This is a genomic window from Paraburkholderia sp. RL17-368-BIF-A (assembly GCF_046054045.1).
Taxonomy (GTDB): Bacteria; Pseudomonadota; Gammaproteobacteria; order Burkholderiales; family Burkholderiaceae; genus Paraburkholderia; species Paraburkholderia graminis.
The window spans coordinates 57,672-171,505 of sequence record NZ_JARESN010000005.1; the positions used below are offsets into that span (position 1 = coordinate 57,672).

102 protein-coding genes, 1 tRNA gene, 1 pseudogene and 1 riboswitch (2 of these 105 cut by a window edge) are annotated in these 113,834 nt (G+C 63.9%); of the genes and pseudogenes, 45 read left to right on the forward strand and 59 right to left on the reverse strand.

All coding sequences use genetic code 11. The annotated features are described in order from the left end of the window. The 3 genes in view from P0D87_RS10760 to P0D87_RS10770 are tightly spaced (at most 25 nt apart) and all read left to right on the forward strand, a layout consistent with a single transcriptional unit that may run on beyond the window. Nucleotides 1–945, forward strand: the 3' portion of a protein-coding gene (locus P0D87_RS10760; protein ID WP_053857519.1) for a Re/Si-specific NAD(P)(+) transhydrogenase subunit alpha. Its footprint begins 198 nt before the window's first position; only the last 945 of its 1,143 coding nucleotides appear in the window; its start codon lies beyond the left edge, outside the window; it ends in the stop codon at nt 943–945. Nucleotides 946–970: 25 nt separating this feature from the next. Beyond that, nucleotides 971–1,300, forward strand: a complete 330-nt coding sequence (locus tag P0D87_RS10765; RefSeq protein ID WP_006047931.1) for an NAD(P) transhydrogenase subunit alpha part 2 — start codon at nt 971–973, stop codon at nt 1,298–1,300. Then, nucleotides 1,300–2,754 carry an NAD(P)(+) transhydrogenase (Re/Si-specific) subunit beta gene (locus P0D87_RS10770; protein WP_006047930.1) on the forward strand — a complete coding sequence of 485 codons (1,455 nt, stop codon included), beginning with the start codon at nt 1,300–1,302 and terminating at the stop codon, nt 2,752–2,754. The genes P0D87_RS10765 and P0D87_RS10770 overlap by 1 nt, the downstream gene beginning before the upstream one ends. 46 nt (nt 2,755–2,800) lie before the next feature. Here P0D87_RS10770 and P0D87_RS10775 read toward each other — a convergent pair whose 3' ends face one another. From P0D87_RS10775 to P0D87_RS10785, 3 genes are all read right to left on the reverse strand, one after another. Next, nucleotides 2,801–3,547, reverse strand: coding sequence for a helix-turn-helix transcriptional regulator (locus P0D87_RS10775; RefSeq protein ID WP_006047929.1), 747 nt, complete (start codon nt 3,545–3,547; stop codon nt 2,801–2,803). A gap of 169 nt (nt 3,548–3,716) precedes the next feature. Continuing rightward, nucleotides 3,717–4,100 (reverse strand): VOC family protein, encoded by a 384-nt coding sequence (locus P0D87_RS10780; RefSeq protein ID WP_053857520.1) that lies wholly within the window; start codon nt 4,098–4,100, stop codon nt 3,717–3,719. Between the two features lie 233 nt (nt 4,101–4,333). Then, nucleotides 4,334–5,632: a THUMP domain-containing class I SAM-dependent RNA methyltransferase gene (locus P0D87_RS10785; protein WP_006047927.1), complete on the reverse strand. Its 1,299-nt coding sequence runs from the start codon at nt 5,630–5,632 to the stop codon at nt 4,334–4,336. A gap of 618 nt (nt 5,633–6,250) precedes the next feature. Here P0D87_RS10785 and P0D87_RS10790 point away from each other — a divergent pair. After that, nucleotides 6,251–6,724, forward strand: a complete 474-nt coding sequence (locus P0D87_RS10790) for a DUF805 domain-containing protein (protein WP_321175772.1) — start codon at nt 6,251–6,253, stop codon at nt 6,722–6,724. Between the two features lie 346 nt (nt 6,725–7,070). Here the strand turns inward: P0D87_RS10790 and P0D87_RS10795 are convergent, their stop codons facing one another. Genes P0D87_RS10795 through P0D87_RS10815 form a run of 5 tightly spaced genes read right to left on the reverse strand, consistent with a single transcriptional unit; the run spans nt 7,071 to nt 11,115 of the window. Continuing rightward, the gene (locus tag P0D87_RS10795) at nt 7,071–7,802 is read right to left on the reverse strand and encodes a PqiC family protein (RefSeq protein ID WP_053857522.1); all 732 of its coding nucleotides are present in this window, start codon (nt 7,800–7,802) and stop codon (nt 7,071–7,073) included. After that, nucleotides 7,799–9,457 (reverse strand): PqiB family protein, encoded by a 1,659-nt coding sequence (locus P0D87_RS10800; RefSeq protein WP_029970448.1) that lies wholly within the window; start codon nt 9,455–9,457, stop codon nt 7,799–7,801. Before P0D87_RS10800 ends, P0D87_RS10795 begins: the two co-directional genes overlap by 4 nt. After that, on the reverse strand, nt 9,450–10,100 hold the full coding sequence (locus tag P0D87_RS10805; RefSeq protein WP_006047923.1) for a paraquat-inducible protein A: 651 nt from the start codon (nt 10,098–10,100) through the stop codon (nt 9,450–9,452). Before P0D87_RS10805 ends, P0D87_RS10800 begins: the two co-directional genes overlap by 8 nt. Before the next feature lie 8 nt (nt 10,101–10,108). Beyond that, a complete protein-coding gene (locus tag P0D87_RS10810) occupies nt 10,109–10,900 on the reverse strand; it encodes a paraquat-inducible protein A (RefSeq protein WP_053857523.1) in 792 nt (263 codons plus the stop codon). Next, the gene (locus tag P0D87_RS10815; RefSeq protein ID WP_307251689.1) at nt 10,882–11,115 is read right to left on the reverse strand and encodes a hypothetical protein; all 234 of its coding nucleotides are present in this window, start codon (nt 11,113–11,115) and stop codon (nt 10,882–10,884) included. The genes P0D87_RS10810 and P0D87_RS10815 overlap by 19 nt, the downstream gene beginning before the upstream one ends. A 199-nt stretch (nt 11,116–11,314) precedes the next feature. Between P0D87_RS10815 and P0D87_RS10820 the strand changes: the two genes are divergently transcribed. From P0D87_RS10820 to P0D87_RS10835, 4 genes are all read left to right on the forward strand, one after another. Further along, nucleotides 11,315–11,875, forward strand: a complete 561-nt coding sequence (locus tag P0D87_RS10820) for a cytochrome b (protein WP_006047921.1) — start codon at nt 11,315–11,317, stop codon at nt 11,873–11,875. Between the two features lie 8 nt (nt 11,876–11,883). After that, nucleotides 11,884–12,447 carry a YceI family protein gene (locus tag P0D87_RS10825; protein WP_006047920.1) on the forward strand — a complete coding sequence of 188 codons (564 nt, stop codon included), beginning with the start codon at nt 11,884–11,886 and terminating at the stop codon, nt 12,445–12,447. Nucleotides 12,448–12,497: 50 nt separating this feature from the next. Continuing rightward, nucleotides 12,498–13,079, forward strand: coding sequence for a YceI family protein (locus P0D87_RS10830; protein ID WP_006047919.1), 582 nt, complete (start codon nt 12,498–12,500; stop codon nt 13,077–13,079). A gap of 354 nt (nt 13,080–13,433) precedes the next feature. After that, entirely contained in the window at nt 13,434–14,711 is a 1,278-nt protein-coding gene (locus tag P0D87_RS10835) for an MFS transporter (RefSeq protein ID WP_029970443.1), read from the forward strand. A 99-nt stretch (nt 14,712–14,810) separates the two neighbouring features. Here the strand turns inward: P0D87_RS10835 and secF are convergent, their stop codons facing one another. The 5 genes from secF to queA all read right to left on the reverse strand — a co-directional run bounded on the left by secF (nt 14,811) and on the right by queA (nt 20,847). Next, the gene (gene secF, locus P0D87_RS10840) at nt 14,811–15,761 is read right to left on the reverse strand and encodes a protein translocase subunit SecF (RefSeq protein WP_006047917.1); all 951 of its coding nucleotides are present in this window, start codon (nt 15,759–15,761) and stop codon (nt 14,811–14,813) included. Nucleotides 15,762–15,779: 18 nt separating this feature from the next. Beyond that, on the reverse strand, nt 15,780–17,855 hold the full coding sequence (secD, locus tag P0D87_RS10845; RefSeq protein WP_006047916.1) for a protein translocase subunit SecD: 2,076 nt from the start codon (nt 17,853–17,855) through the stop codon (nt 15,780–15,782). Between the two features lie 116 nt (nt 17,856–17,971). After that, nucleotides 17,972–18,304, reverse strand: a complete 333-nt coding sequence (gene yajC, locus P0D87_RS10850) for a preprotein translocase subunit YajC (protein ID WP_006047915.1) — start codon at nt 18,302–18,304, stop codon at nt 17,972–17,974. Between the two features lie 198 nt (nt 18,305–18,502). Beyond that, entirely contained in the window at nt 18,503–19,678 is a 1,176-nt protein-coding gene (gene tgt, locus P0D87_RS10855) for a tRNA guanosine(34) transglycosylase Tgt (protein ID WP_006047914.1), read from the reverse strand. Between the two features lie 110 nt (nt 19,679–19,788). After that, complete coding sequence (queA, locus tag P0D87_RS10860; protein ID WP_053858952.1) at nt 19,789–20,847, reverse strand: tRNA preQ1(34) S-adenosylmethionine ribosyltransferase-isomerase QueA; 1,059 nt, start codon at nt 20,845–20,847, stop codon at nt 19,789–19,791. A gap of 169 nt (nt 20,848–21,016) precedes the next feature. On the opposite strand from queA, the gene recG reads away from it, so the two are divergent. From recG to ubiA, 7 genes are all read left to right on the forward strand, one after another. Then, on the forward strand, nt 21,017–23,257 hold the full coding sequence (gene recG / locus P0D87_RS10865) for an ATP-dependent DNA helicase RecG (protein ID WP_053857524.1): 2,241 nt from the start codon (nt 21,017–21,019) through the stop codon (nt 23,255–23,257). Nucleotides 23,258–23,390: 133 nt separating this feature from the next. Next, on the forward strand, nt 23,391–24,350 hold the full coding sequence (locus tag P0D87_RS10870) for a LysR substrate-binding domain-containing protein (protein WP_006047911.1): 960 nt from the start codon (nt 23,391–23,393) through the stop codon (nt 24,348–24,350). A 165-nt stretch (nt 24,351–24,515) separates the two neighbouring features. Next, nucleotides 24,516–24,653, forward strand: a complete 138-nt coding sequence (locus P0D87_RS10875) for a hypothetical protein (protein ID WP_006047910.1) — start codon at nt 24,516–24,518, stop codon at nt 24,651–24,653. A 90-nt stretch (nt 24,654–24,743) separates the two neighbouring features. Beyond that, nucleotides 24,744–26,195, forward strand: coding sequence for a catalase (locus P0D87_RS10880; protein WP_006047909.1), 1,452 nt, complete (start codon nt 24,744–24,746; stop codon nt 26,193–26,195). Nucleotides 26,196–26,276: 81 nt separating this feature from the next. Next, complete coding sequence (locus P0D87_RS10885; protein WP_165919808.1) at nt 26,277–26,438, forward strand: hypothetical protein; 162 nt, start codon at nt 26,277–26,279, stop codon at nt 26,436–26,438. 149 nt (nt 26,439–26,587) lie between these two features. Beyond that, nucleotides 26,588–27,076 (forward strand): Dps family protein, encoded by a 489-nt coding sequence (locus tag P0D87_RS10890; protein ID WP_006047907.1) that lies wholly within the window; start codon nt 26,588–26,590, stop codon nt 27,074–27,076. A 255-nt stretch (nt 27,077–27,331) separates the two neighbouring features. After that, entirely contained in the window at nt 27,332–28,195 is an 864-nt protein-coding gene (gene ubiA, locus P0D87_RS10895) for a 4-hydroxybenzoate octaprenyltransferase (protein WP_053857525.1), read from the forward strand. A 111-nt stretch (nt 28,196–28,306) separates the two neighbouring features. On the opposite strand, the gene proC is transcribed toward ubiA, so the two are convergent. The 6 genes from proC to P0D87_RS10925 all read right to left on the reverse strand — a co-directional run bounded on the left by proC (nt 28,307) and on the right by P0D87_RS10925 (nt 35,519). Further along, the gene (gene proC / locus P0D87_RS10900) at nt 28,307–29,122 is read right to left on the reverse strand and encodes a pyrroline-5-carboxylate reductase (RefSeq protein ID WP_029970440.1); all 816 of its coding nucleotides are present in this window, start codon (nt 29,120–29,122) and stop codon (nt 28,307–28,309) included. A gap of 72 nt (nt 29,123–29,194) precedes the next feature. Continuing rightward, nucleotides 29,195–29,893, reverse strand: coding sequence for a YggS family pyridoxal phosphate-dependent enzyme (locus tag P0D87_RS10905; RefSeq protein WP_053857526.1), 699 nt, complete (start codon nt 29,891–29,893; stop codon nt 29,195–29,197). Nucleotides 29,894–29,947: 54 nt separating this feature from the next. Next, entirely contained in the window at nt 29,948–31,174 is a 1,227-nt protein-coding gene (glcF, locus tag P0D87_RS10910; protein ID WP_053857527.1) for a glycolate oxidase subunit GlcF, read from the reverse strand. Between the two features lie 7 nt (nt 31,175–31,181). Next, a complete protein-coding gene (gene glcE, locus P0D87_RS10915; RefSeq protein ID WP_006047901.1) occupies nt 31,182–32,270 on the reverse strand; it encodes a glycolate oxidase subunit GlcE in 1,089 nt (362 codons plus the stop codon). Between the two features lie 137 nt (nt 32,271–32,407). Beyond that, nucleotides 32,408–33,901 (reverse strand): FAD-linked oxidase C-terminal domain-containing protein, encoded by a 1,494-nt coding sequence (locus P0D87_RS10920; RefSeq protein WP_006047900.1) that lies wholly within the window; start codon nt 33,899–33,901, stop codon nt 32,408–32,410. 202 nt (nt 33,902–34,103) lie between these two features. Further along, on the reverse strand, nt 34,104–35,519 hold the full coding sequence (locus P0D87_RS10925; RefSeq protein ID WP_053857528.1) for an FAD-linked oxidase C-terminal domain-containing protein: 1,416 nt from the start codon (nt 35,517–35,519) through the stop codon (nt 34,104–34,106). Between the two features lie 643 nt (nt 35,520–36,162). Between P0D87_RS10925 and P0D87_RS10930 the strand changes: the two genes are divergently transcribed. Both P0D87_RS10930 and hmpA read left to right on the forward strand, forming a co-directional pair. Further along, entirely contained in the window at nt 36,163–36,717 is a 555-nt protein-coding gene (locus P0D87_RS10930) for a cob(I)yrinic acid a,c-diamide adenosyltransferase (protein ID WP_053857529.1), read from the forward strand. A gap of 116 nt (nt 36,718–36,833) precedes the next feature. Continuing rightward, complete coding sequence (gene hmpA, locus P0D87_RS10935; protein WP_053857530.1) at nt 36,834–38,039, forward strand: NO-inducible flavohemoprotein; 1,206 nt, start codon at nt 36,834–36,836, stop codon at nt 38,037–38,039. 80 nt (nt 38,040–38,119) lie between these two features. On the opposite strand, the gene P0D87_RS10940 is transcribed toward hmpA, so the two are convergent. The 6 genes from P0D87_RS10940 to P0D87_RS10965 form a co-directional block, all read right to left on the reverse strand. After that, a complete protein-coding gene (locus P0D87_RS10940; protein WP_006047896.1) occupies nt 38,120–38,452 on the reverse strand; it encodes a helix-turn-helix domain-containing protein in 333 nt (110 codons plus the stop codon). Between the two features lie 3 nt (nt 38,453–38,455). Beyond that, on the reverse strand, nt 38,456–38,794 hold the full coding sequence (locus P0D87_RS10945; RefSeq protein ID WP_053857531.1) for a type II toxin-antitoxin system RelE/ParE family toxin: 339 nt from the start codon (nt 38,792–38,794) through the stop codon (nt 38,456–38,458). Between the two features lie 226 nt (nt 38,795–39,020). Next, nucleotides 39,021–40,094 (reverse strand): 3-deoxy-7-phosphoheptulonate synthase AroG, encoded by a 1,074-nt coding sequence (gene aroG, locus P0D87_RS10950; RefSeq protein ID WP_006047894.1) that lies wholly within the window; start codon nt 40,092–40,094, stop codon nt 39,021–39,023. Between the two features lie 361 nt (nt 40,095–40,455). Further along, on the reverse strand, nt 40,456–41,922 hold the full coding sequence (tldD, locus tag P0D87_RS10955) for a metalloprotease TldD (protein WP_006047893.1): 1,467 nt from the start codon (nt 41,920–41,922) through the stop codon (nt 40,456–40,458). A 90-nt stretch (nt 41,923–42,012) separates the two neighbouring features. After that, nucleotides 42,013–42,909, reverse strand: a complete 897-nt coding sequence (locus P0D87_RS10960; protein ID WP_053857532.1) for a carbon-nitrogen hydrolase family protein — start codon at nt 42,907–42,909, stop codon at nt 42,013–42,015. A gap of 171 nt (nt 42,910–43,080) precedes the next feature. Beyond that, nucleotides 43,081–47,268, reverse strand: coding sequence for a YhdP family protein (locus tag P0D87_RS10965; RefSeq protein ID WP_053857533.1), 4,188 nt, complete (start codon nt 47,266–47,268; stop codon nt 43,081–43,083). Between the two features lie 196 nt (nt 47,269–47,464). Here P0D87_RS10965 and glnE point away from each other — a divergent pair, with 196 nt between their 5' ends. Continuing rightward, the gene (gene glnE / locus P0D87_RS10970) at nt 47,465–50,263 is read left to right on the forward strand and encodes a bifunctional [glutamate--ammonia ligase]-adenylyl-L-tyrosine phosphorylase/[glutamate--ammonia-ligase] adenylyltransferase (RefSeq protein WP_006047890.1); all 2,799 of its coding nucleotides are present in this window, start codon (nt 47,465–47,467) and stop codon (nt 50,261–50,263) included. A 70-nt stretch (nt 50,264–50,333) separates the two neighbouring features. Here the strand turns inward: glnE and recN are convergent, their stop codons facing one another. After that, nucleotides 50,334–52,004 carry a DNA repair protein RecN gene (gene recN, locus P0D87_RS10975; protein WP_053857534.1) on the reverse strand — a complete coding sequence of 557 codons (1,671 nt, stop codon included), beginning with the start codon at nt 52,002–52,004 and terminating at the stop codon, nt 50,334–50,336. Between the two features lie 78 nt (nt 52,005–52,082). After that, on the reverse strand, nt 52,083–52,985 hold the full coding sequence (locus P0D87_RS10980) for an NAD kinase (RefSeq protein WP_006047888.1): 903 nt from the start codon (nt 52,983–52,985) through the stop codon (nt 52,083–52,085). Between the two features lie 318 nt (nt 52,986–53,303). On the opposite strand from P0D87_RS10980, the gene hrcA reads away from it, so the two are divergent. The 3 genes from hrcA (at nt 53,304) to P0D87_RS10995 (ending at nt 55,993) form a co-directional block, all read left to right on the forward strand. Continuing rightward, nucleotides 53,304–54,323 (forward strand): heat-inducible transcriptional repressor HrcA, encoded by a 1,020-nt coding sequence (hrcA, locus tag P0D87_RS10985; RefSeq protein ID WP_025601566.1) that lies wholly within the window; start codon nt 53,304–53,306, stop codon nt 54,321–54,323. 182 nt (nt 54,324–54,505) lie between these two features. Next, the gene (gene hemH / locus P0D87_RS10990) at nt 54,506–55,576 is read left to right on the forward strand and encodes a ferrochelatase (RefSeq protein ID WP_006047886.1); all 1,071 of its coding nucleotides are present in this window, start codon (nt 54,506–54,508) and stop codon (nt 55,574–55,576) included. Between the two features lie 9 nt (nt 55,577–55,585). After that, on the forward strand, nt 55,586–55,993 hold the full coding sequence (locus P0D87_RS10995; RefSeq protein WP_006047885.1) for an RNA-binding S4 domain-containing protein: 408 nt from the start codon (nt 55,586–55,588) through the stop codon (nt 55,991–55,993). On the opposite strand, the gene P0D87_RS11000 is transcribed toward P0D87_RS10995, so the two are convergent. Continuing rightward, nucleotides 55,965–56,126, reverse strand: coding sequence for a hypothetical protein (locus P0D87_RS11000; RefSeq protein WP_006047884.1), 162 nt, complete (start codon nt 56,124–56,126; stop codon nt 55,965–55,967). The two genes, P0D87_RS10995 and P0D87_RS11000, sit on opposite strands and share 29 nt — an antisense overlap. A 380-nt stretch (nt 56,127–56,506) precedes the next feature. Between P0D87_RS11000 and grpE the strand changes: the two genes are divergently transcribed. The 5 genes from grpE (at nt 56,507) to pabB (ending at nt 63,001) form a co-directional block, all read left to right on the forward strand. Further along, nucleotides 56,507–57,094 (forward strand): nucleotide exchange factor GrpE, encoded by a 588-nt coding sequence (gene grpE / locus P0D87_RS11005; RefSeq protein ID WP_053857535.1) that lies wholly within the window; start codon nt 56,507–56,509, stop codon nt 57,092–57,094. Nucleotides 57,095–57,147: 53 nt separating this feature from the next. After that, the gene (locus P0D87_RS11010; protein ID WP_053857536.1) at nt 57,148–57,564 is read left to right on the forward strand and encodes a thioredoxin family protein; all 417 of its coding nucleotides are present in this window, start codon (nt 57,148–57,150) and stop codon (nt 57,562–57,564) included. A 151-nt stretch (nt 57,565–57,715) separates the two neighbouring features. Beyond that, the gene (dnaK, locus tag P0D87_RS11015) at nt 57,716–59,674 is read left to right on the forward strand and encodes a molecular chaperone DnaK (protein WP_006047881.1); all 1,959 of its coding nucleotides are present in this window, start codon (nt 57,716–57,718) and stop codon (nt 59,672–59,674) included. Between the two features lie 269 nt (nt 59,675–59,943). Continuing rightward, the gene (gene dnaJ / locus P0D87_RS11020) at nt 59,944–61,083 is read left to right on the forward strand and encodes a molecular chaperone DnaJ (protein ID WP_006047880.1); all 1,140 of its coding nucleotides are present in this window, start codon (nt 59,944–59,946) and stop codon (nt 61,081–61,083) included. Nucleotides 61,084–61,108: 25 nt separating this feature from the next. Beyond that, entirely contained in the window at nt 61,109–63,001 is a 1,893-nt protein-coding gene (gene pabB, locus P0D87_RS11025) for an aminodeoxychorismate synthase component I (RefSeq protein ID WP_053858953.1), read from the forward strand. Between the two features lie 46 nt (nt 63,002–63,047). On the opposite strand, the gene panB is transcribed toward pabB, so the two are convergent. The 7 genes from panB to P0D87_RS11060 all read right to left on the reverse strand — a co-directional run bounded on the left by panB (nt 63,048) and on the right by P0D87_RS11060 (nt 69,354). Beyond that, nucleotides 63,048–63,863 carry a 3-methyl-2-oxobutanoate hydroxymethyltransferase gene (panB, locus tag P0D87_RS11030; protein ID WP_053857537.1) on the reverse strand — a complete coding sequence of 272 codons (816 nt, stop codon included), beginning with the start codon at nt 63,861–63,863 and terminating at the stop codon, nt 63,048–63,050. 33 nt (nt 63,864–63,896) lie between these two features. Continuing rightward, nucleotides 63,897–64,577 carry a deoxynucleoside kinase gene (locus tag P0D87_RS11035; protein ID WP_053857538.1) on the reverse strand — a complete coding sequence of 227 codons (681 nt, stop codon included), beginning with the start codon at nt 64,575–64,577 and terminating at the stop codon, nt 63,897–63,899. After that, a complete protein-coding gene (folK, locus tag P0D87_RS11040; protein WP_006047876.1) occupies nt 64,574–65,107 on the reverse strand; it encodes a 2-amino-4-hydroxy-6-hydroxymethyldihydropteridine diphosphokinase in 534 nt (177 codons plus the stop codon). The genes P0D87_RS11035 and folK overlap by 4 nt, the downstream gene beginning before the upstream one ends. 78 nt (nt 65,108–65,185) lie before the next feature. After that, nucleotides 65,186–66,787 (reverse strand): polynucleotide adenylyltransferase PcnB, encoded by a 1,602-nt coding sequence (gene pcnB, locus P0D87_RS11045; protein WP_006047875.1) that lies wholly within the window; start codon nt 66,785–66,787, stop codon nt 65,186–65,188. Beyond that, the gene (locus P0D87_RS11050) at nt 66,784–67,470 is read right to left on the reverse strand and encodes a histidinol-phosphatase (protein ID WP_006047874.1); all 687 of its coding nucleotides are present in this window, start codon (nt 67,468–67,470) and stop codon (nt 66,784–66,786) included. Before P0D87_RS11050 ends, pcnB begins: the two co-directional genes overlap by 4 nt. Beyond that, the gene (gene hda / locus P0D87_RS11055; protein ID WP_029970417.1) at nt 67,463–68,206 is read right to left on the reverse strand and encodes a DnaA regulatory inactivator Hda; all 744 of its coding nucleotides are present in this window, start codon (nt 68,204–68,206) and stop codon (nt 67,463–67,465) included. Before hda ends, P0D87_RS11050 begins: the two co-directional genes overlap by 8 nt. Nucleotides 68,207–68,277: 71 nt before the next feature. Beyond that, entirely contained in the window at nt 68,278–69,354 is a 1,077-nt protein-coding gene (locus P0D87_RS11060) for an AI-2E family transporter (RefSeq protein ID WP_006047872.1), read from the reverse strand. A 150-nt stretch (nt 69,355–69,504) separates the two neighbouring features. Between P0D87_RS11060 and purM the strand changes: the two genes are divergently transcribed. Further along, entirely contained in the window at nt 69,505–70,572 is a 1,068-nt protein-coding gene (gene purM / locus P0D87_RS11065; RefSeq protein ID WP_006047871.1) for a phosphoribosylformylglycinamidine cyclo-ligase, read from the forward strand. A 152-nt stretch (nt 70,573–70,724) separates the two neighbouring features. On the opposite strand, the gene miaA is transcribed toward purM, so the two are convergent. Together miaA and mutL are read right to left on the reverse strand one after the other, a co-directional pair. Continuing rightward, on the reverse strand, nt 70,725–71,672 hold the full coding sequence (gene miaA, locus P0D87_RS11070; RefSeq protein WP_053857539.1) for a tRNA (adenosine(37)-N6)-dimethylallyltransferase MiaA: 948 nt from the start codon (nt 71,670–71,672) through the stop codon (nt 70,725–70,727). Nucleotides 71,673–72,210: 538 nt separating this feature from the next. Then, complete coding sequence (gene mutL, locus P0D87_RS11075; RefSeq protein WP_053857541.1) at nt 72,211–74,334, reverse strand: DNA mismatch repair endonuclease MutL; 2,124 nt, start codon at nt 74,332–74,334, stop codon at nt 72,211–72,213. 193 nt (nt 74,335–74,527) lie between these two features. On the opposite strand from mutL, the gene P0D87_RS11080 reads away from it, so the two are divergent. Next, nucleotides 74,528–75,193, forward strand: coding sequence for a VTT domain-containing protein (locus tag P0D87_RS11080; RefSeq protein WP_006047867.1), 666 nt, complete (start codon nt 74,528–74,530; stop codon nt 75,191–75,193). A gap of 115 nt (nt 75,194–75,308) precedes the next feature. Here the strand turns inward: P0D87_RS11080 and P0D87_RS11085 are convergent, their stop codons facing one another. The 10 genes from P0D87_RS11085 to ydfG form a co-directional block, all read right to left on the reverse strand. After that, nucleotides 75,309–75,683, reverse strand: coding sequence for a hypothetical protein (locus tag P0D87_RS11085; protein ID WP_006047866.1), 375 nt, complete (start codon nt 75,681–75,683; stop codon nt 75,309–75,311). Between the two features lie 340 nt (nt 75,684–76,023). Beyond that, nucleotides 76,024–76,099 (reverse strand) — tRNA-Lys (locus tag P0D87_RS11090). A 278-nt stretch (nt 76,100–76,377) separates the two neighbouring features. Continuing rightward, nucleotides 76,378–77,127, reverse strand: a complete 750-nt coding sequence (gene ybgF, locus P0D87_RS11095; protein ID WP_029970412.1) for a tol-pal system protein YbgF — start codon at nt 77,125–77,127, stop codon at nt 76,378–76,380. 19 nt (nt 77,128–77,146) lie between these two features. Next, nucleotides 77,147–77,656 (reverse strand): peptidoglycan-associated lipoprotein Pal, encoded by a 510-nt coding sequence (gene pal / locus P0D87_RS11100; protein WP_006047864.1) that lies wholly within the window; start codon nt 77,654–77,656, stop codon nt 77,147–77,149. A gap of 43 nt (nt 77,657–77,699) precedes the next feature. Continuing rightward, entirely contained in the window at nt 77,700–78,992 is a 1,293-nt protein-coding gene (gene tolB, locus P0D87_RS11105) for a Tol-Pal system beta propeller repeat protein TolB (RefSeq protein ID WP_006047863.1), read from the reverse strand. 135 nt (nt 78,993–79,127) lie between these two features. Beyond that, nucleotides 79,128–80,141 carry a cell envelope integrity protein TolA gene (gene tolA, locus P0D87_RS11110; RefSeq protein WP_029970411.1) on the reverse strand — a complete coding sequence of 338 codons (1,014 nt, stop codon included), beginning with the start codon at nt 80,139–80,141 and terminating at the stop codon, nt 79,128–79,130. Next, complete coding sequence (tolR, locus tag P0D87_RS11115; RefSeq protein ID WP_053857542.1) at nt 80,138–80,584, reverse strand: protein TolR; 447 nt, start codon at nt 80,582–80,584, stop codon at nt 80,138–80,140. The genes tolA and tolR overlap by 4 nt, the downstream gene beginning before the upstream one ends. 10 nt (nt 80,585–80,594) lie before the next feature. After that, entirely contained in the window at nt 80,595–81,272 is a 678-nt protein-coding gene (gene tolQ / locus P0D87_RS11120) for a protein TolQ (protein WP_006047860.1), read from the reverse strand. 157 nt (nt 81,273–81,429) lie between these two features. Beyond that, nucleotides 81,430–81,909, reverse strand: coding sequence for a tol-pal system-associated acyl-CoA thioesterase (ybgC, locus tag P0D87_RS11125; RefSeq protein WP_006047859.1), 480 nt, complete (start codon nt 81,907–81,909; stop codon nt 81,430–81,432). Nucleotides 81,910–81,967: 58 nt separating this feature from the next. Continuing rightward, complete coding sequence (gene ydfG, locus P0D87_RS11130; protein ID WP_006047858.1) at nt 81,968–82,714, reverse strand: bifunctional NADP-dependent 3-hydroxy acid dehydrogenase/3-hydroxypropionate dehydrogenase YdfG; 747 nt, start codon at nt 82,712–82,714, stop codon at nt 81,968–81,970. A 238-nt stretch (nt 82,715–82,952) separates the two neighbouring features. Further along, nucleotides 82,953–83,061, forward strand: a riboswitch (ZMP/ZTP riboswitch). Nucleotides 83,062–83,227: 166 nt separating this feature from the next. Here ydfG and glyA point away from each other — a divergent pair. The 7 genes from glyA (at nt 83,228) to P0D87_RS11165 (ending at nt 88,021) form a co-directional block, all read left to right on the forward strand. Further along, nucleotides 83,228–84,475: a serine hydroxymethyltransferase gene (gene glyA, locus P0D87_RS11135; RefSeq protein WP_053857543.1), complete on the forward strand. Its 1,248-nt coding sequence runs from the start codon at nt 83,228–83,230 to the stop codon at nt 84,473–84,475. 6 nt (nt 84,476–84,481) lie between these two features. Further along, complete coding sequence (gene nrdR, locus P0D87_RS11140) at nt 84,482–84,964, forward strand: transcriptional regulator NrdR (RefSeq protein ID WP_006047856.1); 483 nt, start codon at nt 84,482–84,484, stop codon at nt 84,962–84,964. Nucleotides 84,965–85,169: 205 nt separating this feature from the next. Beyond that, on the forward strand, nt 85,170–85,730 hold the full coding sequence (locus P0D87_RS11145) for a GspH/FimT family pseudopilin (protein ID WP_321175773.1): 561 nt from the start codon (nt 85,170–85,172) through the stop codon (nt 85,728–85,730). A 77-nt stretch (nt 85,731–85,807) separates the two neighbouring features. Then, on the forward strand, nt 85,808–86,182 hold the full coding sequence (locus P0D87_RS11150; protein WP_258196096.1) for a hypothetical protein: 375 nt from the start codon (nt 85,808–85,810) through the stop codon (nt 86,180–86,182). Beyond that, nucleotides 86,179–86,991 carry a PilW family protein gene (locus P0D87_RS11155; protein WP_082366939.1) on the forward strand — a complete coding sequence of 271 codons (813 nt, stop codon included), beginning with the start codon at nt 86,179–86,181 and terminating at the stop codon, nt 86,989–86,991. The genes P0D87_RS11150 and P0D87_RS11155 overlap by 4 nt, the downstream gene beginning before the upstream one ends. Before the next feature lie 95 nt (nt 86,992–87,086). Then, nucleotides 87,087–87,578 (forward strand): pilus assembly PilX family protein, encoded by a 492-nt coding sequence (locus P0D87_RS11160; RefSeq protein WP_053857545.1) that lies wholly within the window; start codon nt 87,087–87,089, stop codon nt 87,576–87,578. 11 nt (nt 87,579–87,589) lie between these two features. Next, nucleotides 87,590–88,021 (forward strand): type IV pilin protein, encoded by a 432-nt coding sequence (locus P0D87_RS11165; RefSeq protein ID WP_053857546.1) that lies wholly within the window; start codon nt 87,590–87,592, stop codon nt 88,019–88,021. Nucleotides 88,022–88,079: 58 nt separating this feature from the next. On the opposite strand, the gene P0D87_RS11170 is transcribed toward P0D87_RS11165, so the two are convergent. The 3 genes from P0D87_RS11170 to P0D87_RS11180 form a co-directional block, all read right to left on the reverse strand. Continuing rightward, on the reverse strand, nt 88,080–88,544 hold the full coding sequence (locus P0D87_RS11170; RefSeq protein WP_006047850.1) for a DUF3318 domain-containing protein: 465 nt from the start codon (nt 88,542–88,544) through the stop codon (nt 88,080–88,082). A 167-nt stretch (nt 88,545–88,711) separates the two neighbouring features. Beyond that, entirely contained in the window at nt 88,712–89,098 is a 387-nt protein-coding gene (locus P0D87_RS11175; RefSeq protein ID WP_006047849.1) for a phage holin family protein, read from the reverse strand. A gap of 141 nt (nt 89,099–89,239) precedes the next feature. Beyond that, nucleotides 89,240–89,542 (reverse strand): ElaB/YgaM/YqjD family protein, encoded by a 303-nt coding sequence (locus tag P0D87_RS11180; protein WP_006047848.1) that lies wholly within the window; start codon nt 89,540–89,542, stop codon nt 89,240–89,242. Nucleotides 89,543–89,881: 339 nt separating this feature from the next. Here P0D87_RS11180 and P0D87_RS11185 point away from each other — a divergent pair, with 339 nt between their 5' ends. Continuing rightward, a complete protein-coding gene (locus P0D87_RS11185; protein WP_006047847.1) occupies nt 89,882–90,520 on the forward strand; it encodes a peroxiredoxin in 639 nt (212 codons plus the stop codon). A gap of 143 nt (nt 90,521–90,663) precedes the next feature. Here P0D87_RS11185 and P0D87_RS11190 read toward each other — a convergent pair whose 3' ends face one another. Then, nucleotides 90,664–91,854 (reverse strand): acyl-CoA dehydrogenase, encoded by a 1,191-nt coding sequence (locus tag P0D87_RS11190; RefSeq protein WP_053857547.1) that lies wholly within the window; start codon nt 91,852–91,854, stop codon nt 90,664–90,666. A 93-nt stretch (nt 91,855–91,947) separates the two neighbouring features. Here P0D87_RS11190 and P0D87_RS11195 point away from each other — a divergent pair, with 93 nt between their 5' ends. Then, the gene (locus P0D87_RS11195; protein ID WP_053857548.1) at nt 91,948–92,733 is read left to right on the forward strand and encodes an IclR family transcriptional regulator; all 786 of its coding nucleotides are present in this window, start codon (nt 91,948–91,950) and stop codon (nt 92,731–92,733) included. A gap of 38 nt (nt 92,734–92,771) precedes the next feature. Here P0D87_RS11195 and P0D87_RS11200 read toward each other — a convergent pair whose 3' ends face one another. Then, a complete protein-coding gene (locus P0D87_RS11200) occupies nt 92,772–93,605 on the reverse strand; it encodes an EAL domain-containing protein (RefSeq protein WP_006047843.1) in 834 nt (277 codons plus the stop codon). 259 nt (nt 93,606–93,864) lie between these two features. On the opposite strand from P0D87_RS11200, the gene P0D87_RS11205 reads away from it, so the two are divergent. From P0D87_RS11205 to fahA, 3 genes are read left to right on the forward strand one after another with little or no spacing between them, the layout of a single operon-like run. Then, entirely contained in the window at nt 93,865–95,229 is a 1,365-nt protein-coding gene (locus P0D87_RS11205; protein ID WP_053857549.1) for an MFS transporter, read from the forward strand. Nucleotides 95,230–95,287: 58 nt separating this feature from the next. Next, complete coding sequence (gene hmgA, locus P0D87_RS11210) at nt 95,288–96,634, forward strand: homogentisate 1,2-dioxygenase (RefSeq protein ID WP_029970398.1); 1,347 nt, start codon at nt 95,288–95,290, stop codon at nt 96,632–96,634. Further along, nucleotides 96,631–97,932, forward strand: coding sequence for a fumarylacetoacetase (gene fahA / locus P0D87_RS11215; RefSeq protein ID WP_053857550.1), 1,302 nt, complete (start codon nt 96,631–96,633; stop codon nt 97,930–97,932). Before hmgA ends, fahA begins: the two co-directional genes overlap by 4 nt. An 80-nt stretch (nt 97,933–98,012) precedes the next feature. Here the strand turns inward: fahA and P0D87_RS11220 are convergent, their stop codons facing one another. Beyond that, on the reverse strand, nt 98,013–99,179 hold the full coding sequence (locus P0D87_RS11220) for an MFS transporter (protein ID WP_053858956.1): 1,167 nt from the start codon (nt 99,177–99,179) through the stop codon (nt 98,013–98,015). A 165-nt stretch (nt 99,180–99,344) separates the two neighbouring features. Next, nucleotides 99,345–100,151 (reverse strand): crotonase/enoyl-CoA hydratase family protein, encoded by an 807-nt coding sequence (locus P0D87_RS11225; RefSeq protein WP_053857551.1) that lies wholly within the window; start codon nt 100,149–100,151, stop codon nt 99,345–99,347. A gap of 94 nt (nt 100,152–100,245) precedes the next feature. On the opposite strand from P0D87_RS11225, the gene P0D87_RS11230 reads away from it, so the two are divergent. Beyond that, complete coding sequence (locus tag P0D87_RS11230) at nt 100,246–100,860, forward strand: plasmid fertility inhibition factor family protein (protein WP_408636820.1); 615 nt, start codon at nt 100,246–100,248, stop codon at nt 100,858–100,860. Between the two features lie 10 nt (nt 100,861–100,870). On the opposite strand, the gene P0D87_RS11235 is transcribed toward P0D87_RS11230, so the two are convergent. Next, a complete protein-coding gene (locus P0D87_RS11235; protein ID WP_053857553.1) occupies nt 100,871–101,893 on the reverse strand; it encodes a 2-hydroxyacid dehydrogenase in 1,023 nt (340 codons plus the stop codon). Nucleotides 101,894–102,425: 532 nt separating this feature from the next. Between P0D87_RS11235 and aspT (P0D87_RS11240) the strand changes: the two genes are divergently transcribed. The 4 genes from aspT (P0D87_RS11240) (at nt 102,426) to P0D87_RS11255 (ending at nt 109,001) form a co-directional block, all read left to right on the forward strand. Next, on the forward strand, nt 102,426–104,108 hold the full coding sequence (aspT, locus tag P0D87_RS11240) for an aspartate-alanine antiporter (RefSeq protein ID WP_053857554.1): 1,683 nt from the start codon (nt 102,426–102,428) through the stop codon (nt 104,106–104,108). An 85-nt stretch (nt 104,109–104,193) separates the two neighbouring features. Then, the gene (gene aspT, locus P0D87_RS11245; RefSeq protein WP_006047833.1) at nt 104,194–105,876 is read left to right on the forward strand and encodes an aspartate-alanine antiporter; all 1,683 of its coding nucleotides are present in this window, start codon (nt 104,194–104,196) and stop codon (nt 105,874–105,876) included. A 92-nt stretch (nt 105,877–105,968) separates the two neighbouring features. Then, the gene (locus tag P0D87_RS11250) at nt 105,969–107,633 is read left to right on the forward strand and encodes a bifunctional aspartate transaminase/aspartate 4-decarboxylase (RefSeq protein WP_053857555.1); all 1,665 of its coding nucleotides are present in this window, start codon (nt 105,969–105,971) and stop codon (nt 107,631–107,633) included. Between the two features lie 144 nt (nt 107,634–107,777). Beyond that, nucleotides 107,778–109,001: a pyridoxal-phosphate-dependent aminotransferase family protein gene (locus P0D87_RS11255; protein ID WP_006047831.1), complete on the forward strand. Its 1,224-nt coding sequence runs from the start codon at nt 107,778–107,780 to the stop codon at nt 108,999–109,001. A gap of 115 nt (nt 109,002–109,116) precedes the next feature. Here P0D87_RS11255 and tssE read toward each other — a convergent pair. The 4 genes and pseudogenes from tssE to P0D87_RS11275 all read right to left on the reverse strand — a co-directional run. Further along, a pseudogene (tssE, locus tag P0D87_RS11260) lies at nt 109,117–109,434 on the reverse strand (type VI secretion system baseplate subunit TssE); the annotation flags it as partial. Further along, nucleotides 109,391–112,225: a type VI secretion system ATPase TssH gene (gene tssH, locus P0D87_RS11265; RefSeq protein ID WP_053857556.1), complete on the reverse strand. Its 2,835-nt coding sequence runs from the start codon at nt 112,223–112,225 to the stop codon at nt 109,391–109,393. The gene tssH and the pseudogene tssE, both read right to left, overlap by 44 nt. 159 nt (nt 112,226–112,384) lie before the next feature. Continuing rightward, nucleotides 112,385–112,870, reverse strand: coding sequence for an Hcp family type VI secretion system effector (locus P0D87_RS11270; protein WP_053857557.1), 486 nt, complete (start codon nt 112,868–112,870; stop codon nt 112,385–112,387). Nucleotides 112,871–112,885: 15 nt separating this feature from the next. Beyond that, nucleotides 112,886–113,834 carry the 3' portion of an OmpA family protein gene (locus P0D87_RS11275; protein ID WP_053857558.1) on the reverse strand. The gene runs 815 nt beyond the window's last position, so only the last 949 of its 1,764 coding nucleotides appear in the window; its start codon lies beyond the right edge, outside the window; the stop codon is at nt 112,886–112,888.

Sequence of the window (113,834 nt, forward strand, 5' to 3'; positions counted from 1 at the left end):
GACCTCGTCCTCAAAGTCCAGTCTCCCACCGAAGCCGAACTGCCGCTGCTCAAACGCGGCGCGACGCTGGTCGGCATGCTCGATCCGTTCAATGCGGAGAATGCGCAGCAACTCGCCGCGGCGGGCGTCACCGCCTTCGCGCTCGAAGCCGCGCCGCGCACCACGCGCGCGCAAAGCCTCGACGTGCTGTCGTCGCAGGCGAACATCGCCGGGTACAAGGCGGTGCTGCTCGCCGCGACGCTTTATCCGCGCTTCATGCCGATGCTGATGACCGCCGCAGGCACGGTGAAAGCCGCGCGCGTGCTGATTCTGGGCGCGGGCGTGGCGGGCTTGCAGGCGATCGCGACCGCCAAGCGCCTCGGCGCCGTGATCGAGGCATCCGACGTGCGTCCCGCCGTCAAAGAGCAGATCGAATCGCTCGGCGCGAAGTTTCTCGACGTCCCCTACGAAACCGATGAAGAGCGCGAAGCCGCGCAAGGCGTCGGCGGCTATGCGCGGCCGATGCCGCCTTCGTGGCTGCAACGCCAGTCGGCACTCGTCCACGAACGCGCGAAACAGGCCGACGTGGTGATCTCCACCGCCTTGATTCCGGGCCGCGCGGCGCCGACGCTGCTCTCGGTCGAAACCGTGCAGGCGATGAAACCGGGCTCGGTGCTGGTCGATCTGGCAGCGGGCCGCGGCGCGGACTATGAAGGCCGGCGCGGCGGCAACTGCCCGCTCACCGAAGCCGACAAAGTGATCGTCAGGCACGGCGTGACGATTGTCGGCTACACGAATCTCGCCTCGATGGTGCCCGCGGACGCGTCCTCGCTCTACGCGCGCAACCTGCTCGACTTCCTCAAGCTCATCATCACGAAGGAAGGCGCGCTCAACATCGACCTCGCCGACGACATCGTCGCGGCCACGCTGCTCACCCGCGACGGCGAAGTCGCGCGCAAGGCATAACGCGAATTCACCTGGAGAAACGGCGATGGAAGTGCTCAACCACACCGTCATCAACCTGATTATTTTCGTGCTGGCGATTTACGTCGGCTACCACGTCGTCTGGAACGTCACGCCCGCGCTGCACACGCCGCTGATGGCCGTGACCAACGCGATTTCCGCGATCGTGATTGTCGGCGCAATGCTCGCGACCGGCCTCACGCTGGGCACGCCGGGCAAGTTCTTCGGCACGCTCGCCGTTGCGCTGGCGGCGGTCAACGTGTTCGGCGGCTTCCTCGTCACGCGGCGAATGCTCGAGATGTTCCGCAAGAAAGAGCCGAAAAAGCTCATCGCCGATAAGAGCAAGGAGAACGCGTAATGAGTCTGAACGTCGTCACGCTGCTTTATCTGGTTGCGTCGGTCTGCTTCATTCAGGCGCTCAAGGGGCTGTCGAATCCGAAGACGGCGCGCATCGGCAATACGTTCGGCATGGTCGGGATGGCGATTGCGATTCTCACGACCATCGCGCTGATCGCAAAGCAGGCGAATGCACTGGGCTCGAATCTCGCGCTCGGGCTCGGCTTGCTGTTCGCCGCGCTGATCGTCGGCGGTGCGATTGGCGCGTTTGTCGCCGCGCGCGTCGAGATGACCAAGATGCCGGAACTCGTCGCGGCGATGCACTCGCTGATCGGTCTCGCGGCGGTGTGCATCGCGTATGCGGTGGTGTCGGAGCCGGCGGCATTCGGATTGATCGATCCGGAGAATCCGGTGCCGGGCTTTCTGCCTTATGGCAATCGCGTCGAGTTGTTCATCGGCACGTTCGTCGGCGCAATTACGTTTAGCGGCTCGGTTATTGCGTTCGGCAAGCTGTCGGGCAAGTACAAGTTCCGGTTATTCCAGGGCGCGCCGGTCGTCTATGCGGGTCAGCATCTGATCAACCTGATGCTCGCGATTGCGATGCTCGGCTTCGGCGTGATCTTCTTTTTCACGCAGTCGTGGTTGCCGTTCATCATCATGACGCTGATCGCGTTCGTGCTCGGCGTGCTGATCATTATTCCGATCGGCGGCGCGGACATGCCGGTCGTCGTGTCCATGCTCAATTCGTATTCGGGCTGGGCGGCGGCGGGCATCGGCTTCTCGCTGAACAATCCGATGCTGATCATCGCGGGCTCTCTGGTGGGCTCGTCGGGCGCGATTCTGTCGTACATCATGTGCCGCGCGATGAACCGCTCGTTCTTCAACGTGATTCTCGGCGGCTTCGGCAACGAGCCGGGCGCGGCTGCGGCGGGCGGATCGGCTGAGCAGCGTCCGGTGAAATCGGGTTCTGCCGATGACGCATCGTTCATGCTCGGCAACGCAGAAACCGTCGTCATCGTGCCGGGTTATGGCCTTGCCGTTGCGCGCGCGCAGCATGCGTTGAAGGAGTTGACCGACAAGCTCGTCGAGAAAGGCATCGAGGTGAAGTACGCGATTCACCCGGTCGCCGGACGCATGCCCGGTCACATGAACGTGCTGCTCGCCGAAGCCGAAGTGCCGTATGACATGGTGTTCGAAATGGACGACATCAACGGCGAGTTCGGTCAGGTCGACGTGGTGCTCGTGCTCGGCGCCAACGACGTCGTGAACCCGGCTGCGAAGAACGATCCGAAGTCGCCGATTGCGGGCATGCCGATCATCGAGGCTTATAAAGCGCGCACGGTGATCGTCAACAAGCGTTCGATGGCGGCGGGTTACGCGGGGCTCGACAACGATCTGTTCTACATGGACAAGACGATGATGGTGTTCGGCGACGCAAAGAAAGTGATCGAGGATATGGTCAAGGCGGTCGAATAACACGCGATAAATTGCGCGGCGCCCGAAGGTCTGCGCCGCGCAATGCTCACTTCTGTTTCGGTTTGGCGTTCACATGCCGCAGCAGGTCCGCGAGCCGTCTGCCTTCCTGATCGGGATACGGCTCGCGCACTTCGAGTTGCTGGATCTTCTCGAGCCCGAAGTTGCGGAAATCGCCGCGCAATTCACACCACGCGCCAAGCGTCCAGCGCGCGCCCCAATAGGCGAGTGCGAGCGGCCATACGCGCCGCTCCGTCGCCGCGCCGTTGGCATCCGTGTACGCAAAACTTACGACATGCCGCGCGTCGATCGCGCGGTGCAGCGTGTCGAGCTGCGTCGAAAAATCGCTTTTGATATGGAACGACGGCGCGAAGATCGCGAGCCGTTCGAGCGACGCGCGCTTGTCTGCGGGCATGGCCGACGCAATCTTGGCCAGTGCGCCGCGCGCTCCGCTCGCGAAGCCGGCGCCGCCCCACGATTCGAGCATGCGCGCGCCGGCGGCGAGCGCCGCGAGTTCATCGGCGGTGAAGGTCAGCGGCGGAAGACTCGCACTGCGGCTCAGCCGGTAGCCGATGCCGGCCTCGCCTTCGATCGGCACGCCGGATAGCTGCAGGTCGCGCACGTCGCGATAGACGGTGCGCAGCGAGATGTTGAGCCAGTCGGCGAGTTGCTGCGCCGTGGTCAAACGCCGGCCGCGCAGCAATTCGGCGATCTGGAACAGACGGTCGGCGCGGCGCGTCATCGTGGGCGTCTTGTAGAAGAGGACAGGGACAGTCCCGCGATGATAGCGCCGCATGCCGCGCTCCGGTCAGCGTTCGGGTTAGCGTTGGGTTCAGCGTTGAGTCGAGCGTTGAGTCAAGCGTTCGGGTGAGCGTTTGAGTGAATGCTCAGGTGAGCGTTCGGACGGCGGGCTCGATGCGTGTGTCGCCCGCGCGGGCGTTAGCCGTTCGCTGCCCGCAGCGCGGTTAGCCGTTGGTGCGCGAATGCAGGCCGAGGCGATTGCCTTCGCTGTCGATGAAAAACGCGATATAGCCGATGTCCTGCGGCAGCTTGATGACCGGTCCGTCGGTCTTGCCGCCGGCTTCTTCGATGCGGGCGAGCGCGGCGTCGGCGGTCGGCTGCGCGTTCAGGTAGACGAGCACGCCGTCACCGTTCGGGGTCATCGACGGGCTGTGGACGATCGCGCCGCCCGTCGCCGGTTCTTCGTAGCCGAACACGGCGATGGGCTGGCCGCCGATTTCCTGGCGGTTCAGCTTCACGTCGAGCGCGGCTTCATAAAAGCGGACGGCGCGGTCGAAATCGACGGACGGGATTTCGAACCATGCAACAACTTTGGACGATGCGGACATGACACTCTCCTGTGGATGGCGGTAAGCCGAGTAAATCGCCGGATGGCGTGAGGAGCAGTGTGCGGGGGTGCTGCTGACAGCGTGGTGTCAGTAGGATGGGGCGGTGGGTTAGATCGTGTGAACGTGCGGACGTGCGGATGGGCGAGGCGAAAAAACCGCGGCACTGTGTGTGGCCGCGGTTTGTTTCTGGCTGCGTTTGCTTGGCGCTTGTTGTTTGTCGCTTGCCGCTTGTCTTAACCGGCAGGCGTATCGCCTTGCGGCCGCTGACGCACGCTGCCCGCGATCAGATCGAAGCGGAACAGCCGGCATTCGAGCGCTCCGTTAAAGAGCGGTGTCTTGGTCGATTCGCGCAGGCGCAACTGGCCCGGCAGCTTGCGATCCGACGTCAGGATGAATGCGTGCCAGCCGGTGAAGCGCTGCTTGAGCGCGTCGCCGAGCGACTGGAAGAACTCGCTGTCGGGCGCTTCTTCCTGGGCGCGGCGAAAGCTGTCGTCCTCGCGGTTGTCGCGACTGCGTCCTTCACGTCCTTCGCGGATTTCGCCGCGCGCGTTGCGCCCGCGCACTTCGATCCGCTCACCATACGGCGGATTGGCGACGAGAATGCCCGGCGCCGATGTCGGCGGCGTCATGCCGCGCGCGTCGACCTGTTTGAGCGGAATGGTCGGCAAGCCGGCGCGCTGGAAATTCGCGCGCGCCTTGTCGAGCATGTCGCCGGAAATATCGCTGCCGAAAATCTGCAGGTCGGCGCGCGAACTGCGGGCGGCGTGTTTGGCGTCGAGCGCGGCGGCCTTCAGCGTCTGCCACGTTTTGCTGTCGTACTGCTTGAGCTTCTCGAAGCCGAACCGGCGTTCGGCGCCGGGCGCGATGTCGAGCGCGACCTGCGCGGCTTCGGCGAGGAACGTGCCGCTGCCGCACATCGGGTCGTATAGCGGCGTGCCGGCGCTCCAGCCCGTCAGCCGCAGAATGCCCGCCGCGAGATTTTCACGCAGCGGCGCCGCGCCCTTGTCGAGGCGCCAGCCGCGCTTGAACAGTGGGTCGCCGGACGTGTCGAGGTAAAGCGTGCAGTCGGTCGCGGTGAGAAACGCGAACACGCGCACGTCGGGCGTCGCGGTGTCGATGTTCGGGCGCGCGCCGCTGACTTCGCGCAGACGGTCGCAGATCGCGTCTTTCACGCGCAGCGTGGTGAATTCGAGGCTGCGCAGCGGCGACTTGATCGCGGTGACGTCGACGCGCAGCGTTTCGTTCGCGGAGAACCATTGCTCCCAGCGTTGTTCGACGGCGAGTGCGTAGATGTCCTGCTCGCTGCGATACGGACGATGCGCGATTTTCAGCAGCACGCGGCTCGCGAGGCGCGAATGCAGATTGGCCGCCATGCCGGCTGCCCAGCCGCCGCGAAAATGCACGCCGCCGGGGACTTGCGAGCCGGGCGCGAACGGCGCGCCGTGCAGATGCTTCGCGGCGATCTCGGCGAGTTCGGAGGCGAGCGCGGCTTCGAGACCGCGCGGGCAGGGGAGGAAGAAATCGAAGGACATGGAGGGGCTAGCCGGTGGGCTGTGGGTAAGGGGGTATTGTACGCGGTGGGGTGTCGCGGTTGTTTTTTGGCCCTTTGGCCTTTCCTTGTTTTTTGTCGGTGGTCTATTTGTGTTGCACCTGGCTTGCTTTGGCCTTGTTTTCTCTGTGGTCTATTTGCGTTGCCCCTGTGCGGGGCGGCACTCACTTTCTTTGCCGCCGCAAAGAAAGTAAGCAAAGAAAGCGGGCTTACACCGGTGGCTTATAAGTGGGTCCCACTGGCTCGCTTTGGCCTTTCCTTGATTTCGCGGTGGTCTATCGGCGTTGCCCCTGTGCGGGGCGGCACTCACTTTCTTTGCCGCCGCAAAGAAAGTAAGCAAAGAAAGCGGGCTTACACCGCCAGCTTATAGATGGCTCCCCCGGTTCGGAGGGCGTGGCGGTGCGGCAGACATCCGTGCTCTCGCGCATTCGGCGTTAGTGACAAGGCAGTCATGCTTCCCGACTTGCACTGCGTGCTCGCCGGGAGGGTTGCTTCCGGCGCGCACGCCGCTTCGCGCACGACCGGAAATCGCGCCTGTTGTCTTGCGAAATGTCCCACGCCTATCCCGTTCTCGCCGGCGTAGTCTTGTATTGGGTGCCACGTGGAAGTCTGGTCAGAGCTGCACAGCCGTCGCAACCAGTGCTGCACACGTTTCCACGGTCTTAATGGCATCTATCGCGCACCGTTCTTAACGGCGCGCGGTTTTTTCGGTCGTTTCTATCAGAAAGACAAAAACATGAAATGGTATCTGCTAGTGCTTTCGAAGTACGTTGAATTCAGTGGACGAGCGCGTCGCAAGGAATACTGGATGTTCCTACTGTTCAACGTAATCATCGGGATTGCCTACGGAGTCGTGCTGGTCATCCTCGATCTGGAAGAGTCCAGGTTCTGGCGCAACCTTTATCCCTTGCTGGTGTTCCTTCCGGGCCTGGCGGCGCTGGTTCGTCGCATGCACGATTCCAACCGAAGCGGTTGGTGGGCCCTTTGCCCCGTCGCCAACCTGGTGTTTGCCTGCTTCGAGGGAACGCGAGGCCAAAACCGCTTCGGCCCCGACCCAAAGCAACCAACGCAATGAGCGAGCGCTGACCCTTCAATAGAGCGAAAAGCGAAAAGCGAAAAGCCAAACAGACACCGCAGCGAACCCTTCCGACGAGCACGAGTGCGAGTCGGGAAGCATGACTGCCTTGTCACAAGTGCGGAGTGCGCGAGAGCACGGATGTCAGGCGCACCACTGCCCACTCCGAGCAAGGGGCTCCATTTATAAGCTAGCGGTGTAAGCCCGCTTTCTTTGCTTACTTTCTTTGCGGCGGCAAAGAAAGTAAGTGCCGCCCCGCACAGGGGCAACACAAATAGACCACAACGAATTCAAGGAAAGGCAAAAAAGAAAGCAAAAGAACCAACGTGAAAAGCACAAAAACCAATCACCGCCCAGCAACACCCGCATCCAAAGCAGGACACCCCGGCACACTACCGCGAGCACTCGCCTTCCCCCCCTGCGAAGCAGAAGCAGAACCCGCAGCAGCAGCCATAGCCTGCAACGCAGCAGCCACCTGCGCCGAAACACGCATCAAAGCCCGCCGATGCCCATCAACAAGCGCATCATACCCACCACCGACAGGCTCACTAACAACACTCCTGCAAGTCATCACAGCAGTACTGCGCACCGCCCGCACACTCCACACCGCATCGATCAGCGCATGCGACCCGGGCCACGACTCGAACCGCTGCACATTCATGCTCACGCGATACACCGGCGTCGCATCGGAATAAGCCGTCCCGTACACATCAATCGTATTGAGTTGCTGAGTGAGACTGGTCGACAACGCGCGGCGCAGTTCATCGCCGGGCAGCGACGCCCAGCGATCTTCTTCCAGCACCTTGACCTGCGTCGGTCCCGTCTGCACGACGAGCTGAGTCTTCGCGACTTGCGGCGGCACATCGATAGGCGCGACTTCGATCAGCCACGCGGGCGCCGCCGACGTCCGCAAGCCCGACGCCGCAGCGGACGCAGCGCCATTCACATCGCCCAACGTATAAAACCGGCTACTCGGCGACGCACACGCCGCGACCGCCAGCACCGCGGCGAGCGCGCCGGCACGAACAGCGCTGCGCGCCACTCCGCGCGACAAACGGGGGAGTCGAACGAACATCATGGCTTGTCTCCTGCTTTACCGCGCAACAACGATTCCGGGTGGCGCTCGAGATAATCCGACAGCGCATTCAGCGACTGCAACGTGCGCGTCAATTCCTGCAACGCCTGATGCACATCCGACTGCAACGGCGAGTCCTGCTGCAACGTCGCCTCGGCCGAGCCGAACGTCTGTTTCGCGGCGGCCAGCGTGTCGCGGGCTTGCGGCACGACTTCCGTGTCCAGTCGCTTGAAGAGCTGGTCGGCATTCTTCAGCGCGCTGTTCAGGTTGTTGCCGATCTGATCGAACGGCACCTTGTCGAGCTTCTTCGCGATGTCGGCGACCTGCAATTGCAGTTCGTCGAGCGTGTTCGGAATGGTCGGCAATTCGAGCGGGTCGCTGGCTACGTCGACGGTGGCCGGCGGCGCCTTCGGGAAAATATCGAGCGCGACGTACAACTGGCTCGTGATCAGATTGCCCGTGCGCAACTGGCCGCGCAGTCCGTGCTTGACGAGTTGTTGCAGCAGCGTCTGACCGGCGAGGCTGCCCGGCGTCGGCGCGGTCTCGCGGAAGCGCTTGCCGAGGCGGTCAGGGTAAATGTTCATCGTCACCGGCATGGTGAAGCTGCGCGTCTTCGGATCGTAGTCGATGCCGATGTTGGTCACCTGACCGAGCACGATGCCGCGGAAATCGACCGGCGCGCCGACCGACAGACCGCGCAGCGACTGGTTGAAGTTCATCACGACGCGCAGCGGCACGCCGTCCGGCTCGCGCATCGCGTCGCCTTCGTCGGAACCGAGGCGGAACGTCATGTTGTTCGGCGCCTGCGCGCCCACGCCCTGACCCGGCGGCGACTGGAACGACAAGCCGCCGACGATTACCGTCGCGAGCGACTGCGTGTTCAGCTTGAAGCCGCTCGAATCGAGCCGCAGATCGACGCCGCTCGCATGCCACCAGCGCGAATTGGTGCCGACGTACTGGTCGAACGGCGCGGACACGAACACCTGCATGGTCACGCCGGTGCCGTCCTTGTCGAGCGAGAAGCCGACCACCTGGCCGACCTGCACGCGGCGATAAAAAATCGGCGAGCCGATGTCGATGGAGCCCAGCGAATCGCCATGCAGAATGAACTGGTGGCCCTTCTGATCGCCGGTAATCGGCGGCGGCGTCTCGAGGCCGACGAAGTTCTTCTCGCTGTCCGGCGAATGACCGGCGTCCGCGCCGATATAGGCGCCGGAGAGCAGTGTGGTGAGGCCCGACACGCCGCTCGCGCCCACGCGCGGCCGCACGACCCAGAAGCGCGAATCCTTGACCGCGAAGTCTTCGCCTTCCTTCGTCAACTGCACCTGCACGAGCACGTGCGAAAGATCCTTCGACAACGTGATCGACTTGACCGCGCCGACGTCGACGTCCTTGTACTTGACCTTGGTCTTGCCAGGCTCTAGCCCTTCCGCGCTGATGAAACTGATCGTGATGGTCGGGCCTTTTTCCGTCACCGATTTGATGACGAGCGCAATGCCGATCAGCGCGGCAATCAGAGGGATCACCCAGACGAGCGACGGCAGCCAGCGGCTACGCGGCTCGATGTCGGGGTCGGGCAGTTGGGGCGGCAGCTTCGGTCCGTTCGAATCGTTGCGCGGCGCATCGGAGGCGGGCGTCGGTCCTGGCGGGCTAGTCATGTTCGAGGTCCTGAGGTTTTTGGGTACTGCCGTCCACGTGGTCCCAGATGAGCCGTGGATCGAATTGCATGGAGGCCATCATCGTCAGGATCACTACCGAGCCGAACGCAATCGCGCCGGGGCCGGCCGTGATCACGGCAAGCGATTTGAAACGCACGAGCGCCACGGTCAGCGTGACGACGAACACGTCGAGCATCGACCAGCGGCCGATCCGCTCGACCATCCGGTAGAGCGTCGTGCGCTGCTCCGGCCGCCAGCGCGAGCGTCGCTGCGCGGTGACGGTGAGCAGCACGAGCACGCTCAGCTTCAGCATCGGCACCATGATGCTGGCGATGAACACGATCACCGCGAGCGGCCAGTCGCCGGAGGTCCAGAAATAAACGACGCCGCTCATGATGGTGTCGTCTTCGGAACCGAGCAGCGACGACGTGTGCATGACCGGCAACAAATTTGCCGGAATATACAGCAAGGCCGCGGCGATCAGCAGCGCCCAGGTTCGCATCAGACTGTCGGGATTGCGCGAGTGCAGATGTGCGCCGCAACGCCCGCAGTGCTGCGGCGTGACCGAGCGGATGCGCGGCTCGACGCGTCCGCACGCATGGCAGGCCACGAGCCCCGCGCGTTTTGCGGTGACGTATTTCATCGCGCGGGTCATCCTCGATTGGAGGCCGGCGGGGCGCCGGGAGTGGTGCCGCGGCCAAGGTCGCTGCGTGTGTCGCGGCTGGAGTCGGCTTCGTCGCCGGCTTGCAGCAGCGGCGGCGCGGGCGGGCCGGCCATCGAGCCGAGCGCGGCTGCCGCGCTGTCGGCCGACGTGCGCGGCAGCGGCCGCTGGCCGCGCGCGCCGAGTTCGTCGGCGAGGTCCCACAGAATGCGCGGATCGAACGTGACGACCACGGCGAACATCAGCGTCAGCGCGCCGAACGCGAAGAGCGCCGCTTCCGGAATCACGCGCGCGAGACTGACCATCTTCACGATGGTGATGAGCACGCCGAGCATGAACACTTCGATCATGCCCCAGGGCCGCACGAACTGGATCGCGCGCAACACGCGGTTAAAGCCTCCCGGCACATAGCCGGCGCGCAGCGGTACCAGCACGTAGAGCAGCGCGACGAGTTCGGTGAGCGGAAAGAGAATCGTCGAGCAGAACACCATGACGGCGACGATCTGCATGTTCTCGTTCCACAGCGCGACGAGCGCACCGAACAGCGTGGTCTGCGAGGTAATGCCATTAGTCTCCAGCTCGACGATGGGAAAGCCCTGCGCGATCAGGAACGTGATCAGCGCGGCGAGCGTCATGGCGCTGATGCCGTCGAGCTTGCGCGATACGCCCGCGTAGAGCGTCGCGCCGCAGCGCGGACAGCGAGCGACTTTGCGCCCGACAAGCCGTGGCTTGCGGAACAGCGTATCGCATTCATGGCACGCGATCAGGTTGTCATGTTCCATGCGGCAGCGGGCCAACGATATGTAAGTGAGCGTGCAATGCCGGTCGCAATTTCGGTGGCAATACTGGTTGCAATGCGGGTCGCAATGTGGCCGATACGGCGGGTCTGTAAAAATTCGTGGAGCAATAGTACCAAAAGGCATTGCCGTGCCGCGCCGGTGAGCGCGAAACGCTTGGCGCGCAACGGTTCTGACAGCGTCCGTCCCCAATTGTTCAACCGGCTGATCCGGGAACGTGAAGGCGTCTTTCGGTCAATTTCGCTTTGCCGCAGCCAGCTTTTTGCGCTTCGGGTAGCATGGCGGCCTGGTGCGTCTCGAAGGCCGCGGCGCCCGGCACTTTGGCGATGGACTTTACATCGGCGGGGAATAGCCGGGGGTGCCGCGCCGTTAACCTCTCTTAGCAAGCGTTGACCTGTCATGGCACACAATCCTTCATTCGGCGGCCGGGAGTCGTACACGCGGACCGCCATTGCGATTCATTGGCTGATCGCGCTGCTGATCGTTTGCGGCTTCGCGCTCGGCTGGGTGATGACCGACATTCCCGGTTTCACGCCGACCAAGCTGCGCTATTTTTCGTGGCATAAGTGGATCGGCGTGACCGTGTTCGCGCTCGCTGTCGTGCGCATTCTGTGGCGCGCGACGCACGGCGCCCCGGCGATGCCGCGCCGCATGCCCGCCTGGCAGCGCGGCGCCGCCCATCTCGTGCATCTGCTGCTGTATGCGTTGATGATTGCGATTCCCGTCTCCGGTTATCTGTATAGCTCGGCGGCGAACGTGCCGGTCGTCTATCTCGGGCTGATTCCGCTGCCGCGGCTGATCGCGCCGGACCCGCATCTGAAGGAACTGCTCAAGAACGTCCACATCGTGTTGAATTACACGTTGCTGACGCTGGTCGCGATGCACGTCGCGGCGGCGCTCAAGCATCAGTGGCTGGACCGCGACGGGCTGCTGTCGCGCATGATTCCCTTCCTCAAATAAGGACCACCATGAAGGTCTCGTTTTATCGCTACATGCTGGCGGCGTTTGCCGCAGCCTCGCTGACCGCGGCCGGCGGCGCGCTGGCCCAGGTCGACACCGCGAAGAGTTCGGTGACGGCTACCTCGAAGCAGATGAACGTGCCGGTCGAAGGCAAGTTCGGCAAATTCACCGCGCAGGTCAAGTTCGATCCGGCCAAGCCCGCCGAGGGCAGCGCGCAACTGAACATCGACGTGGCGAGCTACGATCTCGGCGACGAGAGCTATAACGATCAGGTCCGCGGCAAGGAATGGTTCGACGCGAAGACCTATCCGAGCGCGACCTTCGTTTCGAGCGCGATTGCGCCGGCCGGCGGCAATCAGTACAAGGTGACGGGCAAGCTGACCATCAAGGGCAAATCGCAGACGGTCGTGGTGCCCGTCACCGTGACGCAGCAGGGCGCGACGCAGGCGTTCGACGGCTCGTTGCCGATCAAGCGTTCGCAGTTCGACATCGGCACGGGCGAGTGGAAAGACACGTCCGTGGTTGCCGACGACGTCGTCATCAAGTTTCATATCGTAGCCGCACGCAAGTGACTTGCGCTGCGCGTTGAGCGCAGCCGTTCTTACCTGACTGGGAGCATGAATTGAAGACATCCACGTTGATCGCCGCCGGTGCATTGGCCTCCTGCGTTTCGCTTGGCGCATTCGCCGCCGCCGACACTTATCAGCTCGACCCGACTCACACCTATCCGAGTTTCGAGGCGGACCACTTCGGCGGCCTGTCGGTGTGGCGCGGCAAGTTCACGAAAAGCTCGGGCACGGTCACGCTCGACCGCGCGGCCAAGACCGGCACAGTCGAAGTGAACGTCGATGCGGCGTCGATTTCCACCGGCAACGGCAAGCTGGACGATCACCTGAAGACGGCGGAGTTCTTCGATGTCGCTAAGTTTCCCGCCGCGACGTACAAAGGCACCGACATCAAGTTCGACGGCGACAAGCCGTCGGAAGTGGTCGGCAGCCTGACGCTGCACGGCGTGACGAAGCCGCTGAATCTGAAGGTGGAGTCGTTCAAGTGCATGCAGCATCCGGTGCTCAAGCGCGAAGTGTGCGGCGTCGAGGCCAGCGCGCAATTCAATCGCGCGGATTACGGCATGGATTTCGGCAGCAAGTACGGCTTCAGCATGGAGACGAAGCTGCATATCCAGGCTGAGGGCATCAAGCAATAAGCGCTGGTGAGGGCGCAGCGGGCGCCTGCCCGCTTGCGCCTGCCGCTTGCGGTTGCGCTTGAGAGGATGCCGCCGTCGCGGCGCATCAAAAAGCAAACGGTCCGTTTTACCGCGCGTTTTACCGCTGTTCCGGCCGCTTCGTCGCTTTCGCGACGAAGCGGCTTTTTCATGGCGTCGCCGGAAATCGAAGGCGATCGAGGCGTTATGTGAGGCCGGTTCGACATTTCGCACTCGCGCCGCTTTAATTTTTCGGGTACATAGAGCGCTGGCACCGCATTGGTTGTGCGCGCATCCAATGCGGCGAGATCGGGCGTCGGCTCGCATCCATAATATTCGCGCGAACTGGAGATCTGCATGAACGCAACGACTGCAGCAAGCCTTGCGGGAAGCCGGCGAAATTCGTGGCGGGCGGTGATCGCCGCGTCCATCGGCAACGCGCTGGAATGGTTCGATCTCGTGGTCTACGGCTTTTTCGCCGTGGTGATCGCGAAGCTGTTTTTTCCGGCCGGCAACGACACCGTGTCGCTGCTGCTCACGCTCGGCACATTCGGCGTGTCGTTCTTCATGCGGCCGCTCGGGGCCATCGTGATCGGTGCGTACGCCGACCGCGCCGGACGCAAGGCGGCGCTCACGCTGTCCATCCTGCTGATGATGGGCGGCACGCTGATCATCGCGATTTTGCCGACGTACCGGAGCATCGGCATTGCGGCGCCGGTGATTCTCGTCATCGCGCGTTTGATGCAGGGCTTCTCGGCCGGTGGCGAATTCGGCAGCGCGACGGCGTTTCTCGCGGAGCATGTGCCGGCGCGGCGCGGCTTTTTCGCAAGCTGGCAGGTCGCGAGCCAGGGGCTCACGACGCTGCTCGCGGCCGGTTTCGGCGTCGTGCTGACGGGCAATCTGACGCCGGAGCAGATGGCGGCCTGGGGATGGCGCGTGCCGTTTTTCTTCGGGCTGCTGATCGGACCGGTTGCCTGGTACATTCGCACGAAGCTCGACGAAACGCCTGAGTTTCTCGCCGCGGAAACCACGACGACGCCGCTGCGCGATACCTTCACGAGTCAGAAGCTGCGGCTTCTGATCGCGATCGGCGCGGTCGTGCTCGGCACGGTGTCGACTTACCTCGTGCTGTTCATGCCGACCTTCGGCGTGAAGCAACTGGGGCTCGCGCCATCGGTTGCGTTTTCGGCGATCGCACTGACCGGCCTGATCCAGATGGTGTTTGCGCCGCTCGTCGGGCATCTGTCGGACCGGCACGGACGCACGACGATCATGCTGATCTCCGGCGTGCTGCTGCTCGTGCTGATCTACCCGGCGTTCGTCTATCTGGTCGCGCATCCTACGTTCGGCACGCTGATCGCGCTGCAAATCCTGCTCGGTTTCCTGATGACCGGTTATTTCGCGGCGCTGCCGGGCTTGCTGTCGGAGATGTTTCCGGTGCAAACGCGCACGACCGGCATGTCGCTCGCTTATAACATCGCGGTCACGGTGTTCGGCGGCTTCGGGCCGTTCATCATCGCGTGGCTGATCAGCTTTACCGGCTCGAAAGCGGCGCCGAGTTATTACCTGATTTTCGCCGCGCTGTTGAGCCTGGCGTCGCTGGTGGCGGCGCGACGGAAGTTGGGGTTCCGGTAGGCTCGTAAGCGGACATCGCGCGGTAAACGCAAAAGGCCGGTTCGTCGATGAACCGGCCTTTTGCTTTACAACGATGCACTGCGCGTTAGTTAAACGCCATCACACCTGCGCACCCGCATTCGGATCGTTCGGATCAACGCGTTCTTTCTTGTCCTTCACCAGATCCTCGCGCTTCACGCCGAACCACATTGCGAGCGCCGCCGCGACGAACACCGACGAGTAGATACCGAACAGAATACCGACCGTCAGCGCCAGCGCGAAGTAGTGCAGCGTCGGGCCGCCGAACAGGAACATCGACAGCACCATCATCTGCGTACAGCCGTGCGTGATGACGGTTCGCGACATCGTGCTCGTAATCGCGTGGTTGATGACTTCGATCACCGTCATCTTGCGTTCGCGGCGGAAGGTCTCGCGAATCCGGTCGAAGATAACCACCGATTCGTTCACCGAATAACCCAGCACCGCGAGCACGGCCGCCAGCACCGACAGCGAGAACTCCCACTGGAAGAACGCGAAGAAGCCGAGAATGATCACGACGTCGTGCAAGTTCGCGATCACACCGGCCACCGCGTACTTCCATTCGAAGCGGAACGACAGATAGATCACGATGCCCACGACCACGCAGGCGAGCGCGAGCAGGCCGTCGGTGGCGAGTTCCTTGCCGACCTGCGGGCCGACGAACTCGACGCGCTGCAACTGCACCTGCGGCGTATCGGTCTTGAGCGCGCTCATCACCTGGTCGCTCTGCTGCGCGGACGTCAGCCCTTGCTTGAGCGGCAAACGGATCAGCACGTCGCGCGAGGTGCCGAAATTCTGCACCTGCGCGTCGCCATAGCCGAGCTTGTTCAACGTGCCGCGCACCGGGTCGAGCGGCGCCGCGCCCGGATACTGCACTTCGATGACCGTGCCGCCGGTGAACTCCACCGACAGATGCAGCCCGCGATGCACGAGAAAGAACACGGCGGCGAGGAATGTCAGCAGCGAAATGGCGTTGAAGATCAACGCACGCTGCATGAACGGAATGTCTTTGCGAAAGCGGAAAAATTCCATGGTCTTGTTCTCCGGGACTCAGCGGGATGAACCCGGTTTCTGCGACGAGCTCGGCGTGCCCGGCGCGTTGCGGCGACGCACGGTCGGCTTGCCCGCGCGCGACTGCGCGGCGGCGGCCGGCGCTTTCTGCTTCGCGGCGGCGGCTGCGCTTGCCGCGCGCATGGCTTGCGCGGTGTCGGTTGCGGCGTCGTCTGCGGTCAGGTCATTACCGAGGTAAGCACCCGAGCCCGCAGCCGCGGTTTCCGGACGCCACACCTGGCCGATGGCCAGCGACTTCAGCTTCTTCTTGCCGCCGTACCAGAGGTTCACGATACCGCGCGAGAAGAACACCGCCGAGAACATCGACGTGAGAATGCCGATACAGTGGACGATTGCAAAACCGCGCACCGGACCGGAGCCGAAGGCGAGCAGCGCGACACCGGCGATCAGCGTGGTGACGTTCGAGTCGAGAATCGTCGCCCACGCATGCGCGTAGCCGTTCTGGATCGCCAGTTGCGGCGGCGCGCCGTTGCGCAGTTCTTCACGCACGCGTTCGTTGATCAGCACGTTCGCGTCGATCGCCATGCCGAGCGCGAGCGCAATAGCTGCGATGCCAGGCAGCGTGAGCGTGGCCTGCAACATCGACAGCACGGCGACCAGCAGCAGCAGGTTCACGGACAGGCCGATCATCGAGATCACGCCGAACAGCATGTAGTACGCGATCATGAAGACGGCGATCGCCGCGAAGCCCCACACCACCGAGTGGAAGCCCTTCTTGATGTTGTCGGCGCCGAGGCTCGGGCCGATGGTGCGTTCCTCGATGATGTCCATTGGCGCGGCCAGCGAACCGGCGCGCAGCAGCAGCGCGAGGTCGGCGGCGCCTTGCGGCGTGGCCTGGCCGGTGATCTGGAAGCGGTCGCCCAGTTCCGACTGGATGGTCGCCACCGTCAGCACTTCGCCCTTGCCCTTTTCGAACAGCACCATCGCCATCGGCTTGCCGATGTTGTCGCGCGAGACACTGCGCACCGCGCGGCCGCCGGCCGAGTCGAGGCGAATGTTGACGGACGGACGCTGATGCTCGTCGAAGCCCGCCGACGCGTCGATAATCCGGTCGCCCGTGAAGATGATCTGCTTTCTCAGCAGCACCGGCGTCTGGTTGCCTTGCGTGAACAGTTCGTCGCCTGGCGGCACCGGATCGGACGGATTCGGATGCGTGTTGACCGGATCGGCGAGGCGCGCTTCGAGCGTCGCCGTGCGGCCGATGATGTCCTTCGCCTTCGCCGTGTCCTGCACGCCCGGCAGTTCGACCACGATCCGGTCGGTGCCTTGCTGCTGGATCACCGGCTCGGCCACGCCGAGTTCGTTCACGCGGTTATGCAATGTGGTGATGTTCTGCTTGAGCGCGGCGTCCTGCACGGCTTTCTGCACCGTCGGCGTGAACGTGCCGACAAGTTGCACCGAGCCGTCCGGACTGTTTTGCGACGCCCATTGCAACTCGCCGATGCCGCGGCCCAGTTGTTTCGCGGCCGCATCCGCCGTCGCCTGGTCGGCGAAATTGATCACCACCGTCTGGTTGACGCGGTTCACGCCGCCGTCGCGGATATTGTTGTCGCGCAGGAGCGTGCGGGCGTCCGACGCGTCGGAGTCGAGCTTCTTGTTCAGCGCGCCCGCCATGTCCACTTGCAGCAGGAAGTGCACACCGCCGCGCAAATCCAGACCGAGATACATGGGCAGCGCGTGCAACGCGGTCAGCCAGCGCGGCGACGCGCTTTGCAGGTTCAGCGCCACGATGAACTGGGGGTCGTTCGGATCGGTGTTCAGCGACTTTTGCAGCAGGTCTTTCACGCGCAGTTGCATGTCGGTGTCGACAAGGCGCACGCGGATGTTCGCGTTGGCCGACGTGTTGTCGAACGTGACGTCTTCCGGCTTGATCTGATTGGCTGCGAGCGCGGCTTCGACTGCCGAGAGCGTGGTCGAGTCGAGCTTGACCGTTGCCTTGCCGCTCGACACCTGCACCGCTGGCGCTTCGCCGAACAGATTGGGCAGCGTGTACACGAGGCCGATGACCAAAGCCACCAGCATCACGGCATATTTCCAGAGGGGGTAACGATTCATGAGTGGTCCAACGGAAGGTTGGCTTGAAAGCGATGCGCCCGGCGATGAGCGCGGGCGATCCGGTCAGGTATGCGTGGATCGCCGGCGAGGCCGCGCCGGACGCTAGAGAGCAGGCCTTACAGCGACTTGATCGTGCCCTTCGGGAGAATCGTCGTGACCGACGCTTTCTGCACGGTGATTTCCGTGCCTTCCGAGATTTCGACGCCGACGTAAGCCTCGCCCACCTTGGTGACCTTGCCGACGATGCCGCCATTCGTCACCACTTCGTCGCCCTTGGCCATGGCGGCGAGCATGTTGCGGTGTTCCTTCTGGCGCTTCATTTGCGGGCGAATCATGATGAAGTACAGCACGCCGAACATGAGGATCAGCGGCAGGAAGCTCATCAGGTTTGATTCGATGCCACCACCTGTGGCCGTGCCTTGGGCGAAGGCATTGGAAATGAACGACACGTTGGTCTCTCCGTTATAGATCAATTCAATCAAAAAAATCAGCCGGTTATTCTACCACCGGCATTGCGCGCGTCGGCGCGGCGTTTCGGCTTTGCGATCAACCGCTTAAAGCCGATTTTTGCCGTCCGCGAAAGTGGATTGTAAGGTTTTTCGCTCGCTGTCTGATGATTCTTGTCCGCAATCAGATTGCGTTCGCCGTCATGGCGCGTCGTCGATGCCGCGCGCGCGGTTCTCGTGAAAGCGCTTGCGGAACGGCTCGAACATTTTCGCGTCGATTGCATCGCGCATTTCCTGCATGAGTTCCAGGTAGTAGTGCAGGTTGTGGATCGTATTCAACTGCGCGCCGAGAATTTCCCCCACGCGATGCAGATGATGCAGATAGCCGCGAGTGAAATTTCTGCATGTATAGCAACCGCATTGCTCGTCGAGCGGACGCAGCGAATTCTTGTGCGCGGCATTGCGGATCTTGATGTCGCCAAAGCGCGTAAAGAGCCAGCCGTTGCGCGCGTTGCGGGTCGGCATTACGCAGTCGAACATGTCGACGCCGGCCGCGACGCCCGCGACCAGATCTTCCGGCGTGCCGACGCCCATCAGATAGTGCGGCTTGTTGGCCGGCAGCTTCGGGCCGATGTGATTCAGCACGCGCATCATGTCTTCTTTCGGCTCGCCGACCGACAGACCGCCGATCGCGAGACCGTGAAAATCCTTCTCCGCGAGACCCGCGAGCGACTCGTCGCGCAGGTCTTCGAACATGCCGCCCTGCACGATGCCGAACAGCGCATTCGGATTGCCCAGGCGCCGGAATTCGTCGATGGAACGCTGCGCCCAGCGCATCGACATGCGCATCGAGTCCGCGGCTTCCTTGTGCGAGGTCGGCACGTTGTTGGTCGCGTACGGCGTGCATTCGTCGAACTGCATCACGATGTCCGAGTTCAGCACCTTCTGGATCTGCATCGACACTTCCGGCGACAGAAACAGCTTGTCGCCGTTGATCGGCGACGCGAACGTCACGCCGTCTTCGGTGATCTTGCGCAGGTCGCCGAGCGAGAACACCTGGAAGCCGCCCGAGTCCGTCAGGATCGGCTTTTTCCAGCCCATGAAGCCGTGCAGGCCGCCGTGCGCGCCGATGGTTTCGAGCCCAGGCCGCAGCCAGAGGTGAAACGTATTGCCGAGGATGATCTGCGCGTGCATTTCCTCGAGTTCGCGCGGCTGCACCGCCTTCACCGTGCCGTAGGTGCCGACCGGCATGAAGATCGGCGTTTCGACCACGCCGTGATTCAGCGTGACGCGGCCGCGCCGCGCCTGGCCGTCGGTGCCGAGCAGTTCGAACTTGAGGCCGTCCGCGGGCTGTTGCGTTTGATGACCGATGGTCATTGAAATGACTCCTGTGCTACCGGAAAACAGTCCGGCGCGATAAGAAAACGCCGCCGCGAGTGTTCGCAGCGGCTTCAGGGAACGACGAAAGCAAGAAGCGCCGGGTTAGCTCAACCGTCGCGCCGCGTCAGAAGCATCGCGTCGCCGTAGCTGAAAAAACGATAGCGCTGTTCGATTGCATGACGATAAGCGGCGCGGATCGTCTCCACGCCGGCGAACGCCGACACCAGCATCAGCAACGTCGACTTCGGCAAATGAAAATTCGTCACCAGCCGGTCGACCACGCGGAAGCGGTAGCCCGGCGTGATGAAAATATCGGTTTCCGTGCTCGTCGCGGCAAGCGGGCGGCCGGTGGCTTCGGCGTCGCGCGCGGCGGCTTCGAGCGCGCGCATCGACGTCGTGCCCACCGCGATCACGCGATTGCCGCGCGCTTTGGCCGCGGCGATCTTGTCGGCGAGCGATTGCGGCAGGTGATACCACTCGCTATGCATCTTGTGCTCGGCGAGATTCTCGACGCGCACCGGCTGGAACGTGCCCGCGCCGACGTGCAGCGTCAGCGTCGCGCGCTCCACGCCGTGCGCGTCGAGCCGCGCGAACAGCGCGTCGTCGAAATGCAGGCCCGCCGTGGGCGCCGCGACCGCGCCGGGATTTTGTGCGTAGACGGTTTGATAACGGGCTTCGTCGATCGAGTCGGGGTCGTGCTCGATGTACGGCGGCAGCGGCAGCCGCCCGAACTGCTCGATCAGCGTCAGGCAGTCGGCGGGAAAATGCAGCGTGTAGAACGGCTCGACGCGCTCGCCGACGGTGACGTCGAACGCATCGGCAAGACGGATCGTGGTGCCCGGCTGCGGGCTCTTGCTCGCGCGGATTTGCGCGAGCGCCGTGCGCTCGCCGGTCAGGCGTTCGACCAGCACCTCGATCTTGCCGCCACTGGCCTTCTGGCCGAGGAAGCGCGCCTTCAGGACTTTGGTATCGTTGAAGACCAGCAGATCGCCGGGCGCAATGCAGTCGGGCAATTCGGCGAAGCGGCGGTCGATGAGGCGCGCGGCGCGATCGGCGTCGGCCGCGTTGTCCACCTGAAGCAGCCGGCTAGCGCTGCGCTCGGGCAGCGCGACTTGCGCGATCAGCTCGGGCGGCAGATCGAAATCGAAATCGGAAAGCGTAAACATGCGAACGACTGGAAGCGAATGGAAACTGAATTGAGCCGAAGCCTGAGCCGGGCGGCTATGATTGCGGGACGCCGCGGCGGCCCGCGAGCCCGCGCGCTTGCGCAGCCCGCGAACAGCCGCGCGGCCTTCGATACTTTTGACAGCCGATATTGTACTTGCGAAGCAGCCCATGCCTTTGTCCGACCGCCGATTGCCTTCCGCTACCGATGATGCGAGCGCCGAGCCGGCACCCGGCGTCGCGCGCGGCGGCGCGGCGGCGCAAGGCAAACGGACGGCGCGAACGGGCTCTGCCAAAGCCGCCGACAAATCGGCAGCCAAATCGGCAGCCAGGCCCGCAGCCAAAGCTGCCGACAAGCCCGTCGACAAACTCGCCAAGCTAGGCCTCACGCGCGACATCGACCTCGTGCTGCATCTGCCGATGCGCTACGAGGACGAAACCTCCCTCACGCCGATCGGCCATCTGCTGCCGGGCGGCATCGCGCAAACCGAGGGCGTCGTGTTCGACAACGAGATCGCCTATCGGCCGCGCCGCCAGTTGCTCGTCAAACTGCGCGACGACGCCGGCGACGAACTCGTGCTGCGTTTTCTCAATTTCTACGGCTCGCAGGTCAAGCAGATGGCGATCGGCGCACGGCTGCGCGTGCGCGGCGACGTGCGCGGCGGCTTTTTCGGCATGGAGATGGTGCATCCGGCCGTGCGCGTCGTCGATGAAGACACGCCGCTGCCGCAAGCGCTCACGCCGGTTTATCCGAGCACCGCGGGCGTGACGCAGGCGTATTTGCGCAAGTCCATCGACAACGCGTTGTCGCGCACGTCGCTGCCCGAACTGTTGCCCGAGGCCGTCGCGCGTCAATGGTTGCAGCCGCTTGGCGTGCCCTCGCTGATGGACGCGGTGCGCACGCTGCATCATCCGGACGCGCAATCGGACGAAACGGCGTTGATCGACGGCACGCATCCGGCGTGGGTGCGCATCAAGTTCGAGGAACTGCTCGCGCAGCAGATGTCGCTCAAGCGCGCGCACGACGAGCGCCGCACGCGCGCCGCGCCGGCCATGCCGCGCCGCAAGCTCGGCGACGAATCCGCGCTGGTCGCGCGTTTGCTCAAAGCGCTGCCGTTTTCGCTGACGAAGGCGCAGGAGCGCGTCGGCGGCGAGATTGCGCTCGACCTCACGCAGCCGCATCCGATGCAGCGGCTCTTGCAAGGCGACGTCGGCAGCGGCAAGACGATTGTCGCCGCGCTCGCGGCCGCGCAGGCAATCGACGCCGGTTATCAGGCCGCGCTGATGGCGCCCACCGAAATCCTCGCGGAGCAGCACGCGCGCAAGCTGCGCGGCTGGCTCGAGCCGCTCGGCGTGAGCGTCGCGTGGCTCGCGGGCAGTCTGAAGGCGAAGGAAAAGCGCGCGGCCATCGAAGCGGCCGCGCTCGGCACCGCGCAACTCGTGATCGGCACGCACGCGATCATTCAGGACACGGTGGAGTTCGCGCGGCTCGGGCTCGTGATCGTCGACGAACAGCATCGCTTCGGCGTCGCGCAGCGGCTCGCGTTGCGCGCGAAGGCGCAGAACGCCGCCGACGGCGCGCGCGATTTCCAGCCGCATCAGCTGATGATGTCGGCCACGCCGATTCCGCGCACGCTCGCCATGACGTATTACGCGGATCTCGACGTCTCGACCATCGACGAATTGCCGCCCGGACGCACGCCGATTCTCACCAAGCTCGTGTCCGACGCGCGCCGCGAAGAAGTGATCGGCCGCGTGCGCGAAGCGGCGCTCACCGGGCGGCAGGTCTACTGGGTGTGTCCGCTGATCGAGGAAAGCGAGACGCTGCAATTGCAGACCGCCGTCGAGACATACGAAACCCTCGTCGCGGCGTTGCCCGAATTGAAGGTGGGCCTCGTGCACGGGCGTCTCGCGCCGGCTGAAAAAGCCGCGGTGATGGACGCCTTTACGCGCAACGAAGTGCAATTGCTGGTCGCGACCACGGTGATCGAAGTGGGCGTCGACGTGCCGAACGCGTCGCTGATGGTGATCGAGCACGCCGAGCGCTTCGGCCTCGCGCAATTGCACCAGTTGCGCGGACGCGTGGGGCGCGGCAGCGCGGCGTCGGTGTGCGTGCTGCTCTACACCGGCCCGCTGTCGATGACCGCCCGCGCGCGCCTGCAAACCATGCGGGAGACGACCGACGGCTTCGAAATCGCGCGCCGCGATCTGGAGATTCGCGGCCCCGGCGAGTTTCTCGGCGCGCGGCAATCGGGCGCGGCGATGCTGCGGTTCGCCGACCTGCAAAACGATCAATGGCTGATCGAGCCCGCGCGCGAGGCGGCCGCGGCGCTGCTCGAGCAATATCCGGAAGTGGTCGCCCAGCATCTGGCGCGCTGGCTCGGCGCGCGCGAACAGTATCTGAAGGCTTGAACACGCTGCTGTTGGCGGCGCCGCGGCATGGCGTATTTCGCCGATATTGAAAACCGGCGAACCCGGTTGGCGAACCGACCCTATGGGTGTATAACTAGAACCTATCGAATCCACCGCACTGATTGGTCCCCCAATGACGCTCACCGAATTGAAGTACATCGTCGCCGTTGCCCGCGAGCGGCACTTTGGCCGGGCCGCCGAAGCGTGTTTCGTCAGCCAGCCGACGTTGTCTGTGGCCATCAAGAAGCTCGAAGACGAGCTCAACGTGCAGATTTTCGAGCGCGGCACGAGCGAAGTCAGTGTCACGCCGATCGGCGAGCAGATCGTCACGCAAGCTCAGCGGGTGCTGGAACAGACGCTCGCCATCAAGGAAATCGCCAAGCAGGGCAAAGATCCGCTTGTCGGGCCGCTGCGCCTTGGCGTGATCTATACGATCGGGCCGTACCTGCTGCCCACGCTCGTCAAGCAGATGATCAAGCGCGTGCCGCAAATGCCGTTGATGCTGCAGGAAAACTACACGCTCAAGCTGATCGAACTGCTGAAGCAGGGCGAGATCGACGTCGCGATCATGGCGCTGCCGTTCCCGGAAACGGGCTTGATGCTGCGTCCGCTCTACGACGAGCCGTTTGTCGTCGCGCTGCCGTCCGGTCACGCGTGGGAAAACCGTCCGAAAATCGACGCCGACGATCTCAAGCAGGAAACCATGCTGCTGCTCGGCAGCGGTCACTGCTTCCGTGACCACGTGCTCGGCGTGTGTCCGGAGCTGATGCGTTTCTCGCAGAACGCCGACGGCATCCAGAAAACGTTCGAGGGGTCGTCGCTGGAAACGATCCGCCATATGGTGGCGAGCGGCGTCGGCATTACCGTGCTGCCGCGCATGTCGGTGCATGAGGTGAAGCCGCACGCGGGCGGCATCGACTCGGGCCTGCTGTCCTATGTCGCGTTCGGCGAGCCGGTGCCCGATCGCCGCGTCGTGCTCGCGTGGCGCAAAAGTTTTACGCGGATGCCCGCCATCGACGCGATCTGCGACGCCATCAACGCCTGCGACCTGCCGGGCGTGAAGAAGCTGGATTTGCCGGTCGCGGTGAACTGACGCGCGTTGAGCGCGGAAGCAACAGCAACAGCAGCCGCAGGCGGGGCCCAACTCGCGCCCGCCTTGCGCCTATGGCATAGATTAAATTTATAAAACACACTATTTCGATAGTCTTGATATAGTCTTCCTCATACATCGCCCGATGACAAAAACCCGGAGGACATCATGACGCAATCGAACGTGCCGCAAACTCAGACCTTCGCCGCTGAACCGGCCAGCGCCAATGCCGGCTTGGCGGCGGCCATGCTCGGCATGCGCACGGCCGCGTTTTCGTTGCTGGTCGACCGCGCTTTGTCCGCGTAGTCCGCTAATTGTTCGTCTAAGCTTTCGGCATTGCCTTGCCGCGCTTCTCCCCCCAATCCGTTTTGAACGAAAACCATCCAGGAGTCCCGCATGTCCGAACAGAAGCTCACCAATGCCGCCGGCGCGCCCGTCGCCGATAACCAGAATTCGATGACGGCCGGCGTGCGCGGCCCGGTCGTCCTGCAAGACGTATGGCTGCTCGAAAAGCTCGCGCACTTCGATCGCGAGGTGATTCCCGAGCGCCGCGTTCACGCGAAAGGCTCCGGTGCATTCGGCACGCTGAAGGTCACGCACGACATCTCGCGCTACACGAAGGCGAAAGTGTTCGCGCAAGTCGGCAAGGAAACGCCGTTGTTCATGCGCTTTTCGACGGTGGCGGGCGAGCGCGGCGCGGCCGACGCCGAGCGCGACGTGCGCGGCTTCTCGATCAAGTTCTATACGGACGAAGGCAACTGGGACGTGGTGGGCAACAACACGCCGGTGTTTTTCATCCGCGATCCGCTGAAATTTCCGGACTTCATTCACACGCAAAAGCGCGATCCGTACACGAACCTGCGCAACAACATTGCCGCGTGGGATTTCTGGACGCGCCATCCGGAGTCCATGCATCAGGTCACGATCCTGATGAGCGATCGCGGCATTCCGAAGAACTATCGTCAGATGCACGGCTTTGGCTCGCACACGTATTCGTTCATCAACGCGAACAACGAGCGTTTCTGGGTCAAATTCCACTTCAAGTCCCAGCAAGGCATTGAAAATTTCACCGATGCCGAAGCGTCGCAAGTCGTCGCGCAAGACCGCGAAAGCGCGCAGCGCGATCTGATTGGCAGCATCGACGAAGGCAATTTCCCGAAGTGGCGCTTTGCGATTCAGGTGATGCCGGAGGCGGAAGCCGCGGCGTATCGCTTCAATCCGTTCGACATCACGAAAGTGTGGTCGCAGAAAGACTATCCGCTGATCGACGTCGGCACGATCGAGTTGAACCGCAACGCGGCCAACTATTTCGCGGACGTGGAACAGGCTGCGTTCACGCCGGCCAACGTGGTGCCCGGCATCGGCTTCTCGCCGGACCGTTTGTTGCAAGGCCGTTTGTTCTCGTATGGCGACACGCAGCGCTATCGCCTCGGCATCAATCACCATCAGATTCCGGTGAACGCGTCGCGCGTTGCGAACCCGCATTCGTTCCATCGCGACGGCGCGATGCGCACGGACGGCAACCTGGGTGGCAACGTGAACTATGAGCCGAATCGCTTCGGCGACTTCGCTCAGGATGCGAATGCGTTGGAGCCGGCGCTCGCCGCGGGTGCGGTGGACCGCTATGACCATCGCGCGGATGACGACTACTACACGCAGCCGGGCATGCTGTTCGCGCTCTTCGATGCAGCGCAGCGCCAACGTTTGTTCGGCAACATCGCGCGGCATATCAACGGTGTGCCGCAGGACATCGTCGCGCGTGCGGTCGAGCATTTCCGCCGCATCGATCCCGCTTATGCCGAAGGCGTGATCGCCGCGATGGCCGAACTCGCGGAAGGCAAGAAGTAACGCAGTGTGTAAAGCGGGGCGCGCGTGCATGTTGCTTGCGCGTGTGCCCCGCGAGTATCGATACGAACAGGGAGCACGCTCATGATCGAGTTGATGAAAGCCACCGCCGGCAGATCGCCGGCCATGCATCGCGCGCAACAGCAGCAGACGCTCAACTTGCGCAGAGCCGTGGGCTTCGCCATCGTGACGAGCGGATTCGCGGTGATCGCGGCGCAAATGCTGCAACACGCGTTTGGCGGCTGAGCGGCGCGGCGTAGCGGCGACACCTCACACGAACATTTCGCCGTTCTAAGATAAACTGTCGAACGCTCGTTTTTGCCGGGCCTGCTGCCGGCAGGCCGCTCGCACGCGTTACTTCGTCACCGGTTCGTATCACTCTCGAAGGAGTCATCATGGCCAAAAAAGAAGCTGTACAGCACGTCAATATCGGGATCAGCGACAAGGACCGCAAGAAGATCGCGGAAGGTCTGTCGCGTCTGCTCGCGGACACCTACACGCTGTACCTGAAGACCCACAACTTCCACTGGAATGTGACGGGTCCGATGTTCAACACGCTGCATCTGATGTTCGAAACGCAATACAACGAACTGGCGCTGGCCGTCGATTCGATCGCTGAACGGATTCGCGCGCTGGGCGTGCATGCGCCGGGCAGCTATAAAGATTTTGCGAAGCTGTCGTCGATTCCCGAAGCGGACGGCGTGCCTGCCGCTGAAGAGATGATCCGTCAGCTGGTGGAAGGGCAGGAAGCCGTGGTGCGCACCGCGCGCGCGATTTTCCCGTCGACGGAAGCCGCCAACGACGAGCCGACCGCCGACCTGCTGACGCAGCGCATGCAAACGCATGAAAAGACCGCGTGGATGCTGCGCTCGATGCTGGCTTGATGGCTTGAGTCGGTTGCGGTTGCTGTTCGCGTTCGTTTCGCAGAAGCCGAATGGCCGGATGTAACGTGGCACGATGCAAAGCCTCCCTTCGCGGGAGGCTTTGTTTTTTGCGCGCCGCTTTTGAGAACGCTGTGGCGGGGTCGCCATTGCCATCTGCTTTCGTCGGTAGCAGTTCGCACCGACGCGCCACGCCTTCCGCATCCCGTAAAATAACGGCACCGTCCTCGCACTTCGCCTGCATTCAACGAGTCCGCCATGTTCGCCCGACTTCCCCTGTATCTGCGCCTCGTGCGCATGGACAAGCCTATCGGCAGTCTGCTGCTGCTGTGGCCGACGCTCAACGCGCTGTGGATCGCGACCGACGGTCATCCGTCCTGGCCGCTCCTCGTCATCTTCGCGGTGGGCACGATATTGATGCGCTCGGCGGGCTGCGCCATCAATGACTACGCGGATCGCGATTTCGACCGTTATGTGAAGCGCACCGAGAATCGTCCGATCACGTCCGGCAAGATCAAGGCGTGGGAAGCGGTCGCGCTCGCGGCCGGGCTGTCGTTGCTGGCCTTTCTGCTGATTCTGCCGCTGAACACGCTGACGAAGGAATTGTCGGTGGCGGCGCTGTTCGTCGCGGGCTCGTATCCGTTCACGAAGCGTTTCTTTGCGATCCCGCAGGCGTATCTCGGCATTGCGTTCGGCTTCGGCATTCCGATGGCGTTCGCGGCCGTGCAGAATCAGGTGCCGATGCTCGCGTGGGTCATGCTGCTCGCCAACGTGTTCTGGTCCGTCGCGTACGACACCGAATATGCGATGGTCGATCGCGACGACGACATCCGGATCGGCATTCGCACGTCGGCGCTCACGTTCGGCCGCTTCGACGTGGCGGCGATCATGCTCTGCTATGCGGCCACGCTCGGCATCTACGTCGGCATCGGCGTGATGCTCGGCTTTGGCGTGCTGTACTGGTTGGGCTGGGCGGCTGCGGCGGGCTGCGCGATCTATCACTACACGCTGATCCGCCACCGCGAGCGGATGCCGTGCTTCAAGGCGTTCCTGCACAACAACTGGCTCGGCGGCGCCTTGTTCGTCGGCATTGCCGCGCATTATGCGGTGGCTTCGTTTTAGTTTTTAGCGCGGCGTTGATGCCGCGAGGCCGATCGTTGCGGTAAGCGCGGGCTTTGTTGAGTAAAGACACCGCGCCTCACGGCTTGTCACGTTTCAGCGGGCAATAACCGCTCACTGCTTGCCGAACTCATCGCCCATTTCTTTCGCGCGCGCATCGGCGGCCAGCGCGCCGCGCACGATGGCTTCCTTGATGCCGCTCGCGTCGAACGATGCAAGCGCCGCGGCGGTGGTGCCGCCTTTCGACGTCACGCGCTCACGCAACACGGCCGGCGGCTCGTCGGAATTCGCGGCCAGTTGCGCGGCGCCCGTGAAAGTCGCGACGGCGAGCGCGCGGCCTTGTGCTTCGTCCATGCCGAGTTGGCGCGCGGCTTCCTGCAATGCTTCGATGAAGTAAAAGACGTAGGCCGGCCCGCTGCCCGAAATCGCGGTGACGGCGTCGATCTTCGCTTCGTCGTCGAACCATACCGTTTCGCCCACCGCGCCCAGCACCTGCGATGCGAGCGTGCGGCCCGCATCGTCGACGCTCGCGGTCGCGGTCAAGCCGGCGACGCCCATGCCGATTAACGCCGGCGTGTTCGGCATGACCCGCACGATGCGCGTATGGCCGTTGAGCCAGCGCGACATGTCATCCATGCGAATGCCGGCGACGATGCTGATCGCGAGTTGCGACGCCTTCAGATGCGGCGCGAGCGCTTCGGCGACGCTCTTCAGGATCTGCGGCTTCACCGCGAGTACGACGGCGTCATAGGTGCCGAGCGCGGCGTCCGCGGCCGCTCCGGTCTTGATGCCGAACTGCGCTTCATTGCGCTTGCGCGCGTCTTCGTTGGGATCGATCGCGTAGAGATCGGCGGGCGCGACACCGCGCTTGATAAGGCCGCCGATCAACGCCGCAGCCATGTTGCCGCCGCCGATAAAAGCAATTTTCATGATGTTCCGCGAAGGTTGGATGGAGCTTGTGAAACCGCGTGTGCGCCCGTTAATGCAACGTTAATCGCAACGCTAGTGCGAATAATCGCGCGCGCCGAAGATGGCCGTGCCCACGCGCACAATGGTCGCGCCTTCGAGCACGGCGGCCTCGAGGTCGCTCGACATACCCATCGATAACGTATCGAGTTCGAGCCCCTCGCCGACAAGACGCTCGAACAGTTCGCGCAAGCGGCGATGCGGCACGCGTTGGTCGTCGATACTGCCGGCCGGCTCGGGTATCGCCATCAGGCCGCGCAACCTGAGCCGCGGCAGCGCGGCGATGTCTTTCGCGACCTGCACGGCTTCGTCGAAGCCGACGCCGCTTTTCGACGCCTCGCCGCTAATGTTGACCTGCAAGCACACGTTCAGCGGCGGCAGCGTTTCCGGCCGCTGCTCAGAAAGCCGTTGCGCGATCTTCAGGCGATCCACCGAATGCACCCAGTCGAACTGTTCGGCCACCGGCCGCGTCTTGTTCGACTGCAACGGGCCGATGAAATGCCATTCGAGCGTGCTGCGCAAATCGGCGAGCACTTCGATTTTCGTGAGCGCTTCCTGCACGTAGTTTTCGCCGAATGCGCGTTGACCGGCGGCATGGGCCGCGCGTACGTCTTCGGCGGGAAAGGTCTTGGAGACGGCAAGCAACGCGATGGAACGCGCGTCGCGTCCCGCCACGTGCGCGGCGAGGGCGATGCGTTGCTGCACCGCTTCGAGGTTATGAATCAGATCGGGCATGGAACGAACCGGAGCGGACCAAAGGTCGATGGGTCGATAAAGTCGATGCCCCGATTATACGGACAGCATGTGCTCGACCAGTTCGATCCAGTGCGCAACCGGCGTCGACGTGCCGCTTTGCAGATGTGAAATACAGCCCACGTTCGCCGATACGATCACCTGCGGTTCCTGCGCATGCAGCCGCTCGAGCTTCTGATCGCGCAACGCATACGAGAGCTTCGGCTGCGTCAGCGAATAGGTGCCTGCGGAGCCGCAGCACAGGTGACTGTCGGCCGGCAGTCGCACTTCCAGGCCGAGCCTCGTCAGCAGATGTTCGACCGTGCCGCGCACTTTTTGCCCGTGCTGCAACGTGCACGGCGGATGAAACGCGACCGTATGGATCGCGCGGCGGCGCGTGACGGCCACGAGCTCTTCCTCGAAATCCGGCAGAATTTCGGCGATGTCGCGCGTCAATTCGACGATGCGGCGCGCTTTTTCCGCATACTCCGGATCGTCGCGCAGCAGGTGCGCGTATTCCTTCACCGTCGCGCCGCAACCCGACGCGTTCATCACGATCGCCTCGACGCCCTGTTCGACATGCGGCCACCATGCGTCGATGTTGGCGCGCATGTCGTCGAGCGCTTCGTCGTTGTAGCCGAGGTGCAGCCGGATCGCGCCGCAGCAGCCGGCGTCGGGCGCGACCACGGTTTCGATGCCGAGCGCATCGAGCACGCGCGCGGTGGCGGTGTTCACGTTGGGCATCATCGACGGTTGCACGCAGCCGGCCAGCATCAGCATCTTGCGTGCATGCGTCGCGCTCGGCCATGTTAGCGGACGCTGCCGCGCGGGCACCTTGTCGCGCAGTTTTCTTGGCAACAGCGCGCGAAAATGCTGGCCGACGCGCATGGTCGGCGTGAACAGCGCGCTGTTCGGCACGAAGCTCGCGAGCAGCCGGCGCGTGAGACGCTGGCCGAGCGGGCGCGTCACTTTTTCCTCGGTGATCTTGCGGCCGATTTCGACCAGCTTGCCGTACTGCACGCCGGACGGGCAGGTGGTTTCGCAATTGCGGCACGTCAGGCAGCGGTCGAGGTGAACCTGCGTGCTGCGCGTCACCTCCGCGCCTTCCACCATTTGCTTGATCAGATAGATGCGGCCGCGCGGGCCGTCGAGTTCATCGCCGAGCAGTTGATAGGTCGGGCACGTGGCCGTGCAGAAGCCGCAGTGCACGCAGTTGCGCAGAATGGCGTCGGCTTCGTCGCCGTCGGGCGTATTGCGAATGAAGTCCGCGAGATTGGTTTGCATCGCGCGCTCAGAAGTCGGGGTAGAGACGGCCGCGATTGAAAATGCGGGCCGGGTCGAAAGCGGTTTTGAGGCCGCGATGGATTTTCATCAGCGGCGCGGGCAGCGGTGTGAAGACGCCCGCGCCGCGGTCGTAGCCGAGGCCGGTGCGGAAGATCGTCGCGTGGCCGCCGGCCTGCTTCGCGCTGATGCGCACCGTTTGCGCGTCGGTGTCCGTGATCCACCAGCGCTGCGCGCCGCCCCATTCCATCAGTTGCGCGCCGGGCAGTTGCAGCGGCTCGGTGATGGACGGCAACGCGAGCCGCCAGAGCGCGGCCTTCGGCGGAATCGCGGCGAAGAACGAGTCGGTCTGCTCGCGCAGGCCGGCCCAGAAGCGTTCGGCTTCCACCGCATCGACGACTTCGCCGCCCAGCGACGAGCGCGCCGATTTAACCGCGCTCTCCGCGCCCGCGAGACGCACGGCGAGCGTGCCGTGGCGCCAGGCGCTTGCGGTGATCGGCAACGGCCGGCCGCCCCATTCGTTGAGCTTGCGCACGGCGTCGGTGCCGTTCATGTCGAACTTGAGCGTGGCTTCGGCCTGCGGCTGCGGCAGCACCTTCACCGACAATTCGAGGATCAGCCCGAGCGTGCCGAGCGAGCCCGCCATCAAGCGCGAGACGTCGTAGCCGGCGACGTTTTTCACGACCTGGCCGCCGAAGTGCAGCGTTTGCCCCTGGCCGTTCATGATGACCGCGCCGAGCACGAAGTCGCGCGCCGCGCCGGCCGACGGGCGGCGTGGACCCGCAATGCCCGCGGCCACGCAGCCGCCGAAGGTGGCCTGCGGCCCGAAGTGCGGCGGCTCGAACGCAAGCATCTGATTGTGTTCGGCGAGCGCCGCTTCGATCTCGACGAGCGGCGTGCCGGCGCGGGCGGTGATGACCAGCTCCGCCGGGTCGTACGCGACGATGCCGCGATAAGCGCGCGTGTCGAGGATCTCGCCTTCCAGCGTCTGACCGTACCAGTCTTTCGTGCCGCCGCCGCGCACGCGTAACGCGCGTCCCTCGGCGCTGGCGGAACGCACGCGCTCCGACCACATGGCGACGATGTCGTCCTCTTCCATGATGCCCTGCTTCGTTATGTTTCGAACGATTGTACCGGGCGGGGCCGCGCTGACAACCCGGAGCGGACCCCTATCGGGTAATCAGGGTGACATGACGCGAAACCCCGCCGCGACGGGCTATGCGCGATGCGTGGATGCTAGAAGCGCGGCAACTCGGGATGCGGCAGCAGACCGCCGCGCACGTGCATCTTGCCGTATTCGGCGCAGCGCGCGCGAGTGGGGATGCCCTTGTCCGGGTTCAGCAGGCCGGGCGGATCGAAGGCCCGTTTGACCGCGTGAAACGCATCGCGCTCCTCGGGCGAGAACTGCACGCACATCGAATTGATTTTCTCGATGCCGACGCCATGCTCGCCCGTCACCGTGCCGCCCAGTTCGACGCACGCTTCGAGAATATCGGAGCCAAACGCTTCCGCGCGGTGCCACTCGTCCTTGTCGTTGCCGTTGAAGAGAATCAGCGGATGCATGTTGCCGTCGCCCGCATGAAACACGTTGATGCAGCGCAGCCGGTACTTCTTCTCCATCTCCTCGATGCGCGACAGCAGCGGCCCGATACTGCGGCGCGGCACGGTGCCGTCCATGCAGTAGTAATCCGGCGAGATGCGGCCGGCGGCCGGAAACGCGTTCTTGCGGCCGGACCAGAAGCGCAGCCGCTCGTTTTCCGTGCGCGAGATCGCGATGCGCGTTGCGCCGTGCTCGCGCAGCACCGCCGTCATGCGCACGATTTCGTCGGCGACTTCTTCCGGCGTGCCGTCGGATTCGCATAGCAGAATCGCCGCCGCGTCGAGGTCGTAGCCCGCGTGGACGAATTCTTCGACGGCGCGCGTGGCGGGTTTGTCCATCATCTCGAGGCCCGCCGGAATGATGCCCGCGGCGATGATGCCGGCGACCGCGTCGCCGCCTTTCACCACGTCGTCGAAACTGGCCATGATGACCTGCGCCGTTTGCGGTTTCGGAATCAGCTTGACGGTGACTTCGGTGACGATCGCGAACATGCCTTCGCTGCCGATCAGCACCGCGAGCAGATCGAGCCCCGGCGCGTCGGGTCCGAGCGAACCGAATTCGACGATCTCGCCTTCCATCGTCACCGCGCGCACGCGCAGCACGTTGTGCACGGTGAGGCCGTACTTGAGGCAATGCACGCCGCCCGAATTTTCGGAGACGTTGCCGCCGATCGTGCAGGCAATCTGCGACGACGGGTCCGGCGCGTAGTACAAGCCGTACGGCGCGGCGGCTTCGGAGATCGACAGATTGCGCACGCCGGGCTGCACCGTGGCGGTCCGCGCGTACGAGTCGACTTCGATGATCTTTTTGAAGCGCGCGAGCGACACGACGACGCCGTGACGAATCGGCATCGCGCCGCCGGACAGGCCGGTTCCCGCGCCGCGCGGCACGATCGGCACGCCAAGGCGATGGCAGATCTGCACGATGCGCTGGACTTGCGACTCGGTCTCCGGCAACGCGACGGCAAGCGGCAGCCGACGATATGCGGCGAGGCCGTCGCAGTCGTAGGCGACCGTATCTTCGTCGCGATAGAGCAGACAGTGGTTCGGCAGGACCGCCATCAGCGCCTGCACGACTTCGCGCTGGCGCTGGGCGAGAACTTCTGCCGACAGTTCGGCGGGTGCGTTCATGTGCGTCGTCTCCTCTTGTCTTTCGCCGCGCGCGCTTTCAGGCACTTCCGGGCGCTTCCCGCGCGCTTGTATTGCGGCGACTGTTGCGGCCGGCGGGGTGGTCCGCGCTCATGCCGCGTTTGCTACCGTTGCTACCGGTGCTACTACTCATATTGCGCCTGAATTGCGCTGGCTTGCGCTCGCCTGTGTGTCTGCCGACGCGTTAAGCCGCCCAGCTAAAAATCTTGCCGGGGTTCATCAGATTGTGCGGATCGAGTGCGTGCTTGATGGAGCGCATCGTGTCGATCGCGACATCGCCGTGTTCCTCAAGCAGAAAATTCATCTTGTGCAGACCGACGCCGTGCTCGCCGGTGCACGTGCCGTCCATGCGTAACGCGCGCTGCACGATGCGATGATTCAGACGTTCGGCCTCGACCAGTTCCTCCGGCTTGTTCGGATCGATCAGGATTGCGACGTGGAAATTTCCGTCACCGACATGGCCGACGATCGGGCAGGGCAGCGGCGACGTCTTCAGGTCCTGCTCTGTTTCGACGACGCATTCGGCGAGGCGCGAGATCGGCACGCAGACGTCGGTCGTGACGGCGCGGCACCCCGGCTTTAATTGCAGCATCGCGAAATAGGCGTTGTGACGCGCGTTCCACAGACGGCTGCGGTCTTCCGGCCGCGTCGCCCATTCGAAACCTTCGCCGCCGTTCTGCGCGGCCAGTTCCTGCACGAGTTCGGCTTGTTCCTTCACGCCGGCCTCGGTGCCGTGGAACTCGAAGAACAACGTGGGCGCCTCGCGCAGCGTCAGATTCGAATGCCGGTTAATCGAGCGGATCGCGAGCGCGTCGACGAATTCGACGCGGGCGATCGGCACGCCCATCTGAATCGTTTCGATGACGGCGCGCACTGCATCGCCCATCGACGGAAATGCGCAGACGGCCGCGGAAACCGCTTCCGGCTGCGGATAAAGGCGCACGGTGATTTCGGTGATGACGCCGAGCGTGCCTTCCGAGCCGACGAAAAGACGCGTGAGGTCGTAACCCGCGGACGACTTGCGTGCTCGCGTGCCGGTTTTGATGACGCGGCCATCGGCGAGCACGACGGTCAGGCCGAGCACGTTCTCGCGCATCGTGCCGTAGCGCACCGCGTTCGTGCCGGACGCGCGCGTGGCCGACATGCCGCCGATGCTGGCGTCCGCGCCTGGATCGATCGGAAAAAAGAGGCCGGTGTCGCGCAGCGCCTCGTTGAGCTGTTTGCGCGAGATGCCGGGCTCGACGGTGACCGTCAGATCTTCGGCGTTGATCGACAGGACGCGGTTCATTTCCGACAGATCGATGGACACGCCGCCTTGCACGGCGAGCAGATGTCCTTCGAGCGACGAGCCGTTGCCGTACGGAATGATCGGCACGTTGTACTGGCCGCAGAGCTTGACGATGGTTTGCACGTCTTCGGTGTTGCGCGCGAACACGACGGCGTCGGGCAATTGCGGGTCGAACGGCGATTCATCGCGGCCATGATGTTCGCGCACGGCCTGGGCGACCGACACACGTTCGCCGAAGGCGTCGGTGAGGGCGTTTAGCAATTCGGGGGGAAATGGCCGGCGCAGCGCGGCCGGCGGAACACCATAATTCACGCATGTCTCCTGTGTCGACTGGAGTTAGCGCTTCAGCGCTTACTCCAGTCCCATGCTAGCGGTCGACTGGAGTTAGCGCTTCAGCGCTTACTCCAGTCCCATGCTAGCGGTCGACTGGAGTTAGCGCTTCAGCGCTTAGTCCAGTCCCATGCTAGCGGTCGACTGGAGTTAGCGCTTCAGCGCTTAGTCCAGTCCCATGCTAGCGGTCGACTGGAGTTAGCGCTTCAGCGCTTAGTCCAGTCCCATGCTAGCGGTCGATCCAAGTTAGCGCTTCAGCGCTTACTCCAGTCCCATGCTAGCGGGCAACCCGAGTTTGGCACCTCAGCGCTTACCCCAGTCCATCGACCACGGTTATCAATCATTGTCAGCCGAAGCGATTCTGCAGCAACCGTTTCATTTTACGCCGATCGTTTGCAGGCCGGCTCGAGTCCTTGCAGGCCGCCGACGATCACTGCGGCCCGGACCTCGCTCCTATAATGGCCACGGCCGCCCGATGCGCGCAATATGTCCGATGCGATAGCTGCGCCGCGACTAACCCAGCCGCCGCCAAGCATGATCAACACCCACAGGCCAACGTATCGGCCGAGGCATCAGCGACTCCGCCACACCACCCGCATCCCGACCGACCAACCAGAGGATCACCATGGGTAACCGCCTAACCAAAATCGCCACCCGCACCGGCGACGACGGCACCACCGGCCTCGGCGACGGCCGGCGCGTACGCAAGAGCAGCGCCCGCATCGAGGCAATCGGCGACGTCGACGAACTCAACTCCAATCTCGGCGTGCTGCTGTGCGAAAACCTGCCCGAGAACGTGCGCGCGGCATTGGTGGCGATCCAGCACGACCTGTTCGACCTCGGCGGCGAGCTCTGCATTCCTGGCCACACGATGATCGCCGACCGCCACCTCGCACAACTCGACGGCTGGCTCGCCGACTACAACGCCGCATTGCCGCCGCTCAAGGAGTTCATCCTGCCGGCCGGCTCGCGGGCGGCGTCGCTTGCTCACGTCTGCCGCACGGTTTGCCGCCGCGCCGAACGGGCGATTGTCGCGCTCGGCGAAGAAGAGACGATCAACGCGGCACCGCGCCAGTATGTGAACCGCCTGTCGGATTTGCTCTTCGTGCTCGCTCGCGTGCTCAATCGCGCTGACGGCGGCACCGACGTCCTCTGGCAGCACGACCGCGGTCACGGCTAGGCAGCAGACGCGATTCTGTAGGCATCAACGCCAGGGCAATTCAGCCTGCGACAATCTGTCTGGGCGAGGGCGCTCTATAAGATGTATCGTATGCGCATCTTTAAGGAGAAGTACAAATGACCGCCCTTACCGCCGACCAGATTGCCCGCGTCAAAGCCACGGTTCCCGTGCTCGCCGAACATGGTACGACCATCACCAAGCATTTCTACAAGCGCATGTTCGCGCATCACCCGGAACTGAAGAATCTCTTCAACCAGACGCATCAGCAAAGCGGCAATCAGCCCGAGACGCTCGCCCGCGCCGTGTACGCGTACGCGGCCAACATCGACAATCTCGGCGCGCTCGGCCCGGCCGTCTCGCGAATCGCCAACAAGCACGCGAGCCTGAACATTCGGCCCGAGCACTATCCGATTGTCGGCCGCCATCTGCTGGGTGCGATCGTCGACGTACTCGGCGACGCGGTCGATCAGCCGACGCTCGACGCATGGCAGGTCGCGTATGGCCAACTCGCGAACATTTTCGTCGGCACCGAGGCGAAGCTGTACGAGGGTGCGGCGTGGAGCGGCTTCCGCCCGTTCAAGGTGGCGCGCAAGCAGGTGGAGAGCGACGAGATCACGTCCTTCTATCTGACGCCCGCCGACGGCACCGCAGCCTGTGAGTTCGAACCCGGCCAATACGTGAGCGTCACGCGCTTTGTCGACAAGCTGGGCGTCGACCAGCCGCGGCAGTACAGCTTGTCGGATGCGCCGCATGGCAAGTGGCTGCGCATTTCGGTCAAGCGTGAAGACGGCCGCGAGGACGCCGCGCCGGGTCACGTGTCGAACCTGCTGCACGCGGGCGTGGAGGAGGGCACGATCGTGCACGTGAGCGCGCCGATGGGCGACTTCACGCTCGATCGCAAGAAGACCACGCCGGTCGTGCTGATGAGCGGCGGCGTGGGCGTCACACCGATGACGTCCATGCTGTCGACATTGCTCGCCGACGGCAGCGAGCGGAGCGTCACTTTCGTTCACGCATGCCGCAACGGCCGCGTGCATGCGTTCCGCGAGTGGCTCGACGAAACCGCTGCGTCGCATGCGAACGTGAAGCGTGTCGTGTTCTACGAAGCCGTTGATGCAAGCGACCGGCACGGCATCGATTACGATTTCGAAGGCCGTCTCGACGTGACAAAAATCGCGGATCGCGTCATCGCGCTGGATGCCGACTACTACATTTGCGGCCCGGTGCCCTTCATGCGCGCGCAGCGCGACGCGCTGGTTGCATTGGGCGTGGAGCCGGCGTGCATTCACACGGAAGTGTTCGGTTCAGGCGCGGTCGAGTAAGCCGGTCGATGTAGCAGGTCAGGCAAAGCGCGCGCGCTCGCTGCCAGCAGCTAGCTGCGCGAATCCGCCACCCTCGCGCGCTATCCCACCGCCATCGTGACCGGCTTGCCAATCCGGCTCAACATTTCGACGAGCGTGTCGATGGTGAACTTGGTGGTTTTCTTGTTCACCACGTCCGATACCCGCGGGCGCGAGACCATGAGAATTTCAGCGGCCTCCGCCTGCTTCAGATGATGCTGCTCGATCCACGTGGACAATTCCGTCATGAGCTGCTCCTTGAGCAGCCTCGTGTCGTTGATCTGCTTTTGCGACGCCGCGTGCAGACGCTTCGCCTCGTCGGCGGAAAAGCCGAGTTCGAGAAACACGTTTGCGCCGGGCTTTGTCACGTGACGAATTTTGGTGTCGATCGTCATTTGTTAAGGTTTCCTATCGTTAATGATGGCGCGATACCGCGTTTCGGCAATCAGTTTGTCGTGCGGCGCGAGCTTCTGGGTTTTCTTCTGCATGCAATGAAGCACGTAAAGCGCTTCTGCAAACTTCGTGACGTACATCACGCGATAAATGCCGTTCTCTTCCCGGATGCGAATTTCGCGCGTTCCAGGACCCACCGAGTCGAACGGTTTCCAGTCGTCAGGGTCGAGACCCGCCTGGATCTTGCCGATCTGAAACCCGGCTTGCCGACGTGCCTCTTCTGGAAAGGCGAGCAAATCGCGATAGCTGGAGCCTAGCCAGCGAACTTCTTTTTCCAGCGTCATAACCGCCTTCGACGTACAAAATATTATACGCAAATTCCCGCCTGGTCAAGTCATTCGCGACCTGGCGATGAACTGCTACGGTACATAGACGGCGGCATCTCCACCATTCGTCCGTTCGGCCAACGAAATAAAAAAACCCGGCTGTGAACTGCACGAGCCGGGTTTCTTAACGCTGCAAACCGCATTCTTGCGATGCGGTCAAACGGTAAAACCACAAAACAAAAAATCAGTTGCCGCTTCCGCGCGCCACGCGCCGCTGCTTGACCGCGTCGGCGAGACCTTCCAGCACGGCGACGCTTTCGTCCCAGCCAATGCATGCATCGGTGATGCTCTGACCGTACGTGAGCGCGCAGCCTTCCTGCAAGTCCTGGCGGCCCGCCACCAGATGCGACTCCACCATCACGCCGACAATTCGTTCGTCGCCCGAAGCAATCTGCCGGCCGATGTCCGCGCACACCGGAATCTGGTTCTCGTGCTTCTTCGAGCTGTTCGCGTGGCTTGCGTCGATCATCAGGCGCGCCGCGAGTCCGGCCTTGCCGATGTCCGAGCACGCCGCGTTCACGCTCGCAGCATCGTAGTTCGGCGTCTTGCCGCCGCGCAGGATGATGTGGCAGTCCTCATTGCCCGCCGTCGATACGATCGCCGAGTGCCCGCCCTTCGTGACCGACAGGAAATGGTGCGGCTGCGACGCGGCCTTGATTGCGTCGACGGCGATCTTGACGTTGCCGTCCGTGCCGTTCTTGAAGCCGACCGGGCACGACAGGCCCGACGCGAGTTCGCGGTGCACCTGCGACTCGGTGGTCCGCGCGCCGATCGCGCCCCACGAGATCAGATCGGCGATGTATTGCGGGCTGATCATGTCGAGGTATTCGGTGCCGGCCGGCAGACCCAGTTCGTTGATGCGCAACAGCAGCTCGCGCGCGGTGCGCAAACCTTCGTTGATCTTGAAGCTGTTGTCCATGTGCGGGTCGTTGATGAGCCCTTTCCAGCCCACCGTCGTGCGCGGCTTTTCGAAATACACGCGCATCACGACTTCGAGTTCGCCCGCAAAGCGCTTGCGCTGTTCGACGAGACGCCCCGCGTATTCCATTGCCGCTTTGGTGTCGTGAATCGAGCACGGTCCGACGATCACGATCAGGCGGTCGTCCATGCCATGCAGGATCCGATGCATGGCGGTGCGCGAACTGTAGATAAGGTCGGAGACCGCTTCGTCGCAGGCAAATTCGCGGATCAGGTGCGCCGGGGGCGTGAGCTCTTTCAATTCTCGAATGCGGACATCGTCGGTGTTGTGCGGGGGCATGTTGTTCTCCTGAATCGGTTCGTAGCGTGTTCACGCGGGCGGCGCGTGCAAGGCAAAGTGTTCAAAGGCTGAATGAGCAAAGACTGAAGGCGAAAAAAAACCGCCAGACTCGCTGGCGGTTTTTCGGGAATTCTCGGTGTTCTGCGTGCACTAACACCCCTCTCGATCCGCCAGCGGTCTGAGATACCAAAAAAAGTAAAAGTAAAACTTGGCGGACATGGCGAAATGGAGTCGCTGGTCAAAAAAGGGTGATTGACTTTATAACCCGGGGAAGCTCGGCTGGCAAGCTATGCGGTCTAAAAATGCGGAAAAGCCGCACGATCGAGCGTTTCCACGCATGAATCGTGCGGCCGGAGCCTCGTCAGGCCGTGCCGCCCACCGTCATCCGGTCGATGCGCAGCGTCGGCTGGCCGACGCCCACCGGCACGCTTTGGCCTTCCTTGCCGCACACGCCGACGCCCGAATCCAGCTTCATGTCGTTGCCGATCATGCTGACGTATTTGAGCGATTCCGGGCCGCTGCCGATCAGCGTCGCGCCCTTGACCGGATACGTGATCTTGCCGTCCTCGATCATGTACGCCTCGGACGCCGAGAACACGAACTTGCCGTTGGTGATGTCGACCTGGCCGCCGCCGAAGTTCACCGCATACAAGCCGTTCTTCACCGACTGAATGATTTCCTGCGGGTCCTTGTCGCCGTTGAGCATGTACGTGTTCGTCATGCGCGGCATCGGCAGCGCGGCATACGATTCACGACGCGCGTTGCCCGTGACCGGCATCTTCATCAGGCGCGCGTTGAGCGTGTCCTGAATGTAACCCTTGAGAATGCCGTCCTCGATCAGCGTCGTGCACTGCGTCGGATTGCCTTCGTCGTCGATATTGAGCGAGCCGCGGCGATTCGGCAGCGTGCCGTCGTCGACAACGGTCACGCCCTTCGCCGCGACCTGCTCGCCGATGCGTCCCGCGAATGCGGACGAGCCCTTGCGGTTGAAGTCGCCCTCGAGCCCGTGGCCGATCGCCTCGTGCAGCAGCACGCCCGGCCAGCCCGGCCCGAGCACGACCGTCATCGCGCCGGCCGGAGCGGGGCGCGCTTCGAGATTCACGAGCGCCGCGTGCACGGCGTCGTCGACGTAACGCGACAGCACTTCGTCGGTGAAATAGCTGTAGTCGAAACGGCCGCCGCCGCCGCCGCTGCCGATTTCGCGGCGGCCGTTCTGCTCGGCGATCACTGTGACCGAGACGCGCACGAGCGGCCGGATGTCGGCCGCGAAGCCGCCGTCGCTGCGCGCGACCAGCACGACGTCGTATTCGCCTGCGAGGCCCGCCATCACTTGCTGGATGCGCCGGTCGCGGCCGCGCGCCATGTGTTCGATGCGCTCGAGCAGCTTGACCTTGGCGGTGGCGTCGAGCGAATGCAGCGGGTCGGCGGGCAGATACAGATCGCGCCCGGCGATGCCTGTCAGCGACGACGCCACCTTGATCTTCTGCTTGCCGCCGCCCGCCTTGGCGATGGCGCGCGTGGCGATCGCCGCCTGGCGGATCGCCTCGGGCGACAGATCGTCCGAATAGGCGAAAGCCGTGCGGTCGCCCGACACGGCGCGCACGCCGACGCCCTGGTCGATGCTGAAGCTGCCCGACTTCACGATGCCTTCCTCGAGGCTCCACGCTTCGCTGCGCGTGGCCTGGAAGTACAGGTCCGCGTAATCGACACGATGCGTGAAGATCTCGGCGAGCGTGCGGGTGAGCAGCGATTCGTCGAGACCGTAGGGCGTCAGGAGGATGTCCTTGGCGGTGGCGAGATTGCGGATACCAGGTTCGATGATGTTCATGCGAAGTATGTTCTGCTCGATACGAAGGATTCGGTTAGCGCCACGCTCACTATATGAGTGACGGACGCCGCAGTTTCAATGTCACGTGTTCTAGCTCAGCACCCGATGACGCCATGCGGGCAGACTCTGCCGCACCTCGTCGATGCGCGTGCGTTCGAGCGTCCCCGCGACCACGCCGGCGCCTTCGTCGCGCACCGCGACGACTTCGCCCCACGGATCGATCAGCATGCTGTGGCCCCACGTGCGGCGGCCATTCTCATGCTTGCCGCCTTGCGCCGCGGCCAGCACGTAGCACTGGTTTTCGACGGCGCGCGCGCGCAGCAGCATTTCCCAATGCGCGCGGCCCGTCGTGTAAGTAAACGCCGACGGCACCACCATCAGCGCGCAATCGCCCATGCGCCGGTACAGCTCGGGGAAGCGCAGATCGTAGCAGACCGACAAACCAACGCGGCCGAACGGCGACTCGAAGGTGCGGACTTCGCCGCCGGGGCAAATGGTGCGCGCCTCGTCGAACGATTCCTCGCCCTTTTCGAAGTTGAACAGATGGATCTTGTCGTAGCGCGCGGCCTCGTTACCCTCGGGGTCGAACACGAGCGTCGTGTTCAACACGCGCGACGGCTCCGGCGCCGTGATCGGCAACGTGCCGCCGATTACCCATACCTTGTGGCGGCGCGCGGCATCGGCGAGAAAACGCTGGATCGGGCCGTCGCGATACGCTTCGCGAACCGCGAGCTTGTCGGTGTCCTTGAAGCCCATGAAGCAGAAGTACTCGGGCAGAAGGACGAGCTGCGCGCCGTCGGCGGCGGCTTCGGCGATCAGACGTTCGGCGTCGGCGAGATTGCGCTCGCGATCCGGCGTGCTGACCATTTGCAGCGCGGCGACGCGGAAGCTGTTTGGCTGACCGCTCGCCGGTTCGCGCTGCGCACTATCAAGCGCAGTGTCGGACGAAGCGTGGGATGAAGACGAAGAGACGTGTGTTTCGCTCATGAGCGTTTCGGAAAACTCCCGGCAAGGCGGCGCGACAGCCGGCGCCGCATACGTCGTTCAGGGCAGGCTCGTGCCGCCGGTGTGCGTCACTCGAAAGCGCCTACTGGATGCGCTGACCGAAGCCGTCCGATCGCGATCGACAAAGCCCCGGTTGCACGCTTGCTTGGACGCTCAGTTCGCGCCGGCGGTCGAAGCTGGAGCGTCCATCTTACCCCGATCGCTCTTGACCCGCTCGATGTGCGGTTTCGACCAGGAGCCCGTTATCGCATAGTCCCGCGCGAACGCGTGCGACACCGATTTGCTGAACGCGAGGTCCGCCACCAGCGCGCCCAGGCCGAGCAGCGGGTTGATCACCGCGGCCGCGACGACCGCCGCGCCCGCGCTCACCGTCGGCACGATCTTGACGTGCATGTCCTGCGTTTCCTGCGCCAGGTCGACCGAGCCTTTCATCTCGGCGCGGGCCGGCGCGGTCACCATCTCGAAGTTTTCCGTGCGGCCGATGCCGTTGCGAATCTGCGCCGTCCCCGTGACATGCTCGAAGGGCAGACCTTCGCCGATCACGTCACGGAAATTGAGCGTCGCGAAGCGCGCGAGGCTTTGCAGGCTGAGCACGCCGAGCAGCTTGGCGACGCCCGGATCGACCTTGAGAATCTGCCCATGCCGCAGATCCACGGCGATATTGCCGTTGAGCGTCGGATAGTCGATCGCCGTCGGGCCGCCGCGCCACACCATCTTGCCGTTGAGCGTGCCGCTGCCCGCCTTCAGCGTGCGTGGCTGGCCGAAGCGCTCGAGCAGGCCGCCCGCGTCCTTGATGTCGAGCTTGAAATCGAACACAGTGCGCCGCGGCGTGCTTTCGTCCGCGGCGTTGCCGAGTTCGGTCGAGGTGCGCCAGTTCGCCGTCGCGGTTAACGTGGCCGCAGGATTCGCGATATCGAGCTTGTCCAGTTGCCAGACCGGCACGCCGTCTTCGTTGAAGTTGTGCGCGAGCACTTCAAGCCGGCCGATGTCGCGGTCGCGCACGATCAGCTCGTTGACGACCAGATCGATCGACGGCATGTTTTGCGCCGGCGCCGACATCGCCTGGCCGAGCAGATCCTTGTCGGCGACCGACGGAATCACGACGCGTGCAAAGCGCGCCTGCAGCGTGCCCGGCGATGCCTTGTCGGCGCCCGGCAGCCACGAAACGTGACCGGACACCTGATTCGACGCGATGTTCGCCTGCCATTTGCCGTCCGCGTGCGAAGCGCCGACGATCACGCTCTCCCAGTGGCGCTTGAGCAGCGTCAGCGTGCCGATGTGCAGCGCGAAGCGGCTTGGCAGAAACTGCGCGACGGTCGGATTCGGGGTTGCGGGCGGGACGGGCGCGGCGGGCGCCTCGTTGCTGCGCAGTTGTGTAATCAGCGCGCGCCACGCATCGGCGTCGAATGCGTCGACGTCCACGGCGGCGATCACGCCTTCGCTCGGCAAGTCGGCCGGCCGGTTCACGCCGATGGCGCCGCGCACCACCGTCGGCGGGCTTTTCGGGTCGTAATGCAGCAGATAGCGCGCGGCGATGGGGCCGAAGTCGAGCTCGGCGCGCTCGAGTCCGCTTTCGCCGGCGAGCGTCGACGGACCGGCACTGGCGCGCAGCGGCATCGGCGTGCCGACCGGCTTGTTGAACGGCGCGGGGAAGTCGAGCGCGAGGCCGGTCAGGTCGGAGTTCGCGGTCAGTTGCGGCAGCTTGCCTTTGGCGCCGCGCACCGTGAGCGCATACGGCGCGCTGCCGCTCATGCGCGTGAGGACCTGCGCGGCCGGGCCATGCAGATCGAGGCCGCGCGCGGCCTCGACGGCGATATGGCCGTTCATGTCGAGCGCGTAGGTGCCGTCCTGTTTCAGCCCGCCGCTCGCCCGCACATCGCCGCCGAGGAACTGCGCGGTGAGCCGCTCGGTCTGCGCGCTGCGCTCGGTGAAGCGCACCTTGCCCTTCACTTGCGACAGCGGCGGCACATTAGCCACGCTCAAACGATTGTTCTGGAAACCGAGCGCGCCTTCCACGCCGATATGCGGCTTCGGCGTGCGCGGCACCGTCAGCTTCAGCGCGAGCGACGCCGGCCCTTCGGCGCGGATTTTCTCGGTCTGATGCCGCGCCATGATGCCAAGCGAGCTTTCGTTCACGTAGTCGAGCATGTCGGCGAGCGGCCCGAGCCCGTCGCCCTTGATGACCAGATTCGACTCGCGCGTGCCGAGGTCGTCGATCCTGCCGTTCACGCCGTGCAGCGCGACGCGCTTGTAGCGTGCCCGGTCGATGTCGAAGCGCAGCACGTTCTGCCTGATCTCGAACACGCCGTCGATGCCGTCGAACGCCGGCCACACGTTCGGCGTGCCGTTGCGCATGTTGCGCGGCGGGTACGGCGACGGGTCGAACTTGCCGCCCTTGAACGGCGCGACGATATGGAAGATGCCCGCTTCGGGATCGCGCGAGTAGGGGAATTTGGTGAGGTCGCCATGCACTTCGATCTTCGCGCCGCGCGACATGCCGGCCTGCAAGCCGTGGCCGAGATACATGCGCAGCTTCTCGCTGATGCTGGTCGGCAGATAGCGGACGATGCGCGACACCTGCGCGCGCTCGAAGTCGGCGGTCAGATCCAGCGAGCCGCGGCCGTGGCCGGGGTTGCTGTAGTCCGCGCTTGCTGTCGCCGCGACGTCCGCATTGGAGACGCCTAGCTCGGCCAGCTTCACCGTGAACGCCGGATGGTTCTCGCCGGGCGCCTTCGGCGAAATGGTCCAGTCGGCGCGGCCATGCAGCCGGTCGAGCGTGAGGCGCGGATCGTCGAACACGCCCGGCAGCGTGATGGCGACGTTGGACGTGTCGAGCGTGGCGGTGCCGCGGCGTTGGTCGGCGTCCACGCGGCCCCACAGATTTTCGATGCCCGGAATGCCGGCGCGCGGGTGATTGCGCGCCGTGAGCCCCGGCGGCGGCTCCTGCGCGGCGACGCTGATGCCTTGCAGGTCGCCCGTGAAGCGGTAGCGCTCGATCGGCTCCGCGCCGGTCCCATGACGGTCGCCGCCCGGCTCGCCGGATTCCGGCTTGCCGCGCTCGACTTCGATCAGGTAGTTGGCGACGAGCCCGCGCGGGTTATAGCGCACGAGGCTGTTCAGGAGCGCACGCGGCAGCGGCAGCGCGCGGCTGAACTCCGCGAGTATGCCCAGGTCGACGCGATCGCCCGACACGCTGATGAACTGCCCGTGTTGCTGCGAAGCCGTCCGGTAGTGCCCGTTCAGCGTCTGGAACGCGAGCGTGCGCGTGAGCGGCGTGCCGTCTTCGAGCGGCGGCTGACCGAGTTCGGCGCGCATGTCGTTCAGTTGCAGCTCGTAATCGCCTTGCTGCGCTTGCAGGCGCCAGCCGAAATTCGCAATCGGCAACAGCAGCTTCGGCTGCGTGGGCCGCACTCGCAGCGCCACGTCGGCGCCGGCCATTTGCCCGCTTGCCGAGGTCATGCGGCCGTCGGCGAAATCGACCCAGATTGCGTTGTCGATGCGGCCCGCAAACGTCTCGATCGGGAATTTGATGTAGCGCGCGAGCGTCGGCAGATCGACTGGCCCGGTCGAGACATACGCCTGTCCTTTCCAGTTGATCGGCTTGCCGATCGCGGCGAGCGGCGCGTGCCGGAAATGCGTGCGGAAATCGAGCGGGCCGCGCAGCAACTGGCCGTCCGGCGGCGCCTGAAGCGCGAGGCGGTGATCGTAGCCGTCGTTGAGAATGGCGATGCGGATGTCGCGCAGCGCGAGCTCCGGCGCGTCGCGCTGGGCGTCGCGCCAGCGCAGCACGCCGCCGCGCACGACGATCGCCTGCTGGCGCACGAGCCACGTCGACAAGGTGTCGTTGCCGCTATGACGCGTCGGCACCGGCACGCCGGCGACCGACAGCACGCCGTCGCCGCCGCGCGAAATCAGCACGTCGGGCTGGTCGACGATCAGACTCGACAGCGCCGGATGGAATTGCCAGAGCGAGCGCCACGACAGCGTCGCGGTGGCGTGCGGAATGGTGAGCGCGGGTTTGCCGTCATGGTCGCGGATCACCAGATTCGTGATGTCGAGCCCCGGCTGAAACCCGCTCCAATGCGGCGCCAGTTTGCCGATGGTGAACTGCGCATGCAGCTTGTCGGAGACGGTCGCTTCGATTCGCGGCCGGAACGCGTCGACGCGCGGCAGCACTACGTAGCGCAAGCCGAGAAACAGCCCCGCCGCGATGAAATAGAGGACGAGCGCGAGCGCGAGAACAACGTGGAGCGTCCGGCGCAAGACGACGTGGTCGCTTCCGCTCACAGGCCGGGCCGGCCCGGTTTCCTGCGGGTCGGCGGATTCGTTTCGCTCGGACATGCTGCGGCGGGTGGGCGTATGGTAGTTTTGCGGATTAACGACGAAATGTAACACACGGGAAAGCGTCGACAGGACTTCCGGAAAACCCTGTCAGGGGCCCGCTGCACGACCCACATCGGCGCGCAGCAAACCGTCGTGCGACGAGCCGCTGACCCGCGGTTCATGCCAATCAAGCAACGAGCGAGCCAGACCTTTGATGACTCACGCCACTCTCCTGAGTTCCAGCTATTCACATTACGCGGCGCGCGCCGTGGCGGCCCGTCCGCAACTCGTCGCGCAGGTGGCGGAGCTTGCGTCCGGGCCGTTGACGCGCGAGCGCATCGACGCCCGCTTCGACGCGCTGTGCGCCGAAGCGGCCGGCGGCGCCGACGCGCCGTTGACGGAGGCCGCATTGAAGCGCGCGTTGCGCCAGTTGCGCACGGAGGTCTTCTGCGCGGTGATGGAGCGCGACCTGGCCGGCGAGGCGGACGTCGCCGAAGTCACCGGCGCGATGACGGATCTCGCCGAGACCACGATCCAGCGCTCGCTCACGGTGCTGTCCGCCGAACTCGAAACGCTCTTCGGCGAGCCGCGCGGCCCGCAGGGCGAACGGCTCACGCTCGGCGTCGTCGGCATGGGCAAGCTCGGCGGCCGCGAGCTGAACGTCTCGTCGGACATCGACCTGATCTTCATCTACGAAGAGGACGGCGAGACGGCGGGCGGCCAGCGCGCGCCGATTGCCACGCAAGACTTTTTTACGCGCCTCGGCAAGCGCCTGATCGGCGCGCTCGCCGAAGTGACCGCCGACGGCTACGTGTTTCGCGTCGACATGCGTTTGCGTCCGAACGGCGATTCGGGACCGCTCGTGTGCAGCCTCGGCATGCTCGAGGAATATTTCTATGTGCAGGGCCGCGAGTGGGAGCGCTATGCGTGGATCAAGGGCCGGCTCGTTTCCGAAGGGACGAGCGACGCGGCGCAGCGCCTGTCGAAACAACTCGATGCGATCGTCACGCCGTTCGTCTACCGCCGTTATCTCGACTTCGGCGTGATCAGCGCAATCCGCGCGCTGCATCTGCAGATTCGCCAGGAGGCGCAGCGCCGCGCGTCGATGCGCCCCGACAAGGCCGACGACATCAAGCTCGGACGCGGCGGCATCCGCGAAATCGAATTTAGCGCGCAGGTGTTCCAACTGATTCGCGGCGGCCAGGACGCCGGTTTCCGGGTGCGCCCCACGCTCGCCGTGTTGCGGCACGCCGCGACGCACGGGCTGATCGACACGTCGGTGTGCGTGAAGCTCTCACAGGCTTATCGCTTTTTGCGCGAGCTCGAACATCGGCTGCAATATCGCAACGACGCGCAGACGCACGCGATGCCGGTCGATTCCGAGGAACGCGTGGCGCTCGCGCGCGCAATGGGCTGCGACGACTATCCGATGCTGATGGAGCGGCTCGACGCGCATCGGGAATTCGTCGAACAGCAGTTCGACCAGATTTTCGCCGACAAGGTGAGCGGCCGCGACGGCTGCGGCGCGCCCGAAGACGGCGCGGCAGTGTGGGTCTGGAGCAGCGCGCTCGCGGACGACAGCGCGGCGGAGGCGCTGCATGCGCGTCTCGTCGAACTGGGCGTGGCCGAGCCCGCCGATCTGCTCGCGCGGCTGCGCGGCGTCTGGCAATCGTCGCGCTATGCCGGACTCGCGGAGCGCAGCCGGCAGCGCTTCGACATCGTCGCGCAGCGCGCGCTCGAAGCCGCGCGCACGCTCGAGCCGCCCGAGCGGCGCGGCGACACGCTCGCGCGTCTGTTCGATCTGCTCGAAGCCGTGGGCCGGCGCGGCGCGTACCTCGCGCTGCTCACCGAGTATCCGCAAGCGCTGCATCGGGTGCTGTCGGTGCTGGGCGCGTCGCGCTGGGCAGCCGGTTATCTGATCCGCCATCCGCAACTGCTCGACGAACTGCTCGACGACGAAGCGCTGAACACGCCGTTCGACTGGCCCGAGTTCAAGCGCACGCTGCGCTTGCGGCTGGCCGCGGCGGACGGCGTCGAGCAGCAGATGGACTTGCTGCGCCACGCGCACCAGGCCGAGGTGTTCCGTATTCTGCTGATCGACCTCGCGGGCAAGCTGAGCGTCGAGCATGTGAGCGACCGTCTGTCCGAACTCGCCGATGCCGTGCTCGACGTCACGCTCGAAGCCGTCTGGAAGCAGTTGCCGAAGCGCCACCGCGACGCGCCGCGATTCGCGGTGATCGCTTACGGCAAGCTGGGCGGCAAGGAGTTGGGTTATGCATCGGACCTCGACGTGATCTTTCTCTACGACGATCCCGACGATGCCGCTTCCGACATCTATTCGACCTACACCCGCCGCCTGATTACATGGCTGACGACCGCGACCGGCGCGGGCACGCTGTTCGACGTCGATCTGCGCTTGCGGCCGAACGGCGAGTCGGGCCTGCTCGTTACCGATCTCGACGCGTTCCGCCGTTATCAGTTGCGCGAGGGCGACGCGGCCAACACCGCGTGGGTGTGGGAGCACCAGGCGCTGACTCGCGCGCGCTACTGCGCCGGCGACGCGCAGATCGGCGCGCAGTTCGAGGCGATCCGCGAACAGGTGCTGACGACGCCGCGCGACGCCGCGCAGCTTGCGGGCGAAATCGTGGAGATGCGCGAGCGCGTCGCCGCCGGGCATCCGAACCACACGACGCTGTTCGATCTCAAGCACGATCGCGGCGGGATGGTCGACATCGAGTTCACCGTGCAGTATTGGGTGCTGTTGCATGCGGCGCGCGATCCCGAGCTGATCCGCAATACGGGCAACATTGCGCTGTTGCGCGAGGTGTCGCGTCTTGGGCTGATGAGCGAGGCGGAAGCGGAGACGGTCGGCGCCGCTTATCGCACGTACCGCAAGCTGCAGCACAAGCTGCGGCTCGATGGGATGGAGAAGGCGCGAGTCGAGCCGGGGTTGGTCGCGGCCGAGAGAGATGCGGTGCTTGGGCTTTGGGAGCGGGTGTTTGGGCGAGGGTGAGGTGGGGTTTTTGAGGATGGGGGCGGGTAGCGGGCGACTAGCAGCCCGACCGCCGCCCGCAACTCACCACCTACGCCGCCAGCATTTCCTTCGCGTGCTTGCGCGTGGTCGGCGTGATCTCCAGGCCGCCGAGCATGCGCGCGACTTCTTCGACGCGGCTCGTCTTGTCGAGCGAAACGACGCTGCTCACCGTGCCGCCCTTGCCGTTGCCGGCCTTCGCCACCTGGAAATGATGATCGCCACGCGCGGCGACCTGCGGCAAGTGCGTCACGCAAAGCACCTGGCGCGCTTCGCCGAGTTGATGCAACAGCCGTCCGACCACTTCGGCGACGCCGCCGCCGATTCCCGTATCCACTTCGTCGAAGATCAGTGTGGGCGTCGGGCTCGCGGCACTCGCGATCACGGCGAGCGCAAGGCTGATACGCGCGAGTTCGCCGCCCGACGCGACCTTCGCGAGCGGCCGCAGCGGCACGCCCGCATGACCTGCGACGCGGAACTCGACCTGCTCCAGGCCATGCGCGCCGCCTTCGGGTAACGGCACGAGCGCGACCTCGAAGCTGCCGCCTTTCATCGACAGTTCCTGCATGCCTGTGGTGACCGCGGCGCCGAGCGCTTTGCCGGCCTTGGCGCGCGCCTTCGAGAGCTTCTTTGCTTCGGCGAGGAAGTCCTCGCGCGCTTTGGCTTCGGCTGCGTGCAGGCTGTCGAGGTCCGCGGCGGCGTCGAGCGCGGCAAGCTGCGCGCGGCGCGTCTCGTGTTCCTCGGGCAGCGTTTCGGGCTGCAAACGGAATTTGCGCGCCGCCGAATGCAATGCGTCGAGGCGCTTTTCGACTTGTGCGAGCCGGTCCGGGTCGAGTTCCAGCTTCTGCGCGTAATGGCTCAATGAATACGCGGCTTCCTGAAGCTGGATCTCGGCGGGTTCGAGCGCGGCCAGCACGTCGTTCAGGGCCGGGTCGATATCGGCAAGGTCGCGCACCTTCGAGACGATCGACGCCAGGTGCGTGATCATTGCCTCGTCCGATTCGGAGAGCGCATTCAGCGCGCCTTGCACACCGTCGATCAGATTCGCCGAATGCGACAGCCGCCGATGCTCCGCGTTGACTTCTTCCCATTCGCCCGGCTGCGGCGCGAGCTTGTCCAGCTCGGCAAGCTGCCATGCCAGACGCTCGCGTTCCAGCTGCAATTCGCGGTCGCGGGTTTGCGCGTGCTCGACCGCCTGCACCTTCTCGCGCCAGGCGCGCCACGCGCGCGTGACGCTCGCGGACAGCTCGGTCAGCCCTGCATGCGTGTCGAACAGCTCGCGCTGCGCGTCGGGCCGCATCAGCAACTGGTGCGCGTGCTGGCCGTGAATATCCACCAGCATTTCGCCGACTTCGCGCAGTTGCGCGAGCGTCGCCGCGGTGCCGTTGATGAACGCGCGCGAGCGGCCGTTCGCATCCACCACGCGGCGCAGCATCACAGTGCCGCCGTGCTGGCCGTCCGCCGCGGCCGTGCTCAACGCCTGCTCGTCGAGCCACTGGTCCACTTGCGCGTGCGTGTCGAATTCGGCGGTGATGTCGGCGCGGGTCTCGCCGGTCCGCACGACGTTCGCGTCGGCGCGCGCACCCAGCGCGAGCGCCAGCGCGTCGATCAGGATCGACTTGCCGGCGCCGGTTTCGCCGGAGAAAACGGTAAAGCCGCTGTCGAATTCGAGGTCGAGCGCGGCGACGATGACGAAGTCGCGTATCGAGAGGTGGCGAAGCATGGAAGTCGTTTGTGCTTGTCGGTGAGCTTGGTATCGGGTTTTACGAACTGCGCGCTTGCGGTCCGGCGTCCGCGCCGGTCACGGCTTGGGATCTTCCTCGTGCGACGGGTATTCGTTCCAGTGCAGCTTCTTGCGCAGCGTCGCGAAATAGCTGTAGCCGACCGGATGCAGCATCGGCACCGTATGACGCGAGCGGCGCACTTCGATTGAGTCGCCGAGTTCCAGCGACGTGAACGACTGCATGTCGAAATTGACGTTCACCTCGCGCCCCGAAACGATCTGGATGCTGACCTTCGAATCGTCCGGCAGCACGATGGGCCGGTTCGACAGCGCATGCGGCGCGATCGGCACGAGCACGATGCCCTGCAGTTGCGGATGCAGAATCGGCCCTTGCGACGACAGCGCGTACGCCGTCGAGCCGGTCGGCGTGGCGACGATCAGTCCGTCCGAACGCTGGTTGTACATGAAGCGCCCATCCACCGACACATGCAGCTCCGCCATGCCCGAAAAGCCGCTGCGATTCACCACGACGTCATTGAACGCGAGCGCGTGATAGATCGGATTGCCCTGGCGCATGATGCGCGCTTCGAGCAGCACGCGTTCCTCGCGCTCGAAGTTGCCCGCCAGCATTTGCGGCACGGTCACGCTCATGTCGGAGATCGGGATGTCGGTAATGAAGCCCAGCCGTCCGTGATTGATGCCGATGAGCGGCGTGCGGTACGGCGCCAGTTGCCGGCCGATGCCGAGCATCGTGCCGTCGCCGCCGAGCACGACAGCCACGTCGGCGCGCGCGCCGATTTCGGCGGGGCGCAGCGCCGGATAGTCGGTTACGCCGATTTCGGCCGCGGTGTCGGCTTCGAAAACGACTTCGAAGCCGCGCTTCGCGATGCACGTGGCGAGCGCGGTCAGCGGGTCGCGGATGCCCGGCGTATTGTTGCGCCCGACGAGCGCGACAGTCTTGAACTGGCTGGTTACTTGCATGCCGGCATTACACCATAGGTAGGGCCTGAAAAGAACGGGGCCGGGACGCCGCGGCCGGCCGTTCGCAGCGGGCCGTGAGCGCAGTGCGGGATTATCGTTAGAATGGTGAAGCCTTGATGACATGCGCGCCGCGCAAACCGCACCGGCGCGCGGCTGGCCGGACCGTCGGCAACGGGGCCGGCGGCACGCCCGACACAATGCGGCACGTTGTGCTGGAACGAGCGCAAGGCGCGGTCCCGGCGGGCGGCGGGAAATTCGCCGGTGATGGGCGCCGTCGGCGCTCGCGGTAGTCGCCTCATTGAGCTAAAATTTTTCGTCATGCTAGATCCTCGCGCACAAACCCTCCTGAAAACGCTGATCGAGCGCTACATTGCCGAAGGTCAGCCGGTCGGCTCGCGCACGTTGTCGCGCTATTCGGGCCTGGAGTTGAGCCCGGCAACCATCCGCAACGTCATGTCGGATCTCGAGGATCTCGGGCTCGTCATCAGTCCGCATACTTCGGCGGGACGCATTCCCACGCCGCGCGGCTACCGGCTGTTCGTCGACACCATGCTCACGGTCGAATCCGCCGCGGACGAAGAGGCGGTCACCCGCACGGTCAAGACTACGCTGCAGGCAGGCGAGCCGCAGAAAATCGTCGCGGCCGCGGCGAGCGTGCTCTCGAATCTGTCGCAGTTCGCCGGTGTCGTGCTGACGCCGCGGCGCAGTCACGTGTTCAAGCAGATCGAGTTCATGCGGCTGTCGGACAAGCGCATTCTGCTCATCATCGTGACGCCGGAAGGCGACGTGCAGAACCGCATGATGGCGACCCAGCGCGACTTTTCGCCGTCCGAGCTCGTGGAGGCTTCGAACTACATCAACGCGCACTTCGCCGGCCTGTCTTTCGACGAAGTGCGCCGCCGCCTGCGCGAAGAAATCGACCAGTTGCGCGGCGACATGACCACGCTCATGCACGCGGCCGTCACGGCGAGCACGGACGAATCCGACACCGGCGAGACCGTGCTGATTTCGGGCGAGCGCAATCTGCTCGAAGTCGCCGATCTTTCCTCGGACATGGCGCGCCTGCGCAAGCTGTTCGATGTGTTCGACCAAAAGACCAGTCTCCTTCAGTTGCTGGATGTGTCGAGTCATGCGGCCGGCGTGCAGATCTTCATAGGCGGCGAGTCCAACCTCGTGCCTATCGAGGAAATGAGCGTCGTCACCGCGCCCTATGAGGTGAACGGCAAGATCGTCGGCACGCTCGGGGTGATCGGCCCGACGCGGATGGCGTACAACCGCGTCATCCCGATCGTGGACATCACCGCAAGACTGCTTTCGCTCACGCTAAGTCAGCAGTAGCGGTCAACGCCGCGGCGGTCGATGCGGCACATCATGCGCGAGCGCGCGCCGCTTGCCAATTAGCCGAACGGCCAGGGGCGCCTGGGGCGCGCGGCCACGAAGGCCGCCGCCATAGGGCGCACCGCTATAATGAATCTCACCTGTTCAACCCTCCGCTCACTGCGGTTACCCGGCTATAGCCTATGCGCTTCGACCTCGAGCGGCCTTCGCAGAACGCCACGTCGCACCGTGTTGCCGTGCTGCTGATCAACCTCGGCACGCCCGACGCGCCAACTCCGCGGGCGGTTCGCCGCTATCTCGCGCAGTTCCTGTCCGACCCTCGGGTGGTCGAGATTCCGGCGCTGCTGTGGCAGATCATTCTGCGGTTGCTGATCCTGCCGTTCAGAGGCCGCGCGTCCGCGAAGAAATATGCGGCCGTCTGGATGCCCGAAGGCTCGCCGCTGCGCGTCTATACGGAAAAGCAGGTGGAAGCGTTGCGCCATCTGCTGCAGTTGAACGACTACACGGTGCTCGTCGAATACGCGATGCGTTACGGCACGCCGGGCATTCCCGCGATGCTGAATCAGCTCAAGCTCGCGGGCGCCGAGCGGGTGCTGCTCGTGCCGATGTATCCGCAGTATTCGTCGTCGACCACGGCGACCGCTTTCGACGACGCCTTCTCCGCGATGAAGCGCATGCGCAATCAGCCGGAGATCCGCACGGTGCGTCAATACGCCGATCATCCGGCATATATCGCGGCGCTCGCGGCGCAGGTGCGTCACTACTGGCATCTTCATGGCCAGCCGGATTTCGCGGCGGGCGACAAACTCGTGTTGAGCTTTCATGGCGTGCCCAAACGCACGCTGGATCTCGGCGATCCGTATCACGAGCAGTGTCAGACAACCGGCGCGCTGCTGATGCAGGCGCTTGGTCTCACGTCGGTGGAATGCCGCATCACCTTCCAGTCGCGCTTCGGCAAGGCCGAGTGGCTGCAGCCCTACACGGCGCCCACGTTGAAGGAACTCGGCGCGGCAGGCGTGCGGCGTGCTGATGTATTTTGTCCGGGCTTCACGGCCGACTGCCTGGAGACGATCGAAGAAATCGGCATGGAAGTGCGCGACGAATTCCTGCATGCGGGCGGCAAGGAATTTCACCGCATTCCGTGTGTGAACGCGTCGCAGGCGTGGATCGCCGCGCTCGGCGAAATCGTCGCGCAGAATCTGCAAGGCTGGCCGGTGCAGGCAGTACCCGTGCCGCATAACACAGCGGCTTGACGAGACTTCATGAACTACAGGATTTCAACCGAACCGGGCGCGAAACTGCGCATCGACAAATGGCTTTGGGCGGCGCGCTTCTTCAAGACGCGTTCGCTCGCGGCGGATGCTGTCGAGAAAGGGCGCGTGCGCATCGGCGGGGCCAATGTGAAGCCGGCCAAGGACGTGCGGGTCGGCGACCTGGTCGAGATCGAGATCGAGCGCTTCGTGTGGCAGGTGCAGGTGCTGGGCGTGTGCGAGGTGCGCGGTCCGGCGACCGTCGCGCAGACGCTCTACGCCGAGACCGACGAAAGCCGCGAAAAACGCAAGGCCGAGCAGGAGCGCCGCAAGACCTATCGCGAGCCGGCCGAGGCATTGCATGGCCGCCCGACCAAGCGCGACCGCCGCACTATCGACAGATTTTCAGGTGGGGATTGAACAGCTGTTCCATGGTCGCGTTCACGCCGCCGTATTCGGTGGTGTGGTCGTTGACCGCCCCGGACATACAGATGGTCGTGGTGCCCGCAACGAGTACCAGTGCGACCACCGAGATTGCAAAGGTCAGTTTCACGGTACCCCCTTATGGGATGTTGCAGCAAAGAAACGAGCTAGCCGGGTGGAAATTGCAAGAGGGCGGAAAGGATTACGTCAGATTAGGGTTAACGAGGTTTTTCCGCTGCGTTACTGGAGCATAGGTCACTTGCTGTTCGCGCTCAATCTGAATCTGATTGCGCCGCGCTAATGGTTGTAACCGCGCGTTTCCGCCAGCGGCGCCCGCTCTGAAAATTTCGGCCGAGGCGCTTGAAATGGGCGCTTGCGGCCCCACCTGCCGTTCCGATACGCGGTGGCGCGTTCGAATGTTTGTCGCGATTTTGCAACGCACAAAAGTCGCGGCGCATTCATGCGTTGCCGCCGCCGTTGGCTTTTAAATCTTTAACGACTTTCAGCGACATGGAAAACACGCAAGAGAACCCGACGAGCCAGAATCCCACGCCCGCGGACGAAACCGAGCGCCCGGCCGCCGAGGCGGCCACTCCCGAGCAGGAAGCCGCGGCGAGCGTCGCCACGGACACGCCGGCAGCCACGGGTGCCGAAGCTGCGTTGGCTGAAGCGCAGGCCAAGATCGCCGAGTTGCAGGAGAGCTTCCTGCGGGCCAAGGCCGAGACCGAGAACGTGCGTCGCCGCGCGCAGGAAGACGTCGCGAAGGCGCATAAATTTGCCATCGAGAGCTTCGCCGAGCATCTGCTGCCGGTGATCGACAGCCTGGAAGCTGCCGTCGCCCATTCTTCCGACGACCTCGCGAAAGTGCGCGAAGGCGTCGAACTCACGCTGCGCCAGCTCACGGGCGCGCTGGAGAAGGGCCGCGTCGTCGCGCTGAATCCGGTCGGCGAGAAGTTCGACCCGCATCGCCATCAGGCCATTTCGATGGTGCCGGCGGATCAGGAGCCGAACACGGTGGTCGCCGTGCTGCAAAAGGGCTTCGTGATCGCCGACCGCGTGCTGCGTCCGGCGCTCGTGACGGTGGCCGCGCCGAAGTAAGCGCCCGTCGCAGGCAGTTCGCCAGGTCCACGTAGACACCAGGTAACCCGATCATGGCCAACATTCCCGTCGACGCAACCGCGTTTTCGGTCTTCGACATGAAGGAGCTGAGCGCCGAATCGTTCGACGCGGGCCTCGCCGAAGCAGGCGACGAACTCGCGGTGGTGTTCTTCTGGGGCCTCGACTGCTTCAATTGCGAGATCGCGAAGAAGGCGATGCTGGCGCAACCTGAGGCGATCCGGGCGCTCGGTCTGCGGTGGTTTCACAGCAATGTCTACGAGCACCGCGAGCTCGGGCGGCGCTTCATGCTTCACGGCGTGCCTACGTGGTTCTTTTTTCATCGCGGCAAACGGCTTGGCCGCGCAACCGGCTGGCACGGTCTTGGGCAGTTCCAGGCCGCTGTCGCCGCGGCGCGGCAGAAGATTCAGGCGGTTTCTGGCCAAACGCCGGGTGAAACGCCGGTCGATTGAAAAAAATTAAAGACCGCATCGCAAAAGAGGTCTTGAAAACGATGCGGACGCACTTATGTTCAGTGCAGTGTGAATTCAGGGCGGATCGCCTTGCCGCCAAACGGCAAACAGGGCGCTTCCCGCAGCGATCAAAGTCAGGAGATTAGTAAAAATGGGCAAAATCATCGGTATCGACCTCGGCACGACCAACTCGTGCGTGGCGATCATGGAAGGCAATTCGGTCAAGGTGATCGAGAACTCGGAAGGTGCGCGCACCACGCCGTCGATCATCGCGTATATGGAAGACGGCGAGATTCTCGTCGGCGCGCCTGCCAAGCGTCAGTCGGTCACGAACCCGAAGAACACGCTGTACGCGGTGAAGCGCCTGATCGGTCGCCGCTTCGAAGAGAAGGAAGTTCAGAAAGACATCGGCCTGATGCCGTACAAGATCATGAAGGCCGAGAACGGCGACGCATGGGTCGAAGTGCGCGATCAGAAGCTCGCTCCGCCGCAGATCTCCGCGGAAGTGCTGCGCAAGATGAAGAAGACCGCTGAAGACTACCTCGGCGAGCCGGTCACCGAAGCAGTGATCACGGTTCCCGCGTACTTCAACGACAGCCAGCGTCAGGCAACCAAAGATGCGGGCCGCATCGCCGGTCTGGAAGTCAAGCGCATCATCAACGAACCGACCGCAGCCGCGCTCGCGTTCGGTCTCGACAAGAACGAGAAGGGCGACCGCAAGATCGCCGTGTATGACCTGGGCGGCGGTACGTTCGACGTGTCGATCATCGAAATCGCGGACGTCGACGGTGAGAAGCAGTTCGAAGTGCTGTCCACGAACGGCGACACGTTCCTCGGCGGTGAAGACTTCGACCAGCGCATCATCGACTACATCATCGGCGAGTTCAAGAAAGAGCAAGGCGTCGATCTGTCGAAAGACGTGCTCGCGCTGCAGCGCCTGAAGGAATCGGCTGAAAAGGCCAAGATCGAGCTGTCGTCGAGCCAGCAGACCGAAATCAACCTGCCGTACATCACGGCTGACGCGTCGGGTCCGAAGCATTTGAATCTGAAGATCACGCGCGCCAAGCTGGAAGCGCTGGTTGAGGAGCTGATCGAACGCACGATCGAACCGTGCCGCGTGGCGATCAAGGACGCAGGCGTGAAGGTCGGCGAAATCGACGACGTGATTCTGGTCGGCGGTATGACCCGCATGCCGAAGGTGCAGGAAAAGGTTAAGGAATTCTTCGGCAAGGACCCGCGCCGCGACGTGAACCCGGACGAAGCCGTGGCCGTTGGCGCCGCGATTCAAGGTCAGGTTCTGTCGGGTGACCGCAAGGACGTTCTGCTGCTCGACGTGACCCCGCTGTCGCTCGGCATCGAAACGCTCGGCGGCGTGATGACGAAGATGATCAACAAGAACACCACGATCCCGACCAAGCATTCGCAGGTCTACTCGACGGCCGACGACAACCAGAGCGCCGTGACGATCAAGGTGTATCAGGGCGAACGCGAAATGGCGGCGGGCAACAAGCTGCTCGGCGAGTTCAACCTGGAAGGTATTCCGCCGGCACCGCGCGGCACGCCGCAGATCGAGGTGAGCTTCGACATCGACGCAAACGGCATTCTGCACGTCGGCGCGAAGGACAAGGCGACCGGCAAGGAAAACCGTATCACGATCAAGGCGAACTCGGGTCTGTCTGAAGCCGAAATCGAGAAGATGGTGAAGGACGCCGAAGCCAACGCGGAAGAAGATCACAAGCTGCGTGAGCTGGCCGATGCCCGCAACCAGGGCGACGCGCTGGTCCATAGCACGAAGAAGGCGCTCACCGAATACGGCGACAAGCTGGAAGCTGCCGAGAAGGAAAAGATCGAATCCGCGCTGAAGGACCTCGAAGAAACGCTGAAGAGCGGTTCGAGCGACAAGGCGGCGATCGAAGCCAAGATCGAAGCAGTGGCCACGGCCTCGCAGAAGATGGGCGAGAAGATGTACGCCGACATGCAGGCTGCGCAAGGTGCCGAAGCTGCGGCAGCAGGCGCGGCGGGCGCGAGCGCGGGTGCATCGGCGGGTGGCGCGAGCCAGCCGCAGGACGATGTGGTCGACGCCGACTTCAAGGAAGTCAAGAAAGACTAAAGCCAGGTCGCATTCCGACCGTAAAGCCGCACACGGGTTTTGTGTGCGGCCCGGCTGCACAAGGGACCGCGCCCATCCGGACGCGGGAACGTGCAAGAGCGGTTATCACGCCTGGCGAGCCTTTTAGGCTCTCCGGGCACATTTGTTTTATGGAGGGCGTTGTTTTTTGCCGTATTCAGGCGGCATGAAACAGCGGCCGGACGAGTCGTGAGACTCCAGCATTCAAGAGGAGCCACCGCGCGGCATTGCGCGAGGGGCGTTGAACCGATATGGCGAAACGGGATTACTACGAGGTTCTGGGCGTCGCAAAGAACGCGAGCGACGACGAAATCAAGAAGGCTTATCGCAAGCTGGCGATGAAGCATCACCCCGACCGCAATCCGGGCAACAAGGATGCGGAAGAGCATTTCAAGGAGGTGAAGGAAGCCTACGAAATGCTCTCGGACTCGCAAAAGCGCGCCGCGTATGACCAGTATGGTCACGCGGGCGTCGATCCGAACATGGGCGGAGCCGGCGCGCAAGGCTTCGGCGGTTTTGCCGATGCGTTCGGCGATATCTTCGGCGACATCTTCGGCCAGGCGGCCGGGGGCGCCGCGCGCGGCGGTGGCCGTGCGGGCCCGCAGGTGTATCGCGGCGCCGACTTGCGCTACAGCATGGAAATCACGCTCGAGCAGGCGGCGCACGGCTACGAAACGCAGATTCGCGTGCCGAGCTGGGTCTCGTGCGAAGTCTGTCACGGCTCGGGCGCGAAACCCGGCACGAAGCCGGAAACCTGTCCGACGTGTAGCGGTTCGGGCGCGGTGCGCATGTCGCAAGGCTTCTTCAGCATTCAGCAAACGTGTCCGAAGTGTCACGGCACCGGCACCTATATTCCCGAGCCCTGCGGTCACTGCCACGGCGCGGGCAAGGTGAAGGAAACCAAGACGCTCGAAGTGAAGATTCCGGCAGGTATCGACGACGGCATGCGCATCCGTTCCGCCGGCAACGGCGAACCGGGCATCAACGGCGGACCGTCGGGCGATCTGTACGTCGAGATTCACATCAAGCAGCACTCGGTGTTCGAGCGCGACGGCGACGATCTGCATTGCCAGATGCCGATTCCCTTCACCACGGCAGCATTGGGCGGCGAGATCGAAGTGCCGACGCTTGCCGGCCGCGCGAGCTTCACGGTGCCCGAAGGCACGCAGTCGGGCAAGACGTTCCGGTTGCGCGGCAAGGGCATCAAGGGCCTGCGTTCGAGCATTCCCGGCGACCTGTACGTGCATGTGCAGGTCGAAACGCCGGTCAAGCTCACCGAACCGCAGCGCGATCTGCTGAAGCAATTCGAGAAGGCTTTGGTGGAAGGCGGCGCGCGGCATAGCCCGCAAAGCAAGAGCTGGTTCGACCGGGTGAAGAGCTTCTTCGATTAATGGCGGTTTGAGGTTGGCGGTCAGCATGACGGCAGATGAGCGCGGCGCAGTGTTTGCATTGCTCGATGATTGCGACGCGTCGGCGGCGCGCCGCTCAAGCCGTCTGTACACGCGCTTCGTGCATGAGCGCGTGTGCGCGAACGCCACGCAGCTCGAAGCCGTGTGCGAGGCCGCGGCAGCGGACGCGCGGCTCGGTCTGCATGCCGTCGTACTCGCCGACTATGAATTCGGCCGGCATCTTCTCGACGGGGAATCGGGTCCGTCGTTCAAAACGCAGCATGGCGATGCCACGCTGCGTTTTTTATTGTTCGAACGTTGCGAAAAACTTTCGCGCGATGAAGTCGACGCGTGGCTCGTGAACGAAGACGGCGGTCTTGCTGAGCCGTCGGTGGCGGGCACGGCGAACGTGCGCGAGAGCGTCGAGCCCGAGGAGTTCAACGCGGCGATCGGCGCGATTCACAGCGCGCTGCACGCCGGCGATTCGTATCAGGTCAACTACACATACCGTCTTGGCTTCGACGTGTTCGGCTCGCCCGTCGCGCTGTATCGGCGGTTGAGGGCGCGGCAGCCGGTCCGCTACGGCGCGTTGATCGCACTGCCGGGCGGCGCCTGGGTGCTGTCGTGTTCGCCCGAGCTGTTCGTTGAGAAGCAGGGCGCTACGTTGCGCGCCCGTCCGATGAAAGGCACGGCGCCGCGCTCTGACGATCCGGCAACGGATCGCGGCGCCGCTGAATTCCTTGGCAGCGATCCGAAGAATCGCGCCGAGAACGTGATGATCGTCGATCTGTTGCGCAACGATTTGTCGCGTGTCGCGCAGACGGGCTCGGTCAAGGTGCCGGCGCTCTTTTCGGTCGAGCCATATGCGTCGGTCTGGCAGATGACGTCGACGGTAGAAGCCGCTTTGCGGCCCGGCACGTCGTTCGCCGGCATACTGCGCGCGCTGTTCCCGTGCGGCTCGATCACCGGCGCGCCGAAGCATCGCACGATGCAGTTGATCGACGAACTCGAGAGCACGCCGCGCGGACTCTATACCGGCGCGATCGGCTGGCTGGACGCGGCCGCGTCGGAACCGGCGGGCTCGACTGAAAATGCGTGCGGCGACTTCTGCATGTCGGTCGCCATTCGAACGCTGACGTTGAAGCCGTCGGCGCAAGCAGGCTCGTTGCGCGGCACGATGGGCATCGGCGCGGGCATCGTGCTCGACAGCGTCGCCGAGGACGAATACGCGGAGTGTCGATTGAAAGCGCGCTTTCTGACCGGCGCTGAGCCGGGATTCGAACTGTTCGAAACCATGCACGCGACGCGCGAAGATGGGGTGCGTTATCTGTCGCGCCATCTCGCGAGACTCTCGGCAAGTGCCGCGGCGTTGGGCTTTCCATTCGATGCCGAAGCCGTGCGCGCACAGATTGCGGAACAATGCGCGGCGTTGCCTGCAAAGACTGCGCATCGCATGCGTCTCGCACTAGCCAAGAATGGCGCAACGCAGATCACGGCGGCGATCCTGACGCCGTTGGCCGACTCGACGGTCGGCGTGCTGCTCGCAACAGATCACGGCTTCGCGACGATGCAAGCTGGCGATCCGCTGTTGCACCACAAGACCACGCGCCGCGCCGAGTATGACCGCGGCTGGCGCGAAGCCGAGGCGAAAGGCGCGTTCGACACGCTGTTCTTCAACGAACGAGGCGAGTTGACGGAAGGCGGGCGGTCGAACGTATTTGTGAAGCTGGCTGGCAAGTGGTGGACGCCGCCGCTCGAGTCGGGCGTGTTGCCGGGCGTGATGCGAAGCGTGCTGCTCGAGGACGACGCGAGCTTGCAGGCGGCCGAAAGAGTGCTGAGGCAGGCGGATGTGTTGAACGCCGAAGCGCTGATGATCTGCAATGCGCTGCGCGGAGCGCTGCCGGCGCGGGTTATCCGTTAGAACGGTGCGAAGGGCCAAGCGCCAGCCCGCACCGCCACCCAAACCCTCAAAACGTATGCTCAGGCCCAGGAAACGCCCCATCCTTCACCGCACGCACATAGGCTTCAACCGCCGCGAGAATACTCGGCTGGCCCTGCATGAAATCCTTCACGAAGCGCGGGCGCTTGCCGGGAAAAATCCCCAGCATGTCATGCAACACCAGCACCTGACCTGAGCAATCGAGCCCGGCGCCGATGCCGATCGTCGGAATACGCAACTGCTTCGTGACTTCGCTTGCGAGCAGCGTCGGAATGGCTTCCATCACGATGAGCTGCGCGCCCGCCGCTTGCATCGCGAGTGAATCGCGCAGCAACTGGTTCGCGCCTTCCTCGGTCTTGCCTTGCACCTTGAAGCCGCCGAACGCATGCACCGACTGCGGCGTCAGTCCAACATGCGCGCACACCGGAATCGAGCGCTCGACCAGAAAGCGCACCGTGTCGGCAAGCCACTCGCCGCCTTCCAGCTTCACCATCTGCGCGCCGGCGCGCATCAGTTCGACGGAGCTTCGGTACGCCTGTTCCGCCGTACCGTACGTGCCGAACGGCAAGTCGGCGACGATCAACGCCGACGGCCGCGCACGCGCCACACTGGCCGTGTGATACGCAATATCGGCGAGCGACACCGGCAGCGTCGTGGTCTGCCCTTGCAGCACGTTGCCGAGCGAATCGCCGATCAGCAAAACGTCGACGCCCGCGCGATCGAGCAGCGCCGCAAAGCTCGCGTCGTAACAGGTGAGCATGGCGATTTTCTCGCCCGCATCGCGCATTGCCTGCAGTTTCGGCACGGTGATCGCGTTCCGGCTCGCTTCCTGCAAATAGGTCATGGGTCGATCCGTTGAAAGAGGGGCGCGCGTCGCTTAAAGCGACGTGCCTTTGACAAAGAATTCCTTGCGTCCGCGCATGGTTTCGATGCGTTCGGCGAGCAGCGCAAGGTCCGCGTCGGAGTCGAGCGGATTCAGATGTTCGGCGTTGACCGTCAGCACCGGCGTGCGGTCGTAGTGATAGAAGAACTCGTTATACGCGTCGCAGAGCGCATGCAGATAGGCGTCGGAAATCTGCAATTCCATAGGCACCGCGCGCTTCTGGATGCGCGAGAACAGCACCTCGGGACTCGCCTGCAAATACACGACGAAGTCCGGCGCCGGCGCGCTCACTTCGAGGCGCGCGGCGAGCGCGCGGTACAAATGCCACTCGTCTTCCTGCAGCGTGAGGCGCGCGAAGATGTCGTTCTTCTGCGTCATGAAATCGGCGATGAGCGGCGTGCCGGCCAGTTGTACCGCGTTCACGTCCTGCGCCTGCTGCGCGCGTTGCAACGCGAAATGCAATTGCGCGGGCAACGCATAACGCGTGGTGTCGCGATAAAAGCGTTCGAGGAAGGGATTGTCTTCGGGCCGCTCGAACAATTCCTGCATCGACCAGCGTTGCGCGAGACGCCGCGCGAGCGATGTCTTGCCGACGCCGATCGGCCCTTCGATCGCAAGATAGCCGAACGGAGGCCGCAATTGCGGCGCGGTGACGGTGAGTGGCGGTGAATTCATTCGCAGCGGCCTTTGCCGGCGTTGAGTGCGTTGAGCGTCGGGCACTGGCAAGGCCCTTTGACCTTCTCGATGCGTTGTTCGCGCACGCCGTCGAGCAGCGCGTCAGCGCGGCCATGCCGCGGAATGATCAGCGCGGCGTCGATCTCGACGAGCGGAACCAGCGCAAACGCGCGTTCGACAAGACGGGGATGCGGAACGATCAGATCGGCTTCGTCGATGGATTGATCGCCGAAGAGCAGGATGTCCAGATCGAGCGTGCGCGGTGCATTGCGAAAGGGCCGTTCACGGCCGAACTGATGCTCGATCTTGTGGCACAGCGCAAGCAGATGCCGCACGGGGAGCGTCGTGTCGATCTTCACGACACAGTTGAAATAGTCGTCACCGCCCGCGTCGATCGGGGCAGTGCGATACAGGCTCGACTTGGCGAGCACGGTGATGGTGTGCTGTTGTGCGAGGCACACCACCGCGTCTTTCAGGGTCTGGCGCGCGTCCCCGAGATTCGCGCCGAGGCCGAGATAAGCAACCGTCATGGCATAACTTCCTGCAACTATCGTTCGACGGCTTCAGCCGACGCTGCATGAACCAGCGCTGCGTTAGCGAACGCTGCTTCAGTCTTCGTGCGGGCTGTCGTGGCCCGCTTCGGCGTCTGTGCGTTCGGCTGGCGTGCCGCCCTCCATTCCGTCGCCCGGTTTGCGGTTTCTGGCGCCACCGCCGCGCCGCCGTCGTTTTCTGGGGCTTCGGTCCTTCCCGCCTTGCGTGAGCAATGCCTCACGCGCCGCGATGTCTCCTTCGATGAACTCCGTCCACCACGCTCCGACCGACTCGTCGAGTTCGCCCGATTCGCAGCGCAACAGGAGGAAATCATACCCCGCTCTAAATCTTTGGTGTTCCAGCAGCTTCAGCGCGCTTCTTCCCGAACGTTTTTCGAGGCGCAACTGCAAGCCCCAGATCTCGCGCATATCGGACGAAAAACGCTTGTGGATAGCGAGTTTCTCGGTCTGCATGTCGAGCACTTCGTCCATCGCGCGATGCAGCGCGGGCACCGGATACTCGCCGTTCGCTTCGAATTTCTGCCAGCGCTGCTGTACGTCGTGCCACAAAAGTGTTGCAAACAGAAAACCCGGCGACACTGGCTTGCCGGCGCGCACGCGTGCGTCGGTATTGTTGAGCGCGAGCGTGATGAATTTTTCGCCGGTCGGCTGCTCGAGCACGACGTCGAGCAAGGGCAACAGTCCGTGATGCAGACCTTCCTGGCGCAAGCGCTTCAGACAGGCGAGCGCGTGTCCGGACAGCATGAGCTTCAGCATCTCGTCGAAGAGACGCGCGGCCGGCACGTTGTTGATCAGATCGGCCATTTTCGCGATCGGGTCGCGCGTCGCGTCTTCGATCTCGAAGTCGAGCTTGGCCGCGAAACGCACGACGCGCAGCATGCGCACCGGATCTTCGCGATAACGCGTGGCCGGATCGCCGATCATGCGCAACAGACGCGCGCGCACGTCGGCCATGCCGTTGTGATAATCCAGCACGGTCTCCGTGGCCGGATCGTAGTACATCGCGTTGATCGTGAAGTCGCGGCGCGTGGCGTCTTCGTGCTGCTCGCCCCACACGTTGTCGCGCAGCACGCGGCCGCTCGCGTCCACCGCGTGCGTGCGGCGATCGAGCTCGTCGCGCTTCAGGCGCCGCGGCGGCGCAGCGTCAGCGGCGGGCGGATCGACCAGCGCGCGGAACGTCGACGTTTCGATGATTTCCTGGCCGAACTGCACATGCACGATCTGAAACCGGCGGCCGATGATGCGCGCACGGCGAAACAGCTTCTGCACCTGCTCGGGCGTGGCGTCGGTCGCGACGTCGAAATCTTTCGGCTTGATGCCGAGCAGCAGATCGCGCACCGCACCGCCGACGATAAACGCCCGGTGCCCCGCCTGCTGAAGCCCTTCGGTCACGCGAATCGCGTTGCGCGAGATCAGCGTGGGGTCGATGCCGTGCACGTCGTGCGGAATGATGACCGGCACGTCGGGGTCCGGCACCTGTGGTTTGGTGGACGCGCCGCCGCGAGCCGGCTTGCGGCGCGCGCGGCCCGCGCCCGCGGCGCCTTGTGCATGGTGTGCCGGTGCGCTGCCGGTTTCGTCTGCGTCGGCTTCAGCCGGCAGCGTGTCGTCGGCGGATGCTGTGTCCTGGCCGAATAGCTTGCGAATGAGTTTTTTGATCACTGGGGTTGAAAGAGTTCGAGGATGCGCCAGCCCTTGGCTTGTGCATGAGCACGCAATGTGTCGTCCGGATTGGTCGCGATTGGGTCGGTGACCTTTTCGAGCAGCGGAATGTCGTTGTGCGAATCGCTGTAGAAATAGCTGTGCTCGAAGTCGCTCCAGCTTTTGCCGAGCGATGCGAGCCATGCCTCGGTGCGCACGATCTTGCCTTCCTTGTAGCTCGGCGTGCCGGTGGGGCGGCCCGTGTAGGCCGAATGCGGCTGGCCGTCGACGGTTTCCGCTTCGCAGGCGATCAGCGTGTCCACGCCGAACGCGCTCGCGATGGGACGGGTGATGAATTCGTTGGTGGCCGTGACCACGCAGCACAGGTCGCCCGCTTCGCGGTGCCGCTTGACCAGTTCGACCGCCGCCGGAAGGATGGCCGGCGTGATCACTTCATGCATGTACTGCGCGTGAAAGTCCGCGAGTTGCGCGCGCGTGTATTTGGCGAGCGGCGTGAGCATGGCGATCAGATACGCGTGAATGTCGAGCTTGCCGGCCTTGTAGTCGGCGTAAAAGCGGTCGTTGTCACGGGCGAAATTTTCGGCGTCGACCATGCCGTGTTTCACCATGAAGCGGCCCCATTCGTGGTCGCTGTCGGTGGGAATGAGCGTGTGGTCGAGGTCGAAGAGTGCGAGATTAGCCATGGGGGTCTATTTTACTTGAAGCGGCGGACGACGCGGCGGGGCCGTCCTGGCCGGGCGAAGCCAGCATCGTGCGCAACAGCGGCAGCGTGACCGCGCGCTTCTGTTCGAGCGAGAAGCGGTCGAGCGCGTCGAGCAGCGCCATCAGGCTCGGCATGTCGCGGCGAAAGTGCGTGAGCAGATAGGCGGGCACGTCGTCGGCGAGCATGATGCCGCGCTCGCGGGCCGCGTGCTTCAGCACGGCGGCTTTGCCTTCGTCGGGCAAGGGCGCGAGATGGAACACGAGGCCCCAGCCGAGCCGCGTGCGCAGATCTTCGCGCACTGTCATGCCGATCGGCGGCGCGTTGCCGGTGGCGACGAGCGCGCTGGTCGGATGCGCGCGCACTTCGTTGAAGAGATTGAACACGGCGACCTGCTGCGCGGCGGAGAGGCCGTCGCAATCGTCGATTGCATACAGCGCGACGCGCGGATCGAAACTGAACGCGGCGAGGCTGCTTTGCGGACCGGCGAAGCGCGCATGCCCGCGCGGCGCTTCATGCACGAGTGCTTGCAGCAGATGTGTGCGGCCGCTGCCCGCTTCGCCCCAGATGTAGAACGTGCGATCGGCGACCGGCCCGGCGGCGAGCGCGCTATCGAGCTCACGCAGGCGCGTGACCAGCTCGGCGTTCGCGCCGGCGAAAAAATTGTCGAATGTCGATGGCGGCGGCGTGCCGAGATCGAGCGTCAGTTGACGAAGCACAGTAGGTTAATGCCGAAAGTAAGGCTGAAGCCGCGAAGTGTCCCGCTGAGCCGGGACGCCGGAGCAGAACATCAATTGTTATAGAGCGTGCTTTGCAGATAGCTTTGCCGCAACTCGCGCATCGCCACCGACAGAATCGCGCTGACCGGCAGCGCGAGCAGCACGCCGAAAAAGCCGAACAACTGCCCGAACGCGAGCAGCGCGAAGATAACCGCGAGCGGGTGCAGGCCGATTCGCTCGCCGACGAGACGCGGCGTGAGATAAAAGCTTTCCACGATCTGCCCGACGCCGTAAATCAGCGCGACCGCGCCGAAGCCGTACCAGTTGCCGAACTGCAGCAGCGCCGCGAGCAGCGCAAGCGCAAGACCGGTCGCGAAGCCGATATACGGAATGAACACGGCGAGCCCCGTGAAAATGCCCACGGGCAACGCAATCTCGAAGCCGGCGATGCTGAGCGCGGCCGCGTAGAACACGGCGAGCACGCCCATCACGAGCAACTGGCCGCGCAGGTATTGCGACAGCATCTGATCCATGTCGCGCGCGAGTTGCAGCGTCTTGTCGAGCCAGCGCCGCGGCACCACGCTCTGCATGCGCAGCAGCATGCGGTTCCAGTCGTAAAGCAGATAGAACAGCACGAGCGGCACCATCACGAGATTGCCGACCACGGTCATCATGACGTTGCCGCTCGTCACGATCGACGTCCACGCATAGCGCGCGACCGTCTGCGCACTGCCTTCGAGCTGGCCCATCACCATGTCGCGCACGCTCGCGAAGTCGAGCGAATCGGCGAGGCCGAGCATCGCAAGCTTGGGTTGCAGCCACGCATTCACATGCGCGAAGAGCTGCGGCACCTGCTGCCGCAACTGCGGCCCTTCCTTCTGGATGACGGCGAACACGAGCAGCACCAGCAGCGTCATCAGCAACGTGAAAAGCAGCATCATCAGCAAGGCGGCGAGTGCGCGCGGCACGCGCCGGCGCACCATCCACGCGACGCCGGGCTGCAGGATGTAGGCGAGAATCGCGCCGAGCAGAAAGGGCGTGAGAACCGGACTCAGCAGCCACAGCAGAATGCCGACGCCGAGCGCAATAGCGAGCCAGATGAAGGCGCGGCGCTGCACCGGAGTCAGTATCGAGGAATTCTGTTGCAAAGTTGTTTCCCTGGTGTCGTCGGAACCGGATGATCAAATTCCAGCCAGCCGGCCGGCAACTCTCTATGGGACCGGAGTAAGCGCTGAAGCGCCAACTCTCGATCGGCATCGGGTAAAATCGCATTTTACCGACCTTCGAGCGCTCCCCCCATGAATCAACCGAAATCCGCCCCGAATTCCACTGATTCGGCCCAAGGTCTGTCGTATCGGGACGCTGGCGTGGACATCGACGCGGGCGACGCTCTTGTCGACGCAATCAAGCCCTTTGCCAAAAAGACGATGCGCGACGGCGTGCTGGGCGGCATCGGCGGATTCGGCGCGCTGTTCGAGGTGCCGAAGCGGTACAAGGAACCCGTGCTCGTGTCGGGCACGGACGGCGTGGGCACGAAGCTGCGCCTCGCGTTTCAGTTGAACAAGCACGACACCGTGGGCCAGGATCTGGTCGCGATGAGCGTGAACGACATTCTCGTGCAAGGCGCCGAGCCGCTCTTTTTCCTCGACTACTTCGCGTGCGGCAAGCTCGACGTCGGCACGGCGGCGACCGTGGTCAAGGGCATCGCTTACGGTTGTGAACTGGCGGGCTGCGCGCTGATCGGCGGCGAAACCGCTGAAATGCCGGGCATGTATCCCGATGGCGAATACGATCTGGCCGGCTTCGCGGTCGGCGCGGTCGAAAAGAGCAAGATTATCGACGGCAGCACGATCGCCCCCGGCGACGTGGTGCTGGGGCTCGCTTCGAGCGGCATCCACTCGAATGGTTTTTCGCTCGTGCGCAAGATCATCGAGCGCGCGCAGCCCGATCTGAACGCGGATTTCGACGGCCGTTCGCTCGCCGACGCGTTGATGGCGCCCACGCATATCTACGTGAAGCCGCTCCTCGCGCTGATGCAGCAGATCGCCGTGAAGGGCATGGCGCACATCACGGGCGGCGGGCTCGTCGAAAACATTCCGCGCGTTTTGCGCGAAGGTCTGACGGCCGAACTCGATCATCGCGGCTGGCCGCTGCCGCCGCTGTTCTCGTGGCTGCAAAAGCACGGCGGCGTCGCGGACGCGGAAATGCATCGCGTGTTCAATTGCGGGATCGGCATGGCAGTCGTCGTGTCCGCTGCGGACGCGGATGCCGCGATCGGTCTGTTGTCGGCGGCCGGCGAGCAGGTCTGGAAGATCGGCGTGATTCGCGAAAGCGCTGCGGGTGAAGCGCAGACGGTTGTGGTTTAAAAGGTCGGTGGTTCGCGCGGCGTTGCGATGGATTGCGCCGCGCGGGCTGTGATTTGCCGGCTTGCGTTTGCCGGTTTGCTTTCGCCGGTTTGCTTTCACGCTTTTCGCGCCTCACGGCGTTGCTTCATATCCCGCGCTTTGCGCTTGACGCTTTACGTCAACGCTTCAATCACCTCTAGCACGCGCGCCGTTGCTTCTCGATCGCAGCAGTCCACCACCACCCGCTCGTCCATGCTGCGCAGCCATGTGAGCTGCCGCTTGCACAATTGCCGCGTCGCGAACACGCCTTTGTCGCGCATGGTTGCATAGTCGACCGCGCCGTCCAGATATTCCCAGACTTGCCGGTAGCCGACGCAACGCATCGACGGCATCTCGGGCGACAGATCGCCGCGTTCCCTCAGCTTCACCACTTCATCGACGAAACCGTTTTCCAGCATCGCGTCGAAACGCCGCTCGATGCGCGCGTGCAGCACGCTCCGGTCGGAAGGCTCGAGCGCGATCGGCACGAAGCGCCAATCGGCCGCGGCATCGTCGGTGCGCGCGGGCGCGGCCAGCAGCGTCGACATCGCCTCGCCGGTCAGCATGAATACTTCGAGCGCGCGCTGGATGCGCTGCGAGTCGTTGGGTGCGAGGCGCGCGGCTGTCGCGGGATCGACGGCGGCGAGGCGCGCATGCAGCGCCGGCCAGCCGTCGCGCGCGGCGTCGGCGTCCAGTTGCGCGCGCACGTTGGCGTCGGCGGCGGGCAAGTCGTTGAGCCCTTGCGTGAGCGCCTTGTAGTACAGCATCGTTCCGCCCACCAGCAGCGGCAACCGGCCGCGCGCGTGGATCTCGGCTGTGAGGCGCAGCGCGTCGGCGCGAAATTCGGCGGCTGAGTAGGCGTTGGCCGGGTCGACGATATCGATCAGATGATGCGGCGCGATCGCGCGTTCTTCGGCGGTCGGCTTTGCGGTGCCGATGTCCATCTGACGATAGACGAGCGCGGAATCGACGCTGATGATTTCGATCGGGCGCTGGGCGGCCAGTGCTAGCGCGGCCGCGGTCTTGCCGGAGGCGGTCGGGCCGAGTAGGCAGGGGATGGGCGTGGGGGGGCGGGCGGTCATGGGTGGGCCGGCGGGCGGCAATCGGGGGCTGGGGGTGTGGAGGGCGTTGCGTGCGTGGAGCGCATCAGGTGCGTTGCGGGCGTCGGGAGCATCGAGGGCGCCAAAGGCATGAAGGGCGTTAAGCGCATCGAGCGCATCAGCCGCATTGAGAACATCAGGCGCATTGAGAACATCAGGCGCATCGAAGGCATCAGGCGCATCGAACGCATCAGGCGCATCGAAGGCATCGAGCGCGTCGCGGGCATCAAGAGCATCGAGGGGTTGAGGCGCATCGAGAACTTCGCGGGCGTCACGCGCATCAAGACCGTCGAGCGGACCAAGCGCACAAAGCACATCGAGCGCATCAAGAGCATGAGGCGCATCGGGAACATCGCGGGCGTCGCGTGCATCAAGGCCATCGAGCGGACCAAGCGTACAAAGCACATCGAGCACATCAGGCGCATCGACAACATCAGGCGCATCGACAACATCGACAACATCGCGGGCGTCGCGCGCGTCAAGACCATCGAGCCCACCACGCGCACCAAACCCCCCACCGTCACTGCCCGCGCATGAACAGCCGATCGAGATCGGACAGCGTCAATTGATACCACGTCGGACGCCCGTGATTGCATTGATCGGCGCGTTCGGTCGCCTCCATCTGCCGCAGCAGCGCGTTCATTTCATCGAGCGTCAGACGCCGGTTCGCGCGCACCGCGTGATGGCATGCGAGCGTGCCGAGCAGTTCGTGCTGACGCTCGGTCAACACACGCGAGCCGCCGTACGCGTGCAGATCGGACAGCACCGCGCGCGCCAGCGCCTGCAAATCGGCGTCTTTCAGCAGCGCCGGCACTGCACGGATGGCGAGCGTGGTCGGCGACAGCACGGCGAGATCGAAGCCGAGTGCATCGAGCGTGTCGCGCTCTTCATCGACGGTGCCGATTTCGACCGCATCGGCCTGCATCGTCTGCGGAATCAGCAGCGGCTGCACGGCGATCGTGCGATCGGCCAGCGCATTCTTGAACTGCTCGTACAGAATGCGCTCGTGCGCGGCGTGCATATCGACGATTACGAGCCCGTGCGCATTGTGCGCGAGCACATAGATGCCGTGGATCTGGCCGAGCGCGAAGCCAAGCGGCTGGTCGTCCGCGGGATTGAAGGTGGGCGAGGCATAGGACGCCGACGTGTTATACGGCGACGCGCCTTCGGCGGCGGAATCGCGTGCTTCGAAAAGCGTCGCGCCTTGCTGCGCGACCCCGCTGTTGTCCTTGCGGCCGAACAGCGCGTCGTAGAAAGCGAGCGGCTGCGCGACGGGCAGCGTGCCCTGCGTCATGCGCGACTGGCGCATCCAGGTATTGCCGGGCTGCGACGCGTTGAAGCCGCTGCTCGCCGGGCCGCTCGACGAGTTCCCACCGAAGCCGCCCGCACCGGTTGCGGCTGACGCTGACGCGCCAAACCCCGCCCCGCTAATGGGCGACGCGCCAGACGGCGACGTGCCAAAGGACGACGCCCCAAACGCCGGGGTCCCCAACGAAACCCCTCCGCCCGCCGACGCCTGCAAATGCGCCGCATGCCCGCCCGCCGTCGTTTCGGGCGACGCGCCCGCATGACGCGCCAACGCCCGCTGAACCGCGTGAAAAACGAACTGATGAATCGAGCGCGAATCACGGAAGCGCACTTCGATCTTCGACGGATGCACGTTCACATCGACCGCTTCGGGCGGCAGATCGAGAAACAGCACATACGACGGATAACGATCGCCGTGCAGCACGTCTTCATAAGCGGCGCGCACCGCGTGCGTGAGCAGCTTGTCGCGCACGAAACGGCCGTTGACGAAGAAGTACTGCTGATCCGAGCGCCCGCGGCTTGCGGTCGGCAGACCCGCGCAACCGTAGACGGCGAGCGGGCCGGCCGACTCGTCGAGCGGCAGATGAGCGGTCGCGAAAGTTTCGCCGAGTATCTTCGCGACCCGCACCGGCGGTTCACTCGCGTTCCAATGCTCGACCGCCTTGCCGTTATGCAGCACCGAAATCGCGACGTCCGGACGCGCCAGCGCGGCGCGTCGAATCTGCTCGAGACAATGCCCGAGTTCGGTCTGTTCGCTCTTCAGGAATTTGCGGCGCGCCGGCGTGTTGAAGTACAGCTCGCGCACTTCGATCGTGGTGCCTTGCGTGCCTGCGGCGGGGCTCAGCACACCCGTTTGCGCATCGACGCGCATCGCGTGCGGCGCATCGGCCGTGCGGCTCGTGATCGTCATTTGCGCGACCGACGCAATCGACGCGAGCGCCTCGCCGCGAAATCCGAGCGTGGCCACTGCCTCGAGTTCGGCGAGCGAGCGGATCTTGCTGGTCGCGTGGCGCATCAACGCGAGCGCCAGTTCGTTCTCGGGAATGCCGCAGCCGTCGTCGGTAATCGAAATACGTTTGACGCCGCCTTCATCGAGCATGATGCGCAACGTCTGCGCGCCTGCGTCGAGCGCGTTTTCCAGCAACTCCTTCACGACCGATGCCGGCCGCTCGACCACCTCGCCGGCGGCAATCTGGCTGATAAGCTGATCGGGCAGCGGCTGGATCGCGCGCAGCGGCCGCGGCGCGGGCGTGCCCGGCGCACTCGGCGTGCTCGGTATGCTGGCAGCAGCGGCGGATGCGTCGGCGCGGGCGGGCGTTTCGGGGAATTCGGACATGGCGAAATTATAGCGATTCGGCGCGGCCGTCCTGGAATGGCGTAAACGTGCCGGAGATTTTCCAGGATCGACCGGGCACTTTCTGTATCATGACGCGGTCAATTTGCGGGGTCGGCGCCGCTTGCCGCGATCGCCAGTACAACTCCGCCGGATTTTCCCGCCACGCTCATTTTCGCTTGATAAAGGACGCTTTTTGGACACGCTGCTACATCTCGCCAACCTCGTGCTGCACATCGACAAGTTCCTTGGGGAATTCATCCACGTGTACGGCGCCTGGGTCTATGCGGTCCTTTTCCTGATCGTGTTCTGCGAAACGGGGCTTGTGATTCTGCCGTTTCTGCCGGGCGATTCGTTGCTGTTCATCGGCGGCGCGTTTTGCGCGGCTGGGCAGATGAATCTCGGTTTGCTGATTCTGCTGCTGTTCGTCGCGGCAACGACCGGCAATACCGTCAACTACATGATCGGACGATCGATCGGTCCCAAGGTTTTCAACTCGCGCATTCCCATGCTCGAGCGTTTCCTGGATCGGCGCGCGCTGCAGAAAACGCACGACTTCTATGAAAAGCACGGCGGCAAGACGATCGTGCTCGCGCGCTTCATTCCGGTGGTGCGCACGTTTGCGCCGTTTGTCGCCGGTGCGTCGGAGATGACGGTCAGCCGGTTTCAGCTTTTCAATATCGCCGGTGCGCTGTTCTGGGTGTTGCTGCTCGTACTGCTCGGCTATTTCTTCGGCAACATTCCGTTCATCCGCCAATACCTGAATGTGATCGTGCTGGTCGGCATTGGCGCGGCGATTGTGCCGGTCGTGCTCGGCGCGCTGTGGAAGATGACGCGCAAGAACGCGTCGAAGCCGAGCTAAACCGGCATCGCTCGGATAGCCCGCTAAGGTTTCTGCATGAACAAAACGGCGTCGCGATTTTTCGCGACGCCGTTTTTATTTTGCGGGACCGCCGACACGTTAAGGACGCGGCGGTTCACATCGGCAAATGAGATTCCGTGTACGGCGATGTCGGGATGACGAGCGCTTTGTCCGCGCTTGCTTTCGCGAGCACGTTGCGACGGCTGCGACTGCTCCAGACAAACGCGGCAACGACAGCGAGCGCGTACGCCGCGCTACGCGTAAAAAACGCCGTCGACGTGCTGAACTGGCCATAACGGGTTCGGGCGTCCGCGAACACGAGAAAGGTGAGGGCCGCGTCGAGCAGCACCGCGGCGAACACGAGCGCGGCAAAGACGCGCGAACCGTTTAGCGCAGCGCCCGGTATCAGACGATTACACAGATGGCATGCAACCAGCACGATTGCCAGCAACGCAAGATTCGAGGCGAGATCGAACAGAAAATTGGTCATATCGATGGAATGAAAGCGCCGCACGTTGCGGTGTTGCGAGAGCGTCTGCCTGCGCTGCTTGACAGCGGCTGAGTCAGACTGCGGCGATCATTGCACGTCTTTATGTCTCAATAAATGTTCACGTTCGGAGTCCGTAGCGTTGTCGGAATGTGCGAAGTTGCGTTGGTGAACGGGCGTGGGATGCTGTGGAAAAGTACAGAGAGTTGAGCGGAGGCTTCTGCTTTTTGGGCTTTGCTTGGGCTTGGGTTCGGGCTTGGGCGTTTCTGGAGCGAGCAGAGAAACTGCGACGCAAAAAAGAAAAGGGCTTACGACGCTGACGCGTGTAAGCCCTTGAATCTTTTGGTAGGCCGTACGGGATTCGAACCTGTGACCAACGGATTAAAAGTCCGCTGCTCTACCAGCTGAGCTAACGACCCAAAAGAGAAGCGAAATTATATCGACGGCCCGAAGGGGCTGTCAACCCATTCCGCGCATCCGCCAATGACTGTGCGAAGCAATCCGGATAGTGAAAAGCCCGGGCTTCCGATGTGGAGACCCGGGCTTTCCAGCGAGAGGCGCGCGTGACTATCTTTCTGACACTTTGCAGACACTGCGCGTTACAGCCGACGACTCAAGCGACAACTCAAGCAACGACTCAAGCAAAAACTCAACCGCTCAACGATCAACTACACCAAGGCGACGACAACCAAACCGCCTACTTGATCTGCGACAGCTTGCTCTGTGCGGACTGTGCGACGTCCGAGCCGCCGTATTGCGCGACGATCTGCTCAAGCGTCTTCTTGGCCGCAGCCTTCTGGCCTTGCTCGAGCTGATTGTTCGCAATCGCGAGCAACGCCTCCGGCGCCCGCGGATGCTGCGGATAGTTCTTCACGACACCCTGCCAGGTCGCCGTCGAGCCCTTGTAATCGCGCAGCGCATACAGCGCGTTGCCGAGCCAGTACTGCGCGGTCGGCTGATAGGGGCTGCTCGGAAACTTGGCGATGAAGCTACGGAACGACGCCGCCGCGTTCTTGAAGTCGCCGTTGCGGAACTGCTGTGAGGCCGCATTGAACGCATCGGTTTCGCCCGGCTGAACTTCGCCCTGGACACCATCGACCGTTTGCTGCTGCGGCTCGAATTTCTTCAGGCGCGTGTCAAGGTCGGTGTAGTAGTCCTTCTGCTGTTTTTGCAGCGTGGCGAGCTGATTGCCCATGTCCTCGTTCTGCCCGCGCAGCGTCGCGACCTGCTGATTCAACTGGTCGAGACGGTTGGACTGATCGAGGATCGTGCGCTGCGCTGCCGACAACTGGCTCGACAGACTATCGGTCTTCGCCCGCAGATCGAGAATGGCCTGGCGGGCCTGATCGTCGTCGAAGATGCCGGCGTGCGCCGGCACAGCCGTAAAGACCGTGCCCGCGACGCAGGCCGCTGCGGCAAATCGCAGCCAGGAGAAACGATGCGTCATTCGGCTCATCACCCGTTACTTACTGTTGGTACACGAGGTCGGCGCGGCGGTTCTGTGCCCACGACGATTCGTCATGACCCGTGGCTTGCGGCTTTTCCTTGCCGAGGCTCACGGCTTCCATTTGCGAGTCCGTCACGCCCATCAGCGACAGCGAACGGCGCACAGCTTCAGCACGCTTCTGGCCGAGTGCCAGGTTGTACTCGCTCGTGCCGCGCTCGTCGGTATTGCCCTGGATCAGCACGTGGCGTTGCGGATGGCTCTTCAGGTACTGCGAGTGTTGCTGGAGCAGCGACTGATAGTCGTCCTTCACCGAGTAGCTGTCGAAGTCGAAGTAAATGCTGCGCTTCGCGAGCGGGCTGTTCGGGTCGTTCAACGGATCGACGTTCACTTGCGCGACATCGTTCGGGTTCGGCTGCGTCGAGACTGCGCCGCCCTTGTTAGCGTTTTCGTCGAGCTTGACGCCCGAGTGACACGCGGCCAATGCGCCGACCATGAGGACTGCAAATGCGAAGCGAAGTTTGGACATCATTTTGTACTCTCCTTGTGTTATTGCATCAGTTATTGCGTCAACGTTATTGCATGAAAGGGCCCCAGGACGGCTCGCGTACGCTGCCTCCCTGCACTGACAGGACCTGCCGGGTGCGACCGTCGGTCGAAACCGCGGCCAATACGCCACGGCCGTTCACCTGAGTGGCGTAAAGAATGTACTGACCGTTCGCCGCGAAGCTCGGCGATTCGTCATGTGTCGTGTCCGTCAGGCCCGTGGCGGTTCCGCCTTGCAGGTCCTGGATATACAGCTTGAAGCCGCCGCCGACGCGCGAAATATACGCGAGTTGCTTGCCGTCCGGGCTCACGCGCGGGCTCGTGTTGTAGCTGCCGGTGAACGTGACGCGCTGTGCGCCGCCGGCGCTTTCGCCTTGCGCCGACATCTTGTAGATCTGCGGTTGGCCGCCGCGGTCGCTCGTGAAGTAGATCGACTGGCCGTCGGGCGAGAAGGTCGGCTCGGTGTCGATCGAGCTGCCCTGTGTGAGACGGCGCAGGCCGCTGCCGTCCGCATTGACCGCGAAGATCTGCGTGTTGCCCGTGCGCGAGAGCGCGACGGCGAGCGTGCGGCCGTCCGGCGACCACGCGGGCGCGCTGTTATTGCCCTTCTGATCGGACACGACGATGCGGCGGCCCGTAGGCAGATCGTGAATATAGACGATCGGCTTCTTCTTCTCGAACGAAACGTAAGCGACCTTGGTGCCGTCAGGCGACCATGCCGGCGAGATGATCGGCTCGGGGCTCGACAGCGCGATGTGCGCGTCCTGGCCGTCCGAATCCGAAATCTGCAACTGATAGCGGTTGCCGCTCTTGATGACATACGACAGCCGCGTGGCGAACGCGCCGCGGCCGCCCATCAGCTTGGCGTAGATGTAGTCGGCCACTTTATGCGCGCTCATGCGCAGGCCGCTTTCCGGGCTCACCAGCACGAGGCCGCCGAGACTTTCGCCCTTGACCGTGTCGTACAGCTTGAAGCGCACTTCGTACTGGCCGTTCGGCAGGCGGTTCACGCTGCCGGCCACGAACGCATTCGCGCCCTTCGCCTTCCAGCTTCCGAGATCGACGGAAGCCGTTTCGGGAACGGGCGCAGAACCCGCGTCGATGTTGGTGAATTTGCCACTGCGCTGCAGGTCCTGACGCACGATGGTGCTGACCTGCTGCGGCGAGTTCGCTTCATTGGCGAAGTTCGCCGTTGCGATCGGAAACTGGGTGGACCCGACGCCCGTGACGAGCACGTTGAGTTGCGCGTTCGCGGCGCCGCCGGCGGCGATCAGGCACGACGCTACAAGTGTCCGCAGGCCTAGCTTGGTCATCAAACTCATGCTGTATGGATTCCCCAAAAACGGTTTTACTAAAGCTTCGCGACAGCAGACAGACCGAAAAAGAACTATTTCGTTCCCGAGCGCGCCGCGCCGAAAGGGGCGCGGAGCCTGCTGTCACCCACTGTGGGGCCGCCGTCAACCGGCCGGCCGCAACGTGATCCTGAAACTCCCCGGCGTTTTTCCGTCGATGTCCTGAGGCATCGGATCGGAACGCTGAACGGCTCGCAGCGCGGCATCGTCCCACGCCGCATTGCCGCTGCTGTGCGCGATCGTCGCGCTCAACAGCGTGCCGGTCGGCGAGCAACGAACGGCGATCACGGTCTCGAGACCCTCGGTCTCGCCACCCCACGAAATGTTCGGCCGCACCACGCGCCGAACCTTGTCCGCATAACCGGGCGATGTCGCATTGCCGCCCGAGCCGCTGCCCGTGCCGCTCTTGCCGAGGCCATTGCCGGTCGAGCCCGGAGGCCCTGCCATGCCCTGCATTTGCGCGAGGCGCGCGCGACGTTCGGCGTCGAGTTTCTTCGCCTGCGCCGCGGCTTCGGCTTGCGCCTTTGCCTTGGCCGCTTTTTGCGCATCAGCCTTCTTCTGCGCTTCGGCTTCGGCCTGTTTCTGCTGTTCGTCCTGCTGTTCTTTCAGTTGCTGCTTTTTCTGCTCGGCCAGTTGCTGTTGCTTGAGCTTGTCCGCCTGTTGCTGCTGTTGCAGTTGTTTCTGCTTCGCCGCCGCGGCCTTCTGCGCAGCCAGTTGCGCCGCCTGTTCGGCCGCGAGTTGCTGCTCGCGCTTCGCCTCGGCTTCCTGCTGAGCCTGGAGCTTCTGCTGACGCTGCTGTTCCGCGAGTTGCGCCTCGCGCGCCGCTTCCTGCTGCTTGCGCTTCTTTTCCTGCAACGCGATGTCGGCCTGTTCGTCGGGCACCGGCGGAGCAGGCGCAACAGGTACGGGCGGCGGCGTGACCGGGCGCGGAATCACGCTGTCCGGCACCTCGGTCCACAGTTCCGCTTCGGCACCTTCGGGCGTGCTGTTTTGCCACTGGATGCCGTGATACAGGAAGAACCCGAGCAGCGCATGCATCACCAGCGCGAACGCAAAGGCTCGCCCGGTGCCGCGTTCACGCGGTGGCTGGAGCGGATAGTCGGTGTTCTTACGGATCATTGCGATTTGACGAGCAATCCAACGCGTTTGACGCCGCGAGCCTTGAGCTCCGACATCACATTCATCACGACTTCATACTTCACGGTCTTGTCGGCGGCGATCACGACAGGCTGATCGGGATGCGACTGCGCGCGGTCAGCGATGAAGCCGTTAAGCCCGGCTTTCGTCATGTCCTCCTGCTGCTGCGCGCCCGAGTCGTCCTTGTACTTGACGCTCATGTTGCCGTCCGCGCGAATGTTGACGATCACGGGCGGCGTTTGCTGCTGCGGCGCGGCGCCGCCGACTGTCGGCAGATTGACGATGGACGGCGCGACGAGCGGCGCGGTCACCATGAAGATGACGAGCAGCACGAGCATCACGTCGATATACGGCACGACGTTGATGTCGGACATCGCGCGGCGCGAGCGGCCGCCGCGCATGCTGGAGGAGCGAGAGCCTGCCATCGTGGACTCCTTAGTGCGCCTGGCGCTGCAAGATGTTCGAGAACTCTTCGATGAAGGTCTCGAAGCGGATCGCCAGACGGTCGATGTCGTGCGCGTAGCGGTTATACGCGACCACCGCGGGAATCGCGGCAAAGAGGCCGATCGCGGTGGCGGTCAATGCCTCGGCGATGCCCGGCGCGACGTTCGCAAGCGTGGCCTGCTGCACGTTGGCGAGTCCGCGAAACGCATTCATGATCCCCCAGACGGTGCCGAACAGACCGATATACGGGCTGACCGAACCGACCGACGCGAGAAACGCGAGGTTGGCCTCGAGCACGTCCATTTCACGCTGGAACGCGGCACGCATTGCACGGCGCGCGCCGTCGAGAATCGCGCCCGGGTCGTTCAGGCGTTTCTCCTTGCCCTTGAGAAATTCGCGCATGCCGGATTCGAAAATTCGCTCTAGCGCGCCGATGGTGTGACGGTTATTCGCGGCACTTTGATACAGCGCCTGCAGGTCGCCGCCCGACCAGAAATCGCGTTCGAAACGCTCAGTTTGCGCGCGCGCCCGGCGGATCGCAAACCACTTGCGGAAGATGAAAGTCCACGACAACAGCGACAGCAGCAGCAGGAGGGCCATGACGGCCTGCGCCAGCAGGCTCGCATTGAGTACGAGAGAAACGATCGACAGATCTTGTGTAGTGTTCATAAAGGTTCGTTTTATCGTCCCGAAAGGGGGCGTCCGGCTTTGCAAGGCCACACGAAGCTTGCCGTGAGCAAAACGGAAGCTTCGGCGGTGACGCAAGCCGAACCATGCTTGGTGCTGCTTGATCGATGCGAGTTCACTGGCGCCGTAACAACGGGAGTCAGCCTGCGTTCGTTGACACGCCGCCCTCGCTGACGCCGGGTCCGCGCCGCAAAGCGGCCAGCACCGGCGAAGGAATCGCGGCGGGGCGCAGCGCTGTGCGCTCGACGCAGCCGACCCGGATCGAGCCGGTAGCAAGCAACGTGCCGTCGCGCCACGCTTCCTGCACGAAGTCGACGGATGCCTTGCCAAGGCGCTCGATGCGGCTGACGACTTTCACCACGTCGTCGAGACGTGCCGGCGCCCGATAATCGACCGCCGTGCTACGGACGATGAAAATGGCGCCCGTTTCGTCGGCGAGCCGGTTCTGGTCGATCCCGCAGGCGCGCAGCCATTCGGTGCGCGCCCGTTCAAAGAACTTCAGGTAGTTCGCGTAAAACACGATGCCGCCGGCGTCGGTATCTTCGTAATACACGCGGATGCCCCACGTGTGGCCGATTTCCGCGCCTGGCTGGCTTGTCGTCATATTCATGCGGCGCATTTTACCGGAACGCACACCGCGAGGTCTGTTTCAAGATGTGCGCGCGGCCTGGCGGGCCTCAGCCGCGATGAACGCTCAAACCGGCGAACGATTGCGCGACCGGCATCAGTTCGATCGTGTTGATATTGACGTGCGCCGGGCGCGTGGCGATCCAGTAGATCGAATCGGCGATGTCCTCGGCCGTGAGCGGCTGCACGTTCTCGTAGACCTTGCCGGCCTTCTGGTCGTCACCGCGGTATCGCACGTTCGAGAACTCCGTGCCGCCGCACAGGCCTGGCTCGATGTCGGTCACGCGCAGCGCGGTGCCGGCAAGGTCGGCACGCAAGTTCAGGCTGAACTGCCGCACGAATGCCTTGGTCGCACCGTAGACGTTGCCGCCCGGATAAGGCCAGTGGCCCGCGACCGAGCCAAGGTTGAAGACATGGCCGCGGTTGCGCTCGACCATGCCTGGCAACAGCGCATGCGTGACCTGAACGAGCCCGGTGCAGTTCGTTTCGATCATCGTCTGCCATTCGTCGAGACTCGCCTTGTGAGCCGGCTCCACGCCGAGCGCGAGGCCGGCGTTGTTGACGAGCACGTCGATGGCGGCGAAGTCGGCCGGCAACGAGGCGGGCACCGCCTCGACGGCCGCGCGGTCGCGCACGTCCAGCTCGTAGGGCAGGAGAGCGTCGCCGAGTTCGTCGGCGAGCGCTTGCAGGCGGTCCTTGCGGCGGGCGGTGGCGACGACGCGGTGGCCGCCTTTCACGAAGGCACGAGCGATGGCGGCGCCGAATCCTGCGGACGCCCCGGTGACGAACACGATCATTGCAGTTCCCTGGTCGGTAGGAGAGAAAGGCCCCAAGCCTACTTCCAATGCGGCGCTGCGGCAAGGATCAACGAGCCGGAGCAGTTGCGTCGCGAGAACTGCGCCGCCGCCGCGGGACAGGCTTTCGCGGCACGGTTCGGCATTGCCTATCGGGCCTTCTGCCGGGTCTTTTTCGGCGCCCTTTGCGGCGGCTGAAAGCCGGTTGCCTATTCGATCCTCTTCCAATAAACTAACGCGCTCATCCCTGCGTGACTGGCGATAGAACCGGTTTTGACAATCGGGTTCAAGGTGGAAAAACCCACCGTGAAGCGCGGGGTGCCGTTTTGCCGTTCGCCTGGGCAGCCGTGATCCGCGCGCATTCATCTGCGCTGACGGTGGCTGTCCTGCCTCGCGTGTGCGGCGACTCTTCCTCCGCCACGTCAGGCCAAGCCCAGCCGCCAGCAGCGCCGCGTACCCTCTACGCAAGATTCGGCGCACGATCCGGTCAACCTGAAAACACTCAACGGAATCCGTATGTTTGACAGAGCCCAAAGCACCATCGCCAACGTCGACCCTGAACTGTGGAAGGTGATCGAGCAGGAAAACCGCCGTCAGGAAGAGCACATCGAACTGATCGCGTCCGAAAACTACACGAGCCCGGCTGTGATGGCTGCGCAAGGCTCGCAACTCACCAACAAATACGCCGAAGGTTATCCGGGCAAGCGCTACTACGGCGGCTGCGAATATGTCGACGTGGCCGAGCAGCTTGCGATCGACCGTGTGAAGCAACTGTTCGGCGCCGAAGCCGCCAACGTGCAGCCGAACTCCGGCTCGCAGGCGAACCAGGGCGTGTTCTTCGCGATGCTCAAGCCGGGCGACACGATCATGGGCATGAGCCTCGCGCACGGCGGCCACCTGACGCACGGCTCGCCCGTCAACATGTCGGGCAAGTGGTTCAACGTGGTCAGCTACGGCCTGAACGAAGCGGAAGACATCGACTACGACGCTGCCGAAAAGCTCGCTCAGGAACACAAGCCGAAGCTGATCGTCGCAGGCGCGTCCGCTTTCGCGCTGCGAATCGACTTCGAGCGTCTGTCGAAGATCGCGAAGTGGGTCGGCGCGTATTTCATGGTCGACATGGCGCATTACGCCGGCCTCATCGCCGCGGGCGTCTATCCGAACCCGGTGCCGCACGCGGATTTCGTCACGACCACCACGCACAAGAGCCTGCGCGGCCCGCGTGGCGGCGTGATCCTGATGAAGGCCGAATTCGAGAAGCAGATCAACTCGGCCATCTTCCCGGGCATTCAGGGCGGTCCGCTGATGCATGTGATCGCCGGCAAGGCTGTCGCATTCAAAGAAGCGCTGTCGCCGGAGTTCAAGACGTATCAGCAGCACGTTGTCGAAAACGCTCGCGTGCTGGCGGAAACGCTGGTGAAGCGCGGCCTGCGCATCGTCTCGGGCCGCACCGAAAGCCACGTGATGCTGGTCGATCTGCGCGCGAAGAAGATTACCGGCAAGGCTGCGGAAGCCGCGCTCGGCGCAGCGCACATCACGGTCAACAAGAACGCGATTCCGAACGACCCGGAAAAGCCGTTCGTGACGAGCGGTATCCGTCTCGGCTCGCCGGCCATGACCACGCGCGGCTTCGGCGTCAAGGAAGCGGAGCAGGTGGGTAACCTGATTGCCGATGTGCTCGACAACCCGGAAGACGCGGCCACGATCGAACGCGTGCGTAGTCAGGTCGCCGAGTTGACGCAGCGCTTCCCGGTCTACCGCTAAGCCGCCATGCATTGCCCTTTCTGCCGTCACGCCGATACGCAGGTCGTCGACTCGCGTGTCTCGGAAGACGGCGCGACGATTCGCCGGCGCCGCCGCTGCCCGGCCTGCGACAAGCGTTTTACGACGTATGAGCGGGTCGAGCTGGCGTTGCCGGCGGTCGTCAAGAAAGACGGCAGCCGCACCGAATTCGATCGCCGCAAGATCGTCGCGAGCATGCAACTGGCGCTGCGCAAGCGTCCGGTTGCAGCGGACGCGATCGACGCGGCCGTCGCCCGTATCGAGTATCAACTGCTGGGTAGCGGCGAGCGCGAAGTGCGCAGCGAGCGCCTCGGCGAACTCGTCATGAACGAGTTGCGCGCGCTCGACACCATTGCCTACGTTCGTTTCGCCTCCGTCTACCGGCGCTTTGAAGACGTCTCCGAATTCGAAGACGTGATCGAAGAGTTTCGCCGCGCCTCTTCTCCTCCCAAGCCTTCCCGCAAGCGCTGATCGGAAGCCCGCCGCCCGGCGCTTCCTGTCGTTTCTGTTTTGCCGCGTGGCTTGACGTTTCTGCATTTGCCGCTCCGATTGTGGTTCGTCGCGTGAATTCTCGCGTGCGGTAGCGTCTGAATACCACCTGGCCATTCGGCCGATTGTTGGACGGTCCGCGAATCGCTAGATTGGCTGCATTCTTTGAAAACGTTCAGGGATGCAGATGAAACAACATGCAATCGCTTCGTCGCCATGCGGCGCATTTACGCTTGTCGAAACGCTGGTCGTGATCGCGCTGCTCGCGGTGATCGTGATGATGGCGACGCCATCGTTCGTAGCCTGGCAGGTGCGCGATCAGGTCGACGCACGTGCGAACGCGCTCGTGTCCACGCTTGCGTATGCACGCAGTGAGGCATTGCGCCGCGGCGCCCGGGTGACCGTATGCAGGACGGACGCGTCGCGCCACTGTCTTGCCGCCGGGCAGCCGTGCGGCAATGGCGTCGCCGACTGGTCTTGCGGCTGGGCCGTATTGGCCGAGCGCGGCGGCACGTCTACGCTGTTGCGCGCGCATGCCTCGGTTGCGGCGGTGAGCATCGCCGGCACGCAGACGAATCTCACGTTCACACCGCCTGCTGGTCAACTGATCGGCACGTTTCGCAGCTTCGACATTGCGCCGCGAACGCCATCGAAAGCAACGCAGGGCGATAAGTGGCGGCGCTGCATTCGCATCGCGGCGGGTGGTCGCACGCGAATTACGGACGGCGCGTGTGGGGCGGCGTCGTGAGCCCGCTGGTCAGAAGGTCTTTGCGGCGGGCACACCGCAGCGGCGTTAAACGCTGCGGTAGTTCGTTGATCGAAGTGATGCTGGCCGTTGCGGTGATGGCAGTCACGGCGCTCGGTCTCATCGCCGGGCAATTGTGGATGGCGCGCGAGGCGCGAGCGATGTCGATGCGCGAACACGCCGCATGGATCGCCGATTCGGTCGCTGAAGCGGTGTCTGCGCCGTCAGCGAACGACGCCGCGCTTAACGCATGGCGCTCGCGTGCGGCGACGCTGCTGCCGGGCGGCGACGCGTCGGTGATCGGCATAGGAGGTGTGTCGGCGGCCCGCGTCACTTGGACGGCTCCGCGCAACGCGCCGCACGCCGCCGACGACGTGATCGACAAGCCCGAGCCGTGCGGCGGAGTGGATGCGCCCGTGGGCTTTTCCTGCGTCGCATTGGCGTTCGTCAAATGATGCCGCATGTGCATGACGTGCGCGGCCATACGCTGATCGAGCTCGTGATCGCTCTTGCGCTTGGACTCATCGTGACCGCGGGCGCCGTGTCGCTTTACACGACGCAGCGCGCCGCCTTCGACCGCGCGAGCAATGCGCTGCGTATGCGCGATGCCGGCTTGACCGCGTTGACCGTCGTTGGGCAGCAGTTGCAGATGGCGGGCTTCGTGCCGGCCGACGCCACGCAATATCGAGCGCCAACGCCGTTGTTCGGCTGTTCGGGCGGGCATCCGACAGGCGCGGATGACAGCCGTCCGACGTGCGAGACATTGACGGGCAAATCGGACGGCGTCGCGGTGCGATACGTTGGAGACAGCGTGTCGACCTGGCCGTCAGCGACCGGACAGACGACGGACTGCCTCGGACAAGCTGTTACGGGCAATAGCGCTGCGCTCGGCGATCGCGGCGTGCCGGTGGTCAATCGCTTTTACGCGAAGGCGAGCAGTTCGACCGGAGAGCCGGAACTTTACTGCGAAGGCAACGGCAAGACAGGGTCCGCGCAGCCGCTTGTCGAAGGTGTCGAGCGGTTGCGCATCAAGTATTGGCTTGGCGGCGCGGCGAATGCAATCGACGCCTCGGCGGTGACGGCCGACCAGTGGGCCAACGTGGTCGCGGTTGACCTCTGCGTGCTAGTGCGCGGCGCGCCGCAAGGGCAGCGCTCACGTTATGTCGATTGCGACGGCGTAAGCGGTATCGCGACGGATCTGCGTCCGCGGCAAGCGTTCTGGCGGCGAGTTGCGTTGCGCAATTACGCAGGGGGCTTGTCGTGAGCGAAACGCCAATCATGGCCGAACGCGGTTGCTTGGACGAAGCCGCTAGTCAGCAATCGGATCGACCTCGCCGCCTTCGCAGACACGCCCCGCGCATGCAGGAGCGCGGCACCGTATTACCCATCGTCCTGCTGATTTCCGCGATGCTGCTCGCGACGTCCGCGGCGTGGTTCGAGGCATCGCTCGCGGCAGCGCGTAGCGCGGTAAACGTGCGCGACTATTTGCAGGCCTTTCACGCCGCCGATTCGGCATTGACCTTATGCGCCCGCAGCGCCGTTGCATCCACGGGCATGGGTGTGATCGCATCGCAGCCCGCCGCCCATGAGCCAGCGCAATGGAAAGTCGAGGCCACGTTCGAAGGCGCCGCTGCCACACCTTTGGCGCAATGGCCCGGCTCGCTGCGCGCGCCGCAATGCGTGGCCGAAGAGTGGCGTCTCGCCGGCCGCCCCGATGCACGCGCGTATCTGTTGACGGCGCGCGGCTTCGGCAACAAGCGCGAGTCGCAGGTATGGCTGCAGATGCAACTGGTTATCGACGGCGACAGGATCGAACGCCATTGGCGGCGCGTCGCTGCACGGCCCTTTTAGCGAGGTTGCAAATGAGAAGGCTGCATCTATCCGCATTTACCTTGCTCGAGCTGGTCATCACGCTCGCGATCGTCGCTGTGCTGGCTTTGTTCGCGGTGCCTGCGTATCGCAGCCATATCGCGCGCACGTATCGGATCGACGCGGCATCGGCGCTGTTGCGCGCGGCGCAATTCGTCGAGGGCGCGGCAAGCGACAGCGTTCTTGCGCTGCCGCCCGGCTTCAACCAGGCTCCGTCATTCGGCTCGGCTGTTTATCGGCTGCGCGTGTTGCCGGCGGACGATGCAAACGGCGGCTATTCGATCGAAGCGGCGCCCGACGAATCGGGACCGATGCGAGACGACGCGTGCGGCGTCTTTACGCTCGACGCGACCGGCATGCGAAGCAATAAGACTGCGGGAAACGGTTCGGCACCGCTGACCGCGCAGTGTTGGGCCACAGGCTAGCAACGGGGCTGCTGTCTGCGCAGCAAGCCGTCTGATGCCAGCAGCATATGCGACGAACTCACCCCTCGTCGCCGGACCTTGCCGAAGCACGCGACTCGCCCTTGATCTGCTGCCATACGCGATACGCTTCCCACGCGGCGAATGCGAGACCGCCCCACTTGAGTGCGGGCTTCGCACCGGCTGCGAACGTCGCGCGCAACGGTTTCGCGAGCACGAGCGACACGATCGAACTGATCACCGGATACTGCTTCAGAAGTGCGCCGATGGTTCCGGCGTTCAGAAGGCTAGCCTTGGCGCCGCTGCCCATGCGCAGTCCACCGAAGCCGGGCACGATGAACTTGAGCCAACTGAAGTGGGTGACGGCCTCGCGTAATTCGAGCGTGGCCTGAGCGAATTCCATGCGCTCGACGTCCGCGCGCACGAGCAGCAGTTCCTTGCGCAATTCGCGCAACTGCGGTGCGCTCAAGTCTCTCGCCGGCTGGCGCTTGTTACGGTAGGCGGTGCTGGAGTAGCTATGGCTCATGGCGTGTCGGCAGTGAGAGGGGCAAGGAACAGCGCAACGAACAGGGCAACAAACAGTGCAACGAACGGCTCGCAAAGCACCACGTCAACCGTTCGGGATTCACAACGCTTCACACTCGATGATGCATAAACTTGAAACGTCACCAACGGTCACACTCGTTCGCCGCGCTACGGTTTCCGAAACACGTCGCGGTCTTTCTCGAATTCGGCGATGGTGGCATCGAACACCATCGGCGCATTGCGCAGCCCGCTGCGCGCTTTCAGCGCGCACACCAGTCCCGCAATCGCGTAGACGAGCGTGATTCCGGCAAGCGCCTGCCATCGGTAGGTGTCCCAGAACGCAATCGCGATCAGCGCGGTCAGGGCGATCAGGGCCATGGTGGTCAGCATCATCGCGGCAAGGCCGAGGAACAGCACGCCGAGGAGGCGATCCTTTTCTTCGGCGAGTTCAATGCCGATCAGTTCCAGACGCGTTTGCAGAATCGCCGACACCGAACTGATGATGCGGCGTAACGGACTATGTTGTTCGCGCTGCGATTGTGTGTCGATCGTCATGGCTGTGGGCGTTGCGCGGGTTGGCCAAAGCGGCGCGTGGCAAACGTGCGCGCCGGGATAAGCTGACCGGCCTGACGTGCGCCGGTCCGCTCGATTGGCTGGCATGCCGGACATCGCGTGTCCGGCACCTGCGGTGCAGTGTTACTTGCGGTTGATCAGGAGACCCAGCAGCACGCCGGCGCCCGCAGCGATGCCGATGGATGCCCACGGGTGCTCGTGAACGTAGTCGTCGGTTGCGCGAGCAGCCTTCTTGCCTTTCTCGACTACGACGACCTGCACGTCGGCCGCTTTTTCCCTGGCTTGCTTCAGGCGGGACAGCGCCGTTTCGCGCAATTCCGAAGCGCGCTCGCCCGTTGCGCTTGCGGCCTGTTTCAGCAGGTCTTCCGCGTCCGCGAGGACGGTTTTGATATCCGACATCAATCTCTCCTTGTTGACTTCCGACATTGACAGCTCCCCCTTCGTCTCACGCCACGCGTGAATCGTAACCAAAGAAACGGCGACTGGCGAGCCACTGCCCGGTTGCACCGAGCGAATGCACGAACCGTTCCCGGCGAGGTGAAACTCCCCGAACATCCACTGCGCCACTTCCGCAGTTGATGTTAGTGCATGATGGAGTTGATCTGTCCCGCAAAGTTTCCACTAAATCGGCGAAAATTACAAAACCGCATAAAGTACTGAGCCGATGTTGGTTCGCCATGTACGGTTGCTGCCGTATGCTTTATCTTTGCGGAACCACACGGGCACACGCCCACGCCAGTTTTTCAGAACCTTAAGGAGATGCAAATGAGTCTACGTCTTGGCGATATCGCACCGGATTTCGAGCAGGAGTCGAGTATCGGCCGCATCAAGTTTCATGAATGGCTCGGCGATAGCTGGGGCGTCCTGTTCTCGCATCCGGCCGACTTCACGCCGGTCTGCACCACCGAACTCGGTCTGACGGCCAAGCTTGCCGACGAATTCGCAAAACGCAACGTCAAGACGATTGCATTGTCGGTCGACAGCGCTGAGTCGCATAAGGAGTGGATCAAGGACATCAATGAAACGCAGGCCGCGAGCGTCGGCTTCCCGATTCTGGCCGACGGCGACCGCAAGGTGTCCGAGTTGTACGACATGATTCACCCGAACGCGAACGAAACGCTCACCGTGCGCTCGCTGTTCGTGATCGATCCGAAGAAGAAGGTGCGTCTTATCATCACGTACCCGGCGAGCACGGGGCGCAATTTCGACGAAGTTCTGCGCGTGATCGATTCGCTGCAGCTTACGGACAGCCACTCGGTCGCGACGCCCGGCAACTGGAAGCAGGGCGACGACGTGGTGATCGTGCCGTCGCTGAAGGACGAAGAAGTGATCAAGCAGAAGTTCCCGAAGGGCTACAAGGCACTGCGTCCGTATCTGCGCATGACGCCGCAGCCGAACAAGTAAGCTCGCGTTCGGTGCGTCGGGAAAACCCCGGCGCGTCGTCAAATGCAAGAAGGCCGGTTCATTGCGAACCGGCCTTCTTTTATTGCTCGCCAGAGCGCGCCGTTATCGACGCAAGCGGCGCTCCGTACATGCTCAGACAAGCCTCAGAAAAACGCCTGAATGCCCGTTTGCGCGCGGCCGAGAATCAGCGCGTGAATGTCGTGCGTGCCTTCATAAGTGTTCACGACTTCCAGATTCACCAGATGCCGCGCAATTCCGAATTCGTCCGAAATGCCGTTGCCGCCCAACATGTCGCGCGCCAGCCGTGCGATGTCGAGCGCCTTGCCGCACGAATTGCGCTTCATGATCGACGTGATCTCGACGGCCGCAGTGCCTTCGTCCTTCATGCGGCCAAGGCGTAGCACGCCTTGCAGGCCCAGCGTGATTTCGGTCTGCATGTCGGCGAGCTTCTTCTGAATCAACTGGTTGGCCGCGAGCGGCCGGCCGAACTGCTTGCGATCGAGCACATACTGACGCGCGGTATGCCAGCACGATTCGGCTGCACCGAGCGCGCCCCACGCGATGCCATAGCGCGCCGAGTTCAGGCAGGTGAACGGACCGCGCAGCCCGCTCACTTCGGGAAAGCGGTTCTCTTCCGGCACGAACACTTCGTCGAGCACGATTTCGCCGGTGATCGACGCGCGCAAACCCACTTTGCTATGGATGGTCGGCGCCGACAGTCCCTTCCAGCTCTTCTCGAGAATGAAGCCGCGAATCGCGTCCTTGCCGTTTTCCTCGAGCTTCGCCCATACGACGAACACATCCGCGATCGGCGAATTCGTGATCCACATTTTCGAGCCCGACAGCGAGTAGCCGCCGTCGACCTTCTTCGCGCGCGTCACCATGCTGCCCGGATCGGAGCCGTGATTCGGCTCGGTGAGCCCGAAGCAGCCGATCCATTCGCCGGTGGCGAGCTTCGGCAGATACTTCTGCTTCTGCGCCTCCGAGCCGAATTCGTAGATCGGCACCATCACGAGCGACGACTGCACCGACATCATCGACCGGTAGCCGGAATCCACGCGCTCCACCTCACGCGCGATCAGCCCATACGCCACATAGTTGAGCCCCGGCCCGCCGTATTGCTCGGGGATGGTCGGGCCGAGCAGGCCGAGCTCGCCCATTTCGCGGAAGATCTCGATGTCCGTCTTCTCGTGACGGAACGCTTCGAGCACGCGCGGCTGGAGCTTGTCCTGTGCATACGCGGCGGCGGCGTCGCGCACCATGCGTTCGTCTTCGGTGAGCTGCTGATCCAGCAGCAACGGGTCTTCCCAGTGAAACTGCGCGGCCTCGGCCATGACATATCTCCTGATTCTTGCGTAATCCAAGCTTGACTTGAGTTCCGCTATGCGAAACAATGTTTTGCAAACGACACCCGAGTGTATCACCCGATGACGCCCGCAGCCACTTTCACCGAGCCGCTCGACGAGCGCAAATTCGTCGTCGCCCTTGCGCGCGGGCTCGAGCTACTGCGCGCTTTCAAGCCGGGCGAAACGATGCTCGGCAACCGCGATTTCGTCGAACGCACGGGTTTGCCGAAGGCGACCGTCAACCGTCTCGCGTACACGCTGACCGTGCTCGGTTATCTGCGGCTCGACGAGGCGCTAGGCAAATATGCGCTCGATGCCGGCGTGTTGTCGCTCGGTTTCGCGTTGCTGTCCGGCACGGACACATTGGAACTCGCGCGCCCGCATATGCGCGCGTTCGCGCGCGAAGTCGGCGCGGCGGTGTCGCTCGGCTGCCGCGACGGACTCGACATGATCTATCTCGACACGATTCGCAGCGAAACGGCGCTCACGCTCGGCCTCGCGCCCGGCTCGAAACTGTCGATGCTGACGAGCTCAATGGGCCGCGCGTATCTCGCCGTGCAGCCTGCCGACGTGCGCCACGCGCTGCTCGCCGAGCTGAAGAAAGCGGCGGGCAAGGGCGGCGCGGCGCTGGTGGCCGAGGCCGTGAAGGAGATCGCGGCGTTCGCCGAGGAGCGCTGCTGTTATTCGTTTCGCGCGTGGCACGACGACGTGAACGCCGTTGCGGTGCCGTTTCGCGAGCCGCGCGAAGGACGCTGGCTCGTGCTGAGTTGCAGCGGGCCGGCTTCGTCGATGGGAGAAGAGGTGTTTCGCGAGAAAGTAGCGCCGAGATTGAAGGCGCTTGCGCGGCGTCTGGGAGACGTGGGCTAGCAGTCCGTGGCGCAAATCAAGCCGGGATCAAGCCACGCTCAAGCCGCCCGATCATGATAATGCGCATTAAACAGAGGCCCCTGCACAAAGCGCACATCGTATTGCTGCAACGCTTCGAACTGCGCTTCGTCCATCACGCGATTAAAAATCAGCGGAATCCGCAGCCGGCCCGCGTAGCCGACTAACGGCTTGACCGTCGCGTCGCGCAACGCGACTGCCGCATCCATCTTGAGGAAGTCGAGCCGCGCCGTGTCCGAGACCGACAGAATCTGCCCCGCGTTCGACAGATTGCCCGCGACCTTGAAGCCGTAGTGCTGATAGCTCTTCGTCAGATAGCCGAGAAAAGTCTTATGCGCGACGGCCGCCGCGGGCAGCTCGATCACGATCCTCGCCGGATTCAGCCCGAACGACGTCAGCACGCTCGAAAAATGCCGCCCGTGATCGTACTTCACGCTCTTCAAGAGCCGCTCGTGCACGCGCAGAAATAGCAGGCCGTGCCGCTGTGCGCCGAAGAAATTGATCGCATGCAGCGCGCGCGACATGCGATCCAGCGAGACCAGTTGCTGGTCGTCGCCGATGCGGTCGAACGCGTCGAACATATCGAACGGCGCGGCGTCGAGCCGCTGCGTGACCGCCTGGAAACCGAGCTCATCGCCGAAACGATCCACGTTTTCCACATCCGACGACAGCGACTGCGCCAACGCATGCACGCTGATGTCGAAGATCGGCTCGTAGCCGCTCGTCAGTTCGAGGTCGTTAAAGCGCGCGAGCGCGAAGTCTCCGTGGCTGCCGGAGCCCATCGCCAGATGTTTGCCGAGAAAGGGATGGTCACTGGCGCGCGCAACGAGAGTGGGGATGGTCGGCGGAATCATTTAGGCGAATGGATCACTTGGTGGCGTGTCGGCGCCGGGACAACGCGCGTACACCGCATCTTCCGATGGTAGCAGTCCGCACCGCCGTCACATGAACAAAATGCTGATAACCATATCCCGCGGATGCCTGTCTGCGCGGGCCGCGGCGCGTGCGTCACGCAAGCTCCAGGGTATACGTTAATTTCACTTAACGTAATTCGTTTTACTATGCGTAAATTCTCGCGTAAGCATTCGAAGACCCTATCCGGAGACAACCCTCATGAGCGCCAAGCCGGCCGCAGCCGCCGCCAACGTGATCGAAGTCGAGCAGGTGCTCGGCGAAACGCATCACCCGGCATTTCAATTGATGTTGCTCGCGTTGTGCGGACTGTGCCTCGTCATCGACGGCTTCGACGCGCAGGCCATGGGCTATGTCGCGCCGAGCGTGATCGGCGAATGGCATGTGTCGAAGGCGGCGCTCGGTCCGGTTTTCAGCGCGAGCCTGTTCGGCATGCTGCTCGGCGCACTTGGGTTGTCGGTGCTGGCCGACCGCATCGGGCGTCGTCCGGTGCTGATCGGCGCGACCTTTTTCTTCGCGCTGTCGATGCTCGCCACGCCGTTCGTCGCGACGATCCCCGCGTTGATCGCGCTGCGCTTCATTACGGGTCTTGGCCTCGGCTGCATCATGCCGAACGCGATGGCGCTCGTCGGCGAATTCTCGACGCCGGCGCATCGCGTGAAGCGCATGATGCTGGTGTCGTGCGGTTTCACGTTGGGCGCCGCGCTCGGCGGATTCATCAGCGCCGCGTTGATTCCGGCCTACGGCTGGCGCGCGGTGTTCTGGGTCGGCGGCGTGGTGCCGCTGCTGCTCGCCGTCGCCATGCTTGCCTTGCTGCCGGAGTCGTTGCAATTTCTGGTGCTGAAGGGCCGCAGCGAGCGCGCGTTGCGCTGGCTCGCCCGATTCGATCCGAGCCTGCCGATCGACGCCAACACGCGCGTCGTCGTGCGTGAAAAGGGCAATGACGGTGCGCCGGTCGCGGAACTGTTCCGCGCGGGCCGGGCGCCGGTGACGCTGATCCTGTGGGCGATCAGCTTCATGAACCTGATCGATCTGTACTTTCTGTCGAACTGGCTGCCTACGGTCATGCGCGACGCCGGTTATTCGCCGAGCACGGCGGTGATCGTCGGCACGGTGTTGCAGACGGGCGGCGTCGTGGGCACGTTGCTGCTCGGCTGGTTCATCGAGCGTTTTGGCTTTGTGCGCGTGCTGTTCGTGTGCTTTGCGGGCGCGGCGCTCGCCGTCGGCACCATCGGGACGGTCGCGCATGCGTTGCCGTGGCTGTTGCTCGTCGTGTTCGCGGGCGGCTTCTGCGTGGTCGGCGGACAGCCGGCGGTGAACGCGCTGGCCGGCCACTTTTATCCGACCACGTTGCGCTCGACGGGCATCGGCTGGAGCCTCGGCATCGGACGGATCGGCTCGGTGATTGGACCGCTCGTCGGTGGCCAGTTGATCGCATTGAACTGGTCGAACGAATCGCTGTTTCATGCGGCCGCCGTGCCGGTGCTGTGTTCCGCGCTGCTCGTGATCGCGCTCGCCGCGGCGACGCGGCAACGCAACCGCCCGTCGCAGCCGCAAACGGCGTGACGAAACACGCGTGACGAAACCCGCGTGAGACGAAATACAGAGTCAACGGAGAACTTGCATGGACACCTCAACACGTCAGCCGGATAGCGCCAGTTCGCGGCTCGAAATCGAGCCCGGTTATCAGTCCGGCTTTGCCAACGAATTCGCGACCGAAGCGCTGCCGGGCGCGCTGCCCGCAGGGCGCAATTCACCGCAGCGCGTCGCCTATGGTTTGTATGCCGAACAATTGTCGGGCACCGCGTTCACCGCGCCGCGCGGCCACAACCGGCGCTCGTGGCTGTACCGCATCCGTCCGGCGGCGGTGCACAAGCCGTTCGCGCCGCTGCCTTCGGAGCGGCTCGTCGCCAATTTCGCCGACGTCCCGCCGACGCCGCCCAACCAGTTGCGCTGGGACGCGTTGCCGATGCCGACCGTGCCGACGGATTTCATCGACGGCTGGGTGACGATGGCCGGCAACGGCGCAGCCGAATCGATGAGCGGCTGCGCGATCCACCTGTACGCGGCGAATCGCTCGATGCAAGATCGCTTCTTCTACAGCGCCGACGGCGAACTGCTGATCGTGCCGCAAGAAGGGCGCCTGCATATCGCGACCGAACTCGGCCGGCTGGACGTCGAACCGTTCGAAATCGCGGTGATTCCACGCGGCGTGCGCTTCGCGGTGAGCCTGCCCGACGGGAGCGCGCGCGGCTACATCTGCGAAAACTTTGGGGCGTTGCTGCGCTTGCCGGATCTTGGTCCGATCGGCTCGAACGGCCTCGCCAATCCGCGCGACTTTCTCACGCCGCATGCCGCTTACGAGGACCGCGAAGGCGACTTCGAACTCGTCGCGAAAATGAACGGCAATTTGTGGCGCGCGGACATCGGCCATTCGCCGCTCGACGTGGTCGCGTGGCACGGCAACTACGCGCCGTACAAGTACGACTTGCGGCGCTTCAACACGATCGGCTCGATCAGCTTCGATCATCCGGACCCGTCGATATTTCTCGTGCTGCAATCGCAAAGCGACACGCCGGGCGTCGATACGATCGACTTCGTGATCTTTCCGCCGCGCTGGCTCGCCGCGGAAGATACGTTCCGCCCGCCGTGGTTCCATCGCAATGTCGCGAGCGAATTCATGGGCCTCGTGCATGGCGTCTACGACGCGAAGGCCGAAGGCTTCGTGCCGGGCGGCGCGAGCCTGCATAACTGTATGTCCGGCCACGGTCCCGACGCGGAGACCTTCGAGAAAGCGTCGCATAGCGACACGTCGAAGCCGAGCAAGGTCGGCGACACGATGGCCTTCATGTTCGAAACGCGCACGCTGATCAAGCCGACGCGCTTTGCGCTCGAAACCGCGCAGCTTCAGGCGCATTACTACGAGTGCTGGCAAGGTCTCAAGAAACACTTCAATCCGGAGCAACGATGAGCGCAGTGAGCGATCTTCAGGCGACGCTCGATCCGTCGCGCAAAAGCTGGGTCGAGTCGGCCAACGAGCCGAGTCACGATTTCTCGATCCAGAATTTGCCGTTCGGCATTTTCAGCGACACGAGCAGCGACACGCGCCGCGCGGGCGTGGCGATCGGCGATGAGATCGTCGATCTGGCCGCATTGCAGGCGGCGGGGCTATTGAAGCTGCCGTCGAACGCCGATGTTTTTGCGCGCGATACGCTGAACGACTTCATCGCGCTAGGCCGCGACGCGTGGCGCGGCGTGCGCATCCAGTTGAGCAACCTGCTTTCACGCGACACCGCGACGTTGCGCGACGACGCGGCACTGCGCGCCAAAGTGCTGGTGCGTGCGGCCGACGCGCGGCTTCATTTGCCCGTGGAGATTCCCGGCTATACGGACTTTTATTCGTCGAAAGAGCACGCGACGAACGTCGGCTCCATGTTTCGCGATCCGAAGAATGCGCTGTTGCCGAACTGGTCGGAGATGCCCATCGGCTACAACGGACGCGCGTCGTCGGTGGTGGTGAGCGGCACGCCGGTGCGTCGGCCCAATGGTCAATTGAAGTTGCCCGATCAGGACCGGCCGGTGTTCGGCGCGTGCCGCAAGCTCGACATCGAACTCGAGACGGGCTTTGTGATCGGCGGCGGCAACGCGTTGGGCGAGCCGATTGCATGTGCGGACGCGGAAGCGCACATCTTCGGCATCGTGCTGCTGAACGACTGGAGCGCGCGCGACATTCAGCAATGGGAATACGTGCCGCTCGGTCCGTTCAACGCAAAAACGTTCGCGACCACGATCTCGCCGTGGATCGTCACGCTCGATGCACTCGAACCGTTCCGCGTCGCGCACCCGGTGCAGGAGCCAGAGCCGCTGGCGTATCTACGGCACGACGGCGACCATGCGTTCGACATCGCGCTCGAAGTGAAGCTGCGGCCTCATGCAGCGAAACAGGCGACGACCATCGCGCGAACCAACTTCAGGCACATGTACTGGACGATGGCGCAGCAACTCGCGCATCACACGGTATCGGGCTGCAATACGCGAGTGGGCGACCTGATGGGCTCGGGCACGATCAGCGGCCCGACCGAAGACTCGTACGGCAGCCTGCTCGAACTGACGTGGAACGGCAAGAAGCCGCTCGAACTGAAAGACGGCGGCACGCGCACGTTCATTGAGGACGGCGATGAATTGACGCTCGCCGGATGGTGCCAGGGCGATGGATATCGCGTGGGTTTTGGGGCTTGCGTCGGGGAGATTGTGGCGGCGCGGGGGTGAACGCGTGAACCTGAAGCGCCGGCCGGCTATGGCCCAGAAAGGCCGCCCGGCCGGCTGGCCTCACTATGCGCTCCTGGCGTTCACCCCGCCACCGCCATCCTTTGTGCACGCCGGTCGATCGACACCGACCACAGCGTAAGCAGCAGCGCCCCAACGGAAGTGGCGACGCCGACCCACGGCAGCGTAGTCAACGGCGCACCCGCACCGATCGCCATGCCGCCGAGCCAGGCGCCCGTCGCATTGCCGAGGTTGAAGGCACCCTGATTCAGCGTCGACGCGAGATTCGGCGCATCGCTCGCGCGGTCGACGATCAGTATCTGCAACGGCGGCACGATCGCAAACGCCAGAACGCCCCACGCGAAGATCGTGATCATCGCCGGAATTTCGGCATGCATGGTGCCGGCGAAGATCGTCAGAATCGCGACGATGGCGAGCAGGAACGCCACCAGCGACGGCATCAACCGCCAGTCCGCGAGCTTGCCGCCGAGCGTGCTGCCAACGGTCAGCCCCAGGCCGAACAGCAACAGCACGAGCGTGACCGCGTGCGGCGTGAAACCGGTCACGTCTTCGAGAATCGGCGTGATGTACGTGAAAGTGGAAAAGAGGCTCGCCGACGCCAGTACGCTGATGCCGAGCACCATCAACACCTGCGGATTTTTCAGCACGCCGAATTCGCGCACGAGGCTCGCTTTCTGCATCTCGATCTTCGCCGGCAGGCAGACCGCGAGCGCGGCGGCCGCGGCGATGCCGATGCCCGTCACCGCCCAGAAGGTCGCGCGCCAGCCGGCAGCCTGGCCGAGCGCCGTGCCGAGCGGCACACCGAGCACATTCGCCAGCGTGAGGCCGGTGAACATCAGCGCGATGGCCTGCGCGCGGCGGTTCGGCGCGACGAGCCCCGCGGCCACCACTGAGCCGATGCCGAAGAACGCGCCGTGACAGAACGCGGTGACGATCCGCGCGGCCATCAGCACCGCGTAGCCCGGCGCAAGCGCGCACAGCAGATTGCCGACGATGAATACGCCGATCAGGCTCATCAGCGCTTTCTTGCGCGGCATGTTGGCGACGGCGATCGCCACGATGGGCGCGCCGATCGTCACGCCGAGCGCATAAGCGGAGACCAGCATGCCGGCAGCCGGAATCGACACCGACAGATCGCGGGCGACGTTGGGCAACAGCCCCATGATGACGAATTCGGTGGTGCCGATGCCAAAGGCGGCAATGGCGAGAGCAAGCAGGGGCAAAGGCATGGCGGCGGACTGTGGATCGGCGCGGCGCGAGACGTCGCGCGGACGGCGCGCGTTTTCGGGGCGAAAGCGCGTGCGCCGTGCTGAAAGCAAAACAGTTAGGGATTTTACCTAAGTCAAAACGATAGTGCTGGGCGCTCAGTCGTGTGCACGGCGCGGCTGTTGTTTTTAATCCGACGCCTTGCCGTGACGTCCCGCGCCCTTCGTAAAACGCTCGGCGCCCGCAACACCTTCGTCGAAAACCGCCTGATAGCCGCCGGCGCCTTCGCGCCGCAGCGCGTCGGCGAGATCGTCCAGCATGCTGTTTTCCAGCACCGAGCGGCGGTCGGCCAGCAGCGCCGCCTGCGGAAAGGCCACGAGTTCGGCGGCCAGTTGCTCGGCCGCCGCGCGCGCCTCGCCTTTGGCGACCACGCGATTCGCGAGGCCGAAAGCGAGCGCTTCCTGTGCGCTCACCGCGCGGCCGGTGAGTATCAGATCGAGCGCGCGCGACATGCCGATCAGCCGCGGCAAGCGAATCGTCCCGCCGTCGATCAGCGGAATGCCGACGCGGCGGCAAAACACGCCGAGCACCGCGTCCTCCTCGACGACACGCAGGTCGCACATGGCCGCCAGTTCCAGGCCACCCGCGACCGCATAGCCCGTAATTGCCGCGATGACCGGCTTCGTGAAATGCATGCGCGTCGGTCCCATCGGTCCGGGACCGCTGCCGTCCGCGTGAATCTCGTTGCGGCGCGTTTCGTCGGCGAGCGCGCTCAGATCTGCGCCCGCGCAGAACGTGCCGCCCGCGCCGAACAGCACGGCTGCGCGCCACGCGGGCTCCGCTTCGAAGCATTGGAATGCGGCGCTCAACGCATCGGCGACGAGACGGTCGACCGCATTACGCCGCTCCGGACGCTCAAGCACGATGGTTGCTACGCCGTTATCACGGTTAGCTTCGATACGCACATATTGGTTGAAATTTTGCGTGCTTATCATCGTCGTCTCCCTGAAGGTCCGCGTTCGCCCGTTCGTTGATCCGTTCGGGCGCCAGTGCAGCGCTCATGCACAGCAGTTAATACCGTGGCTTGACATGCTTCTTTCACAATCGTCTCGTAGCGTTAGCGCTCTCTTAACGCGCTGGCGAGCTGCCGCCAGCTTATCGAGCCTGCCTTTGCCTCTCGCCAATTCACCGTCCGCGGGTGCGCCGGCCTGCGCGGAGACCGTCTGGATCGTCCCGCTCGACCGGCATTCATGGTACGACCACGCGCGCCTGAAACGCGTCTTCGTCGCCGACGGCACGCGGCATCAGGTCGTCGTGGTCGACGTGCGCAAGCTGCTCGCGTGCGCCGATCGCGACAACACCGATTATGTTCTGAAGCCCGTTGCCGAATGGCATGCGGGAAAGGTGCGCGGCATTCGCGAGTTCCTCGATCCGGACAATCCGCGCATTCCGCAGATGCCCTACGTGACGATCTCGACGCGCCGCGCGCCGGGCCTGCTCGGGTGGCTCGGTTTCGAGCGCGAAGGCGTGGTGGCGTTTCGCAACGGGCAGCATCGCGCGCGCTATCTCGCCGATGCCGGGGCGCGCTGGTTTCCGGTGGAAGTGCACGAGCGCGAGGCTGCGTTGCTGCGCGAGATATGCGGCGCACCGGACGACGCCCGCACGGCGATTCGCCCCGTTCCACTGAACGCGGGCGGCGCGTAGATTTTCGGCTTCAGCCAGGCAGGCCCGACGACGCCTGGTCGTTCGCATGCACCGCGTTGCGAGGCGTGCCCGCTTGCCACGCGGCGACGTTCGCGAGCGTGGTCTGCGCGATCTCGTTCATCGCCTCGCGTGTAAAAAACGCCTGGTGCGCGGTGACGATCACATTCGGGAACATCAGAAGACGCGCGAGCACGTCGTCTTGCAACGGTAGATTCGAATGGTCCTCGAAGAACAGACCGCCTTCTTCCTCGTAGACGTCGAGCCCCAGATGGCCGAGCTGACCGTCCTTCAGCGCGCCCACCAGCGCATTGCTTTCGACGAGCCCGCCGCGCCCCGTGTTGATCAGCATCGCGCCGCGCTTCATTCTGGCGAGCGCGGCCGCGTCGATCAGATGGTACGTTGCCGGAAGCAACGGACAATGCAGGCTGACAATGTCCGATTCCGCGAGAAGCGTGTCGAGCGTCACGTAGCGCGCGCCGAGCGCGAGCAGATCGTCGGCGGGCGTGCCGGGATCGTACGCCAGCACGCGCATGCCGAAGCCCGACATGATGCGTCCGAACACGCGGCCGATCATGCCGGTGCCGATCACGCCGACTGTCTTGCCGTGCAGATCGAAGCCCAATAGTCCATGCAGCGAGAAGTCGCCCTCCCGCGTGCGCGCGACCGCACGCGGCAGGCGCCGGTTCAGCGCGAGCACGAGGCCCACCGCATGCTCGGCGACGGCGTGCGGCGAATAAGCGGGCACGCGGGCGACGGCAATGCCGAGGCGCTCGGCCGTTGCGAGATCGACGTGATTAAAGCCTGCGGAGCGCAAAGCGATCATGCGCGTGCCGCCGGCATGCAGATGTTCGAGCGTCGCGGCATCGACACGATCGTTGACGAACGGACACACGACCTCATAGGCACGCGCGAGCACGGCGGTTTCGCTGTTCAGATGCGATTCCTGGAAATGCAGTTCATAGCGATGCGCGGCATTCGCTTCGGTGAAAGTCTCGACGTCGTATTGACGGCTGCTGAACAGGATCATGCGCATTGCTCACTCCATTTAATCGCATACCGGCGCTGCGCAATTCGCAGTTTTATGAAGACGGCGCTTTAGCGCTCAATGAAAACGAGTATAAGGAATTCATCAAAAGGTGCAATGCAATAAAACGGCTAGACGGTGCCTTTCCATAGGTCCGCTATTCGCGAAGTCAAGAACAACTGCGAAAAAAATAACATTGACAGGTCTTCTCAACTTACATAATTTAAAAAAGCCCGTGAGCGCCAGAGGCTGTCTTGGGCGGAAACGGTAAAACGCGCCACACGCACGGTACGTGTGGCAATTTGTCCCTGCAAAGCCATCGGCGTGGTCCGATTGCAAATGCTGTCTTTTTCAATGACGCAGTAGTTCAGTGCGGCGTTCGTATTGCGCTGCCTGCCTGTTCCGTCATATGGCGTTTAATTGAACCGTCCAGTTGAACCATTGACCCAGATCAGAACAGTCTTCACGAAAGCAGTCACGCAATTTGCAGTCGGCGTTATTGAGCAGATCGCTAATCGAACCTATAAATTGGCCGGCCAACATGATCGCTGAATTGCTGAGGGCTCAACCGGAGATCGCGCTGTTCACGAGCCTCGCAATCGGCTATTTGATCGGCTCCTTTCGTATCGGCCCTATTCAATTGGGCGGCGTTTGCGGCACGTTGATCGTCGCGCTGCTATTGGGTCAGACCGGCGCGCGGCTCGCCCCCGATTTGAAGAACATTGCATTCGCGCTCTTCATCTTTGCGCTGGGCTTCACGGGCGGGCCGCAGTTTTTCGCCAATATCGGCCGGGGCTGGCGCTATGGGCTGCTGTCGGTGATCGAGATCGTGTCGGTGCTTGCGCTGATCGTCATCGCGGTGGCCGTGATGCGGCTAGACGCCGGCACCGCAGCCGGCCTGCTGGCCGGCGCGGCAACGGAGTCCGCCGTGATCGGCACAGCGTCGGAGGCGATCGCGAAGCTCGGTCTCGCAGAAGCTGAGACGGTGCGCCTGCAGGCCAACGTCGTCACTGCATACAGCGTGAGTTACCTGTTCGGGCTTATCACCATCGTGCTCTTTACCAGTCAGTTCGCGCCCTTGCTGTTGCGCATCGATTTGCGCGCCGAGGCGGAAAAAATGTGGCGCACGCTCGGCGGCGATGGCGCCCTAGGCGACGGACAGCGCGCCGCCGCGCCTGCGCTGGTGGGCCGCGCGTTCCGCATCGACGGCGCTCATGGAGCGACGGTTTTCGCCATCGAACAGCAGCACGGCTTCAATCTCACCATCGAGCAGGTGCGGCGCAACGGCTCGGACGTGCCCGTCGAGCCGCAACTCGCGCTCGCGTCCGGCGACCTCGTGCTGGTAGGCGGCCGGCGCGAAGCGATCGTCGCAGCGGCGCCGGGCCTCGGCGACGAAGTGGACGGCGCGGACTTCGGCCAGGTCCTCGCGGAGACGCGCGACGTCGTGCTGACGCGGCGCGACGCGCACGGTCTCACGGTCGCTCAACTGCGCGAACGCGCGGCCCCGGAGCAGGGACGCGGCGTCTATATCGCGGCCGTCACACGGCTCGACTCGACGATCCCCGCGTTGCCCGGCACGGAACTCAATCGCGGCGACGTGCTGACGCTCGTCGGCGCGAAGACCGACGTGGAGCGCGGCGCCCGGCGTCTCGGCTATGTGCTCGTCGCCACGCAGAAGACCGACTTCGTCTATCTCGGCCTCGGCGTGCTCGCGGGCATGGCGATCGGTCATCTCGGCGGGCGCATCGGCGGCGTGTCGCTCGCATTGGGCACGGGCGGCGGATGTCTGTTGTCGGGCCTGCTGTTCGGCTGGATTCGCTCGCGCTATCCGCTCGTCGGCTCGTTGCCTTCGGCGGCGGCGCAGATTCTCAAGGACTTCGGGCTCGCCACGTTTATCGCCGCGGTCGGTTTGTCGGCGGGACCGGATGCGATCAGGCTCGTGCGCGAGTACGGCCTCGCGTTGCCGGCGGCGGGCATTCTGCTCGTGCTCGTGCCGGGGCTGTTGTCCTTATGGATCGGCCGCGTGTTCCTCAAGCTGGACACGCCGATGCTGCTCGGCGCGATCGCCGGTCAGCAGTGCAGCACGCCCGCGATCAGCGCGCTGGTCGGCGTGGCCGGCAATTCGACGCCGGTGATCGGCTACACGATCACCTATGCGCTCTCCAACATCCTTTTGCCGTTGATGGGTCCGGTCGTGGTCGGCGTTGCCGGCAAGTTGGGTTAGGCAGTCAGCAGTGCCGTCAGGCGTCGCTCGTGCGCTCGCGGCAGTGGCTGGTAATTAGTATGACAAACTAAAAAGCGAGGGCACGATGGACTGGCTACACCAAATCTTCCAGAAATCACCTGAGATAGCGCTGTTTCTGTCGCTGGCGGCGGGTTACTTCATCGGCCAGATCAACTTCGGCAAATTCCAGTTGGGCGGCGTGGGCGGCTCGCTGCTTGCCGCCGTGGTCATCAGCCAGGCCGGCGTGACGATCGACAACGGCGTCAAGTCGGTGATGTTCGCGGTGTTTATCTACGCGGTCGGCTATGACTCTGGTCCCGGCTTCTTCAATTCGCTGAACCGCAAGACGCTGCGCGAAATCGCGATGGCGGTCTTTCTCGCGGTCACGGCGCTCATCACCGTCGTGGTGTGCGCGAAGCTGTTCCATTTGAACAAGGGACTCGCGGCCGGCCTCGCCGGCGGCGCGCTGACGCAGTCGGCGATTATCGGCACGGCGGGCGACGCGATCGCGCGCCTCGGCTTGCCAGCGGACCAGGTCAAGGCGCTGCAATCGGACGTCGCGATTGCCTACGCGGTGACCTACGTGTTCGGCTCGCTCGGCGCGATCATCGTGTGCGTGAACATCTTGCCGAAGTTCATGGGGCAGAGCCTGCGCGATGCGTCCATCGAAGCCGAACGCGAGCTTGCAGCGGGCGCGCCGGCGCAAGGACCGGGACAACTGCGCGCGTTGCCGGAACTGGTGGGGCGCGCGTACCGGATCGACGTCAGCGCGGGCAAATCCGTGAAGGAGGTCGAGACGCTGCATCGCGATCTGCTGACCATCGAGCGCGTCAAGCGCGGCGGTCATACGCTCGACCCGACGCCCGATCTGATCCTCGAACCCGACGACGTCGTGCTGGTCGTGGGCCGTCGCGAAGCCGTCGTCGAATTCGGCTCGAACGGCAGCGAGGTCGCCGACATCGGCGACGTGGGCGTCGTCATGCAAACGCGCGAAGGCGTGTTCACGCGCAAAGGCATGAACCACACCACAATCGCCGCGGCACGCGAGATCGTGGACCGCGACATGCGCCACGGCGTGTACATCCAGAGCATTTCGCGCGCCGGTCAGCCGCTGCCGCTACTGCCTGAGACAAAGCTCGAACACGGCGACGTCATCACGTTCTACGGATCGCCGAAAGACACAAAGCGTGCCGTCGACGCCGCGGGTTACGAACTGCCGTACACCATCAAGACCGACTTCATCTACATGGGTGTGGGTCTCGTGCTCGGCTTGCTGATCGGGCTGATCGTCGTCAATGTCGGCGGCATTCCGCTCACGCTCGGTTCCGGCGGCGGCTGCCTGCTCGCCGGCCTGCTGTTCGGCTGGATGCGCGGCAAGCATCCGATGTACGGCGTGATGCCCACGGCAGCTTCGCAGTTGCTGAAGGACTTCGGACTCGCCGCTTTCGTCGCCGTGGTCGGCCTGAATTCCGGCTTGCAGGCGGTGGTGACCGTCAAGCAGAGCGGCATGACGATCTTCCTGCTCGGCGTATTCGTCACGCTGTTCCCGCTTCTGCTCACGATGCTGTTCGGCCGCTACGTGCTTCGCTACAACAACGCGGCCATCCTGGCGGGCGCGCTGACGGGCTCGCGCAGCGCCAACCCGGCGTTCGGCGGCGTGCTCGACAAGGCGGAAAGCGCGGTGCCGACCGTGCCATTCGCCATCACGTATGCGATTGCAAACGTCGCGTTGACGTTGCTCGGGCCGCTGGTGGTGGGGCTCGTCTAGCGGAGCGTTGTATCGGTCTCTTCGCGCCGGCCGCGGCATCACGCAGAGCAACTCGCGGCGGCGCTTTCATCTGGCTCATTGGAGAACGCATCATGGCAAAAGAGAAGGGCGACAGCAAACATGGCGATATGGCGCAAGCGGGTCTTGCCGCGCTGAGCCCGTTCGAATTGAAGGATGAACTCATCAAGGCCGCGGGCGGCGGCGCGGTCGAGCGTCCGGCCAACGCGGCGATGCTCAACGCCGGGCGCGGCAACCCGAATTTTCTCGCGACGATTCCGCGTCACGGCTTCTGGCAACTCGGCCTCTTTGCGATGCGCGAGTCGGAGCGTTCGTTCGCCTACATGCCGGAGGGCGTCGGCGGATTCCCGCGGCGCGATGGCCTCGAAGAGCGCTTCGATCTGTTCCTGCGCGAGAACAAGGGCGTGCCCGGCATCGACTTTCTGCGCGGCGCCGTATCGTATGTGCGCGATCAGTTGGGACTTTCCGCGGGCGATTTCCTGTATGAAATGTGCGAAGGCATCCTCGCATCGAACTATCCGGTGCCGGACCGGATGCTTAAGCTATCCGAAATAATTGTCGGCCAGTATCTGCGCCGCGAGATGATCGGGCAGCATCCGTTCGTCGGCGAGTTCGACGTGTTCGCCGTGGAGGGCGGCACGGCGGCCATGACGTATATCTTCAACACGATGCGCGAGAATCACCTGCTCAAAGCCGGCGATACGATCGCGCTCGGCATGCCGATCTTCACGCCGTACATCGAGATTCCGCGACTGAACGACTACCAGTTGAACGTGGTGAATCTTCACGCCGCCGTCGAGAGCAACTGGCAGTATTCGAAAGAGGAACTCGACAAGCTGCGCGATCCGAAGGTCAAGGCGTTCTTTCTCGTGAACCCGAGCAATCCGCCTTCGGTGAAGATGGACGACGAGAGCCTCCAATACATTGCCGACATCGTCAAGGAACGCCCGGATCTGATTCTTCTCACCGACGACGTGTATGGCACGTTCGCGGACAACTTCGTGTCGCTGTTCGCGCTCGCGCCGAAGAACACGATTCTCGTGTACTCGTACTCGAAGTACTTCGGCGCGACCGGCTGGCGTCTCGGCACCATCGCGACGCATCGCGACAATGTGCTCGACAGGTTGATTGCCGAGTTGCCGAAAGAGGCGAAGGAGCAGTTGCACGAGCGTTATGAATCGATCACGACGGAGCCCGAGAAGCTCAAGTTCATCGACCGTCTGGTTGCCGACAGCCGTACCGTCGCGCTCAATCACACGGCGGGCTTGTCGACGCCGCAGCAGGTGCAGATGGTGCTCTTTTCGCTGTTCTCGCTGATGGACACGCCCGACGCGTACAAGAACGCGTTGAAGCGCCTGATCCGCAAGCGCAAGCAGGCGCTCTACGAAGAACTCGGCATTTCGTTCGAGGACGACGATCCGAACCAGGTCGATTACTACACGATTCTCGACGCCGAGTTCCTCGGCGAGCGGATGTTCGGGCGCGAGTTTGTCGAGTGGCAATTGAAGAACACGCAGCCCACCGAACTGCTGTTCCGGCTCGCGCGCGAGGCGCGGGTGGTGCTGTTGCCGGGGCTCGGCTTCGGCACGCAGCATGCGTCGGGGCGCGTCTCGCTCGCCAATCTCAACGAGTCGGACTACCGGCAGATCGGACGCGCGATGCGGCGGCTCATCGAGGAATACGTCGAGCGCTTCAATGCGGAGACAGGCAAGAAGCTCGATAAAAGCAAGGTGAAATGACGCCGCCCGCTCGGGCATGGTCAAAAAACTTGCGCAATTGCGCGGATCGGTGAATGATCGAAAACCGGCCTCGCCAGTGTCACTGCTGGCGAGGCCGTTGGCTGCTGTGCGTTCCGTGTTTGCCGTTTCCTTCAAGTGCCGATCATGCCGACTTCATCGTTCAACGTTACGTCTACTGCTGTGCCCTGTCCGGTTGTCGAATCGCTCGACGCCATTCTTCCCGAAGAGCCGTTGCTGATGATGGGCGCGGGCCCCGTGCCGATTCCCGCCGCCGTCGCCAAGGCCAACACGATCGTGATCAATCACCTGGGCGCAACCATGGTGAAGGTGATCAGCCAGGTGAAGACCATGGCGCGCTACGTGTTCCAGACGCATTCGAAGTGGGTGCTGGGCGTGGCGGGACCGGGCTCGGCCGCGATGGAAATGGCGATCTCCAATCTCGCGTGGGAAGGCACGCGCGTGCTCAGCATCAAGAACGGCTTTTTCAGCGGACGGATGGCCGAGATGGGCCGCCGCGTCGGTGCGCGTGTGAGCACGCTCGAAGTCGGCGATCAGTCGGTGGCGAGTCTCGATGAGATTGCCGAGGCGATTCGCCGCGAGCGCCCCGAGATCGTCACGGTGGTGCAGGGCGAGACGTCGAATACGGTCTGGAATTATCAACTGAAGGACATCGCTGCCCTGGCGAAAGCGGCGGGCGCGCTGGTGATCGTCGACGCGGTGTGCACGTTGAGTACGATGCCGCTCGCGATGGACGCATGGGGCATCGACGCCGTGATCACCGGCGGACAAAAGGGTTTGTCGTCGATTCCCGGCGTCTCGCTGATTGCGTTCTCCGATGCCGCCTGGGCGCGGGTGAAGGGACGCACCGCGCCGAATGCGCATTGGTGTCTCGATGCGTCGCTCGCGGAAAACTTCTGGCACAACGCGGGGTATCACTACACGGCGCCGGTGTCGGGCGTGCTTGCGTTGCACGAGGCGTTGCGGCTCGTGTGCGCCGAGACGCTGGAGAAGCGTTTCGCGCGGCATCTGAAGTGTTCGGTCGCGTTGCAGGAAGGCGTGACGGCGCTCGGTTTGCAGTTGTATGCGCCGAAGGCGTGCCGGTTGAATTCGGTGGTGGGCATCGAGGTGCCCGAGGGCTTGAGTCCCGGCGACGTGTGCGCGCATATTTCGCGGCAGCATCAGGTGGAAATTTCAGGATCGTTTGGATTGCCGATTGTCCGCATTGGTCAGATGGGCGAGCAGTGCCGCGAGCACAATCTGTTCAGGACCGTGCACGCGTTGGGCCGGACGATGGTGGACCTTGGGGTTAAGGTCGATTTGCCGGCCGGCGTCGCGGCGTTGGAGCGGGGATTGTCCGAAGGGAAGTAGGGCTTTGGATCGCGCTTTGGCGTTTGTCGCATGCGCTGCATTCACCGCAGGCGGTGCGACGCTCAGGCGCGATCCAGATCGGGCCTCAGCATGTTGAGGCGCGTCTGCCCATCCGGACTGCCCGCATGCGCGGCTCGCACTTCAGCACGGTGGTTTCGATCACGCGCTGAAGCTGGTGCGCCGACGAGGGCAAGTGCCGATAAATCTCCGACAGATCGTCGAGCCCATAGTCCGGCAAATGAGCAAGCCCATTGCGCCGGCTATTCAGAATGCGTTGGATGTTGTCCTGCACCGAATAGAACTTCTGCGTCGCGGCCTCGTAGTCGTCAAGGCGCGCGCCGTTGGCAAAATGCCCGGTCACTGTTTCGAAGAGACCGGGCCGCCGCGACTCATGCTGTCGCCTCTTCCATGCACGCGGGGTCGCTGTCGAAATCGACGGTAATGCCTGCGTCGTCCGCATAGCCCAGGCGAATTTGCGATGGCAACTGCCGATTCGCGACCCGTTCGAGCAATTCACGAGACAGCACCGGAAGAATCTGTTGATCGAGCAGACTGTCGATGTTGCGCGCGCCGGAGTCCGGCAACAGACACGCACGCACGAGTTCGGCGACGAGCGCATCGTCGCAAGCGAGCGGCACGGCAAAGCGCTTCTCGATGCGTTGCGCGACCTTGCCGAGCTTCATCCGCACGATTTGCGCGAGCGCTTCCGCGGACAACGGCCGATAGACGACGGTCTGAAAGCGCGCGAGCAACGCGGGCTGGAAATGCTGGACCAGTTGCGGGCGAATGGCTTCCATCAGCATCGCGGTGGTGACGGTTGCGCCTGCTGGTGCGTTGGCGTTTGCGTCGGTGGCTGTCTGGTCTTCCGATGCTTCTTGCGGCGGTTCTTGCGACACCTGTTGCGATGCCTCGACCGCGGCCATGATTTCGTCGCTGCCGAGATTCGACGTCATCACGATGACGGTGTTGCGGAAGTCGATCACGCGACCTTCGCCGTCGCGCATGAAGCCGCGATCGAACACCTGATAGAACAGATTCAGCACGTCGCGATGCGCTTTTTCCACTTCGTCGAGCAGCACGACGCTGTACGGACGTTGACGCACCGCTTCGGTCAGCACGCCGCCGCGTCCATAGCCGACGTAGCCCGGCGGCGAGCCCTTCAGTTGCGAGACCGTGTGCGCTTCCTGATACTCGGACAGGTTGATGGTGACGAGCGCGCGCTCGCCGCCGAACATCAGGTCCGCGAGTGCCCGCGCCGTTTCGGTCTTGCCGACGCCGGACGGACCGGCGAGCAGGAACACGCCGAGCGGCGCGTCTTCGGACTTCAAGCCGGCTTTGGCGGCCCGTAGCGATTTGCCGAGCGCGGCGAGCGCGTCGTCCTGGCCGACGACCGTTCGCGCGAGCCGCGTCTCCAGTTCCAGCAGCGTGGTGAGTTCGTCTTCGAGCAGGCTGCCGACCGGCACGCCGGTCCAGTCCGCGATGACGCTTGCGATCGTGGCTTCGTCGACTTCGGCGTGAATCAGCGCTTCGTCGGCATGCTTCGTCAGCAGCGTGTGCGCCGCTTTGATCTCCGGCTGGAGATCGCGCCGCGCGGATTCGTCTGATGCGGCGCGCCACTGCGCGCGCAGATCCGTTAGCGCGCTGACGGCTTTTTTCTGCTCCGCGTAATTCTGTTCGAGATTGTCTATTTCGGCGGCGACTGCCAGAAGGCGTGCGTCGATGGCCGCAAGCCGCGCGCTCATATCCACCGATGTCGCGCCCTGATCGTCGACCAGCGCATCGCGCTCGACACGCAGCGCGGCCTGTTCCGCGCGACGCGCGGCGATGGCGATCGGCGTTGCATCGACGCTCATGCGCACGCGTGCCGCCGCGGTGTCGAGCAGGTCGACGGCCTTGTCAGGCAATTGACGCCCCGTCAGATAACGGCGCGACAAACGCACCGCCGCGCTCACTGCGGCGTCGGTGATGTGCACGTTGTGGTGCCGCGCATAACGCTCTTTCAGGCCGCGCAGCATCAGGCACGCGTTGTCGTCGTCGGGTTCGTCGACCTTGACCATCTGGAAACGCCGTTCGAGCGCCGCGTCGCGCTCGAAGTACTGCTTGTATTCCGACCATGTGGTCGCCGCGATCGTGCGCAACTCTCCGCGCGCGAGGGCCGGCTTCAGCAGATTCGCCGCGTCGCCGCTGCCCGCCGAATTGCCCGCGCCGATCAGCGTATGCGCTTCGTCGATAAAGAGCAGGATCGGCGTGGCCGATTGCTGTACCGCCTCGATCACGTTTTTCAGACGTTGCTCGAATTCGCCCTTGACGCCCGCGCCTGCCTGCAGCAGCCCGAGGTCGAGCGTCAAGAGGCGCACGTCGCGGATCGCTGCGGGCACGTCGCCCTCGGCGATTTTCAGCGCCAGCCCTTCGACGAGCGCGGTCTTGCCGACGCCAGGTTCCCCCACCAGGATCGGATTGTTCTTGCGGCGGCGCGCGAGAATATCGACCATCTGACGGATTTCGGTGTCACGGCCGAACACGGGGTCGATATTGCCGTCGCGCGCTTTCTGCGTGACGTCGATCGTGAAGCGGTCTAACGCTTCCGATACCGGGTTCGCGAAGCCGTTTGCGCGCGGCGCCGCGGAGAGCGGATCGGGATTGAGGTCGGCGTCGAAATCGAAGTCGAAGTCGTCTTGCATCGCGCTGTCCGGCGCGTGCCCGGTAGTCGGTGTGCTGTCCGCGTGCTGCGTGGAGGGCTTGGCGGCGGGCGCTTCGATCGACGTCCAGTTGAGCTCCGGCGTGAGGCGCTCGATCTGCGTGGACGACAGCGACAGCAGCGCCCACGCGTCGGGCGCGCGCAGCAGATGCGGCGCATCGGCGAGCGCCGCCAGCAGATGCGAGGAGCGGATCAGCGGCGCTTGCGCCTCGAGCGATGCTCGCAGCCAAGCCGCCTCGAGCAGTTGCCCAAGGCGATGCGACAAGCCGGGCTTGCCGCGCAAGTCGTGCGGCAAACGGTCGATTGCACTGAGCAGACCGTTCCAGATGCCGTCGACGTCGAGTGTATAGCGGCGCATGATCGCCACGAGATCGCCGTCGCCCAGTTCGAGCAGCTTGATGAACCAGTGTTCGACCTCGATGTCGCGATGGGCGCGCGTCGCGCACAGACTCGCGGCGTCGGCGAGTGCTTGAGCGCAGTGATCGTTGAGGCGGCGCAGATACGGGGAGAAGTCGCGATGAGTCATGGCGGCGAGCGGCTAAAAGTGCGGCGAGTGGAGGCTGTGAGAGAACGGTGAGCGCCGGTTCCGCGTATGCGCTGGCAGGCAATGACCGACGAAGGGCCGGTCCGTACTTTCCGAAGATCGGACGGACCAGCTCCCGTCAGTGCCGAACCGAGCGCGCGATTACGAGCGTTCGTTCCAGGTGTCGGTGTGGATGATGTTGCCGTCCTTGTACGACCACGTGATCTTCTCGTAGCGCAACTGGATGTCTTCCAGATGGTTGTGTTTTTCGAACTCGGGGTTCTTGATGTCGTGCATCTTCGGATTCACGGCCACGACTTTCACGTTCTCCAGCTTGGTGTTGAAGTACTCCTTTTCCTTGCCGGCGTCGTCGATCTTGTACCACTTGATTTCGATCGACTTCAATGTCTGGCCGCTCGTCACTGCCTTGTAAAGGTACGGCGACGACGCGTCCGTTTCTTTGGTGAACGTGATCGGCAGATGCACGCGGGCACCCGTCAGCTTGCCGGTGTTCGAATCGGTCGGAATGCTTACGCCGTGCTGGAACGCCACGACTTCGACGCTGCCTTCGCGACCCTGCACGGTGACCGAGCCTTTGATGTCCGCGCCGCCGTCGTCCTTGATCCACATGTATGCCGGAATAGCCATTTTGTTTTTCTCCTTCTACTCGAATGAACAGGCCGTGTGGCCTTGGGGGATGGAACGGCCGTTGCCATTCCTGCTTTCTTCAAACGTGTCCCGGCAATCCGGGACCAGTGTGATCTCGACCCGGCGATTCGCCGAGCGTCCCGCTTCCGTACTGTTTGGAGCCTTGGGACGCGTGTCGCCGTAGCCCTGGATGGCGAACCGCGTCGGCGCGATGCCGGATGCGTCCGCCAGCCAGTCGCGCACCGATGCGGCGCGCGCTTCGGACAGCTTGAGATTGCTCGCCGGACTGCCGATCGAGTCGGTATGACCCGCGACCAGTACGCGCTTGTCCGGGTGTGCGTTGATCATTTCCAGTGCGCCGATCAGCACCCGGTTGGAACCGGGATTTAGCACCGCGCTGCCCGAACGGAACAGCGACATGCTGTCCAACTCGATGGTGGACGGCGTGACCGGCGCGGGCGGCGGCTGATAGCCTGCAATCAGCGCGTTGAGTGGCGCGACCAGCGGCGTTCCGCGATAGAAACCGAGGCCGAGCCGCGGCGGTACGCCGGCGCTCGCATAGCGCTCGAGTTCGTCGCGATCGTGCTTGACGGCTTTGAGCGCGTCGACGCGCGCCGCGTCCTGCGCGGGCGGAATGGCTTTGTAGCGAGCCATATCGCCCGCGACCCGCTCGACCAGCGCGCGATTCTGCCAGGCCGACGCGGCGGCAGCCGCGCAGAAGCCGGCGGCGAGCCAGATGAACGCGTGCGCGAGCGCACGCGGCAGCGCGCGTCTTGCAGGCTGAGGCCGTATTCCGCGAATCAACGGCTCGGGCAGCGGGCAATGGCGCGGCGCGCGGACGCCGCCGTTTGCAGCAGCGAGCGGGAGTTCGGTGATGCCGCTGACGAACTGGCCGTATAACGATTCCGCGGCTGGGCGTCCTTCGATCGCCGTCACGCCCAGCGCCGCGAGCTCCAGCGCGCCG

What these genes read in the sequence shown, in the direction of transcription:
- P0D87_RS10765 (WP_006047931.1), top strand. Translation starts at nt 971, where the DNA reads ATGGAAGTGCTCAACCACACCGTCATCAACCTGATTATTTTCGTGCTG.
- P0D87_RS10770 (WP_006047930.1), top strand. Translation starts at nt 1,300, where the DNA reads ATGAGTCTGAACGTCGTCACGCTGCTTTATCTGGTTGCGTCGGTCTGC.
- P0D87_RS10775 (WP_006047929.1), bottom strand. Translation starts at nt 3,547, where the DNA reads ATGCGGCGCTATCATCGCGGGACTGTCCCTGTCCTCTTCTACAAGACG.
- P0D87_RS10780 (WP_053857520.1), bottom strand. Translation starts at nt 4,100, where the DNA reads ATGTCCGCATCGTCCAAAGTTGTTGCATGGTTCGAAATCCCGTCCGTC.
- P0D87_RS10785 (WP_006047927.1), bottom strand. Translation starts at nt 5,632, where the DNA reads ATGTCCTTCGATTTCTTCCTCCCCTGCCCGCGCGGTCTCGAAGCCGCG.
- P0D87_RS10795 (WP_053857522.1), bottom strand. Translation starts at nt 7,802, where the DNA reads ATGATGTTCGTTCGACTCCCCCGTTTGTCGCGCGGAGTGGCGCGCAGC.
- P0D87_RS10800 (WP_029970448.1), bottom strand. Translation starts at nt 9,457, where the DNA reads ATGACTAGCCCGCCAGGACCGACGCCCGCCTCCGATGCGCCGCGCAAC.
- P0D87_RS10805 (WP_006047923.1), bottom strand. Translation starts at nt 10,100, where the DNA reads ATGAAATACGTCACCGCAAAACGCGCGGGGCTCGTGGCCTGCCATGCG.
- P0D87_RS10810 (WP_053857523.1), bottom strand. Translation starts at nt 10,900, where the DNA reads ATGGAACATGACAACCTGATCGCGTGCCATGAATGCGATACGCTGTTC.
- P0D87_RS10820 (WP_006047921.1), top strand. Translation starts at nt 11,315, where the DNA reads ATGGCACACAATCCTTCATTCGGCGGCCGGGAGTCGTACACGCGGACC.
- P0D87_RS10825 (WP_006047920.1), top strand. Translation starts at nt 11,884, where the DNA reads ATGAAGGTCTCGTTTTATCGCTACATGCTGGCGGCGTTTGCCGCAGCC.
- P0D87_RS10835 (WP_029970443.1), top strand. Translation starts at nt 13,434, where the DNA reads ATGAACGCAACGACTGCAGCAAGCCTTGCGGGAAGCCGGCGAAATTCG.
- secF (WP_006047917.1), bottom strand. Translation starts at nt 15,761, where the DNA reads ATGGAATTTTTCCGCTTTCGCAAAGACATTCCGTTCATGCAGCGTGCG.
- secD (WP_006047916.1), bottom strand. Translation starts at nt 17,855, where the DNA reads ATGAATCGTTACCCCCTCTGGAAATATGCCGTGATGCTGGTGGCTTTG.
- tgt (WP_006047914.1), bottom strand. Translation starts at nt 19,678, where the DNA reads ATGACCATCGGTCATCAAACGCAACAGCCCGCGGACGGCCTCAAGTTC.
- queA (WP_053858952.1), bottom strand. Translation starts at nt 20,847, where the DNA reads ATGTTTACGCTTTCCGATTTCGATTTCGATCTGCCGCCCGAGCTGATC.
- recG (WP_053857524.1), top strand. Translation starts at nt 21,017, where the DNA reads ATGCCTTTGTCCGACCGCCGATTGCCTTCCGCTACCGATGATGCGAGC.
- P0D87_RS10870 (WP_006047911.1), top strand. Translation starts at nt 23,391, where the DNA reads ATGACGCTCACCGAATTGAAGTACATCGTCGCCGTTGCCCGCGAGCGG.
- P0D87_RS10875 (WP_006047910.1), top strand. Translation starts at nt 24,516, where the DNA reads ATGACGCAATCGAACGTGCCGCAAACTCAGACCTTCGCCGCTGAACCG.
- P0D87_RS10880 (WP_006047909.1), top strand. Translation starts at nt 24,744, where the DNA reads ATGTCCGAACAGAAGCTCACCAATGCCGCCGGCGCGCCCGTCGCCGAT.
- P0D87_RS10885 (WP_165919808.1), top strand. Translation starts at nt 26,277, where the DNA reads ATGATCGAGTTGATGAAAGCCACCGCCGGCAGATCGCCGGCCATGCAT.
- P0D87_RS10890 (WP_006047907.1), top strand. Translation starts at nt 26,588, where the DNA reads ATGGCCAAAAAAGAAGCTGTACAGCACGTCAATATCGGGATCAGCGAC.
- ubiA (WP_053857525.1), top strand. Translation starts at nt 27,332, where the DNA reads ATGTTCGCCCGACTTCCCCTGTATCTGCGCCTCGTGCGCATGGACAAG.
- proC (WP_029970440.1), bottom strand. Translation starts at nt 29,122, where the DNA reads ATGAAAATTGCTTTTATCGGCGGCGGCAACATGGCTGCGGCGTTGATC.
- P0D87_RS10905 (WP_053857526.1), bottom strand. Translation starts at nt 29,893, where the DNA reads ATGCCCGATCTGATTCATAACCTCGAAGCGGTGCAGCAACGCATCGCC.
- glcF (WP_053857527.1), bottom strand. Translation starts at nt 31,174, where the DNA reads ATGCAAACCAATCTCGCGGACTTCATTCGCAATACGCCCGACGGCGAC.
- glcE (WP_006047901.1), bottom strand. Translation starts at nt 32,270, where the DNA reads ATGGAAGAGGACGACATCGTCGCCATGTGGTCGGAGCGCGTGCGTTCC.
- P0D87_RS10920 (WP_006047900.1), bottom strand. Translation starts at nt 33,901, where the DNA reads ATGAACGCACCCGCCGAACTGTCGGCAGAAGTTCTCGCCCAGCGCCAG.
- P0D87_RS10930 (WP_053857529.1), top strand. Translation starts at nt 36,163, where the DNA reads ATGGGTAACCGCCTAACCAAAATCGCCACCCGCACCGGCGACGACGGC.
- hmpA (WP_053857530.1), top strand. Translation starts at nt 36,834, where the DNA reads ATGACCGCCCTTACCGCCGACCAGATTGCCCGCGTCAAAGCCACGGTT.
- P0D87_RS10940 (WP_006047896.1), bottom strand. Translation starts at nt 38,452, where the DNA reads ATGACGATCGACACCAAAATTCGTCACGTGACAAAGCCCGGCGCAAAC.
- P0D87_RS10945 (WP_053857531.1), bottom strand. Translation starts at nt 38,794, where the DNA reads ATGACGCTGGAAAAAGAAGTTCGCTGGCTAGGCTCCAGCTATCGCGAT.
- aroG (WP_006047894.1), bottom strand. Translation starts at nt 40,094, where the DNA reads ATGCCCCCGCACAACACCGACGATGTCCGCATTCGAGAATTGAAAGAG.
- tldD (WP_006047893.1), bottom strand. Translation starts at nt 41,922, where the DNA reads ATGAACATCATCGAACCTGGTATCCGCAATCTCGCCACCGCCAAGGAC.
- P0D87_RS10960 (WP_053857532.1), bottom strand. Translation starts at nt 42,909, where the DNA reads ATGAGCGAAACACACGTCTCTTCGTCTTCATCCCACGCTTCGTCCGAC.
- P0D87_RS10965 (WP_053857533.1), bottom strand. Translation starts at nt 47,268, where the DNA reads ATGTCCGAGCGAAACGAATCCGCCGACCCGCAGGAAACCGGGCCGGCC.
- glnE (WP_006047890.1), top strand. Translation starts at nt 47,465, where the DNA reads ATGACTCACGCCACTCTCCTGAGTTCCAGCTATTCACATTACGCGGCG.
- recN (WP_053857534.1), bottom strand. Translation starts at nt 52,004, where the DNA reads ATGCTTCGCCACCTCTCGATACGCGACTTCGTCATCGTCGCCGCGCTC.
- P0D87_RS10980 (WP_006047888.1), bottom strand. Translation starts at nt 52,985, where the DNA reads ATGCAAGTAACCAGCCAGTTCAAGACTGTCGCGCTCGTCGGGCGCAAC.
- hrcA (WP_025601566.1), top strand. Translation starts at nt 53,304, where the DNA reads ATGCTAGATCCTCGCGCACAAACCCTCCTGAAAACGCTGATCGAGCGC.
- hemH (WP_006047886.1), top strand. Translation starts at nt 54,506, where the DNA reads ATGCGCTTCGACCTCGAGCGGCCTTCGCAGAACGCCACGTCGCACCGT.
- P0D87_RS10995 (WP_006047885.1), top strand. Translation starts at nt 55,586, where the DNA reads ATGAACTACAGGATTTCAACCGAACCGGGCGCGAAACTGCGCATCGAC.
- grpE (WP_053857535.1), top strand. Translation starts at nt 56,507, where the DNA reads ATGGAAAACACGCAAGAGAACCCGACGAGCCAGAATCCCACGCCCGCG.
- P0D87_RS11010 (WP_053857536.1), top strand. Translation starts at nt 57,148, where the DNA reads ATGGCCAACATTCCCGTCGACGCAACCGCGTTTTCGGTCTTCGACATG.
- dnaK (WP_006047881.1), top strand. Translation starts at nt 57,716, where the DNA reads ATGGGCAAAATCATCGGTATCGACCTCGGCACGACCAACTCGTGCGTG.
- dnaJ (WP_006047880.1), top strand. Translation starts at nt 59,944, where the DNA reads ATGGCGAAACGGGATTACTACGAGGTTCTGGGCGTCGCAAAGAACGCG.
- pabB (WP_053858953.1), top strand. Translation starts at nt 61,109, where the DNA reads ATGACGGCAGATGAGCGCGGCGCAGTGTTTGCATTGCTCGATGATTGC.
- panB (WP_053857537.1), bottom strand. Translation starts at nt 63,863, where the DNA reads ATGACCTATTTGCAGGAAGCGAGCCGGAACGCGATCACCGTGCCGAAA.
- P0D87_RS11035 (WP_053857538.1), bottom strand. Translation starts at nt 64,577, where the DNA reads ATGAATTCACCGCCACTCACCGTCACCGCGCCGCAATTGCGGCCTCCG.
- folK (WP_006047876.1), bottom strand. Translation starts at nt 65,107, where the DNA reads ATGACGGTTGCTTATCTCGGCCTCGGCGCGAATCTCGGGGACGCGCGC.
- P0D87_RS11050 (WP_006047874.1), bottom strand. Translation starts at nt 67,470, where the DNA reads ATGGCTAATCTCGCACTCTTCGACCTCGACCACACGCTCATTCCCACC.
- purM (WP_006047871.1), top strand. Translation starts at nt 69,505, where the DNA reads ATGAATCAACCGAAATCCGCCCCGAATTCCACTGATTCGGCCCAAGGT.
- miaA (WP_053857539.1), bottom strand. Translation starts at nt 71,672, where the DNA reads ATGACCGCCCGCCCCCCCACGCCCATCCCCTGCCTACTCGGCCCGACC.
- mutL (WP_053857541.1), bottom strand. Translation starts at nt 74,334, where the DNA reads ATGTCCGAATTCCCCGAAACGCCCGCCCGCGCCGACGCATCCGCCGCT.
- P0D87_RS11085 (WP_006047866.1), bottom strand. Translation starts at nt 75,683, where the DNA reads ATGACCAATTTTCTGTTCGATCTCGCCTCGAATCTTGCGTTGCTGGCA.
- ybgF (WP_029970412.1), bottom strand. Translation starts at nt 77,127, where the DNA reads ATGACGCATCGTTTCTCCTGGCTGCGATTTGCCGCAGCGGCCTGCGTC.
- pal (WP_006047864.1), bottom strand. Translation starts at nt 77,656, where the DNA reads ATGATGTCCAAACTTCGCTTCGCATTTGCAGTCCTCATGGTCGGCGCA.
- tolB (WP_006047863.1), bottom strand. Translation starts at nt 78,992, where the DNA reads ATGAGTTTGATGACCAAGCTAGGCCTGCGGACACTTGTAGCGTCGTGC.
- tolA (WP_029970411.1), bottom strand. Translation starts at nt 80,141, where the DNA reads ATGATCCGTAAGAACACCGACTATCCGCTCCAGCCACCGCGTGAACGC.
- tolR (WP_053857542.1), bottom strand. Translation starts at nt 80,584, where the DNA reads ATGGCAGGCTCTCGCTCCTCCAGCATGCGCGGCGGCCGCTCGCGCCGC.
- tolQ (WP_006047860.1), bottom strand. Translation starts at nt 81,272, where the DNA reads ATGAACACTACACAAGATCTGTCGATCGTTTCTCTCGTACTCAATGCG.
- ybgC (WP_006047859.1), bottom strand. Translation starts at nt 81,909, where the DNA reads ATGCGCCGCATGAATATGACGACAAGCCAGCCAGGCGCGGAAATCGGC.
- ydfG (WP_006047858.1), bottom strand. Translation starts at nt 82,714, where the DNA reads ATGATCGTGTTCGTCACCGGGGCGTCCGCAGGATTCGGCGCCGCCATC.
- glyA (WP_053857543.1), top strand. Translation starts at nt 83,228, where the DNA reads ATGTTTGACAGAGCCCAAAGCACCATCGCCAACGTCGACCCTGAACTG.
- nrdR (WP_006047856.1), top strand. Translation starts at nt 84,482, where the DNA reads ATGCATTGCCCTTTCTGCCGTCACGCCGATACGCAGGTCGTCGACTCG.
- P0D87_RS11145 (WP_321175773.1), top strand. Translation starts at nt 85,170, where the DNA reads ATGAAACAACATGCAATCGCTTCGTCGCCATGCGGCGCATTTACGCTT.
- P0D87_RS11150 (WP_258196096.1), top strand. Translation starts at nt 85,808, where the DNA reads ATGCTGGCCGTTGCGGTGATGGCAGTCACGGCGCTCGGTCTCATCGCC.
- P0D87_RS11155 (WP_082366939.1), top strand. Translation starts at nt 86,179, where the DNA reads ATGATGCCGCATGTGCATGACGTGCGCGGCCATACGCTGATCGAGCTC.
- P0D87_RS11160 (WP_053857545.1), top strand. Translation starts at nt 87,087, where the DNA reads ATGCAGGAGCGCGGCACCGTATTACCCATCGTCCTGCTGATTTCCGCG.
- P0D87_RS11165 (WP_053857546.1), top strand. Translation starts at nt 87,590, where the DNA reads ATGAGAAGGCTGCATCTATCCGCATTTACCTTGCTCGAGCTGGTCATC.
- P0D87_RS11170 (WP_006047850.1), bottom strand. Translation starts at nt 88,544, where the DNA reads ATGAGCCATAGCTACTCCAGCACCGCCTACCGTAACAAGCGCCAGCCG.
- P0D87_RS11175 (WP_006047849.1), bottom strand. Translation starts at nt 89,098, where the DNA reads ATGACGATCGACACACAATCGCAGCGCGAACAACATAGTCCGTTACGC.
- P0D87_RS11180 (WP_006047848.1), bottom strand. Translation starts at nt 89,542, where the DNA reads ATGTCGGAAGTCAACAAGGAGAGATTGATGTCGGATATCAAAACCGTC.
- P0D87_RS11185 (WP_006047847.1), top strand. Translation starts at nt 89,882, where the DNA reads ATGAGTCTACGTCTTGGCGATATCGCACCGGATTTCGAGCAGGAGTCG.
- P0D87_RS11190 (WP_053857547.1), bottom strand. Translation starts at nt 91,854, where the DNA reads ATGGCCGAGGCCGCGCAGTTTCACTGGGAAGACCCGTTGCTGCTGGAT.
- P0D87_RS11195 (WP_053857548.1), top strand. Translation starts at nt 91,948, where the DNA reads ATGACGCCCGCAGCCACTTTCACCGAGCCGCTCGACGAGCGCAAATTC.
- P0D87_RS11200 (WP_006047843.1), bottom strand. Translation starts at nt 93,605, where the DNA reads ATGATTCCGCCGACCATCCCCACTCTCGTTGCGCGCGCCAGTGACCAT.
- P0D87_RS11205 (WP_053857549.1), top strand. Translation starts at nt 93,865, where the DNA reads ATGAGCGCCAAGCCGGCCGCAGCCGCCGCCAACGTGATCGAAGTCGAG.
- hmgA (WP_029970398.1), top strand. Translation starts at nt 95,288, where the DNA reads ATGGACACCTCAACACGTCAGCCGGATAGCGCCAGTTCGCGGCTCGAA.
- fahA (WP_053857550.1), top strand. Translation starts at nt 96,631, where the DNA reads ATGAGCGCAGTGAGCGATCTTCAGGCGACGCTCGATCCGTCGCGCAAA.
- P0D87_RS11220 (WP_053858956.1), bottom strand. Translation starts at nt 99,179, where the DNA reads ATGCCTTTGCCCCTGCTTGCTCTCGCCATTGCCGCCTTTGGCATCGGC.
- P0D87_RS11225 (WP_053857551.1), bottom strand. Translation starts at nt 100,151, where the DNA reads ATGATAAGCACGCAAAATTTCAACCAATATGTGCGTATCGAAGCTAAC.
- P0D87_RS11230 (WP_408636820.1), top strand. Translation starts at nt 100,246, where the DNA reads ATGCTTCTTTCACAATCGTCTCGTAGCGTTAGCGCTCTCTTAACGCGC.
- P0D87_RS11235 (WP_053857553.1), bottom strand. Translation starts at nt 101,893, where the DNA reads ATGCGCATGATCCTGTTCAGCAGCCGTCAATACGACGTCGAGACTTTC.
- aspT (WP_053857554.1), top strand. Translation starts at nt 102,426, where the DNA reads ATGATCGCTGAATTGCTGAGGGCTCAACCGGAGATCGCGCTGTTCACG.
- aspT (WP_006047833.1), top strand. Translation starts at nt 104,194, where the DNA reads ATGGACTGGCTACACCAAATCTTCCAGAAATCACCTGAGATAGCGCTG.
- P0D87_RS11250 (WP_053857555.1), top strand. Translation starts at nt 105,969, where the DNA reads ATGGCAAAAGAGAAGGGCGACAGCAAACATGGCGATATGGCGCAAGCG.
- P0D87_RS11255 (WP_006047831.1), top strand. Translation starts at nt 107,778, where the DNA reads ATGCCGACTTCATCGTTCAACGTTACGTCTACTGCTGTGCCCTGTCCG.
- tssH (WP_053857556.1), bottom strand. Translation starts at nt 112,225, where the DNA reads ATGACTCATCGCGACTTCTCCCCGTATCTGCGCCGCCTCAACGATCAC.
- P0D87_RS11270 (WP_053857557.1), bottom strand. Translation starts at nt 112,870, where the DNA reads ATGGCTATTCCGGCATACATGTGGATCAAGGACGACGGCGGCGCGGAC.